The sequence below is a fragment of the Streptomyces sp. NPDC001100 genome, assembly GCF_053598575.1.
Genome location: NZ_JBSFKO010000045.1, coordinates 1 through 85,190, shown reverse-complemented (window position 1 = coordinate 85,190; position 85,190 = coordinate 1). Strand labels below are relative to the sequence as shown.

Annotated in this window: 85 protein-coding genes and 6 pseudogenes; 49 read left to right on the top strand and 42 right to left on the bottom strand. The window is 68.4% G+C overall.

Annotated features, from left to right (window positions below):
- Positions 1 to 228: class II aldolase/adducin family protein (locus tag ACWDEW_RS42125; RefSeq protein WP_450520632.1), on the top strand; the 228-nt coding region annotated here is incomplete at its 5' end.
- Positions 229 to 248: 20 nt separating this feature from the next.
- Here the strand turns inward: ACWDEW_RS42125 and ACWDEW_RS42120 are convergent.
- Together ACWDEW_RS42120 and ACWDEW_RS42115 are read right to left on the bottom strand one after the other, a co-directional pair.
- Positions 249 to 401: pseudogene (locus tag ACWDEW_RS42120) on the bottom strand (transposase); the annotation flags it as partial.
- Positions 402 to 1,080: 679 nt separating this feature from the next.
- Entirely contained in the window at positions 1,081 to 1,506 is a 426-nt protein-coding gene (locus tag ACWDEW_RS42115; protein ID WP_189736115.1) for a MarR family winged helix-turn-helix transcriptional regulator, read from the bottom strand.
- Positions 1,507 to 1,678: 172 nt separating this feature from the next.
- On the opposite strand from ACWDEW_RS42115, the gene ACWDEW_RS42110 reads away from it, so the two are divergent.
- The 4 genes from ACWDEW_RS42110 to ACWDEW_RS42095 all read left to right on the top strand — a co-directional run bounded on the left by ACWDEW_RS42110 (position 1,679) and on the right by ACWDEW_RS42095 (position 4,415).
- Complete coding sequence (locus ACWDEW_RS42110) at positions 1,679 to 2,323, top strand: MBL fold metallo-hydrolase (RefSeq protein ID WP_450520630.1); 645 nt, start codon at positions 1,679 to 1,681, stop codon at positions 2,321 to 2,323.
- Between the two features lie 24 nt (positions 2,324 to 2,347).
- Positions 2,348 to 3,193, top strand: a complete 846-nt coding sequence (locus ACWDEW_RS42105; RefSeq protein WP_450520628.1) for a fumarylacetoacetate hydrolase family protein — start codon at positions 2,348 to 2,350, stop codon at positions 3,191 to 3,193.
- Between the two features lie 210 nt (positions 3,194 to 3,403).
- Positions 3,404 to 3,850 carry a hypothetical protein gene (locus ACWDEW_RS42100; RefSeq protein WP_450520626.1) on the top strand — a complete coding sequence of 149 codons (447 nt, stop codon included), beginning with the start codon at positions 3,404 to 3,406 and terminating at the stop codon, positions 3,848 to 3,850.
- A gap of 49 nt (positions 3,851 to 3,899) precedes the next feature.
- The gene (locus tag ACWDEW_RS42095) at positions 3,900 to 4,415 is read left to right on the top strand and encodes a transposase family protein (RefSeq protein WP_450520624.1); all 516 of its coding nucleotides are present in this window, start codon (positions 3,900 to 3,902) and stop codon (positions 4,413 to 4,415) included.
- A gap of 101 nt (positions 4,416 to 4,516) precedes the next feature.
- On the opposite strand, the pseudogene ACWDEW_RS42090 reads toward ACWDEW_RS42095, so the two are convergent.
- The 4 genes and pseudogenes from ACWDEW_RS42090 to ACWDEW_RS42075 form a co-directional block, all read right to left on the bottom strand.
- Positions 4,517 to 4,687 (bottom strand): annotated as a pseudogene (locus tag ACWDEW_RS42090) (transposase); the annotation flags it as partial.
- A 16-nt stretch (positions 4,688 to 4,703) separates the two neighbouring features.
- Entirely contained in the window at positions 4,704 to 5,141 is a 438-nt protein-coding gene (locus ACWDEW_RS42085; RefSeq protein WP_450520622.1) for a hypothetical protein, read from the bottom strand.
- A gap of 374 nt (positions 5,142 to 5,515) precedes the next feature.
- Positions 5,516 to 5,707, bottom strand: coding sequence for an IS3 family transposase (locus tag ACWDEW_RS42080; protein WP_450520621.1), 192 nt, complete (start codon positions 5,705 to 5,707; stop codon positions 5,516 to 5,518).
- A 282-nt stretch (positions 5,708 to 5,989) separates the two neighbouring features.
- Entirely contained in the window at positions 5,990 to 6,562 is a 573-nt protein-coding gene (locus tag ACWDEW_RS42075; RefSeq protein WP_450520619.1) for a TetR/AcrR family transcriptional regulator, read from the bottom strand.
- Positions 6,563 to 6,669: 107 nt separating this feature from the next.
- Here ACWDEW_RS42075 and ACWDEW_RS42070 point away from each other — a divergent pair, with 107 nt between their 5' ends.
- On the top strand, positions 6,670 to 7,695 hold the full coding sequence (locus ACWDEW_RS42070; RefSeq protein ID WP_450520617.1) for an SDR family oxidoreductase: 1,026 nt from the start codon (positions 6,670 to 6,672) through the stop codon (positions 7,693 to 7,695).
- Between the two features lie 167 nt (positions 7,696 to 7,862).
- On the opposite strand, the gene ACWDEW_RS42065 is transcribed toward ACWDEW_RS42070, so the two are convergent.
- Entirely contained in the window at positions 7,863 to 8,603 is a 741-nt protein-coding gene (locus tag ACWDEW_RS42065; protein WP_450520615.1) for an SDR family NAD(P)-dependent oxidoreductase, read from the bottom strand.
- A gap of 89 nt (positions 8,604 to 8,692) precedes the next feature.
- Between ACWDEW_RS42065 and ACWDEW_RS42060 the strand changes: the two genes are divergently transcribed.
- Both ACWDEW_RS42060 and ACWDEW_RS42055 read left to right on the top strand, forming a co-directional pair.
- A complete protein-coding gene (locus ACWDEW_RS42060; RefSeq protein WP_450520613.1) occupies positions 8,693 to 9,163 on the top strand; it encodes a MarR family winged helix-turn-helix transcriptional regulator in 471 nt (156 codons plus the stop codon).
- 1,242 nt (positions 9,164 to 10,405) lie between these two features.
- A pseudogene (locus tag ACWDEW_RS42055) lies at positions 10,406 to 10,858 on the top strand (transposase); the annotation flags it as partial.
- Positions 10,859 to 10,967: 109 nt separating this feature from the next.
- On the opposite strand, the gene ACWDEW_RS42050 reads toward ACWDEW_RS42055, so the two are convergent.
- Positions 10,968 to 11,498: a TetR/AcrR family transcriptional regulator gene (locus ACWDEW_RS42050; RefSeq protein WP_450520611.1), complete on the bottom strand. Its 531-nt coding sequence runs from the start codon at positions 11,496 to 11,498 to the stop codon at positions 10,968 to 10,970.
- 180 nt (positions 11,499 to 11,678) lie between these two features.
- Between ACWDEW_RS42050 and ACWDEW_RS42045 the strand changes: the two genes are divergently transcribed.
- From ACWDEW_RS42045 to ACWDEW_RS42035, 3 genes are all read left to right on the top strand, one after another.
- Entirely contained in the window at positions 11,679 to 12,041 is a 363-nt protein-coding gene (locus tag ACWDEW_RS42045) for a DUF4267 domain-containing protein (protein WP_450520610.1), read from the top strand.
- 103 nt (positions 12,042 to 12,144) lie between these two features.
- On the top strand, positions 12,145 to 12,633 hold the full coding sequence (locus tag ACWDEW_RS42040) for an ester cyclase (protein ID WP_450520608.1): 489 nt from the start codon (positions 12,145 to 12,147) through the stop codon (positions 12,631 to 12,633).
- Between the two features lie 167 nt (positions 12,634 to 12,800).
- Positions 12,801 to 13,136 (top strand): NIPSNAP family protein, encoded by a 336-nt coding sequence (locus ACWDEW_RS42035; RefSeq protein ID WP_450520606.1) that lies wholly within the window; start codon positions 12,801 to 12,803, stop codon positions 13,134 to 13,136.
- A gap of 111 nt (positions 13,137 to 13,247) precedes the next feature.
- Here the strand turns inward: ACWDEW_RS42035 and ACWDEW_RS42030 are convergent, their stop codons facing one another.
- The 5 genes and pseudogenes from ACWDEW_RS42030 to ACWDEW_RS42010 form a co-directional block, all read right to left on the bottom strand.
- Positions 13,248 to 13,490: a hypothetical protein gene (locus ACWDEW_RS42030; protein ID WP_450520639.1), complete on the bottom strand. Its 243-nt coding sequence runs from the start codon at positions 13,488 to 13,490 to the stop codon at positions 13,248 to 13,250.
- Between the two features lie 214 nt (positions 13,491 to 13,704).
- A pseudogene (locus ACWDEW_RS42025) lies at positions 13,705 to 13,908 on the bottom strand (IS701 family transposase); the annotation flags it as partial.
- Positions 13,909 to 13,984: 76 nt separating this feature from the next.
- Positions 13,985 to 14,386 (bottom strand): TIGR03618 family F420-dependent PPOX class oxidoreductase, encoded by a 402-nt coding sequence (locus ACWDEW_RS42020; protein WP_450520605.1) that lies wholly within the window; start codon positions 14,384 to 14,386, stop codon positions 13,985 to 13,987.
- Between the two features lie 60 nt (positions 14,387 to 14,446).
- Complete coding sequence (locus ACWDEW_RS42015) at positions 14,447 to 15,604, bottom strand: epoxide hydrolase family protein (RefSeq protein ID WP_450520603.1); 1,158 nt, start codon at positions 15,602 to 15,604, stop codon at positions 14,447 to 14,449.
- A gap of 75 nt (positions 15,605 to 15,679) precedes the next feature.
- On the bottom strand, positions 15,680 to 16,255 hold the full coding sequence (locus ACWDEW_RS42010) for a PadR family transcriptional regulator (RefSeq protein WP_450520601.1): 576 nt from the start codon (positions 16,253 to 16,255) through the stop codon (positions 15,680 to 15,682).
- A gap of 119 nt (positions 16,256 to 16,374) precedes the next feature.
- Here ACWDEW_RS42010 and ACWDEW_RS42005 point away from each other — a divergent pair, with 119 nt between their 5' ends.
- The gene (locus ACWDEW_RS42005) at positions 16,375 to 17,019 is read left to right on the top strand and encodes a TetR/AcrR family transcriptional regulator C-terminal domain-containing protein (protein WP_450520599.1); all 645 of its coding nucleotides are present in this window, start codon (positions 16,375 to 16,377) and stop codon (positions 17,017 to 17,019) included.
- A gap of 280 nt (positions 17,020 to 17,299) precedes the next feature.
- Here the strand turns inward: ACWDEW_RS42005 and ACWDEW_RS42000 are convergent, their stop codons facing one another.
- The 3 genes from ACWDEW_RS42000 to ACWDEW_RS41990 all read right to left on the bottom strand — a co-directional run bounded on the left by ACWDEW_RS42000 (position 17,300) and on the right by ACWDEW_RS41990 (position 20,089).
- On the bottom strand, positions 17,300 to 17,857 hold the full coding sequence (locus ACWDEW_RS42000) for a peptidoglycan-binding protein (RefSeq protein WP_450520598.1): 558 nt from the start codon (positions 17,855 to 17,857) through the stop codon (positions 17,300 to 17,302).
- Between the two features lie 811 nt (positions 17,858 to 18,668).
- Positions 18,669 to 19,166 (bottom strand): DUF6924 domain-containing protein, encoded by a 498-nt coding sequence (locus tag ACWDEW_RS41995; RefSeq protein ID WP_450520596.1) that lies wholly within the window; start codon positions 19,164 to 19,166, stop codon positions 18,669 to 18,671.
- A 50-nt stretch (positions 19,167 to 19,216) separates the two neighbouring features.
- Positions 19,217 to 20,089, bottom strand: coding sequence for an aldo/keto reductase family oxidoreductase (locus tag ACWDEW_RS41990; protein WP_450520637.1), 873 nt, complete (start codon positions 20,087 to 20,089; stop codon positions 19,217 to 19,219).
- Positions 20,090 to 20,257: 168 nt separating this feature from the next.
- On the opposite strand from ACWDEW_RS41990, the gene ACWDEW_RS41985 reads away from it, so the two are divergent.
- The 3 genes from ACWDEW_RS41985 (at position 20,258) to ACWDEW_RS41975 (ending at position 23,369) form a co-directional block, all read left to right on the top strand.
- Positions 20,258 to 21,121: a LysR family transcriptional regulator gene (locus ACWDEW_RS41985; RefSeq protein WP_450520594.1), complete on the top strand. Its 864-nt coding sequence runs from the start codon at positions 20,258 to 20,260 to the stop codon at positions 21,119 to 21,121.
- A gap of 66 nt (positions 21,122 to 21,187) precedes the next feature.
- Positions 21,188 to 21,829, top strand: a complete 642-nt coding sequence (locus ACWDEW_RS41980) for a hypothetical protein (RefSeq protein WP_450520592.1) — start codon at positions 21,188 to 21,190, stop codon at positions 21,827 to 21,829.
- Between the two features lie 1,090 nt (positions 21,830 to 22,919).
- Positions 22,920 to 23,369, top strand: a complete 450-nt coding sequence (locus tag ACWDEW_RS41975; RefSeq protein ID WP_450520635.1) for a DUF721 domain-containing protein — start codon at positions 22,920 to 22,922, stop codon at positions 23,367 to 23,369.
- Here ACWDEW_RS41975 and ACWDEW_RS41970 read toward each other — a convergent pair.
- Together ACWDEW_RS41970 and ACWDEW_RS41965 are read right to left on the bottom strand one after the other, a co-directional pair.
- Complete coding sequence (locus ACWDEW_RS41970; RefSeq protein ID WP_450520590.1) at positions 23,356 to 23,733, bottom strand: hypothetical protein; 378 nt, start codon at positions 23,731 to 23,733, stop codon at positions 23,356 to 23,358. The two genes, ACWDEW_RS41975 and ACWDEW_RS41970, sit on opposite strands and share 14 nt — an antisense overlap.
- A gap of 277 nt (positions 23,734 to 24,010) precedes the next feature.
- On the bottom strand, positions 24,011 to 24,211 hold the full coding sequence (locus tag ACWDEW_RS41965; RefSeq protein ID WP_450520588.1) for a hypothetical protein: 201 nt from the start codon (positions 24,209 to 24,211) through the stop codon (positions 24,011 to 24,013).
- Positions 24,212 to 24,794: 583 nt separating this feature from the next.
- Between ACWDEW_RS41965 and ACWDEW_RS41960 the strand changes: the two genes are divergently transcribed.
- Complete coding sequence (locus tag ACWDEW_RS41960; RefSeq protein WP_450520586.1) at positions 24,795 to 25,628, top strand: carbon-nitrogen hydrolase family protein; 834 nt, start codon at positions 24,795 to 24,797, stop codon at positions 25,626 to 25,628.
- 130 nt (positions 25,629 to 25,758) lie between these two features.
- On the opposite strand, the gene ACWDEW_RS41955 is transcribed toward ACWDEW_RS41960, so the two are convergent.
- Positions 25,759 to 26,655, bottom strand: a complete 897-nt coding sequence (locus ACWDEW_RS41955) for an NADP-dependent oxidoreductase (RefSeq protein WP_450520584.1) — start codon at positions 26,653 to 26,655, stop codon at positions 25,759 to 25,761.
- A 35-nt stretch (positions 26,656 to 26,690) separates the two neighbouring features.
- On the bottom strand, positions 26,691 to 27,569 hold the full coding sequence (locus ACWDEW_RS41950) for an NmrA/HSCARG family protein (RefSeq protein WP_450520582.1): 879 nt from the start codon (positions 27,567 to 27,569) through the stop codon (positions 26,691 to 26,693).
- A 207-nt stretch (positions 27,570 to 27,776) separates the two neighbouring features.
- On the opposite strand from ACWDEW_RS41950, the gene ACWDEW_RS41945 reads away from it, so the two are divergent.
- The 3 genes from ACWDEW_RS41945 (at position 27,777) to ACWDEW_RS41935 (ending at position 30,071) form a co-directional block, all read left to right on the top strand.
- On the top strand, positions 27,777 to 28,562 hold the full coding sequence (locus ACWDEW_RS41945; RefSeq protein ID WP_450520580.1) for an AraC family transcriptional regulator: 786 nt from the start codon (positions 27,777 to 27,779) through the stop codon (positions 28,560 to 28,562).
- A gap of 77 nt (positions 28,563 to 28,639) precedes the next feature.
- Positions 28,640 to 28,885 carry a hypothetical protein gene (locus ACWDEW_RS41940; RefSeq protein WP_450520578.1) on the top strand — a complete coding sequence of 82 codons (246 nt, stop codon included), beginning with the start codon at positions 28,640 to 28,642 and terminating at the stop codon, positions 28,883 to 28,885.
- A gap of 406 nt (positions 28,886 to 29,291) precedes the next feature.
- The gene (locus ACWDEW_RS41935) at positions 29,292 to 30,071 is read left to right on the top strand and encodes a hypothetical protein (RefSeq protein ID WP_450520577.1); all 780 of its coding nucleotides are present in this window, start codon (positions 29,292 to 29,294) and stop codon (positions 30,069 to 30,071) included.
- A 118-nt stretch (positions 30,072 to 30,189) separates the two neighbouring features.
- On the opposite strand, the gene ACWDEW_RS41930 is transcribed toward ACWDEW_RS41935, so the two are convergent.
- Positions 30,190 to 30,630 (bottom strand): hypothetical protein, encoded by a 441-nt coding sequence (locus ACWDEW_RS41930; protein WP_450520575.1) that lies wholly within the window; start codon positions 30,628 to 30,630, stop codon positions 30,190 to 30,192.
- A gap of 353 nt (positions 30,631 to 30,983) precedes the next feature.
- Between ACWDEW_RS41930 and ACWDEW_RS41925 the strand changes: the two genes are divergently transcribed.
- From ACWDEW_RS41925 to ACWDEW_RS41915, 3 genes and pseudogenes are all read left to right on the top strand, one after another.
- On the top strand, positions 30,984 to 31,628 hold the full coding sequence (locus ACWDEW_RS41925; protein WP_450520573.1) for a hypothetical protein: 645 nt from the start codon (positions 30,984 to 30,986) through the stop codon (positions 31,626 to 31,628).
- A gap of 1 nt (position 31,629) precedes the next feature.
- Entirely contained in the window at positions 31,630 to 31,959 is a 330-nt protein-coding gene (locus ACWDEW_RS41920; protein WP_450520571.1) for an MFS transporter, read from the top strand.
- Between the two features lie 372 nt (positions 31,960 to 32,331).
- Positions 32,332 to 32,430, top strand: a pseudogene (locus ACWDEW_RS41915) (NAD(P)H-dependent oxidoreductase); the annotation flags it as partial.
- 42 nt (positions 32,431 to 32,472) lie between these two features.
- Here the strand turns inward: ACWDEW_RS41915 and ACWDEW_RS41910 are convergent.
- From ACWDEW_RS41910 to ACWDEW_RS41900, 3 genes are all read right to left on the bottom strand, one after another.
- Positions 32,473 to 33,759, bottom strand: a complete 1,287-nt coding sequence (locus tag ACWDEW_RS41910) for a serine hydrolase domain-containing protein (RefSeq protein ID WP_450520569.1) — start codon at positions 33,757 to 33,759, stop codon at positions 32,473 to 32,475.
- Positions 33,760 to 33,989: 230 nt separating this feature from the next.
- Positions 33,990 to 34,655, bottom strand: a complete 666-nt coding sequence (locus ACWDEW_RS41905) for a response regulator (protein WP_450520568.1) — start codon at positions 34,653 to 34,655, stop codon at positions 33,990 to 33,992.
- Positions 34,648 to 35,838 carry a sensor histidine kinase gene (locus ACWDEW_RS41900; protein ID WP_450520566.1) on the bottom strand — a complete coding sequence of 397 codons (1,191 nt, stop codon included), beginning with the start codon at positions 35,836 to 35,838 and terminating at the stop codon, positions 34,648 to 34,650. Before ACWDEW_RS41900 ends, ACWDEW_RS41905 begins: the two co-directional genes overlap by 8 nt.
- A 126-nt stretch (positions 35,839 to 35,964) precedes the next feature.
- Between ACWDEW_RS41900 and ACWDEW_RS41895 the strand changes: the two genes are divergently transcribed.
- The gene (locus ACWDEW_RS41895; protein WP_450520564.1) at positions 35,965 to 36,228 is read left to right on the top strand and encodes a hypothetical protein; all 264 of its coding nucleotides are present in this window, start codon (positions 35,965 to 35,967) and stop codon (positions 36,226 to 36,228) included.
- A 424-nt stretch (positions 36,229 to 36,652) separates the two neighbouring features.
- Here the strand turns inward: ACWDEW_RS41895 and ACWDEW_RS41890 are convergent, their stop codons facing one another.
- Both ACWDEW_RS41890 and ACWDEW_RS41885 read right to left on the bottom strand, forming a co-directional pair.
- The gene (locus ACWDEW_RS41890) at positions 36,653 to 36,886 is read right to left on the bottom strand and encodes a helix-turn-helix domain-containing protein (RefSeq protein ID WP_190151577.1); all 234 of its coding nucleotides are present in this window, start codon (positions 36,884 to 36,886) and stop codon (positions 36,653 to 36,655) included.
- Positions 36,886 to 37,470 carry a DUF2975 domain-containing protein gene (locus ACWDEW_RS41885; protein WP_450520562.1) on the bottom strand — a complete coding sequence of 195 codons (585 nt, stop codon included), beginning with the start codon at positions 37,468 to 37,470 and terminating at the stop codon, positions 36,886 to 36,888. The genes ACWDEW_RS41890 and ACWDEW_RS41885 overlap by 1 nt, the downstream gene beginning before the upstream one ends.
- A 203-nt stretch (positions 37,471 to 37,673) precedes the next feature.
- On the opposite strand from ACWDEW_RS41885, the gene ACWDEW_RS41880 reads away from it, so the two are divergent.
- Both ACWDEW_RS41880 and ACWDEW_RS41875 read left to right on the top strand, forming a co-directional pair.
- Positions 37,674 to 38,126, top strand: a complete 453-nt coding sequence (locus ACWDEW_RS41880; RefSeq protein WP_190151575.1) for a hypothetical protein — start codon at positions 37,674 to 37,676, stop codon at positions 38,124 to 38,126.
- A 72-nt stretch (positions 38,127 to 38,198) separates the two neighbouring features.
- Positions 38,199 to 39,032 (top strand): transposase family protein, encoded by an 834-nt coding sequence (locus tag ACWDEW_RS41875; RefSeq protein WP_450520559.1) that lies wholly within the window; start codon positions 38,199 to 38,201, stop codon positions 39,030 to 39,032.
- 473 nt (positions 39,033 to 39,505) lie between these two features.
- Here ACWDEW_RS41875 and ACWDEW_RS41870 read toward each other — a convergent pair whose 3' ends face one another.
- Entirely contained in the window at positions 39,506 to 39,646 is a 141-nt protein-coding gene (locus tag ACWDEW_RS41870) for a hypothetical protein (RefSeq protein WP_450520557.1), read from the bottom strand.
- 169 nt (positions 39,647 to 39,815) lie between these two features.
- Here ACWDEW_RS41870 and ACWDEW_RS41865 point away from each other — a divergent pair, with 169 nt between their 5' ends.
- Both ACWDEW_RS41865 and ACWDEW_RS41860 read left to right on the top strand, forming a co-directional pair.
- Complete coding sequence (locus tag ACWDEW_RS41865; RefSeq protein WP_450520555.1) at positions 39,816 to 40,394, top strand: ester cyclase; 579 nt, start codon at positions 39,816 to 39,818, stop codon at positions 40,392 to 40,394.
- A gap of 229 nt (positions 40,395 to 40,623) precedes the next feature.
- Positions 40,624 to 42,228: an ISL3 family transposase gene (locus ACWDEW_RS41860; RefSeq protein ID WP_450520553.1), complete on the top strand. Its 1,605-nt coding sequence runs from the start codon at positions 40,624 to 40,626 to the stop codon at positions 42,226 to 42,228.
- Positions 42,229 to 42,288: 60 nt separating this feature from the next.
- Here ACWDEW_RS41860 and ACWDEW_RS41855 read toward each other — a convergent pair whose 3' ends face one another.
- Together ACWDEW_RS41855 and ACWDEW_RS41850 are read right to left on the bottom strand one after the other, a co-directional pair.
- The gene (locus ACWDEW_RS41855; RefSeq protein ID WP_450520551.1) at positions 42,289 to 43,047 is read right to left on the bottom strand and encodes a hypothetical protein; all 759 of its coding nucleotides are present in this window, start codon (positions 43,045 to 43,047) and stop codon (positions 42,289 to 42,291) included.
- A 295-nt stretch (positions 43,048 to 43,342) separates the two neighbouring features.
- The gene (locus ACWDEW_RS41850) at positions 43,343 to 44,050 is read right to left on the bottom strand and encodes a hypothetical protein (protein WP_450520550.1); all 708 of its coding nucleotides are present in this window, start codon (positions 44,048 to 44,050) and stop codon (positions 43,343 to 43,345) included.
- Between the two features lie 132 nt (positions 44,051 to 44,182).
- On the opposite strand from ACWDEW_RS41850, the gene ACWDEW_RS41845 reads away from it, so the two are divergent.
- Complete coding sequence (locus ACWDEW_RS41845; protein ID WP_450520548.1) at positions 44,183 to 44,989, top strand: ISL3 family transposase; 807 nt, start codon at positions 44,183 to 44,185, stop codon at positions 44,987 to 44,989.
- Positions 44,986 to 45,627: a hypothetical protein gene (locus ACWDEW_RS41840; protein ID WP_450520546.1), complete on the top strand. Its 642-nt coding sequence runs from the start codon at positions 44,986 to 44,988 to the stop codon at positions 45,625 to 45,627. Before ACWDEW_RS41845 ends, ACWDEW_RS41840 begins: the two co-directional genes overlap by 4 nt.
- Before the next feature lie 40 nt (positions 45,628 to 45,667).
- On the opposite strand, the gene ACWDEW_RS41835 is transcribed toward ACWDEW_RS41840, so the two are convergent.
- Positions 45,668 to 46,624, bottom strand: a complete 957-nt coding sequence (locus ACWDEW_RS41835; RefSeq protein WP_450520544.1) for an SDR family NAD(P)-dependent oxidoreductase — start codon at positions 46,622 to 46,624, stop codon at positions 45,668 to 45,670.
- 86 nt (positions 46,625 to 46,710) lie between these two features.
- On the opposite strand from ACWDEW_RS41835, the gene ACWDEW_RS41830 reads away from it, so the two are divergent.
- A complete protein-coding gene (locus ACWDEW_RS41830; protein WP_450520542.1) occupies positions 46,711 to 47,565 on the top strand; it encodes a helix-turn-helix transcriptional regulator in 855 nt (284 codons plus the stop codon).
- A 734-nt stretch (positions 47,566 to 48,299) separates the two neighbouring features.
- Here ACWDEW_RS41830 and ACWDEW_RS41825 read toward each other — a convergent pair.
- Together ACWDEW_RS41825 and ACWDEW_RS41820 are read right to left on the bottom strand one after the other, a co-directional pair.
- Positions 48,300 to 50,009 (bottom strand): IS1182 family transposase, encoded by a 1,710-nt coding sequence (locus tag ACWDEW_RS41825; protein WP_450520633.1) that lies wholly within the window; start codon positions 50,007 to 50,009, stop codon positions 48,300 to 48,302.
- 370 nt (positions 50,010 to 50,379) lie between these two features.
- The gene (locus ACWDEW_RS41820; RefSeq protein ID WP_450520540.1) at positions 50,380 to 50,862 is read right to left on the bottom strand and encodes a MarR family winged helix-turn-helix transcriptional regulator; all 483 of its coding nucleotides are present in this window, start codon (positions 50,860 to 50,862) and stop codon (positions 50,380 to 50,382) included.
- Between the two features lie 89 nt (positions 50,863 to 50,951).
- Here ACWDEW_RS41820 and ACWDEW_RS41815 point away from each other — a divergent pair, with 89 nt between their 5' ends.
- Positions 50,952 to 51,836 carry an alpha/beta fold hydrolase gene (locus tag ACWDEW_RS41815; RefSeq protein WP_450520538.1) on the top strand — a complete coding sequence of 295 codons (885 nt, stop codon included), beginning with the start codon at positions 50,952 to 50,954 and terminating at the stop codon, positions 51,834 to 51,836.
- Positions 51,837 to 52,136: 300 nt separating this feature from the next.
- Here ACWDEW_RS41815 and ACWDEW_RS41810 read toward each other — a convergent pair whose 3' ends face one another.
- Positions 52,137 to 53,036: a helix-turn-helix domain-containing protein gene (locus tag ACWDEW_RS41810; protein WP_450520536.1), complete on the bottom strand. Its 900-nt coding sequence runs from the start codon at positions 53,034 to 53,036 to the stop codon at positions 52,137 to 52,139.
- Between the two features lie 142 nt (positions 53,037 to 53,178).
- Between ACWDEW_RS41810 and ACWDEW_RS41805 the strand changes: the two genes are divergently transcribed.
- From ACWDEW_RS41805 to ACWDEW_RS41790, 4 genes are all read left to right on the top strand, one after another.
- Complete coding sequence (locus ACWDEW_RS41805) at positions 53,179 to 53,679, top strand: SRPBCC family protein (RefSeq protein ID WP_450520535.1); 501 nt, start codon at positions 53,179 to 53,181, stop codon at positions 53,677 to 53,679.
- Positions 53,680 to 53,919: 240 nt separating this feature from the next.
- Positions 53,920 to 54,213, top strand: coding sequence for a hypothetical protein (locus ACWDEW_RS41800; RefSeq protein ID WP_450520533.1), 294 nt, complete (start codon positions 53,920 to 53,922; stop codon positions 54,211 to 54,213).
- 106 nt (positions 54,214 to 54,319) lie between these two features.
- On the top strand, positions 54,320 to 54,535 hold the full coding sequence (locus ACWDEW_RS41795) for a hypothetical protein (protein WP_450520531.1): 216 nt from the start codon (positions 54,320 to 54,322) through the stop codon (positions 54,533 to 54,535).
- Between the two features lie 9 nt (positions 54,536 to 54,544).
- Positions 54,545 to 54,685: a hypothetical protein gene (locus ACWDEW_RS41790; RefSeq protein WP_450520529.1), complete on the top strand. Its 141-nt coding sequence runs from the start codon at positions 54,545 to 54,547 to the stop codon at positions 54,683 to 54,685.
- A gap of 229 nt (positions 54,686 to 54,914) precedes the next feature.
- On the opposite strand, the gene ACWDEW_RS41785 is transcribed toward ACWDEW_RS41790, so the two are convergent.
- Positions 54,915 to 55,526: a TetR/AcrR family transcriptional regulator gene (locus ACWDEW_RS41785; protein ID WP_450520527.1), complete on the bottom strand. Its 612-nt coding sequence runs from the start codon at positions 55,524 to 55,526 to the stop codon at positions 54,915 to 54,917.
- An 86-nt stretch (positions 55,527 to 55,612) separates the two neighbouring features.
- Here ACWDEW_RS41785 and ACWDEW_RS41780 point away from each other — a divergent pair, with 86 nt between their 5' ends.
- Positions 55,613 to 56,038, top strand: coding sequence for a nuclear transport factor 2 family protein (locus ACWDEW_RS41780; protein WP_450520525.1), 426 nt, complete (start codon positions 55,613 to 55,615; stop codon positions 56,036 to 56,038).
- Positions 56,035 to 56,883: an NmrA family NAD(P)-binding protein gene (locus ACWDEW_RS41775; protein WP_450520523.1), complete on the top strand. Its 849-nt coding sequence runs from the start codon at positions 56,035 to 56,037 to the stop codon at positions 56,881 to 56,883. The genes ACWDEW_RS41780 and ACWDEW_RS41775 overlap by 4 nt, the downstream gene beginning before the upstream one ends.
- Positions 56,884 to 57,078: 195 nt before the next feature.
- On the opposite strand, the gene ACWDEW_RS41770 is transcribed toward ACWDEW_RS41775, so the two are convergent.
- The gene (locus tag ACWDEW_RS41770) at positions 57,079 to 57,309 is read right to left on the bottom strand and encodes a DUF2933 domain-containing protein (RefSeq protein WP_450520521.1); all 231 of its coding nucleotides are present in this window, start codon (positions 57,307 to 57,309) and stop codon (positions 57,079 to 57,081) included.
- A gap of 796 nt (positions 57,310 to 58,105) precedes the next feature.
- Between ACWDEW_RS41770 and ACWDEW_RS41765 the strand changes: the two genes are divergently transcribed.
- The 11 genes and pseudogenes from ACWDEW_RS41765 to ACWDEW_RS41715 all read left to right on the top strand — a co-directional run bounded on the left by ACWDEW_RS41765 (position 58,106) and on the right by ACWDEW_RS41715 (position 77,783).
- Positions 58,106 to 59,704, top strand: a complete 1,599-nt coding sequence (locus ACWDEW_RS41765) for an arabinofuranosidase catalytic domain-containing protein (RefSeq protein WP_450520519.1) — start codon at positions 58,106 to 58,108, stop codon at positions 59,702 to 59,704.
- An 82-nt stretch (positions 59,705 to 59,786) separates the two neighbouring features.
- The gene (locus ACWDEW_RS41760) at positions 59,787 to 62,237 is read left to right on the top strand and encodes an RICIN domain-containing protein (protein ID WP_450520517.1); all 2,451 of its coding nucleotides are present in this window, start codon (positions 59,787 to 59,789) and stop codon (positions 62,235 to 62,237) included.
- Positions 62,238 to 62,309: 72 nt separating this feature from the next.
- Complete coding sequence (locus ACWDEW_RS41755; RefSeq protein ID WP_450520515.1) at positions 62,310 to 63,434, top strand: ricin-type beta-trefoil lectin domain protein; 1,125 nt, start codon at positions 62,310 to 62,312, stop codon at positions 63,432 to 63,434.
- A gap of 78 nt (positions 63,435 to 63,512) precedes the next feature.
- Positions 63,513 to 64,988, top strand: a pseudogene (locus tag ACWDEW_RS41750) (endo-1,4-beta-xylanase); the annotation flags it as partial.
- Between the two features lie 352 nt (positions 64,989 to 65,340).
- Positions 65,341 to 66,774: an arabinofuranosidase catalytic domain-containing protein gene (locus tag ACWDEW_RS41745; protein ID WP_450520513.1), complete on the top strand. Its 1,434-nt coding sequence runs from the start codon at positions 65,341 to 65,343 to the stop codon at positions 66,772 to 66,774.
- A 48-nt stretch (positions 66,775 to 66,822) separates the two neighbouring features.
- On the top strand, positions 66,823 to 68,469 hold the full coding sequence (locus ACWDEW_RS41740; RefSeq protein WP_450520511.1) for a glycoside hydrolase family 27 protein: 1,647 nt from the start codon (positions 66,823 to 66,825) through the stop codon (positions 68,467 to 68,469).
- A gap of 73 nt (positions 68,470 to 68,542) precedes the next feature.
- On the top strand, positions 68,543 to 70,027 hold the full coding sequence (locus ACWDEW_RS41735; RefSeq protein ID WP_450520509.1) for an arabinofuranosidase catalytic domain-containing protein: 1,485 nt from the start codon (positions 68,543 to 68,545) through the stop codon (positions 70,025 to 70,027).
- Positions 70,024 to 71,856, top strand: coding sequence for an RICIN domain-containing protein (locus tag ACWDEW_RS41730; RefSeq protein WP_450520507.1), 1,833 nt, complete (start codon positions 70,024 to 70,026; stop codon positions 71,854 to 71,856). Before ACWDEW_RS41735 ends, ACWDEW_RS41730 begins: the two co-directional genes overlap by 4 nt.
- A 101-nt stretch (positions 71,857 to 71,957) precedes the next feature.
- The gene (locus tag ACWDEW_RS41725; RefSeq protein ID WP_450520505.1) at positions 71,958 to 74,366 is read left to right on the top strand and encodes a ricin-type beta-trefoil lectin domain protein; all 2,409 of its coding nucleotides are present in this window, start codon (positions 71,958 to 71,960) and stop codon (positions 74,364 to 74,366) included.
- Positions 74,367 to 74,429: 63 nt separating this feature from the next.
- Positions 74,430 to 76,412 (top strand): alpha-L-fucosidase, encoded by a 1,983-nt coding sequence (locus ACWDEW_RS41720; RefSeq protein ID WP_450520503.1) that lies wholly within the window; start codon positions 74,430 to 74,432, stop codon positions 76,410 to 76,412.
- Between the two features lie 30 nt (positions 76,413 to 76,442).
- Entirely contained in the window at positions 76,443 to 77,783 is a 1,341-nt protein-coding gene (locus ACWDEW_RS41715; RefSeq protein WP_450520501.1) for a ricin-type beta-trefoil lectin domain protein, read from the top strand.
- Between the two features lie 44 nt (positions 77,784 to 77,827).
- Here ACWDEW_RS41715 and ACWDEW_RS41710 read toward each other — a convergent pair whose 3' ends face one another.
- Positions 77,828 to 78,529, bottom strand: a complete 702-nt coding sequence (locus ACWDEW_RS41710) for a FadR/GntR family transcriptional regulator (protein WP_450520499.1) — start codon at positions 78,527 to 78,529, stop codon at positions 77,828 to 77,830.
- 377 nt (positions 78,530 to 78,906) lie between these two features.
- On the opposite strand from ACWDEW_RS41710, the gene ACWDEW_RS41705 reads away from it, so the two are divergent.
- Positions 78,907 to 81,138 carry an alpha-L-fucosidase gene (locus tag ACWDEW_RS41705; protein WP_450520497.1) on the top strand — a complete coding sequence of 744 codons (2,232 nt, stop codon included), beginning with the start codon at positions 78,907 to 78,909 and terminating at the stop codon, positions 81,136 to 81,138.
- Between the two features lie 79 nt (positions 81,139 to 81,217).
- Here ACWDEW_RS41705 and ACWDEW_RS41700 read toward each other — a convergent pair whose 3' ends face one another.
- The 6 genes from ACWDEW_RS41700 to ACWDEW_RS41675 form a co-directional block, all read right to left on the bottom strand.
- Positions 81,218 to 81,937 (bottom strand): FadR/GntR family transcriptional regulator, encoded by a 720-nt coding sequence (locus ACWDEW_RS41700; protein ID WP_450520495.1) that lies wholly within the window; start codon positions 81,935 to 81,937, stop codon positions 81,218 to 81,220.
- Complete coding sequence (locus ACWDEW_RS41695; protein WP_450520493.1) at positions 81,928 to 82,143, bottom strand: hypothetical protein; 216 nt, start codon at positions 82,141 to 82,143, stop codon at positions 81,928 to 81,930. The genes ACWDEW_RS41700 and ACWDEW_RS41695 overlap by 10 nt, the downstream gene beginning before the upstream one ends.
- A 24-nt stretch (positions 82,144 to 82,167) precedes the next feature.
- A complete protein-coding gene (locus ACWDEW_RS41690; protein WP_450520492.1) occupies positions 82,168 to 83,205 on the bottom strand; it encodes a sugar kinase in 1,038 nt (345 codons plus the stop codon).
- Positions 83,202 to 83,831, bottom strand: coding sequence for a bifunctional 4-hydroxy-2-oxoglutarate aldolase/2-dehydro-3-deoxy-phosphogluconate aldolase (locus tag ACWDEW_RS41685; protein ID WP_450520490.1), 630 nt, complete (start codon positions 83,829 to 83,831; stop codon positions 83,202 to 83,204). The genes ACWDEW_RS41690 and ACWDEW_RS41685 overlap by 4 nt, the downstream gene beginning before the upstream one ends.
- On the bottom strand, positions 83,828 to 84,589 hold the full coding sequence (kduD, locus tag ACWDEW_RS41680; RefSeq protein WP_450520488.1) for a 2-dehydro-3-deoxy-D-gluconate 5-dehydrogenase KduD: 762 nt from the start codon (positions 84,587 to 84,589) through the stop codon (positions 83,828 to 83,830). The genes ACWDEW_RS41685 and kduD overlap by 4 nt, the downstream gene beginning before the upstream one ends.
- The coding region (locus ACWDEW_RS41675) for a zinc-binding dehydrogenase (protein WP_450520486.1) at positions 84,586 to 85,190 on the bottom strand (605 nt) is incomplete at its 5' end. The genes kduD and ACWDEW_RS41675, both read right to left, overlap by 4 nt.

Here is an 85,190-nt window from a genome sequence, read left to right as displayed (position 1 = left end):
CCGGCCGCCCTCGTCGCCAACCACGGCCCCTTCACCTGGGGCACCACCGCCCGCAAGTCCCTGGAACACGCCATCATCTGCGAGGCCGTGGCCGAGATGGCCATCCAGACCCTGGCGCTCTCACCCACCGCACCACCACCCCCGCACCTCCTGACCCGCCACTACACCCGCAAACACGGACCCGACGCCTACTACGGCAACCCGGACACCACGGCGGCTCCCAGTTGACCGCAGCCGTCCACCGAACCGAACGCGGTGACCTGCTCGTCCAGGTGCTTGGCCATCGCACTGACCTGAGACTTCGACAGCTGGGTGACGCCCAGGGACTCGGCGAGCCTCTCGACTCGGCGGGTGGAGACCCCCAGCAGGTAGGCGGTGGCGACCATTGAGAGGTGTGCATCGTGAAGTTGCTGGTCACGGGTCTGGTGTGAGGGTCGGGAGAGCTACTCGCGCTGGTCGTCGGCCGGTGTCCACGGCGAAGATCGTCTGACATGTCGTTCGGGGCGGTCCTCGGGTTCTGCTGCGCTTGCCGCGGTACCACCTCCACGATCCGTCACCGGGCCGGTACGCCGGGAGAGCGTTGGAGGGTGTGGGGAGGCGGGAGCTGGAGCGGATCACTCGCCGGAGTGAACTGGATGCGCTCACTGCGGAGTTGGCCAAGCAGTTGCAGGAGGTCCAGGCCGGGAGGGAGGAGCTCGTCATCGCCGAGCAGGACCGGGCCGCCAAGGGGGGCCATCGAGACCGTCGCCCCGACGCCCGCCCGGGTGGCAGGGCGGGCGGTTTTGCTGATCCCGCACCGCGGTGAGGCTCCCGACGAGCCCGCCCTGCATGCCGACTCCCGCGAGATCCTGGCCATCGTGCAGGCCGCCGATGGCCCGGTCCAGGTCAGGGCGGTGGGCGAGGAGCTGGGCCTTCAGGTGGCGGTGCGCGGCAAGCGCGAAGTCTCCCGGCGACCGACGATCTTCGCCGAAGTCATCCGTGCGCGACCAGCACGAGCATCCCGGACATCACGCACACCAGACCCGCGACCTGCAACTTCACTACACACAGCACTCGATGATCCAAATGAAAGCCCTTGGGCTACTTGCCATTCAAGTGTGTGGTCAGGCGTGATAGCAGAGGCAGCGCCGCCTCAAGCGTCTTTCGTTCATCGGAACTGAGAACATCGTTGATCGCGGTGCCGAGCCAGTCGGCACGCCTTCGGCGCTCCTCGGCCAGACGGCCACTTCCCGTCGGCGTGAGGTGGAGCAACAGCTTGCGCCCGTCGCTGGGGTGTGCCTCGGCATGCACAAGGCCCTGAGCCAGGAGTTCTTTGACCGCCTTGGCAGCCGACTGGTGACTGACTCCCCGCTGTTGTGCGATATCGGCGGTGGTCAGCGGGCCGCTGCGGTCCAGGTAGCCCAGGACGGCGGCCTCGCCGGGCGGCATCTTGTCGGCAGTGCGCACAGTGCGTACGAGCCGTCCGATAGTCAGGCGAAGTTCTTCAGCCAACTGATTCTCGTCCATGATGCCAGCTTACCCGTATCTATCAACCAAACTGTACACCTTGGCTCCATTGTTTGCTTTGGTGCCACAGGAGCGCCGGAGTCGAGCCGCAAGCGACCCTCACGGCGCGATATCTACAACCATGCTGTACAGTTTGGTTGTAGAACTTCGGTCGGCTCGGAAAGGACCCACTGTGAAGCTCACCAAGCACGCCCATGCCTGCGTCACGCTCGAGAAGGACGGCACCCGCCTGGTCATCGACCCCGGCACCTTCACCCCGGACGCGGCAGAAGCCGTCACCCAGGCTCACGCCGTCCTGATCACCCACGAACACTTCGACCACTTTGACGAAAAGCTCGTCGCCGCTGCTCTCGAAGCCCAGACCGGGCTGCAGGTCTACGGCACAGCCACTGTCGCGGCTACCCTCGGCAGCCACGATGGCCGCGTTCACGCCGTCGCCGCGGGCGACACCTTCAGCGTCGGTTCCATCACCGCCACCGTCCACGGCCACCGCCACGCGCTGATCCACGCCGACATCCCGTGCCCCGACAACGTCGGCTACCTCCTCGATGACGGAGCCGTCTACCACCCCGGCGACGCCTACTTCGCTCCCGACGCTCCCGTACGCACCCTCTTGCTGCCGACCAGCGGCCCATGGACAAAGCTCGGTGAAGCCGCCGACTACGTCCGCACAGTCAGGCCCGAGCGCATCATCCAGATCCACGAACTCATGCTCAGCGACCTCGGCCAGCACTCCACCGCCAATCTCCTCGGCGAGAAGGGCCTGACCGGCACCCCGATCGACCGCCTCGAGCCCGGCACCACCGTCCAGCTGTAAGACCCCAGACCCCAGGGAGCGGGCATGCGTTTCGCGACCATCCGCACCGGCAACACCCTCACCGCGGCCCGTATCGAAGGCGACCGCGCCGTCCTGGTCAACGCCAGCGACGCCGTAGACGCCTACCTGCGCCGCGACCGCTTGACGGACATCGGCGAAATGGATGCCCGCACCGCCCATTACGCCCGCGTCTCACCGGCTCCCGCACACATTCTGTGCATCGGTCTAAACTACCGAAGCCACATCGAAGAACTGGGATGCCCCACTCCCACCTACCCGACGTTCTTCGCCAAGTTCCCGTCCACGCTGACCGGACCCCGCGACACGATCGCGCTGCCCCGCATCAGCGACCACATCGACGGCGAAGCGGAACTGGCCGTCATCCTCGGGCAGCGCCTCCGCCGCGCCGGCGTGGAGGAGGCGAACCATGCCATCGCGGGCTACTGCATCGCCAACGACCTATCGCTGCGTGACTGGCAACACCGCACCACAGAAGCGCTCCAGGGCAAAGTCTTCGATCGCTCCACACCCCTCGGACCCATGCTGGTCACCCCTGAGGAACTCGACAACGCCCGCGACCTCACCGTCACCTTCACCGTCGACGGCGTCGAATGGCAACACGGCTCCACCAGCGACCTGCTGTTCACACCTGCGGAGCTAATCGCCTACTGCAGCACCTTCCTCACTCTCGAGCCCGGCGACGTCATCCTCACCGGCACCCCCGGCAAGACAGCCCACGCGGCCAAATCCCTCACCCCGGGCCAGCACCTGGTCACCGCTATCGAAGGCATAGGTGCCGCAATCAATCCCACTGGCACAGACCCCCTGCCGGACACACGCGCCATCTGGCGGGAAGAGACGGATCAATGAGCGCTGTGCATTGTGAAGCTGCAGGTCACGGGTCTGGTGTGGATGGCGGGTTGGGTACTCGTGCCGGTCGGCGGCCGATGACCATGGCGTAGATCATCGGCCGGTTCCGGCTCCGGCGGGATGCCGGGTTCGGCTGCGCCCACGACCGGCCCCCGCCTACGATCCGTCAGCAGGTCGGCACGCCGTGAGAACGCGGGAGGGCGCGGGGGGATGCAGGAGCGGCAGTGGATCACCGCCCGCCGGGGCGAACTGGACGCCCTCGCCAAGGAGTTGACCAAGCAGCTTCAGGAGGTCCAGGTCGAGCGGGACGAACTGGCGATCGCGGAGCGGGTGTTGAACCGCCTGGCCGAGCAGGCCCAGGCCGATGCCGAGGATGTCGCTTCGGTATCGGCGAAGGTGGCCGGGCGGGCAGTCCTGCTCATCCCGCACCGCAGCGACGCGGCCGACGAGGGCGCGCTGCCCGGCAACTACCGCAAGATCCTGGCGATCGTGCGGGAGGCCGACGGCCCGGTGCAGGTCAGGGCGGTCGGCGAGCGGCTGGGTCTGGATGCCTCGGTGCGCGGCAAGCTGGAACCTTTGCGGGCGAAGATGACCAAGCTCGCCGATCGCGGCTGGCTGAACAAGCGGGGCGACGGGCGGTTCACCGCACGTCCGTAGCCGCGCGGGGCGCGCCCGTAACTGACGGGCCCTGAAGAAGATCGCCCGAATGGGCGGCGGCATCGTACTGCTGGACGGATCGGTGATCCGTACCCGGCGCAGAACCGGGAAGGAAGACCGGAAGAACTACTCCGGCAACAGCAAATGCCACGGCCTGCTCGTGATCGCCCTCACCGACGACCGGGGCCGACTGCTGTGGATCTCGGCGGCCCGCCCCGGGCGCACCTCGGAGATCACCGCCTGCCGGCACGACAAGCTCACCCAGAAACTGCGGGAAGCCGGGCTCGGAGCTATCGCTGACCTGGGATTCGTCGGCCTCGATGACGGCATCCCCGACGCCGACCCGGCGGTGATCACCGGCTACAAGGCCGCCCGGAACCGGCCCCTGACGCGAGGTCAGAAGCTGTCCAACACGGCACTGGCAGCCGTCCGGGCACCCGTCGAGTACGGCTTCGCCCACCTCAAGAACTGGCGCGTCCTCGGCAAGGTACGCACCGCCCCCGCCCGGGCGACCGCCCTGGTCCGCGCCTTGCTGGTCCTCACGAACCGCGAAGTCGCCCGATGACCGACGATCTTCACGCTAGTCACCTGCCAGCGACCAGCACAAGCATCCCGATGCCCATGCACACCAGCCCCGTGACCAGCAACTTCAGCTTGCACACCGCTCATTGAGATGAGGGCCTGCGCGGCCCGCCGCCTGCCTTCCAGCAGCCAGTGCGGGAAGTAACTGCCGGTCCAGAGCTTAGGGATAGCGAGTTCGATGGTGCAGGCCCTCGTGTCCCACTCGCGCGCACGATAGCCGTTGCGCGACGAGTGTGACGATGACGGTGTCCGGGCTCAGGTAGCCGCCACTTCAATCCACGTAGATCTCGTCGGGGTCGTGTCCGAAGGCGTTGACGGAGAGAGCGAACCTCACCTCGCCGTCGGGGTAGGTGTGGAGGGCGGCGTCGGCCTGCTCGTGGTGAACGGTCATGAACTGGTGTCCGTCGGGCGACAGGCCGATGAGGCACCGGTCTTCCCACGGATACCCGACGAGATTCATCCGGTCCCCGTTCAGCGACGCGCGGTAGGTGACCGAGCCGTCCTGCCCTTCGCCCACATCGAGGAGAACGTGATCGCTCGCCGGGTGCAGCAGTTGCTGCCCGCCGTGCCCGACGGTCTGCAGATCAGCCTGTGCGACGACTGCTCCCGTCTTGGCGTCCAGGGCGACCCACTGGTCGGGGCGGTCACGGCCGGCAAGGGGCGTCGGGCCGGTAGACCCACACCACGCATTCGTTCCACGACAGGACACAACTGGGCCGGTGTCCGTGTTGCTGATCTGACTGTGGCTCGAACTGCGACCGCGAGACCTCGGCCCCGTCTGCCGTCATGCAGACGGCTGCGTTGAGGGTCGTACAGAAGGCACGCTGAAGGCCGGCGGCAACGGCGTGGTCGAGGACCATGTCATCGGGAGACGGCCGACAGGCCAGGACCGGCGACAGCACGCCCCTGGCATCGGTAGCCAGGTCATAGTGAGGTTCCCTCGGTGTGCGGGAGGTGCTGATCAGCTGGTCAGGGTGGGTTGACGGGGTTTCAGGTTCGTTCGTTTGGCCGGTGCCTGGTCGGCGTAGTGCTTCTCCTCGTACTCGACTGAGGTAGCCGAGCCGTTTCTGGATGCGCCGGGAGTTATAAGCAGCCGTCGATGTACTCGAACAGTGCGAGGTGCACCTCGGCCCGGGTGGCGAAGACGCGCCCGCGGATGCATTCGGTCTTGATGAGCATCCACAGGTTCTCCGCGAGGGCGTTGTCGCACGAGTCCCCGACCGAGCTCATGGACGCGTGAACTCCCGCCCGCATCAGGCGGGTTGTCAGCTTCACGAACGTGTACTGGGCGAGTTCAACCAGTCGTTGCAACACCGGGGTGTTGCAACGAGCGTAGCTTCTCTTCGAAGACCTCGGGGGTGTTCGCCAGCGGCGGGTGGCCGCTGCCATGTTGAGTGAGGCCGCCACCAGTTTGCAGCACCACCGGCGGCGCGGACGGTGTGTCTGTCCACCAGGCCATCTTCGTCGGCACGAGGTCGAAGTCGACGGTGATCCAGGCTGAAAGGCTCAGTGCTCGACGCCGTCGCACACGCCTGGGCACGCCGTCTCGGCTGTTGTTCAGGCGCCTCTCAGCATCGCGCGGACGGCGTCGCGGACCTCGTCGACCTGGTTCCCGTGTTCGAGCTCGATGAGCACCGCCTCGGAGGCTAGCGCGATGAGCAGGCGGACATTGACACCCACCGGCATCATGCCGGTCGCCTTCATGCTGGGGGTCACGAGCGCCTCGAACCGGTCGAGAAGCTCGGTGAACAGCGCGCTGCGCTCCGCGTGCGCGCGTGAATCCAGGATCAGCGCCTTGACTGCTCGGTTGGCCAGACACGCGTCGAGGTACGCCTCGACGGCGGCCACGAGAAAGGCGCGGCCTGGGTCCAGTGAGGCGACCGCGGCGAGCACGCGCTCTGCCACGCGGTCGTAGAACCGGCGTTCGATCGCCGCGACGAACGCGGCGCGATCGGTGAAGTGAACGTAGAAGGTGCCCTTGGCCACGCCGGCCCGGGCCGTCACCGCTGCGACGCTGAGCCCGGCGAGCCCGTCGCGGGCCGCCACCGTTTCGCCGGCGTCGAGCAGCCCGTCCCTGGTCTCGCGGCCCTTAGGGGTGACCGGGAGATCCCCGGGGCGCATCGTCGACATGCGGATAGCCTACCTGACCCAACGGTCATAAAAAAATGACCGCACGGTCATATTGAGTGCTACGGTCCTGCTGTCGAGAAGACAGCCGTACCGGAAAGGGCGAAAATATGAAGGACGACACCGTGCTCGTCACTGGAGGCACCGGGTTTCTCGGTGCGTACTGCATCCTGCGGCTGCTCCAGGCCGGTTACCGAGTGCGCACCACCCTCCGCGACCTCCGACGCTCGGCGGACGTGCGCGAGATGCTGCGCAACGGCGGGGTCGGCGACGATGCCGCCGTGGAATTCGTCCCGGCCGACCTCACCAGGGACGAAGGCTGGTCCGCCGCCGTCGCGGGCTGCACCTATGTGCTGCACGTGGCCTCCCCGTTCCCGGCGCGGGCCCCGCGCGACGAGAACGAGCTGATCATCCCGGCGCGTGACGGCACGCTGCGCGTCCTGCGCGCCGCGCGTGACGCCGGCGTCCGGCGGGTGGTGCTCACTTCGTCATTCGCCGCGATCGGCTACGGTCACGCCCGCGTGGACCACGTGTTCACCGAACTCGACTGGACCGACCCCGACAACCCCGGCGTCGAGCCCTACCAGCGATCGAAGACCCTGGCCGAACGCGCCGCGTGGGACTTCGTCCAGGACGAGGGTCTCGAACTCGCGGTCGTCAATCCTGTCGGCATCGTGGGGCCCCTGCTCGGCAACCCGACCACCTCAATCCTTCTGATACTGAGCCTGCTCAACAACGAACTGCCCGCCCTGCCCCGCCTGTCCTACGGGCTCGTCGACGTGCGCGACGTGGCCGACCTGCACCTCCGGGCCATGACCGACCCCATGGCCCGCGGTGAACGCTTCCTCGCCACGGCCGGTGACTCGCTGTGGGCGGCCGAGATCGCCCGCATCCTCAGGGACGGCCTCGGCGACGCAGGCAAACGCGTCCCGACCCGGACGCTACCCAACATCGCGGTCCGCGCCCTCGCCCTGGTGAACCCGTCGGTCCGGCCGATGGTGCACGACCTCGGCGTGTTCAAGCCGCTCAGCAACGACAAGTCGCGCCGCGTCCTGGGCTGGCAGCCGCGCTCCGCCGAGGACGCCTTGATCGCCACCGGCGAGAGTCTCCTGCGACGCGGTCTGATCAAGCGCTGAATCTTCTTCACCTCGGCGTGGGCCGGCGGAGGTCGCAGCGCCATCGTCCGGCGCTGTTCTAGCCACGTCCATATAGGTTCAGTGCGTCACGGGGTCAGCAGTGATGCGGGCATTCTGCAGGGAACCCGCCGGCAGTGCTCGGCAGGGAGGCCGCCACCCGCTTCTCGTCATGTGTTTAGGCCGCCGTCGATGGTGATGGTGGTGCCGGTGATATGGCGTCCGCCTTCCCCGGCGAGATGGGCGATCATCGCGGCAATGTCGTCCGGATGGCCGTAGCGGCCCAGCGGGGTCAGGTCCCGCATGCGGTGTGCCTGGGGGCCGTCGGCAGGGTTGGCCTCGGTATCGGTGGGGCCTGGCTGGACCAGCACGGTGTTGATGCCCCGCGGGCCGAGTTCACGCGCCAGACCGCGAACGAGACCGTGGAGCGCGGACTTGCTGGAGGCGTAGAGCGCCATGCCGGGGAAGGGCGTGTAGTCGGCAACGTTGCTGCCGAGGACGATGATCCGGCCACCCTCGGGCAGGTGGCGCAGTGCCTCCTGGACGGTGAGGATGACCGCTCGGACGTTGAGGCTGTAGGTCCGGTCAATGTCCTCGACGCTGAGTTTGTCGATCGTGCCCGGAATCATGACCGCTGCGCTGTTAACGAGGATGTCGAGCCGTCCAAGACGTTCGGCGGCCTCGTTAACAGCGCCGCGCAGCTGTGCCGGGTCCGTGCTGTCCGCCTTCAGCGGTACGGCGTTTCGGCCCAGCTCTCGGACCTGCCCTGCCAGGGTCTCGGCCTGAGCGTGGGAGCTGGTGTAGGTGAATGCAACATCGGCGCCGTCGCGTGCGAGACGCAGCACGGTTGTGGCGCCGATGCCTCGGCTGCCGCCGGTGATGAGTGCTGCCTTGCCTGTCAGGGGGTTCATGGAGGTGCCTTCCGGAAGTATCACTTGCTTAGTCAAGTGATACTCCGAGACACTTGCGCAGTCAAACGTCTGCGGGCACAGTGAGGGGCATGCACCGCGACGATGCCCTCACTCCGCAGGAGGCGCAGCTACTCCACGAACTGGGTCGCCTTGTGCATGCCCTTCCCCGGGCCCTGGAAGACGACATGAACCGCACCGCTGGCCTGGCGATGACGGACTTCGCAGTCCTCCTGCAGCTCAGCGAAGCCCCGGAACAACGCTTGCGCATGTCCGAACTCGCCACCCTCATGGGGCTGACGCCGAGCCGTATCACGCGCGTCGTCGATGGCCTGCGCAGCCGAGGTCTGGTCACTAAGGATCGCGACCCTGCCGACTTCCGCGGAATCGTCGCCACCCTCACCGCCTTGGGCCACACCGCCATGGAGGAGGCCCACCCTCACCACCGCGCCAGTGCGCGTCGGCGAGTCCTCGACCACCTGTCGGTCGACGAACTCTCCCTTCTGACGAGTGCGATCCGCCACCTCAATGCCGCCCTTGCGGGGGATATCGGCACCACCTGAACTTGACTCTGTCGGGGATCTTTGATGGTCGGGCTCAGGTGCCGAGGTTTCGCCAGGACTTTGACCGGGGGATCTCGTTCTGGTCCAGGAAGGTCTGGAAGGCGGTCGGCGGTCCACAGCCCGTCGAGGCGGTCTCTCACCCACATCGCCGTCGTACCGCCCGGGTTGCTCGCCCGCGCGATCTGAGCAGTCAGAGACGGGACTTGCTCACCAGAACGGGCACGGAGCGACAACAGACACCTCGACAACTGCATCAGTCTGCGAAACAACCCCGAGCATGCCCGCTGATCATGCTGGCGCACCCTGAAATTCCAAGATCCCCGACAGAGTCAAGCAGTTGTGACAGGACCTTGCGAGCCCAACGACGCAAACGGGTGTCCGAGGGACCCGGGAGCGGACCCCACAGCCATGCGGTCGCGTTCACCGTGCCGGCTGCCGAAGGCGTCAGGTGCCCGCGCGCTGCGCGCCGCAGGGCGATGCGGGCGTTTCATCGGCCTAGAGGCCGGTCTGGGCCTCGGGGTCAAAGGTGTTCGCGGGCCCAGGTGGTGAGCCGGCCGGCGAGGACGGTTCCGATGGCGGTGGCGGTGCCGCGGACCAGACCGGTGAGCGCGGTGCGTGACAGGTGGCGCGGCGGCCGGTTCCGGAGTTCAACCGGCCTTACCTGCTGGTGGCGATGACCGACGGCGCGCGCGTCACCGTTCCTCCGCTCCGCGCCGGTCCGACTGCTCGATCCGGTCGTTAAATGGTAGATCGGGCAGCGGGCGGGCGTCTTCGCGCTCGACGGCCGCCTGGTGGAGGCGCAGCACGCCGTAGCCGCCGAGCTGTTAGGGCTCCCGACCGGTGAAGTGGGCGAGCACGGTGCCGTCGGGTGCTCGTAGGGTGCGGCGAGTGCCCGACCCGCGGTCGTCGCCCGTTCCCGACTCCCACCTCTCGGCGGTGACGGTGATGTGCGACCAGCGGACCACGCGCATCGAGTCGCGGCCGGCGATCACGAACGCTGCGCCGGCATCGACATCAGCAAGCGGGACGCCGAAGTGTGCGTCCGCAGCCCCAGTCCCCGCCGCAAGGGGACATCCACCACCTTCGGCGCGACCACCAACGCCATCCTCGACCTGCGCGATTGCCTCTTCGAGGCACACGTCACCCTGTTCGTTATGAAGGCGACCGGCGACTGCTGTACGGGGAACGCGATCCACACGTCCTCGCCAAGCGCCGCATGCGCAGCAAGATCCCGGGAGTGAACCAGCGGTGGCCGAGGTGATCGTGGCCGAGACCGGAGGTGACGTGGCCCGGTTCCCTTCGTCCAGGCACCTGGCCTCCTGGGCCGGACTGCGTCCCGCCCGTCACGAGTCCGCCGACCGGATCCGCGGCACCCGGGTTCGGCCCGGCAACCCCTACCTCAAGGGGGTCCTCGGAATGGCCGCGTTCAAAGCAGCACGGACCAAGGACTGGTTCCTGCAAGCCCGCTACAAGCGGCTGACCGCCCGCCGCGGTCCGCTCAAGGCCTTCGTGGCCGTCGAACACCCGATCATCGCCGTGGTCTGGTACATGCTCCACGACCACATGCCCTACCACGGGCTCGGCGGCAGCTACTTCACCCAGCGGGACCCAGCGCGGGCCGCACGCCGAGCAGTGTCCCGGCTCAGCGAACTCGGCTACCGGGTCACCCTCGACCTGCTGGAAGCCGGCGGATGACCGAGTACGGCCGAAGCCCGGCGGAGATGCCCCCGACGGGGCCCGCATTCCTGCTCGAAACGCGAACCACCTGCAGTTGTTTACGCGTCAGAGTCAAGATTAAGCCAGGTCACTGGGTCAGTATGCGGTGGGCGTGTTCCAGTCGGCTCTGGACGCGTGATTCGGGCTGGCGTCCGCCCGTCTGGAGGGTGGCGAGGCCGTGCAGGGTGGCCCAGGCGACTTCTGCCCTGGTGTGGTCGGGGCCGGGGAAGACGCGGTGGATCGCTGCGAAGGCGCGCCGGAGCTCTTCGGGGGCGTTCTCGGTCCCGAATCCCAGGTCTGTGGGCATCGAGAACATGGCTTCGTACAGGTGGGGCCGCGCTGAGGCGAAGTCGAGGTAGGCGCGCATGTGTGCCATGGGGTCGCCGCCGGCCGCTTCGAGTGCTTCGGCGATTTCGGCGAACCCGCTCAGGGCCACGGCGTCAATGAGTGCTTGTCGGTTGGCGAAGGCCGAGTAGAGCACCGGCTGCGTGACGCCGATCAGAGAGGCGACCCGGCGCATTGTCACCGCCGCCCAGCCCTCCGACTCGGCGAGCTCTCGGGCGGCGCGGATGATCTGGTCGCGCCTCAGATCCAGGTCCGGAGCCGGTCTAGGAGACATGGTGCTGACCCTAGCACGGTTACCTATCGCCGTTAGCGAACGAGGGCGCCACTGTTTGGCTCGCTTCCGCAACACCCGGTGGCGTGGAGGGGCCTGTCGTCGACGATGCGTAGGCGCATCGGATGGGCGTATGCTAGCGTCGTTACGGAACGTCGATAGATAACGCTGAAAGGAATCCTCATGGTGATCACCGCCCTCGTTGTCGCCCTCCTCGGTTGCGCCTTCATCCTGTTCATCGGTGGCCGGTTCCTACTGGCCCCCCATGTCGCCATGGCCGGATTCGGGGTGCCCGAAGACAGCCTCCGCGCCCTGACCAGCATCAAGGGCGTTCGCGACATCACCTCAGGAGTGGTGCCACTCGTCGCCCTCGCGGCCGCCGGCACCCACGTCTTCGGCTGGGCCATGCTCGCCGCGGCGATCACTCCGATCGGAGACGCCGTCATCGTCCGCACCAACGGAGGGACCCTCCGCCACGCGCTGACCATTCATGGGGCCACAGCCTCGCTGCTCATCGCCGTCGGCCTCATCCTCGCCCTCGCGTAGCACGGACGCGGGCCATGACAGTGACCCGCCCCGCCAGGTCCCTCGTCACCGCCACCACCTGCTTATCCCTCCCGGTTCGTCCCGACACCAGAAAGGCAGTCCCATGACCACTGCGAACCAGCTCGGCACCTCCGCCATCACCGGCTCCGCGGCACGCTCCGACTCGGGCGTCATCGACATCGTCCGCGCCTTCTACGAGCCGTTCCGCACCGGCGACACCACCGTCTACAGCGAGATCCTCGCCGACGACTGGATCGACATCCCGCTCGCACCCGGCCAGGAGCAGGGGCCCGCAGGCATGGCGGCACAGATCGCGGCATTCCGCCGGGCGATGCCCGACTACGACGTCACGCACGAGGACCTTGTCATCGGAGGCGACCGGGTCGCCGTCAGGAACACGGTCAGCGGAACCCATCAGGGCGCCTTCATGGGATACGAGCCCACTGGCCGGCGCGTCGAGATACGCACGATCGACATCCACCAGCTGCGCGAGAACCGGATCGCCGTCACCTGGCACCTCGAGGACTTCGCCGGCCTGATGGCCCAACTCACCGCCCCCGCCGGCGCTCCCGTCCCCGCGGCCTGGAGCTGATGCTGCATCAGACCGCTTCCGCCCGGCGGGATCTCCGGCCGGGCGGAAGCAACAACGGCAGCAGCTCGCCCCTGCCGTCCCTATGCCAGCCCTCCGGTTGACCCACCAGCCCACATATCCGCCCGCCCCAAAGTCCGGGACGATTCTCACAGAACGGAACCCTTCCCATGCTGTACCAGCTCAGGACCTACACCCTTCGCACAGCCGAAGCGCTCGACGCCTACGCGGACGTCCACTGGCCGCGGCACGTGCCGAGCCTGCGCCGGTTCGGCGTCACCACCCACGGAGTGTGGACGGAGCCGGACTCACCCCTGCACCGACTGTTCGCGCTGGTCTCCTACCCGGAGGGCGCAGACCCGGCTGAGGTCGTGCGCACGTTCCTGGCCAGCCCGGAGCAGGCTGCCGACATGCAGGGCTTCGACCTGTCCGACCTGGTGGGCGTCGAGGAAGTCCTCCTCGCGCCCCGCCTCGACGTGACACCCAGCCTCATCCCTGGAAGCTAGTAGGGCTTGGTCAGGTTCGTAGTGGTGTGGGTATGTCGCGGTGGCAGGTGGGGCGGGCGCCGGTCCAGGTGGCGAGGAGGGTCTGCAGTTTGCGAACCACTTGTTAGAGGCTCAGTCCTGCGCCGCGTCTTTTGGGTCTTGTGCCAGTCGTCGCAGGGTGCAGAAGGCGTGGGCGGCGGAGACGAGGGTGACGTGGCGGTGCCAGCCGCCCCAGGTGCGGCCCTCGAAGTGGGCCAGTCCCAGGGCCTGTTTCATCTCGCGGTAGTCGTGCTCGATGCGCCGGCGCAGCTTGGCGAGCCGCACCACAGTGGCCAGCGGCATGCCGGAGGGCAGGTTCGCCAGCCAGAACTGCACCGGTTCGGGTTCGGTGGCGGGCCACTCTGCCAGCAGCCATCGCTCGGGCAGCTCCGGCCCGTCGGTGGCCTGGCAGATGCCGCGTCCGGCTTGGGCGCACGCGCACGGCGACGAACCGCGAGTGCATGCGTTTGAAGCCGCTTCGGCCCTTGCCCGGCCGGGAACCTCCCCGCCAGGACACCGGCCCCGCAGCCGTTCGCCCGGCCGCGATGACAAGGTCTTTCATGGTCCGAGCAGGCTCGGGATACTTGATTTTCGGTGGCCGGCCGGATGAGTGGTGTGACGAGACGCAATGCCCACCGCGTAGGGCAGCTTGCGTTCTTCCAGGCCGTGGCGGAAGGCGCCGGCATCCCCCGTATCCGGCGTCCGCGACGACCAAGGGGATGCCGATGCCCCACGACGGAGTCTCGTCGATCATGTCCAGGGCCAGCTGCCACCCCTCCACCACAGCGACAGAACTCGCATACCGGCATGAGGCATACCTGAACGCCCGCTTAGCGTACGGGGGCGTGAATGATGGTGTCGACGGCGATGGTCAGCAGGATCCGAGTCTGTCCCGGGCCGCCGTAGGAGGTGTAGGGCCGACCGGTGTACTTCTGGGAGAGGCGTTCGACGTTCTCGGCGGCACCGTCGGTGGTGGCGGCGGTCACGTGCCCCTTTACCCCGAAGTAGCGGGTTGTGTCGTCGGGGTCGGCGATAGTCAGAGCGACGCGCGGGTCACGTTGTACGTTCTTCGTCTTGCGGTAGCCCTCGACGGTGTTGATGAGGATGTTTTCGCTGTCGGTGTCCACCCAGGTCTGCGTGAGCTGGGGCGAGCCGTCGGGCATCGTCGTGGCGATGAAGCAGGGACTGGGCCGCCGCAGCAGTTCGAGGAGTTCGGTCGGCAGAGTCGCCATGAGATCGTGCCCTTCTGCAAGGAGGTCGGTCGAGGGAGGTCGCGGAGCAGGCATCCGCGCTCAGCGCACGGAGCGGAAAGTGGCCCGGACGTCATCGGTGAAGCGTTTCGGCTGCTCCAGGGCTGCGAAGTGGCCACCTGCGGCGGGCTCGCTGAAGTGGATCACGTTGCTGTAGCGGCGTTCGATCCAGCGCCTGGACTTTCGCACGTGCTCCTCGGGGAACATGCTGAATCCGGTGGGCACGGTGATGGGTTCGGCGGGGGTTGGCGCGGAGGGGCGGGGTGCCCGGGCCATTTCCCAGTACATTCGGGCGGAGGATGCTCCGGTGTTGGGAAGCCAGTACAGCATGATGGTGTCGAGTAGTTCGTCCAGGGTGAATGACGCTTCCGCGTCTCCTGGTGTGCCGCAGGTGTCCTGGTACATCGCGTAGATCCAGGCGGCCAAGCCGATGGGGGACTCCGCGAGGGAGTAACCGATGGTCTGTGGACGGGTTGCCTGTTGTTTGGCGTAGCCCGAAAGGTTCTCCCAGAACCAGCCGGCGCTGTCGAGCATGGCCTGTTCCTGCGCGGTGGCGTCCTTGATCTCCTCGGGTGTGGGCGGGAACATGGCGAAGTTGAGGTGCAGTCCGACGCAGCCGTCCGGGGCCGCGCGACCGATCTCGTCGGTGACCGCGCAGCCGAGATCGCCGCCCTGTGCACCCCACCGCTGGTACCCGAGTCGGTCCATCAGGGTGATCCAGGCGTCGGCGATCCGCGGAAATCCCCATCCGGGTGCGGTCGGCCGGTCGGAGAATCCGCATCCCGGCAGCGATGGCACCACGAGGTGGAAAGCGTCGCGCGGATCGCCGCCGTGGGCCGCGGGGTCGGTCAGCGGGCCGATGACCTTGTGGAAGTCGAGGACCGAGCTGGGCCATCCGTGGGTCATGATCAAGGGGAGGGCGTCCGGTTCCGGCGAGCGCACGTGGAGGAAGTGGACTCCCAAACCGTCGATGGTGGTGCGGTACTGGCCGAAACCGTTGAGGGTTTTCTCGCACCGCCGCCAGTCGTAGGTGTGGAGCCAGTAGTCGTGCAGGGCGCGGACTTTGGCCAGTTGGGGGCCCTGGCTCGTGTCGGGCACGGTTTCGGCGTCGGGCCACCGTGCGCGGGAGAGGCGTTCACCCAGGTCAGTCAGCTGCTCGTCGGGAATGGACAGTATGAAGGGCTCGATCAGTTCAGACATGGTGCATGCTCCATATGGTCCGCACATTGGTCGCGGAGGTTGCAGGGTGGTACGTGCTGGCGTCGTGCCCGGAGATCAGGGGTTTCCGGGCTGGCGGGTCCGCTCGTCGGCGACGATCTCGGGCACCGCGTTCAGGACTTCCTGGAGCCAGGCAACTTCGGCGCGCAGCCGGTGCGCGCCGTGGCTGACCGCGAGGGACTCGCTCACCGTCAGGTAGCCGCTGTCGATGGCATGCGCGTTCAACGCCTCGGTGGTGGACAGCATGGAGGAGAGCTCGTCCAGCCGGGAGGTGATGACGGCGTGGAGATCATCCAGTTTCTCGGGGTCCAGGCGGGTGAGGGCCAGGTCGAAGGGGTCCGGTTTCATCCAGATGTGGGTAAGCCCCTGCAACTGCAGTTCCCGGAGCCTCCGCCGCCCTTCGTCTGTGATGCCGTAGACCTGACGCTCGGGCAGATTGCCTTCTCGCTCGACCCGTATCTCGGCGAGCAGCCCTTCGGACAGCAGCCGCTTGATCGCCTGGTACAGGCTGCCTACGGACACGTCCGTCCACAGGTGCAGATGTTCCTGCTCTGCCTGGAGACGGACCTTGTGCCCGTGCATCTCGCCGTTCCTCGCGAACGTGTCGAGGATGAACAACCTGATGGATGACATACGAGTACTCTTGCATGAGTACCGGCTCGTGGCAAACTTGGGCAGGGAGATCGGCCTATGAGATCCCCATGTCATAAGACGCGTCGGCCAGCGGGCTCGTGCCACCGGAGTCGGTCTGGATGGCACTCTGGCTGAACGCCAAGATCCACACCCACCCCGACCGGTTCGAGGAGTTGATCGGCACTCACCTCGCGGCGCTCGTGGTCCAGTTCCCCGACGCACCGGAGCGGTGGTTCGTCCGCTACCGCGCCCCGCACGACCTCGACCACCTGCGCCTGCGTATCCGCACCCGTAGCCGCGGGCAGGCCCCGGCCAGGGCGCGCAGATGGAGGAAGTCCGCGGCCGAAAGGGACGCCGACCCGGAGCGCCGGCAGGAGGAGGTGCGCGAGTACGCCCTCGAAGGGCGGCGGCGCCTTCCGGCGCACCGGGACATCGCCAGGATCTCCATGGCCCACGTCCCCTTCACCGCTGAACACCTGCCGCATGTCGAGGTGCTGCTCGGCGTGTTCCGTACCGCGGGACTGCCCGACCGCATCGCGGCAGAGGCCAGTGACCTCGTCTCGACGTACATCGACGGGTTCGTCCTGGAGGAGGGCATGGGGTGGGACAGAGCCGCCCAGCCAGAATGCGGCACCTCCTCGCCCGCCCCGACTGGCGTGAGATGGCCGGCCATGGTGACGGACTCTTCCGACGTACGGTTCGATATCGGCCTGGAGATCATCCTGCGCGGCCTCGCGAGCTCTCTGCCGGCCGACCCGGCCTGACCGAACAGGCCGCGAATCCGGGTCGGTTGTGCCAGCGCCCGTCGTTCGTTACCGAGGGCGCGGCAGCACGACTGCGGCACTGTGGGGGTGTGCGGGCTGCCTGTCGTGACCGGTGACTGACAGGACGCAGTCCGGCTTCTGCCGCGGCTGTTCCGGCCGGGGCGGCCCGTCATCGATCGCCGACGCCCAGCGCAGGCGCTGGCCACGCGGGGACCTCGTCGAGCCGGGGCGGCAATTGGGTGAGGGCATGAGGCTCGGGAGACCTGACGACCGTCGTGAGTCACGGCTCCGAGGTCTCGGACTCCAGCGCGACCCGTGTCGCTGTGCCGTAGACGCCCGACTCGTCCTGGAGGACGAGTCGGGTGAGCTGGTAACTGCGGACTGCGCTCTCGACCTCGCGGTCGTAGTCGCCGTCGGCGGCTCCGCCGTACAGACCGATCTGTCGGAGGCGGAGCTGGAGTTCGACCACCTCGGGTCCCTTGTCGCCGAAGCGGAGGACGAGGGCCTGCCCGTTTGACGCGCTCGGTGAGGGGGCGGTCGGAGCGCCGGAGGGGGTCTCGGTCGGGACGGTGGAGCCGGTCGCGGTGACCGGGCTCGTGATCGCGGTCGGGGTCGCACCCCGAGAGGAGACCGGGGTCTCGGACGGCTGTGCCGGGGACGTCGTCCCGGACGGCGCTGCGGGGGAGGAGGCGTTACCAGATCGCTGATTCTGCGGAAGGCCCGCACGCGGGCCGTCGGACGTCGAACCGTCCCGCGAGGGACTCTGGTACAGGAAGAGCCCTCCGACCAGTCCTCCCGTCACCAGGACGGCCAGAACGGCTCCGGTCCCTGTGAGCAACACTGCTCGGTACCTTCGGTACGGCGGGTCACTGCCGGCCGAGGGCTGCGGGGAGGTTTCGTCGAGGGGTAACGAGGTGGCGGGGCCCGGCCCGAACTCGACTGGGGCGGCGGTCACGCTGCCCCAGTCATCTAAGGAGCCTGGTTGCTGCTGCTTATCGGCATCCTCCGAAGGGACGGCCGGTTGGCCCGTAGGCGCGGTCGCGGCTTCGGGCGCAGAGCCGGCAGAGCGCTCGGGGGTGTCTCCGACCTCCACGAACGGCCGGATGCGCAGCGGGTCGAAGTCCTCTGCGGCCGCTGCCTCCGCCGTACGCGTCTCACGGTGGGCGTCGGACGCGCGGCGCGTGCAGGAGCAGGCGGGAGTGCCGTCCTCCGCACGAGGCACCCCACACTCCGGGCAGACGGGGGCTGTCGGTTCACTCACCCAAGTTCCCTCTCCACGCAGGCTCCAGAGTTTAGACAGTTCTCCCGCACAGAGAATCCATAAGTCGCGGAATCTGGAATTGGAACGTCCGGAAAGCCGGGAACCAGTTGCTTCGCGGGGGAGTGTCAGGGAGGCAGGCCGGCCTGGAGGCCCTCTGCGTGAGCCTCGGCAGGGAAGCAGTCCAGCCATCAGGTCGGATTCGTTGTTCGGCCGAGGTCCGACCGACCCGGGCCACTCACCACCGGCGACGATGGCGATGCCCGTCTGGGCCGGGCCTGGGTGAGCTCTGGCCCTGTCGGAGACCGATCTTTCCCCCGCGCTGGTCACCGCTTGGTCGGAGTGCCCCCGCAGCTGCGGCGTGGCCGCGTGAGGCAGACAGGAGCCGGGGTCAAGCCGGGTCAGCCGGGGGCCGAGTCAGGATGCCCGGAATTCCTTGGGAGTTGGGCCTGCCGTCGACAACCGCGGCTGTGTTCGGGCCGGGCATCCCCAGTCGGCGGCGGCGAGCTGACTCCGGTGCGGTCCAATGAGTTGCCCCGGCTCCTCGCAGCGCTGCCACCGCTTCACACCTTCGCTCAAGGCCGCGGGGGCCGCCCCGGCCCCGGAAGAGGCCGTCCTGGCCGACATCATCCAGGAATTCCGCAAGTCTCATGCCCTTCACGCCGGTGGCACTGAGAAGGGCCCACAATGCCTCGGGAACGCAGCGTAGTTCGCTCCGGTCCGCCTGGCCGATGACGAGCATCGGCCGGGCGGCTTCGGTCATGGTGCGTCCGTCCGCGACGATCACGACGGCGTACTGGGCGTGGTGGGGAAAGGACGCCTCCGGTCGTGTCACCACGTAGCAGGAAGTGTGAACACGCTCCTCGGTCGACAACGATGAGGCGCGCATCACACCGCGGCCGCCTCTTGTCTTGTTGGGGCTAAGCTGCGCCCTGCTATTTACCGGCCGATCTTGTCCAACTCGGCAAGCTCCTCGTCGGAGAGCGAGAGTCCCGCACCGGCTACATTCTCGCGCAGGTGCGCCACCGACGAGGTGCCGGGAATCAGCAGGATGTTCGGGGACCGCCGCAGCAGCCAAGCCAGGGCGACCGACATCGGCGTCGCGTCCAGCCGGGTGGCCACGGCACAAAGGGCCGTGGACTGCAGCGGGGTGAAGCCTCCGAGCGGGAAGAAAGGCACGTAGGCAACGCCCTTGTCGGCGAGATCGTCGATCAGCTCGTCGTCCTGACGATAGGCGAGGTTGTACATGTTCTGCACGCACACGATCGGTGCGATCGCCTGTGCCTCGGCGACCTGTTCCGCCGTCGCGTTACTCACTCCGAGGTGCCGGATCAGGCCCTGCTGCTGGAGTTCGACGAGGGTCTCGAAGGGCTCGGCGAGCGAGCCGGGCTGGGGCCCCTGAGCGTCACCGAGCCGGAGATTGACCACGTCGAGCGAATCGAGGCCGAGGTCGTGAAGGTTCTCGTGGACGGCGCGGCGCAGGTCCTCGGGCTGCCGGGCAGGGGGCCAGCCGCCCTGCTGATCGCGGACCGCGCCGACCTTGGTCACGATGTGCAGCGATGCGGAATAGGGGTGCAGCGCTTCACGGATGAGCTGGTTGGTCACACGTGGTCCGTATGCACTGGCGGTGTCGATATGGGTGATCCCCAGACCGGCGGCCTCGCGCAGGACGGCGAGCGCGCCGTCGTGGTGAGCAGGCGGGCCCATGACCCCGGGGCCAGCGAGCTGCATGGCGCCGTAGCCGAAGCGGGTGACGGTCAGATCGCCAAGGGCCCAGGTGCCGCCGGGCAGTGACGCGGAGGGTGTGTTCATTCGGTGTGCCTTTCCTGCCGAGCTGGATAGTGCGGAGAGCTGCTTGATCGCGCCGGTCACCGGCGCGATCTTCGTTTCGCTCATGCTCGCTCGCGGGCCAGGGGCGCATCCAACACCGATACGGTGTCCTGTCATACCCGGTGGGTATCACCCAGGTACGCTGGGAATGTGGACGACTTGGAGACCCGCGAGCTGAGGTACTTCATGGCCGTCGCCGAGGAACTGCACTTCGGCCGCGCCGCCGAGCGCCTCGGCATGGCGCAGCCACCGCTTTCGCGGGCAATCCAGCAACTAGAGCGGCGCCTCGGCGTCTCTTTGCTGGAACGCAACCGCCGCGGCGTCTCCCTGACCGGCGCCGGAGAGGTACTGCTGCACGAGGGCCGCGCAGCCCTCGACGCGACCACCGCCGCCGCTCGCCGCACCCGTCGTGCCGGTGGCGCCGACGGTCCGGGTGGCCCCCGCAGCCGTCTGGTGCTGGCGGTGAAGGCCGGCGCGTCCCACGAGCTGCTGCATAAGCTCCTCGACGCCTATGCGGCCGAGCCCGACGCCGCCGAGATCGAGGTGCTGCCGAGCGGCACGTGTGAACAGGAAGAGATGCTGCGCGACGGCCGGGCTGATGTGGCGCTCATGCACAAGCCGTTCAACTCCCTCGCCGGGTTCGACAGCGAGGAGCTGATGACCGAGGGGCAGATCGCCATCCTGCCCGCCGGGCACCCCCTCGCCGCGCACAAGGCTCTGTCCGTGGTCGACGTCAGCGACATCCCCGACCTTCCGCTCGCCCGCTGGTCCCGCCACGGCACATACCCACCCGGCCCGGGCCCCGAGATCCACGACCAGACGCAGCTGGCCCAGCTGATCGCTCTCGGACGCACCGTAGCCGTCTTCCCCGACTCCGCCCGCGCCTGGCTATGGGCCGAGCACACCGCCGTTCCCCTGACCGACGCACCCCCCGTCGTCACCCACATCGCCTGGCCCGCACACAGCCGCTCCCTCGCCCTCGCCGGGCTGATCCGCACGGCCACTCGGCTATGACCCGCCCTCGCCTTCCGTCGCCGCGGCACACCGCCTGACCGCCGGTGCCCACGGGCAGGTGGTGGCGTGCGGGACATCACGAGCGGCGACTGCCTGCAGCTGCGCCACATCGAGGTCAGCGTCCTGCGCAAGGCCCCGGCCTCGCGGACGCTGTTCTACACGCTCCTGAAGGACCTGGGAGACTTCCCTCCGGGCGCGCCCGCGACCGGGAGTTGGGCCGCCGCGTCGGGGACCGCCGATCCGGCACGGCGGGGAGCCGGGACCGCGATCGGGAGTCAGGATGGCGGCATGGGCACTGCGGGCACCGGGGACACACGAGCTGTCCGGGTATGCCGTAGGTACCGCCCGGGCCTGTGGCGCGGTGGGGGTGGTTCCGGCCCGTTGCTTTCCCCCGTAGCGGCGGGCCGGAGCGGCCTGCATCCCGTCGCCGGGTACTTCTACGTCCCCTTCGGCGAGGACGACCGACGGATGAGCAAGGTCGCCAACGGCATGTTCTGGGAGCTGAGCGGCCCTGTCCCACCCGACCCCGACGACGAGTACGCAGAAGAACAGGACGACTACGACCTGAACGACCGGGTCATCAAGCTCCAGGGGGCGGTCCCGTTCGTCGACCGGCACAGCTGGGGCCTGAGCCGGGGGCACGAGGACAAGTTGCGAGCAGTCCGCGGGACGGTCGTCCGGCGGCTGTGCGGCCGCGGCTGGCTGTAGCACCGTCCCTGGAGCCCGAGCCACGCACGGCGCCGGTGGCCCGGTGTGACGGGCGCGAGCCGATGGGCCCCGGTGCGGCGATCGGCGCGCTGGTGACCGAGCAGTCCTGGGAGCTCCTGGCCGCCGGCGCCACGCTGCGCCAGCGGGGCCATCACATGTGGGACCAACTCCCGCGATGGCAGGGTGAGTTGGGGCGAAAGGCGGTGGTATGGACTGAAGTAGATTGCCGGGTGCCTGGGGCTGCGCGACCATCGTCGGATGAGTACGGATGAGGGTCGGAAGCTGAGGCGGGTTGTGCAGACGTGTTCCGCATACCCAGTGCAGTGGGATGCCTGGACGGCGGACGGCCAGTACCTGTATCTCCGATACCGGCATGGTGAGGGCTGCGTCGAGTGGCATCCCGGCCCTGACGATGATGCGGACACGCCGGAGTCTTGGAACGGGGGCCGCTCAGGACTCCTGATCGGATGGGACGACGGCACCGGCGGCGGTGTCATCAGCCTAGGGGACTTCCTCGCGGCAGCGGGCTTGGAGTTGGCGCCGGATGCCTCGGTGAGTTGAGGTCATGGCACGCAGTCAGGTGCGGAGCCAGATGACGAGGGCGGCCGCGGTGACGGTGCCGAGGAAGACGTAGCCGCGTTTGGCCGTAACGGGTCGCGACAGCCCGGGAATTCTTCAGCCTGTTGATGGCCCTCTCGACAGTGTTGCAGCCGCCACGCTGGCCGCTGCCTCCGCACCCGCGGCCGCGCCCCGCCAGGCGGGGCCCCGCGATGGCTGAGAAGCAGACCTGCTCGGGGCGGGACGGAGACGTACTGTGCGGCCGCACGCCCCTGCCAACCCGAAGTGTCTGCGGTATCCAACGTGTCCAAGAGCTGGCCGGCGAGGTGGTGTGATGAAGCAGACCCTCCCAGCTCAGCGGCGTCGACCTGGCTCGCGTCGCGCTACGGGCCGCGAAGGAGGCGGCGAGGAAGAACGGCGACGGCTGTACGACAAAGGCGAAGCCCCACACGGCATCGGTCGTGGTTCGCCATGGCGGGCGTGAGCCGATGGGGCTCGGTGCCGTGATCGGCGCGCTGGTAACCGAGCGGGGCTGGGAGCTCCCGCCAGCCGGTCCACACTGCGTCAGCGCTGGGAGGCTATCGCTCCCGAGCTTGCCGGGCACGCCGTGGCGGTCGGCTTCGAGGCCGACTCCGGACGGCTCAGCGTGTGCCCGGAGTCGGCGGCATGGGCGACGAAGGTCCGTCTGGAGCAGGCCCGGATTGTCGAGGCCGCCAACGTGTCGGCTGACCGTACGGTCAGCCGCAGCCTGCGGATCCTCGCACCGGGCTCCGCGTCCGTGTCCGCCCCCGACGACGTCGCTCCGCAGACGGCGGCTGCGCCCAACGAGCCGGTGAGGACACGGGAGTTGGCCAGCAACGGCTACCACCGTGACCTTGCCGCCCACCTTTCACCGGAGTGGCGAGAACGAAACCGCCGGGACCGGTGTGGGCCGGCCCGGCGGTCGCTCCCTCGCGGCGATGGGTGCGCTACGGCCGGTTGAGGGTGATGGAGTTGATCGGCGTGAGGTTCTCGTAAGTCCAGTCGTCCTCGAAGAGGGTCTCGTAGCAGTTGGTGCCGCCGTAGTTGTAGCAGAGGCTGGCGGTGGCGCCGCCGTACTGGTTGTTGAGGACCCAATGGTCCCCGTACTGGTTGCTCAGGTTGTGGTAGCCGTAGCTGCTGTATTGGACCGTCGGGTGCGGGTTGTCGAAGGGTTCGACGCCCTCGGGCCAGATACACACGTTGCCGGACCTGCATCCGTACACCGTGGAGTCGCCGGCGGGCGCGGCCTGGGCGGCGCCGCTCATCGCCACCACTGCCGTGGCCGCGGTCGCGAACGCGGCAGCGGCGCTCATCACCTTGCGCATGTTTCCCCCTAGCGGGTGGCCTGCATCGTCGCAGGACGAACTTCGAGTTGAAGGGATCAGCCTGTTCCGGGTGGCTATGTACGCGAGTAGTGACGTCATTTCGACGTCAGATTGGAAGTCGCACGCTCACGTGAATAGCTGATGTACGTGACTTTGGGAGTCATCCACTGCTCTCAGCGGTTGCCGGCATCGCATGAGTGTTGTGCCGTTCGGAGGGGCGGGTCCGGGGAACGTCAAGTCCCCGGATCCCATGACCTTCAAGTCCCCGAGTTGGCGCCTACTCGTAGCAGCTTGCGCTGCACAACACGGTGACCGTGCCGCTTTTGCTGGTCGCTGTGGAGTTGGTGTCGTGGGTGGTGGCTGCGGGGGTCTTGCCGGTATCCCAGGGCATGGGGGCGGCCATGGCCTGGGGGGCGATGGCGGTGAAGGCCGCGGCGGTCACGAACACGGCGCCAATCGCACGCTTGCGCAGACGCATCTGGTCTCCTCGATCGATGATCAGCCGGTGAGCTTCGGCGGCTCACGCCGTTGCGGCGGTTGATCGCCTGGTGCCTCAACGTAGACGTCGCCGGACGACAGCCGCCAACGTTTCGAAGACCATCGAAACGTGCCTGGCCGCGGGACTTCCGGACTTCCTCCCGGCCTCGGCCCGGCCGCCCCGTCGGGGGAGGGGATACCTCTGCTTCACCACGGCGATGTCCAGTGATGTGGTTGTGCTGCGGTGTTCAGCTGACGACGAAGCTGTACACCGACCGGGTCTGTTCCCTGTCAAGTCCAGCGTGTTGAACTGAGGTGCTTCTCTCCAGCAGTCGGGCCATTCGACGGTGCGCCGGACGGGTTGAAGGAGGTTGACGGAGCCTGTGGGTGACGGCAGTGATGACGGACTGCGCAGCCCGATCGCCTCGGGCGAGGTTGCTGGGGAACCGTCGCTCAAGGCGTGGAAGGCAGCGATGACAGCCCGCAGGAACTTCAAGCGCCAGGTGCGCGCCCGCGCCGCCAAGACCGGCGAGTCCTGCACGTCTGCTCTCCGCCACTTCCGTCCGACTCCATCTGGAGACGTCATGTCGGAAGCAAGGACCCCCAAGAGCGTGGGGCTCGCCGTCGCGCAGACCCCCGTTCGCGAGGACCCCCGAGATGTTGACGCGCTGCACGAAAGCGGCCGCCAGGTCCGTGCTCTGATGCGCGAGGCGAGTGCTCGGGGCGCGAGGATCGTGCACTTCCCGGAAGGCGCGATCTGCTTTCCCCACAAGCTCGTCATGTCCGTCGACGGCCCGGACGAGGTCGGCCCGGCGGACTGGGATCGGTGCCAGTGGCCGGTTCTGCAAGCAGAGTTGGCTGCGATCGTCGAGTTGGCACGGGAGTTGCGGCTGTGGACGGTGATCGCGTCGGTGCACCGCTTGACCGAGCCGAACCGCCCGCACGACAGCCTCTACGTCGTCTCCGATCGCGGCGACGTTGTCACGCGCTACGACGAGCGCCTGCTGTCGAACACGAAGGTGTCTTACATGTACTCACCGGGCATCTCGTCGGTGACCTTCGACGTCGACGGTGTGCGCTTCGGCTGCCTGCTCGGCATGGAGATCCGCTACCCGGAGTTGTTCGCCGAGTACGAGAAGCTGGACGTCGGCTGCGTCCTGTTCTCCACGAACGGCGTCTCCCCAGGGAACGCCGCCGTCCAAGCCCAAGGCCACGCCGCGGCCAACAGCTACTGGGTCAGCTTCTCGGTGCCGACGCAGCACAGCGCCACCGCGCCGTCCGGAGTCATCGCCCCCAACGGCGACTGGCTTGAGCCGTGCCTTGCAGACGGATCACCATCGGTGGCGGTCGTGGACCTCGACAACGGTTCCGAGGCCGCCGCCGGATCAGTGACCGACGCGCGTCCCTGGCGTCGCTAAGCGCGCTCGGGCGTCTACACCGGGCACCAGGTGACCGATCCACGCAGCGAAGACCGAGCTGCAGCCTTCTAGGACGTGTTGCGAAAGCGCCCACGAAGGCATTTCAGGGAAGTGCCTCGATGACGGCCAGCTACGGCCGCAGGATGAGCTTCCCGGCGGCGTGACCGCTCGCGCTCAGCTCCTGCGCCTTCGCGGCGTCCTCCAGCGGAAGGCTCTGCGCGATGCGCACCGTGAGCTTGCCGTCGGCTGCGAGGCGGGCGTACTCGCCGAGGCGGGAACCGAACGGGGCGGGGCCGGAGAAGGTGACGCCCAGCTCGGCGGCCTTCGGATCGGCGATGGTGATGATCCGGTCGGTGCCGCCGCGGAGGTCGATCGACACCTCCAGGTTGCCTGCCCCCGCGGCGTCGTACACGGCGTCGATGCCCTGCGGTGCGGCCTCGCGGACCCGGTCGGCGAGGCCGGCGCCGTAGGCGACCGGGATCGCGCCCAGCGAGCGCAGGTAGTCGTGGTTGCCGGGGGAGGTGGTGCCGATGACCGTGGCGCCGCGGGTGACCGCGAGCTGAACTCCGACGGCGCCGGCCACACCCGCGGCTCCGTGCAGCAGGAGCGTGTCGCCTTCCCCGACACCGAGGGCGCCGAGCACGCGGACCGAGGTCTCGACGGCGACGGGCAGTGCCGCGGCGAGGTCCCAGTCGAGGTCCGCGGGCTTCGGGCCGAAGTCGACGGCCAGCGCGTGCTCGGCGTACGCGCCGGTGACGGTCCAGCCCAGGACCTTGTCACCCACCGCGACGCCGGTCACGCCTTCGCCGACCTCGTCGACGACGCCAGCCGCCTCCACGCCGGGGATCACCGGGAACGGCGCCGCCATCTGCGGCCTCCACCCGTTGCGGATCTTGTAGTCGAGCGGGTTGACCGCTGCCGCCACGACCTTCAGCCGCACCTGTCCGGGTCCGGCGTGCGGCTCGTCGACCTCTGCGAGGCGGAGGACTTCCGGGCCGCCGAACTTGGTGTAGGTGATCGCCTTCATGTCCTGCTCCAGTGCTCGTCGCTCTAGGCGAAAGATCAACCCTGGTCTGGACCGGCGGGCGCGGTCCAGCCGGTGGATCGGATCCACTCGGCCAGGTCGAGGGTGGCCGGCTCGATCGCCCGCACCACCGCAAGATCCGACGCGTGTTCCGCCGCCTTCGCGAACTGGCGGAACATCGCCCTGTCGAGGCCGCTGGGAAGCACGCTCAACGGGAGGGCCTCGTAACGCGCCGGGAGTCCGGCGCGCGCGCCGAACGCCGCGGCGATCTGAGGGCCCGTCAGCTCGTCGCCGACGAGCTCGACGGCTCCGCCGGGTGCCTCCGCGGTGTCGAGCAGGAGCGCGGCGGCGACCCGGCCGACGTCCCTGACTGAGATCATCTTCAGGGCGACGTCCTCCGGCAGCGGCAGCCTCAGCACGATCTCTCCGTGCTCCAGGCTCGGTGCCATCTCCTCCATGAAGGGGGTCGGGCGAACCATCGCGGCCCTGAGGCCGGACTTCCTCAGGTGCTCCTCGATCGAGTGCTTCGAATCATGGTGCGGCACACCCCGCTCCCGGTCCGCGCCGAAGACCGAGTTGAACACGACGTGCGGGACGCGTGCCGCGACCGCCGCGTCGACGAGCGCGGTGCCGATGCGGATCTCCGTTTCGACCTCTTCGAGGTTGTTCGCCTCCGGGGTCATGAAGTAGAACGCCTCGACCGCCGTCAGCGCGGTGGCCAGCGACGCCGGGTCGTCGGTGCGGATGGCCGCCAGCTCGACGCCGCGGGCGGCCAGCGCCTGAGCCCGGTCGGATTGCGGGTTGCGGACCAGGGCCCGCACCGTGGCCTTGTGGTCCAGCAGCGCGTCGACCACCGCCCCGCCCTGTTGCCCCGTCGCGCCGAAGACTGCGATCGTGCCGGTCGTCTGTGTGCTCATCGCTGCCACCCTTCACTCAGGGCGTGAGCGAGGTGGGCATGAGTCCGGTGTTGACCTCGGCAGTGGGGGGAGGACGACGTGGGCGCGGCGTCCTTGAGCTTGATCTGTTGTGACATGTCTCCACGATGCGTCTGCGGCGCCAGGCGTACCACCGGCATCCCGCCAGGTTCTCCCGATAACCCGCCAGGGTCGGGTAGCCTCAATCGCGTGTCCGACCTCAGCGGCGAGCCGAGCTTCTGCACCGACGATGCGCCGTTGTCGGCGCCGCTGGCCCATGGCGCCGACGTGGCCGCGCACTTCCACGACTACGGCCAGCTCCGCTACGCCGCGCGTGGGGCCCTGGTCACAGCGACCCAGGTGGGCACCTGGGTGGCGCCGGCCAGTCGGATCATGTGGGTGCCGCCCTTCGCGGTGCACAGCAGCAAGGCGTACGGCGAGACGGACATCCAGGTGCTGTCGCTGCCCGTGACGCTGACCGGACAGCTGCCGGCCGAGCCGTCGGTCTTCGTGGCGAGCGCGTTGCTGCGCGAGGCCTATCTGGCGCTGATGAGCGAGGGCGAGCCGCTGGAGAGCCCCCGTGCGCGGCTGCTGATCGACGTCGTACTCGCCGAGCTCGCCCGCGCCGCACAAGAGCCGCTGCGCCTCCCGGAGCCGATCGACCGGCGTCTCAAGGCGGTCACCGACCTGCTTCACATGGACCCGGCAAGCCCGGCGACCCTGGCCGAGCTGGGCCACCGCACGGGCGCCAGCGAACGCACCCTGAGCAGACTGTTCGGGAGCGAGCTGTCGATGAGCTTCCGCCAGTGGCGCTCCCTGCTGCGCATTCAACGGGCTCTGATCGAGCTCGGCGACGGCGCCTCGGTCACCGACACGGCGATCCGGCTGGGCTGGTCGAACCCCAGCAGCTTCATCGACGCCTTCACCGAGCTGGTCGGTCAGACACCCGGAGGCTATCGCTCGTCGGCTCGGTCCTCCCGCAGCTCCCATCGGTGAGAGGTTGGCGGTGTAGCCGTAGTTCCTGGCGGAACAGCGGTGGCAGCCCAACGGTGTTGGGAGCCCACGCTGGAAGGGTGACTCCCTCCGCCATCACCCAGAGTTCCTCGCCGGCATCGGCGGCCTCGGCCGGTGCGACGCTGAGCGACCTCATCGTCCAGTCGCTGACGCGGCACAGCTCGTCGGAGGCGTTCGTCGCGGGCGACCGGCGACTGACCTACGCCCAGGTGCGGGACCGGGTCTCCCAGTTCATGGGTGCGCTCAGTCGGGCGCGGCGTTGGCCTGAGGGTGGGCGTCACCATGCTCAGCCCGAACACGCCTGAGTCCTGGATCGTGCAGGCTGCGACGCACCTCCTAGGAGGCAGGGACAAGGGGCCCGAAGGTGGCGCGCAAGCTGGTGCGAGAGCTCGTGCATGCGGCATCAGCCGTCGGCGACTGATGCGGTGTCAGGGCGGTGATCAGCCAGCTTCTTCCAGCAGTAAGGGCAGGGGTGGTGGAGGCAGGCATCGGGGTGTGACGCGCATTACGGCAACCGTCGGAAAATTGAGTGCCGGATCAGCTCTCTGCCACCGCAGGTAGAGGCGGTTGAAGGAGGGAGCGCTCCGGTCCGGCAGGAGGGTGGCTCCCTGTTGAGCAGGCTTTGAGGGGCCGCGGCCTCGGAATCCGACCACGGTGGATGGTCTCTGATCACATAGCCTCTCCTGGCATACACACGACAAGGGGAGGGTCATGAGAGGCAGAACGGCCTGGGCCGCGGCCGGCGGGGCTGCGGTCCTGGTGCTGGTGACGGCGACCGGGGCACACGCGGAGGGGCGGGGTGATGTCCGGGTGGTGAAGACCGTGGTCAACGGCGGCGGCAACGTCATCGTGGGCACGTCGCAGACGATCACCTACCCGGTCGACATCACCGTCAAGGACAACTCGGGGGTGAAGGGGCTCACGCACGTCAGCACCTTCAACAAGACGCTCCTCTACCGCTTCGCGACCTGGAACGATGATTCGTCCTGCACGAAGAAGAGCGCGACGACCTCGGTGTGCCGGGCCACGATGACCATCGACCCCGCCTGGATCGCCGACAGCGACGACATCGACTCCAACAGACTCGCCGGCGTCTGGCAGGTCAACGCGACCGTCCAGGCCAACGACGGCGACTACTGGATCTCCGACGACATCGCCGACTACAAGGTCAAGCGGGCGGCCCGGCTCACCACGGTGATCGGGCCCGAGAAGGTTGCCAAGAACGCCAAGGTGACCGTCACCGGCAAGCTGTCGCGGGCCAATTGGGAGGACCGCAAGTACCACGGGTACCCCGGGCAGCAGGTCAGGCTCCAGTTCAAGAAGACGGGGGCAGCCCACTACAGCACGGTCAAGACCGTTACGACGGGCAACGTCGGGCAGCTGACCGCCAAGGTGACCGTCACTGCGGCAGGCAGCTGGCGCTGGTACTTCCCCGGCACCACGACCACCTCGCTGAAGGCGTCGGCCGGGGACATCCTCAACCTGAAGTAGCCGACGGCCCCGAGGTCCTCTTCGGCCGCTGCCCATCCAACTCGTCGTCGTCCGCCGACGAGTTGGACGGTGGCCAAGCAGCGGCCGTCATCACGAGTTGCCGCTGAGTATCGTCGGGTCAGGGGCACAGGCCGCTGTCGGAGTTGTAGTAGATGTCGATCGAACCGCTCCAGGTCATGCACAGGCCGGGCTTGGGCAGGTCCTTGTATACCGGGCCGGCGTAGGTCGTGTAGGAGCCGGCGTCCCTCGCCGGGGTGCTGCTGGTCGGCCAGGTGTCCAGGGTGACCTCCATGAACACGCGGGCGCCGGGCTTGTTTCGCACCGTGACGGCGCACCACTTCTTGTCCGCGGAACTGTAGGCCACGTAGGTGGTGGCGGCCACAGTGGTCTGCGAGGACTTGATCGGTGTCGAAGTGAAGACCTCGTACCCCGTGCCGCATGCCCCGTTGTAGGCGCCCGCGGTGGCGGCCGAGGCCGGCGTGGTCGCGGCGAGCGTGGCGCCCAGGGCCAGGACGGCGAGGGCGCCGGCGGTGGCTGCCTTGTGGCGGATCGGCTTCATGGTGTTCCCCCTGTTGGTGTCATGGCGGGACGGCAGGTCCTTGCCGTCCACGCAGAGTGAGACCGAGCAGGCCCACCGACAGTTGTGGGCATTCTTGTCGCGGTCCTGTCACCGGTGTCACAAGGGCCGTTACGACCACCCGAACCCAGGGCGCTCACGGCATGCGGACCACCACTGCAACCACACCGCGACAAGCCACTACGGCTGTGGCTGCCACTCACCCACGACCGTCCACAGACCGGGCACTCCACATGCTCTCCGCGCTGCTTTGCGCCGTGGGTCAGAGATAGGAGACCGGGGTCTATTCCAAGCACATGCTTGAGATGTGGACAGGGCGTCGCCACATTCCAAGCATGTCCTTGGAATCCCCCGACCCGACGCCGGACAGCGGTTCGAATCCAGGTGCGGGCGCGGGCCAGCGCCGTCGGCTGCTGGAGGACCCTCGCAGCATCCGCGCACTCGCTCGTCCGATCCGGCTCGAACTGCAGTCGATCGTCGGCCGGGCGGGCCGGATCACCGCCGCGGACGCCGCGCGTGAGCTGAGCATCAGCCACGCGCTGGCCTCGCATCACCTTCGCCAGCTCGCGAAGTACGGCTTCGTGCACCAGGTCGACGGCGCGGACAACCGTGAGCGCCCATGGCAACTCGTGCACACCTCGCACGACTTCGACGACGTCGAGGACCAGCCCGGCGGGTCCGAGGCGGTGGCAGTGTTCGAACAGGTCGTCGCCGAGCGCGCGTTGGAGGACCTCGGCCGCTGGCACGAGCGGCGTGCCTCCTGGTCGCCCGGCTGGCGCAAGCACTCCGGTATCGGCACCAGCACCGTGTACCTGACCGAGGACGAGTTCACCGAGCTGATGGAGGCGTTCGGCGGGCTTCTGGCCCGCTACATCGAGCAGCGTCCGATCGATGACCTCGCGTCGCGCCCGCCCGGATCGAGGGCCGTCAGGATGGCGCTCATCGTGACGCCGCAGGATCCGACAACGGCGGAAGGCTGACATGCGGGCCGTTGTTGTGGCCCTGCGCCGACGCCACCTGCGATTACTTCTGTCGGCCGGACTCGTCTCGCTCACCGGCGACTGGATACTCCGGGTCGGTCTCGCCTACTACGTCTACGAACTCACCGGGAACACGCTCGCGTCGGCTCTCGTACTGCTCGCGTCGTTCATCCCGCAGATCGTGCTCCGTTCACTCGCCGGCGTGTTCGTCGACCGGTGGGACCTGCGGCGCACCATGGTCGCGGCAAGCGTGTTGCTGGCCCTGGGCCTCCTGCCCCTGCTCGCTGTGCACCGGCCCGGCCCGGCCGCTCGCCACGGCATGACGCGATGACCGTCACCGATTTCAGGAGCCTGTGCGATCCCTGCCACCCGCGCGTCAAGCGGTTCGTGCGGGTCGCGCTTCCGACGGTGCAGACCTACCGGACCGCGGACCACTTGGCCGTACTGCCCGCCAATGATCCGGGTCTGGTCGAGCGGGCCGGCCGACGGAGTGGAGACGATCAGGATGCTGTGCGAGCGGACTCTGGAGGAACGCATTGAGGCCGAGGCGACCGAGACCATCGGCCGCCCCGGGCGAGCACTCAAACGAGCGCACGACGAGGATCCGGCCCTCGGGGGAGGAACTCCAGCGCGCACGCAGAAGTTGTGATCATTTTCCCTGCTCCGTCGCTGCCGCAATCGTGCTATGGGCACCCTGAGGGGGCGGCTGAACTTCGGCGACTACGAGATGCCCTCGCTGGACCCGAAGGAGGGACTGGAGCCCGCGGGCCGCGCGGGTTACGCGCTGCGTGTGCGCGACTGACGGCCGGCGAGGAGCAGGGCGGGACGGTCGTGTGCCGGAGCGTCACGAGGACGGTGCGTCGCTCTCGGCGGGATACGGCTTGTCCAGCATGGCGCAGATCGCGGCGTCGACCAGAGCCTTGTTGGCTCTTGCCGCCTTGGGTTCCTGAATGCCGAAGTTGGTGGTCGTCAGCACAGCGGCACTTCGGCGCCCGTTCGTGTCGGTGTAGATCTCGCTCGAGTATCCGGGCTGGCCGCCGGTGTGCCCCCAGACGGTGCCACAGGGAGTTGCCACTTTCATCAATCCCAGTCCGTAGCCTCCGCCTTCCTCTGGAGCAGGTACCGTCGTGAGCATCTCTTTCATCTGAGTCTCCGGCAAGATCTTGCCGGACATCAGGGCGGTCAGAAATCGCTGCCAGTCGGCCGCGGTCGATACCAGGCCCCCGGCTGCCCCGGACCAGCTCACATCGATGGCGGCGGTTTCGACATTGCCATGCGAGCGCTCGGGCCCTACGAATCCTGCCCCCTCGGGAATGTTCAGATCGTCAGGAAGAATTGTGCTGAGGCGCTGGGCGTCGGGCTCGTATCCGACCGCGTGAGGCTTGCCAGGGCCGAATGCAGCATCCGTGGACAGGAACGTGTCATTCATCTCCAGCGGTTCGGTGATCTTCTTATCGATCAGATCGGCCAGGCTCTTCCCGGTTGCCTTCTCAAGTATGAGTTCGAGTGCCGCATAATTGGCGTTGCTGTAAGAATATTTCTTTCCTGGCGGGAACTCGGGGGTCTGCCGTGGGGTGATCGCGAGAAGCTGTTCCGGTGTCCAGGTGCGCTTCTCGTGGCCTGTGAGCGTGGGCAGAAAATCCGGGGTCAGCAGGTAATCGCCCAGCCCGCTCGTGTGGTTGAGGAGCATCCTCACGGTGATGTTCGTGCCGTTGGGGATGAGCCCCGGCAGCCATGTCTCCACCGGGTCGTCCAACTGAATCTTGTGCTCGGCGACCGCTTGGAGAATGAGGGTGGCGGTGACCGTCTTGGTGTTCGAGGCGATTCTGAACTGGTCGGTTGCTTCGAGATGGTGGTCGGCCTTGGTCCAGGAGGCTTGACGGGCGATCGCAAGGGGCCTGCCCGAAGGGAATTCGACACGGACGATCACTCCGAGGGAGCCCGTGTCCGCTGCCTTCTGCGCGAGGCCAGCCAGTCGTCCGAGGACCGACGTATTTTTCGCGACCGATGTTGTCGAGTCACTCGGACCCGCGTCCGAACATGAGACGAGAACGGCACTCATACTGACCGCCAAGACGATGGATTGGACTCCTTGCGCAATTCGGAAGCGTGGCAGGGTACGTGACGACATGAGAGTTCCTCTCGCGATGCGGAAAATGGCCGCGTACGCTGAGCGCCTGCTGCTCCTCACCCGCACAGAGGGCAATGAACGTCGGACTCGTCGTACAGGAACTATTTAGTCAGCCAGGGTCGTCCGGAACATCGCTCGATGGCGTGACTCCGAGGGAGCCGAACTCATTCGAAGGAGTGAGTCCGATTCACGAGGGCAGGAGACTCCGGCGCCTCACGTCATGCCGATACTCACAGAGCATTATTTCTGGCCAGCACGGCCGCCTGCGCACGACTTTGACAGCCGGTCTTCGCGAGTACATGACTGACGTGTGTTTTCACCGTGTGCAGGCTTACCGTCAACCGATGGGCGATCTCGGCGTTGCTCAGTCCGTCTCCGATCAGACAGAGCACGTCGCGTTCTCGCCCGGTGAGGAATTTCAGGCGGGCCTGTTCGCGGTCGCTCGGCCGACGACGGGTGCTCAGATGCCCTTGGACGATCCGACGGGTCACGGTCGGGCTCAGGACACTGTGCCCGGCCGCCGCCGCCCGTACCGCTCCGACGAGTTCTTCGTACGGACTGTTCTTCAGCAGGAATCCCGCAGCCCCGGCGTCAAGTGCGTCGTCGACGTACTCGTCGAGGTCGAATGTCGTCAGCATGAGCGCTTGACTCCGTCCTGCTCCGAGCAGCGCTCGGCGTCCGAGTTCGGACAGCACCCACAGTCCGTCGCCACGCGGCATGTGAATGTCCAGCAACAGCACGTCCGGCTTCAGTTGTCCGCACTCGGCCACGGCCTGCTCGCCATTGCTGACAGCGCCGACAACGGCGATGTCGGACTGACTCGCCAGTATCGCGCTCAAACCGGCGCGGATGATCGACTCGTCATCCGCCACCAGTACGGTGATCCGCTCAGACACCGGTAGTCCCCAGGGGTATGGCAGCCACGACGCTGAATCCGCCGTCGTAGGTGGGCCCGGCAGCCAGCTCACCACCCAGTGCGTCCACACGTTCTCGCATGCTGACCAGACCCAGGCCGGTACCCGTGCCGACAAGGCCTCGACGGGTTCCGCCACTGTTGACCACCGCGACTCTCAGTTGCCCGGGGAAGCCATCGAGGGTGAGCCGTACCGGGGCCCCGGGTGCATGCCGGCGAGCGTTGGACAGTGATTCCTGGACAATTCGGTAGCCCACCGCCTGTATCGAGCCGGGTAATGTATCCAGCTCGGCCCTGACCGTCACTTCAAGGGTTCCTCCCGCAGCCCGGTGACTGTCCAGCAGTGCGTCCAGCTCACCAAATCCGGGGACAGGCAGCAGGGGAGTCGCGTCAGCGGGGTCGCGCAGCACACGCAGCAGGTCGCGCAATTCACCGCCGGCCTGCCGACCGGCCGCGGCAAGCCCGTCGGCCTGCTCGCGCGCCCAGTCGGGTAGCCCGTCACCATGGGCGCGCAGCGTCTCCGCGTGCACGACGAGCAGCGTGAGCGAATGCGCGACCACGTCGTGCATCTCGCGGGCGATACGCGCTCGCTCCCACTCCGCCGCCTGTGCCGCTCGCAGATGCTGCTCGTGCCGTGCGTCCGCCGCTCGCTGTTCAGTCGCTACGAGGAGCGCTTGCCGGGTTCGCGCGGCGAAACCCACGGCCCACGCAAGTGGCATCGGTGCCAGGATCGCGAGAACGTCGAAGCCGCCCTGGAACTCACCGGAGTCGGCCGACTGCCGGTTCGCCCACAGGCCGATGCCGGTGATCGCGCATCCGCCGCACAGCGCCAGCACGGTCCGCGTCCAACTGGTGCAGTGGTGCCCCAAGCTGTATACGAGCACTGCCAACGGCAGAAAGGCCAGGGGTGTCAGCTTGGCGTGTTCAGCCGCACTCACCACCAGTGCCACCGTGAGTGCGGTGAAGCTCGTGAGGACGGCCGTGACAGGCAGCCGCCGGCGTAGCACGGTGACCGCGAGAGTCACCATCTCGAAGCCGAGAAGCGAGAGCCAGGATGTTCTCGATGTGTCTGTGTAGGGCTGCGACAGCAGTGGCGGAACCAAGGTCAGTGCGACCAGGACGACATCAACGCCCCGCTGGGGCTGTGTTGCGGAGACTTCCCTCACCTGGGCAACACTAGGAGCTGGCGCATACGTCTGGGTCACTCCAAAGAATGACTTCCGGCCAAGGGCTCCTCCGGCTACGCCCCAAGCTCGGTGACGCGGGCACCGAGGCTCGGCTCGAAGTCGTTCGTGATCGCCTACGACCATCACGAGAAGGTCTGGAATCCGCCCATGACTCTGCTGTTCGAGCGCAGGATCGGACTTGAGGACGGGTCGATCCCCGTTTGCGGCATCCGTTCCCTCCTCCGGGATGCACTCGCCACCACCGGGTTCACCGGCGCGACCGGCAGACCGCTGCACTTCGCTCCGCACGGCTTCCGGAGGATCTTCACGACCCACGCCGTCATGAACGGCATGCTTGCGCCGTGCGTCGGTGCGGATGCAGGCGGGTGAGCTGTTCGAGCAGGGCGCTTGACAACCTTGGGGTATTGCGCCTGGTAGGCCCGCTCGAAGTCGCGGACGGCGCGGGCCGCATGCTCCTTGTCCTCGGTGTTGGAGATCTCCTGGATCGCGTGCTTGCGGGGCCGGAAGCCGACCCGGAACCGCGTGATCACGGAGTAGGTCCGTTTCGCACCTCGACGATCGGCAGTGGGGTTGCGGTGGCCGGGACGCCGAGCTGCGGTGGCGTCGGTCCGGCGGGGGTAGGGACGTCGGTGAGCCGTTGCAGGAGTTGGTCCAGGGCGGCCTGTCCGTCGTCGACTGAGCATCCGCCAACTTGAAGTCACAGGTCAAAGGGCTGGTGTGACCGGCTGTCGGGGTGCTCACGCTGGTCGTGGGCGGCAGTCTGCGGAGTAGATCATCTGTCAGCGCGGTCGACTTAGGTCTGCTCGGTGGGGGCGTGGGTGATCAGGTCTCCCGGCTGGCACCGGAGGACCTCGCAGATCCTCGACAGGGTCGAGAAGCGGATGGCCTTGGCTCGCCCGTTCTTGAGTACGGACAGGTTGACAACGGTGATGCCCACCTGCGCGGACAGTTCGGTAAGGGTCATACCGCGCTCGACGAGGAGCCGGTCGAGGTGGATCCGGATCGCGTGGGGTTCCTCGTCGGGCATCAGATGGTCCCTTCGAGGTCCTCCCGCATGCGCACACCCTCGCGCATGATCTTCCCCATGATCACTGCGGTGAGGCCGGCGAGAACGAGCACCAGCGGCCCGGAGACCGTCGGCCCAGAACCCACGATCGGCGCCATGCTCCCGACGAGCCAGGACTGCGACCAGCCGACGACGAGGCCGGCCAGTGGCGTGCCCACGGTGACGAACCAGCCGAGAATAGAGAGCCGGTGCGCCACTGCCTCGGTGAACGGTCCTTGCCCCATAACGGCCTTGAGTAGCCGGGAGAAGAGCAGCAGCGCGAGCGCGCCGAACAGCAGCCAGGGCAGTTCGCCTCCGAGGTCGGCGGCGCGCTGCCCCACGGAGGGACTGTCCTGGCAGAGGCGCGTGGCACTGCTGGACGCCTTCACGCCCGCGCCCACCGGCAGTGAGTTCGCCAGTGAGGCGTTGCGCCAGAAGTCCGTCTGCACGCAGACGGCCCCGTCGTCGAGTATGTGCGTGACCCCCTTGCCGATGAAGGCGAGCCCGCACAGCACCGCCAGTACAGAGGTCGCCGAGGCCAGAGTCCTCATGAGTCGCGTGTTCATCGCAGCCTTCCCCATCGATTTTCGATATGCCCACAGTAGAGGAGCATATCGATATTCGACAAGTCCGTGGCCGCTGGCGAGGCCTCGGCGAGCTGGAAGGTCAGCTGATCACCGTCTCTGCCCGCACTCCTGGGTGCTGGACGTCACCACCGTTTAGCCGGTTCCAGCTCGCCGTGGCCGGGCAGACTTCTACGATCCGGTGCATGGATCCCGAGCTGCTGGAGCGGATCACCGCGCGGCGCGCGGAACTGGACGAACTCGAAGAAGAGCTGGCCCAGCGGTTGGCGGAGGTGCGGGCCGAGCGGGACGAACTCGCCGTCGCCGAACGGGTCCTTGAGCGGATGAGCGAGCAGCTCACCGACGAACGTGCCTCGGCCGCGCCGGCGCCCGGGCAGGTGGGCGGACGAGCGGTGCTGCTGATCCCGCACCGCACGTCAGGCGTGGAGGAGACCACCCTTCCGCCGGACTACCAGCGCATTCTCACCGCCGTGGGGCAGGCCGCCGGACCGGTCATGGCCCGGCAGGTCGGCGACGCGCTGGGAATCGACGTCAACGTGCGGGCCAAGCTGGAACCGCTGCGCGGGAAACTTGTCAGACTGGTCGACCGCGGCTGGCTGCGCAAACTGCCCGACGGCCGCTTCACCACCCGCCTGTGATGTCCTGCCCCGCCGCCCAGAGCGGTGCGGCGCGGGCGTAACCGGGGCGCCCCCGGCGGCCGTTGGAATTGTGTGACGAATACCAAAGAGCGCGCCGAGGACACCTGCCCGCTTGTCTACCAGTGCCGTCTGCCGCTGTCCACGCGGACCGTCAACCACCTCGCCGAACTGCTGCGGCGTCACCTGAAGTCGATACGGTCCAGGTGGCGGATCCTGCCGCCGGGGAAGATCGCGGTGATCGTCCTGGCGGTGCTGCGCCATGACCAGCGCCTGGCCGACATGGCCGGCGGCAACAACGTCTCCGAGTCCACCGTCCGCCGATGGCGCGACGAGCTGATCGCCCTGCTCGCCGCCCGGGCGCCGCGCCTGGACCGCGCTCTGAAGAAGGTCGCCAGGCAGGGCGGGGAGGTGGTCCTGATCGACGGCACTCTCATCGCCACCCAGCGCCGCACCGGAAAGGCCGACCGGCGCAACTACTCCGGCAAACACCATCATCACGGCCTGCACTTCCTCGCCCTAACCGACGAGCGGGGCCGCCTGATCTGGATATCCGCCGCCCGGCCCGGCCGCACTCACGACATCACCGCCGCCCGCCAGGATCACGTCCTGGCCCACCTGCGCGCTGCCGGTCTCGGGGCGCTGGCAGACCTCGGATTCCGCGGCCTGGACAACGACGTACTCGACCCCGTGATCGTCACCGGCTTCCACGCCAGCCGCACCCACAAGCTCACACCCGGTCAGAAGACCGCCAACCGCGTCCTCGCCGTCGGACGCGCACCGATCGAACACGGCTTCGCCCACCTCAAAAACTGGCGGATCCTCACCAAGCTCCGCACCGACCCCGCCCGCGCCACCCACCTCCTGCGCGCCCTGCTCGTCCTGACGAACCTTGAAGTCAACCGCTGACAGACGATCTGCTCCTCAGGCAGCCGCCCACGACCAGCGTGAGCACCCCGAGGGCCGGTCACACCAGCCCTTTGACCTGTGACTTCAAGTTGGCGGAGGCTCACTGCGACGCATTCGTGATCGGGCGGCGAGATGTTGGCCAGCGTCTTCTGGCGGTTCTCCTTTGCCTCCAGCGGCTGACCCTTGATGGAGTCCTTCGCGGCGTAGAAGTCACAGGCGGGCACAGGCCGTTCGAGGCTGCCTCTGTCACGTCGTCGGGTGCGTGGTAGTCGGGCACGGGTGTGCCGTGGACGAACAGGTACCGGTGGGGCCCTCCAGTGCCCAGTCGCGGAACACGTGGGCGGGTCCGGCCAGGTTCGTACCGGTGTTCGCGGTTCGGCGGAACGCCTCGGCCAGGCTCCAGTGCACGGTGCGGACGAGTTCGGTGATGAGCGCGTCGCGGTTGGTGAAGGTGCGCTAGCGCGCCGGCCTGCTCATGGCATCGGTTTGGCGATGGCGTTGACCGACAGCGCCGACGCCCCTGCTGTGGCGATCTGCTCCCACGCCAGTCGTTTCGCCTCCTCGCGCACCTGTTCGCGGTACTGCTCGGGGGGTGGCTTGCGGGTCACCGCCACGGCCGGTCGGCTGCCGTGTCGCGCCCAGACTTCGTTAGAGCATTTCGCTACAGCGACTATCTCTAACAAGAGCACGCTCAGGGCCTTGACGTACAGTCATGCCTCCCGCACTCTGTTACAGCATCTAACAAACATTATTTACTCAAACAGAATGTCACCGGAGGTCGTCATGAACGTCGAATCCACCCGCGCTCGTCGCTCCCCTGCCCGGCTCGGCGCCCTCGCGCTGACCGCCTCTCTGGCCGTCGCGTCCACCACCGCCTTCGCCGAAGCCGCACCCGCTGCCTCGGCGCACCCGTCGGCGGCCGACTCCGGCCGGCATGGCGCCACCCACAGCCCGAGGGCGATGTTCGCCACCTGGGTCACGGTGTGGAACGGCGATACGGCCAAGGCGTCAGGGATCATCTCGCCCGACTTCCGGGTCCACGCCGCCCTGCTCGACGGCACCGACGGCAGTTCCATCCGCGGCGTGGAGGGCCTGGTGGGCCTGGTCGACCAGATCCGGTCGGTCTTCACCGACCTGCGATTCGACCTGGAGGTTGGCCCGCTGGTCGACGGCCGCTGCGTATCCGCTCGCTGGGTGGCCACCGGGACGTACGCGGGTGGCTTCCCCGGAGCCAAGGCGGCGCCCGGCACCGTGATCACCTACACCGGCACCGACACCTTGCGCATGGAGCACGGCAAGTTCGCCGAGTACTGGTTGAACGCCGACACCCTGAGCCTGCTGCAGCAGCTCCAGGCCATCTGAGCCACGACCGGACCCGCTCACGCCCGTCGGACGCCCCGACGGCCGCGGTCACCGCATCGGATGGCCACGGCCGTCCATGACACTCGCCGAAAGGCCTGAAGAGGAAATATCCGCCATGCCGATTCATGTCGACGATCAAGTTTTTCGGCTCTGGCGCCGATCTTGTGACGCTGCCGGGTGTCAGTGGTGGCTGTGATCGTGGCTCGCGTGTTCTTCGCGGAGTTTCAAGGTGTTGTTCCCCCATCTGGCCGGCGTCGTGGTGGAGTTGGCCGAGCGGGCTGTGGCCGGGGTGGTCACGATGCATGCGCGGGCCCGCTCGGCGGGTGCGGACTGCCCGCACTGCGGTAGTACGTCGGGCCGGGTGCACGGCCGGTACATAGGAGGGCTCGCGGATGCCGCGGTCGGTGGCGCCAGAGTGGTGATCGAGCTGCTGGTGCGTCGGTTCAAGTGCCCCAACCCCGCGTGCCGGGCGGTGACGTTCGCCGAGCAGATCGCGGGGCTGACAAGCCCGCATGCCCGCTACGCACCACTGGTGCGTGAGCAGTTGACCTCGATCGCCCTCGCCCTGGCCGGCCGCGCGGGAGCCCGCCTGGCCGCGGCGCTGGGCCTGCGCGTCGCCAAGGACACCCTGTTAAGACTGGTCCGCGCCACGCCGGAAGAATTCGTCGGACAGATTCGTGTACTCGGTGTCGACGATTTCGCGCTGCGGAAGGGCGCCTCGTACGCCACGATTCTGGTGGACCTGGAGAGACGGCGCCCGGTGGACGTGCTGCCCGGCCGGGACGCCGAACCCCTGGCCGCATGGCTGAAGAACCATCCGGAAGCAGAGATCATCTGCCGGGACCGGGCCGGGGCTTATGCCGAAGGTGCTCGCAACGGAGCGCCGCAAGCGGTGCAGGTCGCCGATGCCTGGCATCTGTGGCACAACCTCGGTGAGGCAGTGGAAAAGACCGTCTGCGCCCACCACGCCTGCGTCCGCGCAGGGTTCGAGAACACCGCGCCGGCAGCCCCGCCGACCAGCGACGACATCCGGCAGACACCACCGCCGGCACCGGCTGCCGAAATGCTCGACGTCTGCGGACGCGAACGCCGCCTGGTGACCCGGACCAGGGAACGCTACACCACCGTGCGACAGCCTCTGGAGGACGGCAGCACGCTGGAGAACATCTGCCGGACGCTGCAGCTGGACCGATCCACCGTGCGCCGCTTCGCCCGCGCCACCTGCATCGACGAACTGCTGGTCAAAGCGACCAACCGCTCCACCATCCTGAACGAGTACACGTCCCACCTCCACCAGCGATGGAACGAGGGCTGTCACAACACTGCCCAGCTCCACCAGGAGATCGTCGCCCTGGGCTTCGCCGGAAGCATCCAGACCGTCCGGCGTTACCTCCGCCCGTTCAAGGCCGCCACCGCCACGCCACCCGCGCGCCGCCCGGCTCCACGACCGCGTCGTATCGTCCGCTGGATCATGACTGACCCCGGAAACCTGACCGCCCATGATGCCGCCGACCTCAAGGAGATCCGGACCAACTGCCCCGAACTCGACGCCGTCACCCACCACGTCCGCGACTTCGCCGCCATGATGCGTGACCTGCTGGGCGACCAACTGCCCGCCTGGATGGAGCGCGTCCTCGCCGACGACCTGCCCGCTCTCCACTCCCTGATCAACGGACTGAGCCGCGACATCGACGCCGTCACCGCCGGGCTCTCCACCCCCTGGAGCTCCGGCCAGGTCGAAGGGCAGGTCACAAGGACGAAACTACTCAAAAGGCAAGGATATGGACGAGCGAACCTCGACTTGCTCCGCAAGCGCGTACTCCTCACGCCCTGAGGCTGCTCAAGCAGGTCAAGACGGCCTTGATACCAGGGAAGGCTGCGCGGTGAAGCCGGCTCAATAGCGGTGGTCGGGCCAGTGCGGGTCCTCCCAGCGGGCGGGGCCGGTGAGTCCGATGAGTCGTATGCGGTGCAGCAGTTCCTCGGGAGCGTCCTGGGCTTGAAGCCGCGCAGGGGCGTGACGGACCAACCAGGCCGCGAGCTCGGTGCGCAGGTCATCTGCGTTGTCCCACGCGTCCCATGGAAGCTGATCGCCCAGAAGGTCGTACTCCCAGTGGGCAGCCGCTTCGGTCAGGTGCCGGTCTGCAACGCGGTCTTCGAGTGCCTCCCAGGTGTTGAGCCAAGGACTGAGCGTGGCAGATGCCTCGGCGCACAGCGCGAGGACCTCATGCACGGGGACGGCCGGCTCCGATGCGGCGAGGGTGTGAGCCCACCAGGCACGCAGGAACTCCCACACCGCCGCGCACTGGTGCGCAGGCCATTGCCGCCAGTGGCCGCGAATGAACGAACGTCCGACCTCGTGCATGCCAAACATGGGCTCCACGAGGCCACTGACCAGCGCCCTGGCGAATTGAGGCAGGATACGGCGCAGCACCGCGCCGTGGTCGTTCCAGTCGGGGGCATCCCAGGTGCGACGCAGAAGGTCCGGGTCGAGCACCACGTCCGGGACCTTCAATTGCGCAAGCTCTTCTTCGCTGCCCCAGTGGCAGTCACACTGGGTCTCATCGCTGCGGGCGGTCATTCCGCGAAAGGTGACGTCCAAACAGTCCAGAGCACGGTCGAGTCGGAGCCGTGCGGGAGTGTCGTCGGGGTTCATCGTGTCGGCACAGCCTCAGGGGGACTCCGGGTGGCTTCCGTCAACCGAAGATCACAACCCTACCGGGCCCCATCAGCCATCGTCACGGCAGTTACCCAGTTCCCCAGCCGCTTACGATGGCCGGGCAACCAGTCACAAGATCAGCGCCAGAGCCGAATTACGGGCTCTGGCGCCGATCTTGTGATGCGGTCGGTGATGCTCCTCTGTCAAGCGGCGGTGAGCGAGTCGCGGTAGGCGCCGGGAGAGGCGGTGCCGGTTGGTTTTGCTGCTGGAGGCGGGGGCCACCCGCTGGGCGTCACGTACTCCAGCGTGCAACGACAGCCTCATCCACCTGGAATACCGCCATGCAGCCAGGGCAGTGGGCCCGGCCGAAGACATAGGTCAGGCGGTGGGCGAGGTCGGGGTGACCGTCGGCGAGGAAGCGGGCGTGGAGCCACCGGGCGAGCCCGGATAGTGCGGCCGGCCCTGTGGGCTGGAGAGGCGGGCGCGGCCCGAGGGACCGGCGCATGTACAGACTGTCCGTGGTCGAGAAGAAGCCGTCGTCCCCGAGGACCACGAAGACGTCCTCCCCACAGGCCGGGCAGGCGACGTCGTACTCACCCTCCACAAGCCCGTCCAGATGGTCACCCCAGACCTGCACTCCTTCCAACTGGAGCAGCACGCCGAGCAGGGCCGCGTACTCGGTGTCCATCGCGACCAACTCCGGTTGCAGCAGAGACTCCTGGGTGAGTTCGACGAGTCGCGCGATCTCGCCGGCACACGACGCGCGCTCGCCGTCGTTCTTGTCGGCGACGATGGCTCCGACCAGATGCAGCGGGACCCGGCGGTCCACCGCAGACCATTCACCTGCCAGCCGGACCAGCCACGCCAGCTCCGTGTGGGCAGCCCCGGAGACATCGCCCTGGTGGCACAGCTGCGACCAGATCTCCTGCCAGGCGGGGTCGTCGGGCCCGGATTCCGCGCGCTTGAGGAGGTCGGACCAGCCCTGCGGGTAGTCAGTCATGCGGACATCCCAGCAGACCCCACCGACACGCGGTTCGGGCCAGCCGACAGGAGGTGCGGTGCGGCAGGCCGGGTGCGCTGATGCTCAGTGGCCGCTGTGATCATGGCCCGGTGTTCTTCGCGGAGTTTCGGGGTGTTGTTCCCCCATCTGGCGGGCGTCATAGTGGAGTTGGTCGATCGGGCTGCGGTCGGGGTGGTCACGATGCATGCGCGGGCCCGCTCCGTGGGGGCGGACTGTCCGCACTGCGGTATTTCGTCACAGCGGGTGCACGGCCAGTACGTACGACGTCTCGTAGATGTCACGGTCAGTGGCGCCAGCGTGGTGATCGAGCTGCTGGTGCGGCGGTTCAAATGCCTGAACCCGACGTGCCGGGCGGTGACCTTCGCCGAGCAGGTCGCCGGGCTGACGAGCCCGCATGCCCGCTACACCCCCCTGGTTCGCAAGCAGCTGACCTCAATCGCCCTCGCGCTGGCCGGCCGCGCAGGCGCCCGTCTGGCCGCGGCGCTGGGACTGCGCGTGGCCAAGGACACCCTGTTACGCCTGGTCCGCGCAGTCCCGGAGGTTCCCGTCGGACAGATACGTGTGCTCGGTGTCGACGATTTCGCTCTGCGCAAGGGAGACTCGTACGCCACGATCCTGGTGGACCTGGAGAGACGGTGCCCGGTGGACGTGTTGCCCGGACGGGACGCCGAACCGCTGGCCGACTGGTTGAAGGACCATCCGGAGCTGGAGATCATTTGCCGGGACCGGGCCGGGGCCTATGCCGAGGGTGCCCGCAGGGGCGCCCCGCAGGCTCAGCAGGTCACCGACGCCTGGCACTTGTGGCACAACCTCGGCGAGGCTGTGGAGAAGGCCGTCTCCGCCCATCATGCCTGCGTCCGGACCGCGTTCGAGAACACCGTACGGCCGCCCCTCCAGCCAGCGACGACATCTGGATGACTCCGCTGCCGGCACCGGCTGCCGCGATGCTCGACGTCTGGGGAAGAGAGCGCCGGCTGGTGACCCGGACCAGGGAACGCCACGCCGCCGTGGGACATCTCCTGGAAGACGGCCGCACACTGGAGGAGATCTGCCGGACGCTGCGACTGGACCGGTCCACCGTGCGCCGCTTCGCCCGCGCCACCAGCGTCGACGAGTTGCTGGTCAAAGCGACGAACCGCTCCACAATCCTGGACGAGTACAAGCCCTACCCCCACCAGCGGTGGAACGAGGGCTGTTACAACAGCACCCAGCTCCACCAGGAGATTGCCGCCTTGGGCTTCACCGGGAGCATCCAGACCGTCCGCCGCTACCTCCGCCCGTTCAAGGCTGCCACCGCGGCGCCCCCAGTGCCTCGTCCGGCTCCCAGACCGTGCCGCATCGTCCGCTGGATCATGGTCGACCCCGGAAACCTGACAACCGATGATGTCGCCGACCTCAAGGAGATCCGGACGGGTGTAGCTCCTTTGGAGGGACGGGCCGAGCTGGGACGTCGGTGTCTGGCGCATCACCCGTGCCCGATGCGGCTGCCCCTCGTCGGAGCGCCGAGGGTAGGCGTGCCCGACCAGGCCGAAGATCGGCCGAGCGGTCCTCGGTGATCAGCGGCGGGACAACCGGAACCGTCGGAAGGATCACACCTCACATGTGAACTCGCGGCTCGGTGCCGGTGAGAATGGCGGTCGCCTGCCAGAGCCTCTTGGCGACGGCCGGGTCCAGACCGGCCCGGCTGGGCTTGCGGATCAGTGGGTAGCCCGTGAAGCTGAACAACCCGTCCGGACCGACGTAGGCGTTGCCGGGGACGTCTTGCGTGGCTGCGTACATGAGCGGCAGAGCTCCGTGTTCGACGTCCTGGACCAGGAACGGGAGCCGGTTGACGAATCCCAGCGGCGAGTGCGTGACCAGTCCGGTCCGCGCGACGCCAGGGTGAGCGATCACCGAGCGGACATGGCTGCCCGAGGCGGTCAAGCGGCGCTGCAATTCCAGCGAGAACAGCACAACGGCGAGCTTGGACGACTCGTAGACGGCCAGCCCGTTGTACTTGCGGGTGCGCCAGTCGAGGTCGTCGAGGTCCAGCCTGCCGAATCGGTGCAGTTGGCTGGAGACCGTCACCACGCGGTCGGTCAGCCGGGGCAGTAGCAGGCTGGTGAGCACGAACGGCCCGAAATAGTTCGTCGCGGTCTGTACGTCCAGGCCCTGCGCGGTGCGCGCCGCCGGGATGTCCATCACCCCTGCGTTGTTGATCAGAACATCGATGTCGCCGGTGTACGACGTCGCAAACGCACGTACCGAGTCCAGGTCGGCGACATCGAGTTGCCGGACATCGAAATCTCCACGCATACCGGCCACTGCCTGGCGCGCCTTGTCGACGTTGCGCACGGCCAGCACCACGTGGGCGCCGACCCGTGCGAGTTCACGAGCGGTCACCAGCCCGATCCCCCCGCCGGCACCGGTGATCACCACCGTCACGCCGGCCATGTTCGGCAGCCGGTCCGCGGTCCATTTGTCCATGGTGAAATCCTCCAGAGGCTCTTTTGCCTGATTCCTGACGTCGTCCAGTGAAGAGGGCCCGTGCCGACGGATGAAGGACCTGCTCAACCACTGAATGGCAGGGCGTGGCTAACCGTGTTGGCCTGCCGGACAATGAGGCGGCCAGGTAAGCGACATCCGAGTTGGGGAGCCCGATGACGGACACGGCGGTGGATGGCGAGGGTCTGGCCGATTTCCTGCGCGGACGCCGGGAGTCCCTGCAACCTGAGGACGTCGGGTTGCGCCGCGGCGCACGACGGCGGGCGACCGGGCTGCGCCGGGAGGAGGTCGCCGAGCTGTGCGACATGTCGGCCGACTATCTGGCCCGGCTGGAACGCGGTAGTGGTTCCCAGCCGTCGCAGCAGATGGCAGCGGCCATCGCCCGGGGCCTGCGCCTGACCCCCGACGAACGCGACCATCTGTTTCTGCTGTGCGGGCACCGCCTTCAGACACGGCGACTACGCGAGGCGCACATCAGTCCCGGGCTGCTGCGCGTCATGGACCGGCTTCAGGACACACCGGCGCAGATCATGGGCACGGTCGGTGAAACGCTGCAGCAAACGCCGCCCGCCGTGGCGCTGCTCGGCGACGAGACGCGTCACACCGGCCCGGCGCGCAGCGCCCTCTACCGGTGGTTCACCGACCCCACCGCCCGCCATCGGTACCTGCCCGACGACCACCACCTGCACAGCCGCGTCTACGTCGCCATCCTGCGCGCCAGTGCCACCGCGCAGGGGCCCGGATCGCCGGCCGCCTCGCTCGTGGCCGACCTGCAACACAACGAGGAATTCGCCGAGCTGTGGAACCGCCACGAAGTGGGACTGCGGTGGAGCAACGCCAAACGCTTCGTCCACCCCGAGGTCGGACGCATCGACCTGTACTGCCAGACACTGCTCGACCCCGACCAAGGGCAGTCCCTGCTCATCTTCACCGCCACACCTGGCACGGAGAGCCACGCCAAGCTTGCCCTGCTGACCGTGCTCGGCGCCGACACGTTCGCAGGCTCCTGACGCATGTGCGGCATTCTCGGAGCCAAGCGCCTGTGGGTGTAGCTCCTCTCAAGATACGTCCTCACCGGCACCGAGCCGCGAGTTCACATGTGAGGTGTGATCCTTCCGGCGGTTCCGGTTGTCCCGCCGCTGATCACCGAGGACCGCTCGGCCGATCTTCGGCCTGGTCGGGCACGCCTACCCTCGGCGCTCCGACGAGGGGCAGCCGCATCGGGCACGGGTGATGCGCCAGACACCGGCGTCCCAGCTCGGCCCGGGGTGCGATGTGCCGGTGTGGTGTCAGTGACGGCATGTCAGGGCGGGGTGTTTTCGCTGGTGGTGGGGTGTTGAGCGTGGGGAGTCACTGACATGGGGCGGTGTCTGGTGCCGTGGTGGCTGTCATGGGGCGATACACCCTTCCTTGTTCCGCTGTCGTGGGAACGGCACTTCTGATCCTTCGGGGGCCGGTCGGCGGCACGGTGGTCGGCGTCGGGTTTGGGCGTCGGGAGGGTGTGCGGTGGGGGAGCCGGGCGTGTGGGGTGAGGTCACGGCGGGGTTGAGGGTGTCCAGGCCGGTGGTGGAGCTCGAGGCGGCGGGGGCGTTGACCGCGGCGCATGTGCGTGCGGGCGCCCTGGTTGGTGGGGTGAATGTGCGCACGGTGTGGCGCTGGCTGGACGCGGCGCGGACGGAAGGCCGTGTGGAGCGGAACGTGGCCCTGGCAAGCGGATGCTGTTGGTGATCTTTGGTGAGAATGGTCAACTGCCACGTTTTGCGGTGCTGTTCCGGCAGAGCCGCTGAACGGTGTGAGCCGCCGTGCGGGCCTGGGTGGTGCAGTTCCTTGGTGGAAAGCATCCGCTGAGTCGGACGACGTTGGCCCCGGCGGCGGTGAGGACGTGTTGTACGTGCACTTTCGCCAGCCCGCGGTAGCGGCATTGGCGCAGGCCATGGGCGTGGACCGTCTCGGAGACGGTGGCCTCGCACCCTGCGCGCATCGCGTAGCGGGCCCGCCAGGCAAGGGTTTCCTGTTCGATGCGCGCGCGGTTCTGGATCTCCTGCAGCGGGCGGGGCATCAGGATGAGGTGGCGGCCTCGGCCGTCGGTATTGCCGGTGCAGGACTGTCGATCCGCGCATTCTCGGCATGCGGCGCGGGGGAAAAGCACTGAGTGGCTTGTCTGACCGTCGAGGCGGGTCGTCTTCCAGGGCGGGCTGGTCACTCCGCGTGGGCAGGTCGCGGTGTGGCGGTCCCAGTCGATGTGGAAGTCCTTCTTGTCGAAGCCGGGGCGGTGCTGTCGGGGAGGGACCAGCCGGACCGGGCCGAGCACGGTGATGCCATAGGCAGTGGTGGCCCGCAGGATGGTCGCCGGGGTGACGTAGCCGGAGTCCACGGGATGTTCGGCGGGCAGCAGTGCGCGTCGTCCCAGTGCGTGATGGATCGTCTCCAGGACGGAAACGTCCTGTTCGGGGGCCGGCTGCGTGGCCACGTGGACGATGACATTCGGTCCGGTGCCATCGCATGTCTCCGTCTGGTGGTCCTTGTAGCCGATCCAGGCTGCCTTGCCGGGCCGGTGGGCGAAGCGGGCCTCGGCATCGTGTGGCGTGACGATCTCCTCCCGAGACCAGGGCACCCGTGCGGTGCCGATGCCCGGGCTGCCCTCGCCCGGGCCGTCGGAGCGGCGCGGGGCATCGCGGCGGCTGAGCCGGTCGTGGCTGTCCTTCGGACCGCGCCGGCCCAACTGCCCCGCCGCGTCGTACCAGAACTGCTGGACCCACACCCGCCGCAACACCTGGACCTTCGGCTGATGCCGCAGCCGGGACGGAGCACCCTCCTGGTGGACCGCGCGAAGCAGGCTCATGCCGTCCTCACCGACCTGCAGCACATGGGCAGCCAGTTTCTCCTTGGACCGGGGCAGCCGGTCATAGTGGACCGGGCGCCCGTAGCGTTCCGCCCACCCCACCGTGACCAGCGGTGCCAGCCACTCCTCGTTCGCGTTGGCGAGTTCCTCCAGGGCAGTGCGGAGCGTCTCAGTGACCAGTTCCACCCGGTTCAACTTCCGCACCGCGCCCAGCACATGAGTGGAGTCGGTACGCATCCGCCCATGCCGCTTGACCAGGCCCGCCGCGGCCAAGCGGTCGACCATCAAGGCGAGCAACCCGTCCGCGCGGTCATCCCGGGCCATCCGTTCGCGGAACTCGCACAGGACGGAGTGGTCGAAGCCCGGATCATCCAGGGCAAGGCCCAGGCAGTACTTCCAGTCCAGCCTGCAGCGCACCGCTTCGGCGGCCTGGCGGTCGGTCAGGTTCTCCGCATACTGCAGGATCGACACCATGGCCAGCCGGGCCGGCGACAGGCCCCGCTGCCCGTCCGCCGGATACCAGTCGGCGAAGTCGTCATCCGTGAACAACTCGTCCAGCCGGTCCCGTATCCACATCGCCGTGGTGCCCCGCGGGTTGCTCGCCCTGGCCATCCGCACCGTCAACGGCGGAATCCCCCGCCCCGAAGCCGAACCCATTGCCACCGCGGTCACCCCTCCGACCGCTCGATCCACCCCGCTCCCCTCAGCGGACCACCACAACGAGATCAACAGGGATAACGACGACGAGTTTCACCCCACCGAGCGAAGATCACCAACAGCATCCAAGATCTGTGCCAGAGCCTCTAACTGGCCCCATCTTGAGAGGTGTTCGTAAGGAGTAGGCGGCATGAAGTGGACCCGCAAGGCGATTTGAGCTGGGACCACTTGGACGGAGGAAACGCCGCCGGTGTCCGCGAAGCGTTCGAATCCCGCGACGGCTGTCACGTCGGGTCGGCCGGTTCCGTCCGGCGATCGGCCGTCCTCAGCTGACCTCGCCGAGATCCTCATTGAGCCGTGCCGAGGCTTCAACGCTCGATGGCCGACTCACGACAAGCCGGGCCAGGTGTGCTTCAAGGACCTCGATCTGCCCGGGCCCCATATGTGCCGCCCAGCGCTCGCGCACATCGTCGAAGAGCGAGGCGCCCAGCGTCATCATGTCGTGGCCGCGGTCGGTGACCCGCAGCCGTTTGAGGCGGCCGTCGCCCGGATCGGGCTCCCGCTCGACGTATCCGAGCTTCTCCAGTGCGGCGATCGTCCTGGCGGCGCCCTGTTTGGATACCGAGAGCCGGCGGCCGAGGTCCGAGGCCGTGTCCGCTCCCTCGTCGATGGCGCGCAGGGCGAACTCATGCGATGCGCGCACGCCCGGGTGCCCGCGGCGCGCCAGTTCGTCGTGCACGTCGTCGACCATCGACTGGAAGCCGCCGAGAAGCAGCAGCGCGAGTTCGGCGCCCGGTGAACGTGCCATGCGGCGAAGCATACGAGAAGCGAGGGTCGACAACCATGTTGTCGACCCGTAGATTGACAACCATGTTGTCGATCGAATCCAGGAGAACGATGCACCCCATTACCGCCGGCGCCACCATCCCGGGAGTCGAACACCACCAGGTCAGCCTGAACGGGACCGAACTGCACTACATTTCGGCCGGAACCGTCGGCTCTCCCGTCATGCTGGTCCACGGCTTCCCCGAGACCTGGTGGGTCTTCCACAAGCTGATCCCCCTTCTCAGCGAGCACCACCGCGTATTCGCCCCCGACCTTCGCGGCTTCGGCGACTCCGCCACTGCGACCACGGCGCACGACAGCGTGACCGCGGCCCAGGACCTGAGTGAACTGATCGCGCGGCTCGACGCGGGCCCCGTCCACCTCACCGGCCAGGACATCAGCGGCGCCACCACGTTCCGCGTCACCGCCACACGCCCCGACCTCGTGCGAAGCTATGCGGCGATCGAGACCGGGCTGCCCGGGTTCGGTGTCGAAAAGCTCGCGGACGTCGCCCACGGCGGTGCCTGGCACATCGGTGTGCTCGCCGCCCCCGGCATCCCCGAAATGCTGCTTGCCGGACGCGAACGGGCGTTCCTCGCGCAGTACGCGATCCCGTCGCTCTGCGGGACCCCCGACGCGTTCACCGACGACGACATCGACGAACTCACCCGCTCCTACGCACGACCCGACGCGTTCAACGGCGCGGCCGGACTGTATCGATCGATGCTCCGCGAAGGCGACGAAATCCGCCAACTGGCATCCCGGAAACTCACCACGCCCGTCCTCGCCGTCGGCGGCAGATCGGGAGAGTTCACCCCGACGGCAATGCGCCAGGTCGCCGAGGACGTCAATGCCCTCTCCCTCGACGGGATCGGCCACTACGCGGCGATGGAAGCCCCCGACAGGCTCGCAGACGGCCTTCTGTCCTTCTACGAGAAACTAGACAACCTGGGGTAGCCCGGGCCGGTCCACGCGCCCTGGCACCGCAAGACCCTGGATGGGGCCACTTCGCGGCTCTGGCAGCGATCACAAGGACGGCCGCCGACACGGCGGGCGCGGAGAGCTTCTTGAACATGGTTCCTTCACTGGTTTCGGGCATGCGGCAGCAACACGCCGACACACGCGTGGAGATGGGTGGATGCCGTTCGGGGCCCTGTGGCCCCGGGGGACTGATGCCGGAGGCTGGTCGTCGGCCGTGCCCGGGTGGGACGGGTGTTCGCAAGTGCCGGCCGAGCGCCCTGGTGGCGTTGTGTGAGGTCAGCCGGCGTCGGCCCGTGGTGCCGACTGCGCCGGGTCGGCCGGGACGGTGTCCTGGGTGATGGCCTGGGCGAGCAGGGCCAGGGCGGCCCGCGAGGGCGAGCCCGCCTGCGTGGTGGCGACGACCATGGTGGGGCCCGGTCCGTGGCTCAGGGTCTGCTGAACGACGGTCAGCGGGCCGACCAACGGGTGCCGCATCTCATAGGCGGCCACGGTGCACGCCTTGACCCGATGGTCGGCCCACATCGACGCGAACTCACCGCTCTTTGCGCTCAGTTCACCCAGCAGCGCGTGCAACGCCGCGTCCTGCGGGTGCTGGCCCGCCACCAGGCGCAGATTCCCCACCACCGCCCTGGCCTTGCTCGGCCAGTCCGCGTACAGGTCGCGGGTATGACAGTCGAGGAATACCAGTCTGGCCATGTTGGGGCGCTGCGCCGACAGGTCAGGGGCGCCAGGGTCCAGGTGCCCGGCGAACAGCGCGTGGCCCAGGCGATTCCACGCCAGCACGTCGCTGAGCCGGCCGAGCACGATCGTGGGAACGTCGGCCAGCACCTCCAGCAGCTGAACTGCCGCCTCCGTCACACGCTCCGGCGCAGGCCGTCGGCTCCGAGTGCGATTCCTGTCCGCCCGGGCCAGATCGTGCAGGTACCGCCGCTCGGACTCGTCCAGCCGCAGCGCCCCGGCGATCGCGTCCAGCACCTCCGGCGACGCGCTCAGCGACTGCCCCTGCTCCAGCCGGGTGTAGTACGAGGCGCTCACACCCGCCAGCAGCGCCAACTCCTCGCGCCGAAGCCCCGGCACACGCCGGCGCTCCCCATAGGTGGGCATCCCGATGTCCTCGGGACGCAGCTGGGAGCGCCGCGCCTGCAGGAAGTCCCCGAGCTGCGATTTTCCGGTCATGGATCCGAGTATGGGCCGACTCGAAACCCACAGCCTGCCCCAGCTGTGGATAGGCACCAGCCGGTCTGGCTCCCCGGCAGGACTGGTGATGACGTAGACATCGCCGAACCGGCACCACCCCGCATGCACCCAGGAGGACGCCTTGAGCGCCACCACCAGCGAACACGACCTCTTCGAGGCTCTGGACGCATCAGGCTTCGCCTTCACCAGACGCACATGGGTGGATGCTGCACCCGCCCGGGTCTACGACCTGGTCAGTGACGTGTCCGCGATCGGCCGCTGGAGCCCCAACGCGACCGACGCCACGTTCGACCACGGCGCCGGACCCCGGGCCGGCGCCTGGTTCAGCGGCCGCAATCAGAAGGACGGCCGGGAATGGACCACCCGCTCCCAGGTCGTACGAGCCGACCCCGGCGACGCCTTCACCTTCGTAGTCGGCGGAGCCGAAGACGGCATCGTGCAGTGGAACTGGACCTTCCACCCCCAGGGACGCGGAACCGTCGTCGAGCAGTCCTGGCAACTCCTCCGCCTCGACCCGGTATTGGGCACCACCCGCGGCGACCTCGACGCACTCCGCGACTACATGACGAACAGCGTCGAAACCACCCTGCTCTCCCTCGCCCAATGGATCGCCGAAGAGTGAGGTTCCCGGGTGCGGCTTCGTCGACGGCGGCAAGCGCGAGCGACGCCTGGACCCTCTACCGCTGGGATACCTGCCCACGAAACCCCGTATCCGATGACGTACTGGCGGACGCTCTTAACGGATCCGGTGACGGGAGGCGCCGAAAGCCGAACACCACCCGCAAGCCGGAGGCGGACACCGCATAGAACTGCTCGGGTGGCGGTGCGTACCTGACTACTCCGCCACCCGGGCACCTCACTCTTGAGTGAACGCGCCTATGGGGTCAGGCGGGACGAGGAGTTTGCCGCCCGCCCCTACCACCAGGGCGACTGGAAGGCCATCGACGAGGACACGCTGGCCCACGCCGAGGCCGACGAGGACGAAGACCCCGAACGGGCCGAGGAGCTCTACGCCATGGAGCACCTCACCCCCCCCGGGACCGCGTTGCCGTCCTGCTTCCAGTCCAGGTCGTCGCTCTCGCCGAGCTGCACGTCGACGGCCCGCCGGAGCATGGCGGCGGTGACGCGACCGGGCAGGGCGCCGGCGGAGCGGTGAAGCGACGTGTAGGCCATACCGGCACGCTATTCCTGGGCGCCACTGGGGGGCCCAGGAAGGAACGGCTTGAGGCGTGCCGCACCCGACAATGAAGCCGGAGGAGACGATGGGAACCAAGTACCTCGCCCGGCCGCAGTTTGAGGCTGGTGGCCCGGTCGTGGAGGGCCAGTGGACGCGGGTCTCGACCGCCCGCGAGTGCTACACGCGGTCGGTCGGCACCTACAGCCACGACCCGAACGTCACGGTGTCGCTCATCGAGGAGACAGCCGGCCACGAACACGTGCTGCGGACCTGGACGGCGCAGGGCGAGACCGTCCCGTAGAACGCAGGTGTGACCGACTCGCTGGGCGACGGCGCCGGGCATCCCGGAACCAGCGACATGGGATCCGTCGACGTGGCACACACATTCGATGAACTGGTGGAAATGCTGCGGGCGACGCGGGCGAACTCCTGGCCGTCATCGCGCGCGTGATTTTCCACTGAACGGCTACAGCTACTTCCGGCTCGACGCGTGTCCCGTCCCGTTCGACATTCTCGCCCCGCGCCTCGGTGACCAGGGGGTAGGCAAATCACGGTGAAGACCGCAGTGCACGAAATCCCAGGAGGCGTTGTCGCCCAGAGTTATGCGTGTGCAGCCGCCCCAACCTTCGTTGGCGGTCGTTTGCGAGGCTTCGCTGATCAAGGCCTCGCCCGGTCCTCGATCACTCCTCGGCGGTCAACCCATGCAGTGGACCGGAGGCCAGGACTCTGGTGGCGAAGTTCGCCAACTGTGCCCGCATTCTTTCCCGCGGAATGCGCTCTTCTCCGGCCAGGTGCTCGACGAGGTCGGCTCGTGTGGCGGCGAGCAGGGCGTGGGTGGTGAAGTCGCTGTCGGTCAGGCCGGGGATCTGCTCCAGTACGGCTCGGAGCAGGCTGTGCCACCGCTCGTAGTGCTCCGCCTGGTACGGGCTGCTGCTCCCGCCTTCCTCCAAAGCCAGCGCGAGGCGCCGGTTGTCGAGTTTGAAGCACAGGATGGCATCGAGCAGGGCGGGTACGCGATCCCGTGGTGGGGTCGCGGGCCCCAGGGGTGGTGGGCCGGTCTCGACGGCCTGCCTGATCGGTTCGAGTCGTGCCTCGTACAGCGCGCGGAGCAGGCCGGCGCGATCGCCGAAGGCCCGGAAGAGCGTGCCCTTGCCGACGCCGGCCGCTGCCGCGACGTCGGCCATGGTGACGTCCTCGGGACTCTCGCGGCGGGTGAAGAGGGCGTCGGCAGCCGCGAGCACGGCCTCCCGGTTGCGGATGGCGTCCTTGCGAGACGACTGGCGTTCGGGCATGGCACTCCTTCCATTTGCAAAACGGACCCGTGGTCCATATCGTCGAAGCGGACCAAGAGTCCGGATTCTATGACTGGAGGATACCCATGTCCGCACCGACCTCCCCGGCGGATCTATACCGCCACAGCCTGCGACTGCTGCTCGACAAGGACATTGCCGCGTGGATCGCCCTGTGGGCCGAGGACGGCCTCATGGAGTTCCCCTTCGCCCCCGCCGACTGGCCCCGGCGTCTGGAGGGCAAGGAGGCCATCGCCGCCTACATGCGCCACTACCCCGACCACATCGACCTGCACGACTTCCCCGACCTGCGGATCCACCAGACCACCGATCCGCAGACCATCGTGGTCGAGATGCGCGGCGTCGGCCGCCTGGTGGAGAGCGACGCTCCCTTCGACATGACCTACATCGCCGTTGTGACCGTTCGAGACGGGCACATCACCTCCTACCGCGACTACTGGAACCCCCTAGCCGTCCAGGAACCCGGCACCGACTTCACCGGGAGCAGCCGATGACCACCGCCGGCACCACTCTGGTCATCGGCGCCACCGGCACGACCGGAAGCCGCACCGCCGCACAGCTGACGGCCGCGGGTCACCGCGTCAAAGCCGCCAGCCGCCGGGCCACCCCGGTCGCCGGCGCCGAGCCGGTCCCCTTCGACTGGTACGACCCCGCCACCCACGCGGCCGCCCTCGATGGCGTCGACCGCATCTACCTCATACCGCCCCTGGGCGACTCCGACCCCGCGGCGACCATGCTGCCGTTCCTCCATCAGGCCCGCACCGCCAGCGTGCACCGCGCGGTGCTGTTGAGCTCCTCGGCCATCCCCGAGGGCGGCCCGGCGGTGGGAACGGTGCACCAGTCCCTGCCCGATCTCTTCGGACAGTGGGCCGTACTGCGGCCCTCGTGGTTCATGCAGAACTTCACCGGCACGCACGCGCACGCTCGCAGCATCCGGGACGAGGGCATCATCTGGACCGCCACTGCGAGCGGTCGGGTCGCCTTCGTCGACGCCGAGGACATCGCGGCGGTCGCCGTGCGCGCTCTAACCGACGAGCAAGCCCCCAACACCGATCTCGTCCTCACCGGACCCGAGGCACTCAGCCACGACAACATCGCCGTGGTCACCACCGAGGTCACCGGTCGGCCCGTGGTCCACCGCCGTCTGTCCTACGAGCAGATGCGCGACCGCCTCACGACGCAGATGCCGGTGGAGTTCGCCGCAATGCTGGCCGGCATGGACCGTGCCATCGCCGAAGGGGCGGAGGACCGCATCACCGACACCGTCCAGCGCCTCACCGGTCGGCCCCCGCGCACCTTCCGAGCCCTCCTTGAGAGGGAGATGCGATCCAGCGGATGATGTTCCAGGGCGATCAGCAGTTCCGTTTGAGACCCTGCGTAATCTCGGCCTGGCCGTCTGAGGAGGCTCGGACGTCGGTGAAGTCGCCGCAACCGCCTCCCAGGTCACCGACCAAGCCCGCGAGGGGCGTTGCGCCGATCAGCGAGGCCATGGCGGCTCACCGGGCCTCCGGCCGGAGGCCGTTGATGTGGCCGCTCAGAGGTGCTTGTGCAGGCGGTCCTGGTTGTCAGTGTCCTGGCCGTGGTTCTCATGGTCGCTGTGCTGGTCGTTGCCGTGCATGCCGCGCATCATGAAGAACATCATCAGCGGGCAGCAGAGCACGAGCACCAGGAACAGCAGCGTGCTCAGCGGCACTCCCAGAGCCACGAGCCCTACGAGGACGAGCGCGGCGACGATGACGTACGGAGCGAAGTTCCGGCCTTTCATGGTGTCCTCCTCGTATCTTTCAGGGATCTTTGGATACCTCTACCGGGTATCCGTTCCTATTGCTGATCCTCCGCCTGCTCGGAGTGGACGGGCAGGGGCCGACCGGCCCCTCCCACTTCCCCGGACGCACCCCCCATGCTCGGCGCTCACTTCCTCCACCAGCACCCTGCCCAGGTGCGGCAACACCGTAGGAGAGGGCCGGATGGTGACTGACCGTCGGGGTGGGGCTGCGGGCCCGTTTCCCGTCTCACGACGTTCCGAGGTCAAGGCGAACCGGTTCGACTCAAGCGCTTCGACGGGATTTAACGCCGGTCTTGTGCATGCCAGTCGCGTAGTGCGAAGCGCAAACGGCGACAATCCCCGTTCAGGGGCGTCTGCTTCGGTGAGCGGCCTTCGTTCCGGTGCTCCGTGATCTGGGGGTCCACTCGGAGACATTCCTGTTCAGTGACCTGATGAGGGGTCCTCCGTAGGTTCGGTGGCCCGCCCTCGGTGACACTCGCGCGGCCCCCAGCATCATCGCGGCAGTAGGTCGGGCCGTGGTCCGGTCCGGTTCCATCGCAACTTTTCGTGCTTCCCAAGAGCTTGCGAACTGTGGCAATCAGCAGTCGAATCGATTCCGCAGCACGCACCGCAGGAAGGGTCTCCCGACTCTTGGCACCCTGCGAGAGCGGTAACACCGCCATCCCCGATGTATCTCGGCAACCCCACTGCACGACGGCACGTTCAAGTGCTTCGACATGTGTCACCCCCACCACCGCGACCCGACCGGGTCGCACCCGCACGGTAGGGAGTCCAGATGGGAACCACCCGTACAAAACGCCGCCTGCTGCCCGGGCGCGACAGCGTCGAGCGGTTACTCGCGGCGGTACACCACCGTGGCGCGCCCCGAAACGCGTCGCCTGGGACGCATCTCTCTCCGTCGGCGGGCACGGCCCGTTCCCGGTGGAGGACGTTCGCACGAGCGGGGGCCGCAGCCGCGCTCGTCGCCGGTGCTCTGGCCGGCGCCGCGGCCACGGCCGGCACAGCTCGGGCCGCCACCTCCGGGCCCTGTGACCTCTACGCGGCAGGCGGCACGCCCTGTGTGGCGGCGCACAGCACCACACGAGCGCTGTACGCCTCGTACAACGGGCCGCTCTACCAGGTCCGGCGCGCCTCCGACAACTCCACCCGTGACATCGGGGTCCTGAGCGCGGGCGGGTACGCCGACGCCGCGGCCCAGGACTCGTTCTGCTCGGGGACGTCCTGCCTGATCACGGTCATCTACGACCAGTCCGGCCGCAACAACAACCTCACCCAGGCACCCGGCGGCGGTGCCGCGGGTGGACCCGACAACCTCGCGAACGCGACCGCCGCGCCCACCACGGTGGGCGGACACAAGGCCTACGGCGTCTTCGTGGCGCCCGGTACGGGCTACCGGAACAACCACACGAACGGCATCGCCACCGGGGACAACGCCGAGGGCATGTACGCGATCTTCGACGGCACGCACTACAACGGCGGCTGCTGCTTCGACTACGGCAACGCCGAGACGGACAGCAACGACGACGGCAACGGCACGATGGAGGCCATCTACTTCGGCAACATCAAGGTGTGGGGCTACGGTTCGGGCAACGGTCCGTGGATCATGGCCGACCTGGAGAACGGCCTCTTCTCCGGGGTGAACCAGCATTACAACGCCAACGACCCGACCATCAACTACCGCTACACGACCGCCATCATCAAGGGCGGCCCCAACCACTGGGCGATCCGTGGTGGCAACGCCCAGTCGGGCAGCCTGTCCACGTTCTACGACGGGGTGCGCCCCAATGTCGCGGGCTACAACCCGATGCGCAAGCAGGGCGCCATCATCCTCGGCACGGGCGGCGACAACAGCAAGGGTGCCCAAGGCACCTTCTACGAGGGCGTGATGACCTCCGGTTACCCGTCGGACGCCACGGAGAACGCCGTCCAGGCCAACATCACTGCTGTCGGATACGACAACTCCGCGGGGGGCGGCACGGGCACCGGCGCGCTGCACGCGGTGGGCGCGGGCAAGTGCCTGGACGTACCGGGCTCGTCGACCACGGCCGGCACGCAGCTACAGATCTGGGACTGCAGCGGCGGGGCCAACCAGACCTGGACCCGTACGTCCTCCAACCAGCTGACCGTCTACAGCGGCAGCAGCCAGCTGTGCCTGGACGCGTACAACAACCAGACGTCCGCCGGTACCAAGGTGGTGACCTGGCCGTGCAACGGCGGCGCCAACCAGCAATGGCAGGTGAACGCCGACGGCACCGTCACCGGCACCCAGTCCGGGCTCTGCCTCGACGTCACCGGCGCCTCCGCGGCCAACGGCGCTCTGACCGAACTCTGGACGTGCAACGGCGGGTCCAACCAGCAATGGAGCCTCAACTGACCTGAACGGCTCCGTCCCGTGGCCGCCGCACCGGCGATCACGGGCCACCCGCCACCGGACGCGCCACCACCGGAGGATGACCATGCTCAGAGCCGGAGCGCTCTGCAGCCTGTGGGCCGCCCCCACAGCCCTGCTCGCCCTGCTCGCCGGCAGTCCGGCCACCGCCGGGGTCGCGTACGCGGTTCCGGCGGAACGCCAAGCCGCGGCCGCCGACCTGTACGTGGCGCCGGATGCGGCTCCCGGCGGAAACGGCACCGCCGGGCAGCCGTTCGCCACCATCGATCAGGCGGCGCAGCCCGCGCACCGGCTCTCGGCCGACTCGGACGTCGTCGTCCACCTGGGCGGCGGCACCTACCGGCTGACCAAGCCACTTGCCTTCGGCTCCGGCGACGGCGGCCAGAACGGCCACACCATCACCTACCAGGCCGTGTCCGGGCAGCAGCCGGTCGTGACTGGCGCCCAGCAGATAACTGATTGGCAGGTGCATGATCAGGCGAAGAATATCTGGTCGGCCCACGTCGGCACGGGCGTGAACACCCGCCAGCTGTACGTGAACGGCGGGGAAGCAGCACGAGCGGCGATCCAGGTACCCCGCTCCGCCTTCACCTTCACCCAGACCGGCCTGACCTTCACCGACTCCTCCCTCGACTACCTGGCCGGCCTCTCGGACCAGAACCACATGGAGGTCGAGAGCCTCAACTCCTTCACCGACCGCTACGCGCCGGTCCAGTCGATCAGCGGCAGGACCGTCACCATGCAGCAGCCCGCGTGGAACAACAACTCCTGGGGCTACGACACCATCAACGCGCCGTTCGCCGGCGGGACGATGCACCTGGAGAACAACTACGCGTTCCTCCAGCAGGCCGGACAGTGGTACCTCGACTCGTCCACCGGCGACCTGTACTACCGGGCCCAGCCGGGGCAGAACCCCGGCAGCCTCGACGTCGAACTGCCCAGGTTGCAGAGCCTGCTCGGCATCAGCGGCAGCTACGGCTCACCGGCCACCGGGCTCGCCTTCAGCGGCATCCGGTTCACCGGAACCTCCTGGCTCGGACCCAGCGGACCCGACGGCTACGCCGACCAGCAGAGCGGCGCGCACATCACCGGCGCCTACCCGATGCCCGCCAACTGGCTGAGCACCTGCAAGTCGGGATGCACACAGTTCGAGGCCACCCGCAACCACTGGGCGCAGATGCCCGCGGCCGTCCAGGTCTCCGCCGCCACCGGCATCACGTTCTCCGGCGACACGTTCTCCGAGCTCGGACAGGCCGGGCTCGGCGTGGGCAACGACGGCGTCGCCAACGCCTCCGGCACCGGACTCGGCGCCAACGGCGTCACCATCACCGGCAACACGTTCACCGACACCGCAGGCAGCGGCATCCAGGTCGGCGGGATCCAGCCGGACGCGCACCACCCCGGCAACCCGCAGATGACCAACCAGAACATCACCATCAGCAACAACAAGGTGAGCGGGGTCGGCACCGACTACAAGGAGACCGCCGCGATCCTGTCGACGTACGTCACGAACGCGACGATCACCCACAACCAGTGCGACCACCTGCCCTACGACGGCATCGACATCGGGTGGGGCTGGGGCGCCAACGACCCTGGCGGCAGCCAGGACTACGTCAACCGGGGCACGTACAACTACCAGCCCGTGTACAGCACCCCCACGACGCTGAAGAACAACACCGTCTCCCACAACCTGATCTTCGACACCAAGAACGCGATGTTCGACGGCGGCAGCATCTACAACCTGTCCGCGAACCCCGGCTCGGTGATCTCCGAGAACTACATGTACGACAACAACCGCACCACCGCGCTGTACCTCGACGAGGGCTCCCGGTATCTGACGGTGTCGAACAATGTGGTGCAGGACGCGGGCAACTGGGCGTTCACCAATGCCAACGCGAACAACCACACCGACGACAGCAGGTTCTCCGGCAACTGGTACAACGGCGGCAACACCTACGTGGCCACCGGCCCGCCGCACAACAACGTCCTGACGGGCAACGTGCAGGTCAGTGGCACCAGTTGGCCGTCGGGCGCGCAGCAGGTCATCCAGCAGGTGGGCGTCCAGTCCTCGGGCGGCGGTGGCGGCTTCCCCACCGGATACCACCAGTTGGTGATCGGCAACGACAGCCTGTGCCTGGACGTGTACGGCAACTCCGGCAGCGCGGGCGCCGCGATCGACCAGTGGACCTGCAACGGGCAGGCCAACCAGCGGTTCCAGTTCGTGCCGGGCGCCGGCGGCTACGGGCAGTTGCAGGCGCAGAACTCAGGCCTGGTGGTGGGGGTTTCGGGCAGTCTCACGGCCGCCGGGACGCCGGACATCGTGCAGCAGGCGCCGAGCGGGGCGACCGGCGCCCTCTGGCTGCCCGTACGGCAGTCCGACGGCTGGTACTCCTTCCAGAACCAGAACAGCGGCCTGTGCCTGGACGTCTACGGCGGCGGCAGGAACCTCGGCCAACAGCTCGACCAGTGGCCCTGCAAGAACACGGCGGGCGGCAACCAGGACTTCACGCCCCGCTGAGACTCCCCACTGACCGCTCACTCTCACTCACGTTCATCCCCACCCACTGTCCCGCACCAGTGAGGAACGCCGATGAAGAGATACTCGATCGCCCTGGCCGCAGCGCTGACCGCCGTGCTCGGCACCGGGACCGCGTTACCCGCGACGGCCGCCACCGGGCCGGCCGCAGCCGCGCCCACCGCCCTACGGCTGATGCCGCTGGGCGACTCCATCACCTGGGGCGTCGGCAGCCCGTCCGGGAACAGCTACCGGGGCTTCCTGTGGAACCAACTCGCCGCCGAGGGACACTCGTTGGACTTCGTGGGCTCGGGCCGCAACGGCACCATGTCCGACCCGGACAACGAGGGCCACTCCGGCTGGCACATCAGCGAGATAGCCGGTATCGCGGACTCCGTGCTGGCCCGGTACCGGCCCAACGTGATCACCCTGGAGATCGGCACCAATGATCTGAACGGCGGCTCTCAGGCCGAGCCCGCCGCCGAACGGCTCCATGCGCTCATCGACCAGATCACGGCCGACGCCCCTGACGCGACGGTCCTCGTCGGCACCGTGATCGTCTCCACCAGCGGCACCGAGGAGGCCACCCGCCCCGCGTTCAACGCCCAACTGCCGGGCATCGTCCAGGCCGAGCAGGCTGCCGGCAAGCATGTGCGCCTGGTGGACATGAGCGCTCTGACCACCGCGGACCTGTCCGACTCCCTGCACCCCAACGACAACGGCTTCGGCAAGATGGCTGACGCCTTCAACGCCGGGGTCCAGGCCGCGGACGCGGCAGGCTGGATCAAGCCGCCGGTCTCCCTGGGCGAGCCGGTGCGCTCCGGGGTCGCGGGGAAGTGTCTGGACGTCAACGGCGGCAACAGCACCAACGGAACCGCCGTACAGATCTGGTCCTGCAACGGAGCCGACGCGCAACTGTGGTCCGCGCGCTCGGACGGCACCTTGCGGGCGCTCGGGAAGTGCCTGGACGCCACGGGCGGTGGTACCGCCAACGGCACCAAGATCGAGATCTGGGACTGCAACGGCGGCAGCAACCAGCAATGGCAGGCGTACAACGGCGGTTACCGCAACCCGGTCTCCGGCCGCTGCCTCGACGACCCCGGTGCGTCTGCCACCGACGGTACGCAACTGGTCCTGTGGGACTGCAACGGCGGAGCCAACCAGCAGTGGAGCGCACTGCCGGTCAGCTCGGCCTTGTGACAGGCCCGACTCGATCCCGGCACCGGTTCGTGGCCGGTGTCCCCATCCCCTCGCCCCACGCAAGGAGGACGATCCCTCATGCCCTGGCTCAACGCAGAGCCCCGTCCGCGCAAGGCCTTGGCCCTGGCCGCCGTCCTGGCAGCCGGCACGGCTCTGGCCCTCGCCGGCCCGGCGAGCCCCGCCGCTCACGCGGCCTCCGGCACCCTGGGCGCGGCAGCAGCCGACAGCGGCCGCTACTTCGGCACAGCCGTGGCCGCGGGCCGTCTCGGCGACTCGACGTACGCCACCATCCTCGACCGGGAATTCAACATGATCACCCCGGAGAACGAGATGAAGTGGGACACCATCGAACCCTCTCGCGGCAACTTCAACTTCGGGCCCGGCGACCAGATCGTCAGCCACGCCGCCGCGCACAGCCAGCGAATGCGCGGGCACACGCTCGTCTGGCACTCCCAACTCCCGTCCTGGGTCAGCTCCATCAGGGACGCGAACACCCTGCGCAGCGTGATGGACAACCACATCACCCAGGAGATGACCCACTACAAAGGCAAGATCTACGCCTGGGACGTGGTCAACGAGGCGTTCGCCGACAACGGCAGCGGCCAGCAGCGCAGTTCGGTGTTCCACGACGTGCTGGGCAACGGCTTCATCGAGGAGGCGTTCCGCACCGCGCGGACGGCGGACCCGGCGGCCAAGCTCTGCTACAACGACTACAACATCGAGAACTGGTCCGACGCCAAGACCCAGGGCGTCTACAACATGGTGCGCGACTTCAAGTCGCGTGGCGTGCCCATCGACTGCGTCGGCTTCCAGTCCCACTTCGGCACCGGCGGCCCGCCCGCGAGCTTCCAGACCACCCTGTCCAACTTCGCCGCGCTCGGCGTCGACGTACAGATCACCGAGCTGGACATCGCGCAGGCGCCGGCAAGCGCCTACGCGAACACCGTCAGGGCATGCATGAACGTCGCGCGTTGCACCGGCATCACCGTATGGGGCATTCGCGACAGCGACTCCTGGCGCACCGGCGAGAACCCACTGCTGTTCGACAACAGCGGCAACAAGAAGCCTGCCTACGACGCGACGCTGACCGCGCTGGGCGGTGGCGGTTCGGGGAACCCGGGCGGCGGCATCGTCTCGGGCCAGGTGTACCAGGTGAGCGTGGCCTCCGCGGGCCGGGTGCTGGACGTGCCGGGCGGACAGACCGGGAACGGCACGCCGGTCCAGATCTGGGACGCCAACGGGAGCTCCGCGAACCAGCAGTGGCGGGCGAACCAGAACAGCGACGGCTCGTACACGCTGACCAACATCGCCAGTGGGCGGGCGCTGGACGAGCCCGGTGGCCAGACCGGCAACGGCACGCGGCTGACGATCTGGGACGGCAACGGCGGTGCGAACCAGCACTGGCGGGCCACCCAGAACGGTGACGGGACGTACACCCTGATCAACGTGGCCTCCGGCCGGGCGCTGGAGGTCCCCGCGGGACAGAGCGCCAACGGGAGCCCCGTGCAGGTCTGGGACTCCAACGGTGGCGCCAACCAGCACTGGAATTTCAGGTGAGGCGATCGGCACCCAGCGCTCACACCTGATCCCTCGACGAACGCCTGCGTCCGGCACGCCTGGTCGTCGCCGGACGCGGGTTTCGGCTGCCCTCAGAGTGGCCCGACCAGGGCAGACATGGGATGGATCGAGCTCTGGGAGACTCGGTGACTTCTATTGACAGGCTCATGACCCTGTGGAATCACTGTGGAACATGGGATGTCTGAGGGCCCCTTGTGCGTGCAGGGCACTCTCCGTCTCCTCCCTCCCCCCTCATATCCGAGGACACAGAATGCAGCCTTCATCCGCTCCGCACCGCAGCCCCGCGGCTCGTGCATCGCGCTTACCGGCTGCGGCCGCCGTCTCCGTGATGGCACTGCTGGCCATGTTGCTGGTGACCGCGCCGTCCTGGTCGGCGCCGACGTCCGCGGCAGCCCTGGTGAGTTCGGCGTCGGGGCGGTGCCTGGACGTCAAGGGCAACGTCGACACTCCGGGCACGCAGCTGGAGATCTGGGACTGCAACGGCCAGCCCAACCAGGCGTTCGAGTTCACGGCGGCGGGTGAGCTGAGGACGACGAACGGCACCCGGTGCGTGGACGTCTACGACACCCGGACGGCTCCCGGAGCCCCGGCGGTCATCCGCGGGTGCGACGGGCGGGCCACCCAGGTCTGGCGGCAGAACTCGGACGGGTCGGTCACCGGCGTCGCCTCCGGATTCTGCCTGGACGTGAGCGGGGCGGGAACGGCCGGCGGCACCGCGGTCCTCCTGTGGACCTGCAACGGCCAGACCAACCAGAAGTGGGCCACGGACCCGTCGACGCCTTCGCCTCCCGCCAACGGGTCGGGCCCGTGCGACATCTACGCCGCCAGCGGTACGCCGTGCGTGGCCGCGCACAGCACCGTGCGGGCGCTCTACGGTTCGTACAACGGCTCCCTCTACCAGGTCAGGCGCGCCTCGGACAACGCCACCAGGGACATCGGCGTCCTGGCGGCGGGAGGCTTCGCCGACGCGGCGGCGCAGGACGCGTTCTGCGCGGGCACCTCGTGCGTGATCACGGTCGTCCGCGACCAGTCCGGACACGGAAACGACCTGTGGTACCAGGGATCGGCCCAGGTACCGGGGTCGAGTCAGAGCAGTCCCGCGAAGGCGACGTCCGAGTCTTTGACGGCCGGCGGCACCAAGGCGTACTCGCTGTACATCAACCCCGGCAACAGCTACTGGCGGGACGGTCATCTGACGGGCGTACCGACCGGTGCCGCACCCGAAGGGGCGTACATGGTGACCAGTGGCACCCACGTCAACAACGGCTGCTGCTTCGACTACGGCAACAGCGAGACGACCAGGAAGGCCGACGCCGCCGGGGCGATGGACGCGATCAACTTCGGCACCGAGTGCTGGTTCGGCGGCTGTTCGGGCAGCGGCCCCTGGGTGCAGGCCGATCTCGAATGGGGCCTGTACCCAGGCGGCAGCCAGTCCTGGAACCCCAACCAGCGGGCGTTCTCAAGCAAGTTCGTCACCGCGATGCTGAAGAACGACGGCACGACGAGGTTCGCCCTCAAGGGCGGCAACGCCCAGTCCAGCGCCCTGACCACCTTGTGGGACGGCGGGCTGCCCGGCGGATACAGCCCCATGAAGAAACAAGGGGCCATCGTCCTGGGCAGCGGCGGCGACTGCTGCAAGCCCGGCGGCGGCGCCAACCTGAGCGCCGGCACCTTCTACGAGGGAGCCATGGTCGCCGGCTACCCCTCCGACGCGACCGACAACGCGGTACAAGCCAACATCAGCGCTGCCGGCTACCGCTGACCCGCACCCAGCTCCCCAACTCGCCCCAGGAGTCGATGACTTATGCCCATGACAGCTGCGAGAGCCAAACGTCCCCGGTCGCTGCCCCCGCTGCGTTCCCTGCGTAGAACCCTCGCGCTCGCCTTCTCGGCCGTGCTGCTCACCGCGACCGCCCCCCTCCTCTCCCTCGGCACGGCAGGGCCCGCCGCCGCACTCGGCAACGGGCTCGCGCCGACTCCGCAGATGGGCTTCAACGACTGGAACGCGTACGGCTGCAGCGTCTCCGAGTCGCTGATCAAGTCCACCGCCCAGGCGATGCACACCAACGGCATGCAGGCGGCCGGCTACACGTACGTCAACATCGACGACTGCTGGATGACCCAGAGCCGGGACTCCGGCGGCCACCTGGTGCCGGACCCGGCGAAGTTCCCCGACGGCATCAAGGGCACCGCGGACTACGTGCACTCGCTGGGGCTGAAGCTGGGGATCTACGAGGACGCGGGCACCGCGACCTGTGCGGGATACCCGGGCAGCCTGGGCCACGAGACCACGGACGCGCAGTCGTTCGCGGCGTGGGGCGTCGACTACCTGAAGTACGACAACTGCAACAACACCGGCGTGGCGGCGAAGACCCGGTACACGGCGATGCGGGACGCCCTGGCGGCCACCGGACGGCCGATCCTGTACAGCCTGTGCAACTGGGGCCAGGAGAACGTGTGGACCTGGGGCGCGGACGTCGGTAACAGCTGGCGCACCACCGGGGACATCAGCCCGACTTTCTCCAGCATGCTGTCGATCTTCCACAGCAACGTGGGCCTGGCCTCCTACGCGGGCCCCGGCCACTGGAACGACCCGGACATGCTGGAGGTCGGCAACGGCTCGATGACGGCCACCGAGAGCCGCAGCGAGTTCAGTCTCTGGGCGGAGATGGCCGCACCGCTCATCGCGGGCACCAACATCCCCTCGGCCAGCTCCGACACCCTGTCTGTCCTGACCAACTCCCGGGTGATCGCGGTCGACCAGGACTCCCTCGGCAAGCAGGGAACCATGGTGTCCTCCTCGGGCGGCCTGGACGTGCTGGCCAAGCCGCTCGCCAACGGGGACGTGTCGGTGGCGCTGTTCAACGAGACGGGTTCCACGGCGACCATCACCACCACCGCTTCGGCGATCGGGAAGACCGGGGCGTCCGCCTACACCCTCACCGACCTGTGGTCGGGCGCGTCCTCGACCACCTCCGGCACCATCAGCGCCTCGGTACCCGCGCACGGCACGGTCATGTACCGGGTCGCGGGCGGCACCAGCGGTGGCGGCGGCACCAGCGTGACCGGCCCGGTGCACGCGGTCGGCGCGGGCAAGTGCCTGGACGTGCCGAACTCCACCACGACCGCGGGCACCCAGGTGGAGATCTGGAGCTGCAACGGCGGCGCCAACCAGACCTGGACGCACACCACCTCCAACCAGCTCACCGTCTACTCCGGCAGTACTCAGATGTGCCTGGACGCCTACAACAACCAGACCTCACCGGGGACGAAGGTGGAGATCTGGCAGTGCAACGGCCAGAGCAACCAGCAGTGGACGCTGAACTCCGACGGCACGATCACGGGCGTCCAGTCCGCCCTGTGCCTGGGCGTCACCGGGGGGTCCACGGCGGACGGCGCCCTCGCCGAGTTGGAAACCTGCAACGGCAGCAGCAGCCAGCGGTGGACGCTGGGCTGACTCCCTCACCCCCACGGTCACCGGCGGCTTCGGTGCCGGTGACCGTGACGGCACCGCGACAGAGGAGGTTTCCGTGCTTCAGTCAGCAACTGGCAGTCGGCGAAGGCGGTTCGCCGTCATGCTCCTGGTCGCCCTGGCGATGGCGCTGAGCGTGTTCGGCTCGCCGGCGCCCGTGTCCGCGGCGGACGTGTCGCTTCCCTGTGACATCTACGCGGCGGGCGGTACGCCCTGCGTGACGGCGCACTCCACCACCAGGGCGCTCTTCGCCTCGTACAACGGGCCGCTGTACCAGATCCAGCGGTCCTCCGACCACAGCTACCGCGACATCGGGGTGCTCGCTCCGGGCGGGTACGCCGACGGCGCCTCCCAGGTGTCGTTCTGCGCGGGCACGTCGTGCACGATCACGAAGATCTACGACCAGACCGCCAGGCACAACGACATGCCGATCTCCTGGGGCGGCTACTGGAAGGGCCCGGGTCCCAACGGATCCGACGTCGGGGCGGACGCCATGGCCCTGCCGGTAACGGCGGCCGGTCACCAGGTGTTCGGCGTCAAGGTCACCCCGGGTGTCGGTTACCGGCTCGACCACGCGAACGGCGTGCCCACCGGCGCCCAGCCCGAAGGCATCTACATGGTGACCTCGTCGAACTACACGAGCCAGTGGTGCTGCTTCGACTACGGCAGCGGCGAGAACTCCCACACCGACACCGGCAACGCCACCATGAACGCCATCTACTGGGGCACCGCCTGCTGGTTCGGCGGCTGCACCGGCAGCGGCCCCTGGGTCGAGGCCGACCTGGAGAACGGCATGTTCCACACCAACACCGGCTCCAACAAGGACCCGAACAACCAGGGCGTGCACTATCCGTTCGTCAGCGCATGGCTGAAGAACAGCGGCACCAGCAACTTCACCCTCAAATACGGCAACGGCACGAGCGGCGGCCTGACCACGACCTTCTCCGGTCCCCTGCCGAACGGCTACTCGCCGATGAAGGTCGACAGTTCGGTCCTGCTCGGCACCGGGGGCGACAACAGCCCCAACGGCGTGGGTGAGTTCTTCGAGGGTGCGATGACGGCGGGCTATCCCTCCGACGCCACCGAGAACGCCGTACAGGCCGCCATCACCGCCGCCGGCTACGGAACGGGAAGCGGCGGGGGCGGCGCGACGGGTGCGCTGCACGCGGTGGGCGCGGGCAAGTGCCTCGAGGTGCCGGGCAGTTCGACGACACCGGGCACACAGGCACAGATCAGGGACTGCTCCGGGGCGGCGAACCAGACCTGGTCGCAGAGCGCCTCGCACGAGCTGAGCGTCTCCCTGGGCGGCAGCCGCCTGTGCCTGGACGCCTCCGGCCAGGGCACCAGCCCCGGCACCAAGGTCATCACCTGGACCTGCAACGGCCAGAGCAACCAGCAGTGGAACCTTAACGCCGACGGCACGGTCACCGCCGCCCAGTCCGGGCTGTGCCTGGACGTGTCCGGCGCCGCCACCGCCAACGGCAGCCTCGTACAGCTGTGGACCTGCAACGGCGGATCCAACCAGAAGTGGTCACTGACATGAGGACGCGAGCAAGGACCCGCCATGTGCTGCTCGCCGTCGGTGTCGTGTTGGCGTTCGTGCTGCAACTGCTGTCGGCGGCCGGGAGCCGTGCCGCAGCGGGCGAGGCGCTGAGCGTGAACCTGGCGTCGACGCGAGGCCCGTCGACCGGTGTGGGTGAGGGGTTCCTCTACGGCTTCACCCAGGACGGCAGCCAACCCGTGGACCAGTTCATCCAGCCGCTGGGCATCAACGCATTCCGCGGCGGGGGCTGGTTCTCCGGCGGCTGGATCAAGGACAACTACCAGTACGGCGCGGCCACTCGGGCCGACGTCGACTCGATCGTCGCGCAGGCGAAACGGCTGACCCGGCCGCCGTACCACGCGCAGTACCAGGTGCTCGTCAGTGACATCTACGGCGCGAACGGCGGCCAGCCGTCCAACACGACGTACCCGTGCGACAACGGCAACTGCGCGAACTGGATCAGCTTCATCGACTCCACCGTGGGAGCGCTCCAATCGTCGGGGCTGACGTTCTCCTACGACATCTGGAACGAGCCCGACATCTCCTACTTCTGGACCCGGGGTGTCAACAGCGCCCAGTACTTCCATATGTGGGACACCGCCTACCGGGAGATCCGGCGCATCGCCCCCGGCGCGCAGATCGTGGGGCCGTCCCTCGCGTTCACCCCGCAGCGCAACCCGGGTGAATGGCAGACCTGGCTGGCGCATGTGAAGGCGGCCGGGACGGTGCCGGACATGATCACCAACCATGACGAGGGCGACGTCGACGACCCCGTCACCGTCTCGCAGTCCCTCAACAGTGCGCTCAGCTCGGCGGGCATCGGGGCGCGGCCGCTGTCCGCCAACGAGTACCAGCCCGCCGACCGGCAGACCGCCGGGGTGACCGCCTGGTACCTGGCGCGGTTCGCGCAGTCCGGGTACGCCAACGCGATGCGCGGCAACTGGGTGTGCTGTGTCACCCCCAACCTGACGGGAGTCCTCACCCAGAGCGGGGGCAGCTGGCAGCCGACCGGCAACTGGTGGGCGCTCCGGGACTACGCCGACATGACCGGCACTCTCGTCGACACCTCGGGCCAGGTCGGCTCGACGGCCATCTCCGCCTCCGAGGACTCCGCGGCCGGGCGCGCGGTGGCGGTCATCGGCGACTCCAACGGCTACACCGGCGCCGCATCCGTGACCTTCAACGGGCTGTCGTCGGTCCCCTGGCTGACGAACGCCGGCAGCGTCCATGTCACCGTGCACCGCATCCCGGACCAGGCGCCGCTCGCCGCCCCGCAGACCGTGTACGACCAGAACGTCAGCGCCTCCGGCGGCTCGGTCACCGTGCCGTTCACGTTCCAGGCCTCGCACGACGCCTTCGCCGTCTATCTCACCCCGGCAACGTCCGGCGGCGGGAGCTTCCCTGACGGCTACCACCAACTCGTGGTCGCGAGCAGCCAGTTGTGCCTCGACGTGTACGGCAACTCCGGCACCGCGGGCGCCGCGATCGACCAGTGGACCTGCAACGGGCAGACCAACCAGCAGTTCCGGTTCGTGCCGGCCGCGGACGGCTACGGCGAACTGCGCACCCAGAACTCCGGCCAGGACGTGGCGGTCGCCGGCAGTTCCACGGCGGCAGGCACCCCGGACATCGTCCAGCAGGCCCCCGGCACGGCGGCGAACGCCCTCTGGCTGCCCGTCCGCCAGTCCGAGGGCACCTACGCCTTCCAGAACCGCAACAGCGGTCTGTGCCTGGACGTCTACGGCGCCGGCACCAACGTGGGACAGCAACTGGACCAGTGGCAGTGCAAGAACGCGCCGGGCACCAACCAGGACTTCACCGTCCGCTGAACCCGCACACGACTGATACCGCACCCGCCTGATCCGCACCCGACGCGGCCCCCACGACCGCGAACCGCGAACTCCACCGACCTGCGAAAGGAACCCCCACCGTGTCAGCATTCAGACGGCTGTTACGGCGCCTGCGCGCCTCGACGGCCGTGCTCGCGGGCCTCGTCCTGGCCGCCGGCGGCCTCGTCGGCACGGCCGCCGCCACGGCCCATGCCGCCACCTCCCTCACCATCAACGGCACGTCCGGCGGACGGACCTTCGACGGCGTCGGCGCGATCAGCGGCGGAGGCGGCAACAGCAGACTCCTGATCGACTACCCCGAGCCCGAACGCGGCCAGGTCCTCGACTACCTCTTCAAGCCCGGTTACGGCGCCTCCCTGCAGATCCTCAAGGCCGAGATCGGCGGAGACACCAACTCCACCTCGGGAGCCGAGCCCAGCCACCAGCACACCCGCTCCGACCTGAACTGCGACCGCGGCTACGAATGGTGGCTGATGGAGCAGGCCAAGGCCCGCAACCCGAACATCAAGCTGTACGGCCTCGCCTGGGGCGCCCCCGGCTGGATCGGCGGCGGGAACTTCTGGTCCACCGACATGGTCGACTACCTGGTCTCCTGGCTGGGTTGCGCCAAGCAACACGGGCTCGCCATCGACTACCTCGGCGGCTGGAACGAGCGCGGCTACAACATCTCCTGGTACCAGCAGCTGCGCAGCGCGCTCAACTCCAACGGCTACGGCAGCGTCAAGATCGTGGCGGCCGACTCGGACTGGAACGTGGCGGGCGACGTCAACTCCAACCCGGCGTTCGCCGCCGCGGTGAACGTCATCGGCACGCACTACCCCTGCGGCTACCGTTCCTCCCAGTCCAACTGCTCGGTTCCGTCGGCCGCCACATCGTCCGGCAAACAGCTGTGGGCGAGCGAGAACGGCTCCGACGACTACAACGCGGGAGCGCCGGCCATGGCCCGCGGGATCAACCGCGGATACATCGACGGCCGTATGACCGCGTATCTCAACTGGCCGGTGGTCGCGGCGATCACGCCCAACCTGCCGTATCCCACCATGGGCCTCGCGCTGGCCTCGCAGCCGTGGTCCGGCCACTACGCCATCGGCAAGAACACCTGGGTGATGGCGCACACCAGCCAGTTCACCGCCCCGGGCTGGAAGTACCTCGACGCCTCCAGCGGCTACATCGGCGGCAACCGGAACAACGGCAGCTATGTCTCGCTGAAGTCCCCCAACAACTCCGACTGGTCCACGGTCATCGAGACCATGGACGCCGGCAGCGCCCAGACACTGGACTTCGCCGTCACCGGAGGGCTGTCCACCGGAGCCGTCCACGTGTGGTCGACCGATGTCAACTCCGGCAACCAGGCCGACTACTTCGTGCACGCCACGGACCTCACCCCGTCCGGCGGCGGCTTCAGCCTGACCGTGCAGCCCCATCACGTCTACACCCTGACCACCACGACCGGCCAGGGCAAGGGCACCGCCACCGGCCCCGCCCAGGGCGCGATGAGCATGCCGTACAGCGACTCCTTCGACGGCTACGCCACCGGCACCGAGGCGAAGTACCTCATGGACTGGCAGGGCGCTTTCGAGGTGGCGGCCTGCGGCGGTGGCCGCAGCGGCAAGTGCGTGCGCCAGATGAGCCCGCAGAAACCGATCACCTGGGACGCGCTGTCCGACCCGCACGCCCTGCTCGGTGACACCGGGTGGAGCAACTACACCCTGTCGTCCGACGTGTTGCTGGAACAGCCGGGATACGCCGAGCTGATCGGGCGCGCGGGCGGCCAGGACTACAGCAGCACCGGCGGACGGAACGCCTACCACCTGCGGGTCAGCGACACAGGCGCCTGGTCGATCCTGAACTCCAACACCAACGGCACTGTCTCCACCCTTGCCCACGGCACGGTCGCGGCACTGGGCACCAACCGGTGGCACACCCTGGCCCTGACCTTCTCCGGCACCACCCTCACCGCCGCCGTCGACGGAACCACGGTCGGTTCCGTCAGCGACCGCACCTGGGCCTCCGGACAGGTCGGCTACGCGACCAGCCAGGGCGAGACGGCACAGTTCGACAACCTGTCCCTCACCTCCGGCAGCGGCGGTCCCGGTGGCGGCACGACCGCCGCGATCGTCGGGACCGGCTCCGGCCGCTGCGTGGACGTGCCGAACCAGTCGCAGACGTCCGGCACCCAGGTGGAGCTGTGGGACTGCAACGGCGGCAGCAACCAGCAGTGGACGAGCACCCCGGCCGGTGAACTGCGGGTCTACGGCAGCACATGCCTGGACGCCTCGAACGGCGGCACCGCCCCCGGCACCAAGGTCGACATCTGGACCTGCAACGGCCAGAGCAACCAGCAGTGGACGCTCAACGCCGACGGCACGATCACCGGCACCCAGTCCGGCCTGTGCCTGGACGCCACCGGCGCGGGAACGGCCAACGGCACCCTGCTGGAGCTGTGGACCTGCAGCGGCGGCAGCAACCAGAAGTGGACCCGCGACTGAACTGATCCGGTGCCCTCCGAGATCTGAGACCACCCACCCCGTCAATGACGCCCAGAGGCCCGCATGACTTCCTCCTCCCTCCCGATCAGCCGACGACGGCTGCTGGCGGCGACCGGCGCGGCCACGGCCCTCGGCCTGCTGCGGTTCGCCCCCGAGGCCGCCGCGACCGACGGTCCGACGAGCTACACCGCGAGCTGGTCCTCCGTGGACCAGCACCCCCCGGCTCCGGTCTGGTTCAAGGACGCCAAGTTCGGCATCTACTACCACTGGGGCGTCTTCAGCGTCCCCGCGTTCGGCAACGAGTGGTACCCGCGCAACATGTACGTGGGCGGTTCGGCCGAGAACCAGCACCACCTCGCCACCTACGGCGACCCCTCGGTGTGGCCGTACAACAACTTCATCGACGGAGCCCGTGACAAGGCGGGCAACTTCGTGCAGTTCGCCCCCACGCTCGCCTCGCAGGGCGGCCGTTGGGACCCGGACGCCTGGGCGCGGCTGTTCAAGGCCGCGGGCGCGCGGTTCGCGGGACCGGTCGCCGAGCACCACGACGGCTTCTCCATGTGGAACAGCCGCGCCAACCCGTGGAACTCCGTCCAGCACGGCCCCCGACTCGACCTGGTGGGGCTGCACGCGCAGGCCATCCGAGCGCAGGGCCTGAAGTTCATGGCGTCTCTGCACCACGCCTACCACTTCAACGGCTACTACGACCATGTGCCGTCCCAGTCGGACGCGACCCTGCGCATCCTCTACGGCCAGCAGGGCTCGGCCGCGGAGAACAAGCTCTGGTACGACAAGCTGGTCGAGGTCATCGACACCTACCAGCCGGACCTGCTCTGGCAGGACTTCGACCTGAACCTGGTGCAGGAGTCCTACCGGCTCCAGTTCCTCGCGCACTACTACAACCAGGCCGTCTCCTGGAACAAGGACGTGGCCGCGACCTACAAGGACGGCCTCGACGACAAGGGCGAGGTCTTCGATTTCGAGCGCGGCGGCCCGGCGGGACTGCTCACGCCCTACTGGCTGACCGACGACAGCATCTCCTCCTCCAGCTGGTGCTACACGGTGGGCATCGGCTACTACTCGACGCAGGCACTGCTGCACTCGCTGATCGACCGCGTCAGCAAGGGCGGCACCATGCTGCTGAACATCGCCCCGATGGCCGACGGCACCATCCCCTCCGGACAGCAGTCGATCCTGCTCGCCATGGGTGACTGGCTCGGCCGCTTCGGAGAGGCCATCTACGGCACCCGCTCCTGGACCAGTTACGGCGAGGGCCCCACGGCGATGGGCGGAGGCTCGTTCAGCGGCCCGGTGGCCGGTACCCCGAAGGACATCCGGTTCACCCGCAGCCAGGACAACAAGGTGCTCTACGCCACCGCGCTGGGCTGGCAGGGCGCCACCACGACCATCACGACACTGAACTCCAACCGGATCAGCCTCAGCAGCCTGACCGGCGCCCAACTGCTCGACAACACGGCCGGCACCTACGTCAACCTGCCCACTCCGACGCAGGACGGCACCGGCCTGCACCTGACCATGCCCTCGTCGAACGCGCCGTTCAGCGCCCTCGCGTACACGGTCAAACTCACCTTCTCCGGCGAGATTCCCGTCCTGGGCGCACCGGGCGGCTCCACGACCTGGGTGAAGATCGCCAACGTGACCAGCGGGCTGGTGCTCGACAGCGGGGGCAACGTCGCCTCCGGCTCCAACCTCAAGCAGTGGAACTACGACGGCAGCGCCAACCTCCAGTGGCAGCTGATCGACCTCGGCAACGGCTACTACCGCATCATCAACCGCACCAACGGCATGGCCGCCGACAGCTGGGGCAACTCCGCCAACGGCGCTCCCGCCCGGCAGGAGGCGTGGAACGGCGGCAACAACCAGCAGTGGTCACTGGTCGGCCTCGGCGGCGACCGCTACCAGATCGTCAACCGCGGCACCGGCACCGCGCTCGACGGCAGCGGCAGCACCACGGTGGGCTCGACCGCGGTGCTGTGGACGCCGAACTCCAGCACCAACAACGCATGGACCATCACCGGCGTATGAACCGCACCCCCACCACGGAAGCAGGAGCGCATGAAACGCACGCCACTCCTTACGTCCATCGCGGCTGCGTTACTTCTCGTCCTGTCGGCTGCCGGCTCCTCGTCCGGCAGCGGCCTCGGGACGCCCGCGTCGACCACGATCACCCGCGCCGCCCAGGCGACCGCCGGCTGCGGCAAGGCCCCGGCCCTGAGCAGCGGCACCCACACGATCCAGAGCGGCGGCCAGACCCGCAGTTACATCCTGCGGGTCCCGGCCGGCTACGACAACAACCACCCCTACCGGCTGGTCTTCGGCTTCCACTGGCGCGGCGGCACGGCGGGCGACGTCGACTCGGGCGGAACGGACGGATACAACTGGTCCTACTACGGCCTGCGGCGCCTGGCGGACAACGCGAACAACGGCACGATCTTCGTCGCTCCCCAGGGCAACGGCAACGGCTGGGCCAACCCCGGCGGCGAGGACGTGGCCTTCGTCGATGCCATGGTCAGCCAGATCGAAGCGGGTCTGTGCGTCGACACCACCCAGTTGTTCTCCGCGGGCTTCAGCTACGGCGGTGCCATGTCCTACGCCCTCGCCTGCTCCCGGGCGGCGGTCTTCCGCGCGGTCGCGGTCTACTCCGGCGCGAACCTGAGCGGCTGCAACGGCGGCAACCAGCCCATCGCCTACATGGGGCTGCACGGCCTCAGGGACAACGTGCTGCCCATCCAGTCGGGACGGGACCTGCGCGACACCTTCGTCCGTACGAACGGCTGCACCCCGCAGAACCCGCCCGAGCCGGCCAACGGAAGCCTGACCCACATCATCACCACCTACTCCGGATGCCGGTCCGGCTACCCCGTCGTGTGGGCGGCGTTCGACGGAGCGGGCCACGACCCCGGCCCCATAGACGGTTCCACCGGTGACGGCTGGCGCACCTGGACGTCGGCCGCGGTGTGGCAGTTCTTCACCCAGTTCGGCTCCAGCACGCCACCGCCCCCGCCGTCCGGCAACCAGGAGATCGTCGGGGAGCAGTCGGGGCGCTGCCTGGACATCAACAACTCCACGACAGCCAACGGCACGCAGGCACAACTGTGGGACTGCAACGGCGGCTCCAACCAGCGGTGGACCTCTACCGCCGCCAAGCAACTGATGGTCTACGGCAACAAGTGCCTGGGCGTCGGCCAGTCCGCTGGTGCCGGCACCCCGGTGGCGATCTGGGACTGCACCGGGCAGGCGGACCAGCAATGGAACGTCAATCCCGGCGGCACCATCACGGCGGCCCAGTCCGGACTGTGCCTGGACGCCAGCGGCCAGGCAACCGGCAACGGGACGAAGGTCCAGCTGTGGACCTGCACGGGCGGCGCGAACCAGCACTGGCGCCTGATGAACTGACGGGCGCGGCCAGGCGCGAGCCTGGCCAGGGGCCGGCCCCGTCGTCATGCCTGTGCGGAGGTTGACCGCACGTGCTCGCGGAGCCAGTGCTCGGTATTGCTGACGTGCAGCAGGGCCGCGGCCTGGCTCACCGCGGCGTCGCGGGTGCGGAGCGCGTTGTAGATCGCCTCGTGCTCGGCGAGAGTCCGCCCGGCGGACTGGTCGTCCAACTGGCCCCGCCAGATCCGCGCGCGCAGGGTACGGCCCGAGATGCCCTCCAGCAGGGTGAGCAGGCTCTCGTTACCGGTGGCCGCCACAACCGAGCGGTGGAAGGCCGCGTCATGAATGTTGAGCCGCTCCACGTCGTCGCTCGCCTCCCGCATCGCGTCCAAGTGGCCCTTGACCTCGTCCAGTTGGTCGTCGGTGATCCTGGCGGCGGCCAGTCCGGTGGCGAGCGGTTCGAGCAGCCGCCGGACCTCCATGAGATCCAGCAGGGCGCCCGTGTCGCTCTGGAGGAGCTCCACGGCGCCACCGAGTCCCTCCAGCAGCAGGCTGGGCTGGAGACTGGTCACGTAGGTGCCGTCGCCTCGCCGTACCTCAAGCACCCGGGCCACGGCCAGTGCCTTGACCGCCTCGCGGGCGAGGTTGCGGGAGAGACCCAGCTGCGCGGCGAGCTCCGGCTCCGGTGGCAGCTTCGAGCCAGGCGGCAGTGCGCCGGAGCGGATGCGCTCACGGATCTGGCCGATGGCCCTGTCTGTCAGGGACAACGTGGGCTCCTTCCGTGAGCGCGCGGTGCGGTCCGGTGCGCGAGTGACCAGGGCGGCGCGTCAGGTGTGGCGCCGATGATACCGGGGAGGCCACCGAGGGTCCGCCGTCGGTGTGCCGCCGCCACATGGTGCGTGGCGTGATGTTGGTGAAGCCCTTTCGGGTTCGAAACATTGTATGTTTGCCAGTGGGTAAATGGCAGCAGACGGCTTATATCGGTTAAAAGTCGCAAGTAAAAGCATGCTTTCATCCCTTCACGCCCGTTGACATGGCGAGGACACATGGCAGACCTTCTTCTGTAACGGCCAGCGCAACAGATGGTGGCCGTCGCGCCGGTCCCACCTCTCCCGTCTGCCTTCGTCCGTCACAGGGATGGCCCATGCCCAGTTCGATCAACAGACGTCAGTTCCTGGCCGGTGCCACCGGCGTGGCCGCCGCGGCCGTCACGGGGGGAGTGTTCGGCGCCGGCACCGCGCAGGCCGCCCCCAGCACCTACACACCCGCATGGAGTTCGGTGAACCAGCACCCGCCCGCCCCAGAGTGGTTCCAGGACGCCAAGTTCGGCATCTACTTCCACTGGGGCGTCTTCAGCGTCCCCGCCTACGACAGCGAGTGGTACCCCCGCAACATGTACATCAGCGGGAGCAACGCCAACACGCACCACGTCGCCACCTACGGCGACCCCTCCGTGTGGCCATACCACAACTTCATCAACGGGGCGAACGACAAGGCGGGCCACTTCAACCAGTTCGCGCCCGGACTCAAGTCCGCCGGAGGGAACTTCGACCCCGACGAGTGGGCCCAGCTGTTCGTCGACGCCGGAGCGAAGTTCGCCGGACCGGTCGCGGAGCACCACGACGGATACTCCATGTGGGACTCCCAGGTCAACGAGTGGAACTCGGTCGCCAAGGGCCCCAAGCTCGACCTGCTGAAGCTCTTCACCACGGCGATCCGCGCGAAGAACCTCAAGCTGCTGGTGGCGATGCACCACGCCTACCACTTCAACGGCTACTACGACCACGTGCCCGCCCAGACCGACCCCAGCCTGAAGAAGCTCTACGGGCAACTGGGCGCCACCACCGAGAACCAGCTCTGGTACGACAAGCTCAAGGAGGTCATCGACCGCGCCCAGCCGGACATCCTCTGGCAGGACTTCGACCTGGACAAGGTCGACGAGACACAGCGGCTGAACTTCCTGTCGTACTACTACAACCAGGCCAATTCCTGGGGCAAAGAGGTCGTCGCCACCTACAAGGACGGCTTCAACGGCCACGGCGAGGTCTTCGACTACGAACGCGGCGGCCCGGCCGACCGGACCGCGCCCTACTGGCTCACCGACGACAGCATCTCCAGCTCCAGCTGGTGCTACACCCAGGGCATCGGCTACTACAGCACCCAGCAGATGCTGCACTCCTTGATCGACCGGGTCAGCAAGAACGGCAACATGCTGCTGAACATCGCGCCGATGGCCGACGGCACGATCCCCCAGGGGCAGAAGGACGTGCTGCTCGGCATCGGCGACTACCTGAAGCGCTTCGGGGAGTCGATGTACGCGACCCGTGCCTGGACGCAGTACGGCGAGGGCCCCACCCGCATGGGCGGCGGCGCGTTCACCGCCCCGCTCGTCGGCACCGCGCAGGACGTCCGCTTCACCCGCAGCAAGGGCAACACGGTGCTGTACGCCACCGTGCTGGGCTGGCCGGGCACTTCGCTCAAGATCAAGACGCTGAGCTCGGACCGCATCGACCTCTCCTCGCTCACCTCGGTGAAGCTGCTCGACTCGACCGCGGGCACCTACATCAACCTCGCCGCGCCGACGCAGGACTCCTCCGGGCTGACCGTGACGCTGCCCTCCTCGGCGCCGTACACCGCGGGCGCCTACGTCCTCAAGCTCAGCTTCTCCGGCCAGCTCCCGCCACTGCGGCCGGCGGTCGGTGCCGTGGTCTACCAGGACGTCAACTACTCCGCGAACTACGCGGTGCTCGATCCCGGCACCTACACGGCCGAGCAGTTGCAGCTGGCCGGGGTGGACGCCCAGAGCATCTCATCCCTGAGGCCGGCGGCCGGGAACCAGATCGTCGCCTACAGCGGTGACAACTTCACCGGCACCTCCTGGACCTTCACCGCCGACAACCCCGACCTCAGGGTCACCGGCCAGAACGACCAGATCACCTCTCTGAAGGTGCAGTTCAATCCGGCCACCTACTTCCGCATCACCAACGTCACCGACGGTCTGGCCCTGGACAGCGGAGGAAACGTCGCCTCGGGATCCAACCTCAAGCAGTACACCTGGGACGGCAGCCCCAACCTCCAGTGGCAGCTGGTGGAGGTCGGCGGCGGCTACTACAAGCTGGTCAACCGCACCAACGGCATGGTCGCCGACGGCTGGGGCGCCACGTCCAACGGCTCCCCGGCGCAGCAGGCGGCATGGAACGGCAGCAACAACCAGCAGTGGACGGTCACCCACCGCGGCGAGGGCATGTGCACCATCGCCAACCGGGCCACCGGCCTCGTCCTGGACGGCGGCGGGAACGTGGCCTCCGGCTCCGTTACCAAGCAGTGGGGCTACGACAGCAGCACCAACCTGCTGTGGACCTTCACCGCCCAGTGACAGGAGCCTGAAGGCGGCGAACCGAGAGACTGCCCGGACGGAGAACCGTCCGGGCAGTCCCGCTCTCACCGTCCCGGCCTCATCCAGGGGAACCCGCCACCGGCAAGGCCTCCGTGGACTCCAGGTGCTTCCGCAGCCACTGCTCGGTGTTGTTGACGTGCACCAGGGCCGCGGCATGGCACAGCACGGCGTCATGTGCGGCAAGGGCGGCGTATATCGCCTCGTGTTCCGCGAGCGTACGGGCCGCCGCGCGGGTGTCCACCAGACCACGCCAGATCCGGGCCCGCAGGGTGCGGCCCGAGATTCCCTCCAGCAGGGTGATCAGAGTTTCGTTGCCGGTGACGTCCACGATGGCGCGGTGGAACGCCATGTCGTGGGCGTTGAGCCGCTCCACGTCTTCGCGCGCCTCGCGCATGGCGTCCAGGTGCCGCTGCACCTCCGCCAGCCCGTCGTCCGTCAGCCGGGCGACGGCCAGGGCGGCTGCGGCGGGCTCAAGCAGACGTCGGACCTCCATGAGGTCCAGTACGGCACCGGGATCGCCCTGGAGCAGTTCCACCGCGCCACCGAGGCCCTCCAGCAGCAGGCTCGGCTGCAGGCTGGTGACATACGTGCCGTCGCCCCGTCTGATCTCCAGCACGCGCGCCACGGACAGCGCCTTCACCGCCTCGCGTGCGAGATTGCGGGAGAGCCCGAGCTGGGCGGCCAGCTCGGGCTCGGGGGGCAGCTTCGCGCCCGGAGGCAGAACCCCGGAAGCGATGAGTTGGCGGATCTGGGTGATCGCCTTGTCGGTCAGGGACACGGCTGACTCCGCTCGTCGGGCGCGAAGGGGGTCTCAGCGCGGAGGAGCCCTTGGTCGCGTAGTCCGGCGAGAGTGGGCATGGCTTGGTCGGCGGCGGCCGAGGCGACGTGGGCGTCGGTCACCCGGTAGAGGTTGCCGATGACCGATGCGCCGAAGCCCAGTTCGGTGACCTCGATGGGGGTGTGGGGGATCTTCCGGCGGTGCAAGATGTGCTCCTGAGAGGGGGTGGTTCAGCGTCGGACGTGGGCCGTGGCGCCTGTTAGGAGGGCTTCGACCTCGGTGAGGGTGGCCATGGAGACATCGCCGGGAGTCGTCATCACCAGGGCGCCGTGCGCGGTGCCGTAGGCGAGGGCGCGCTCCAGGGAGTGGCCGGCTAGCAGGCCGTAGACGAGTCCCGCGGCGAAGCCGTCGCCTGAGCCGATGCGGTCCAGGACATGCAGACCGGGCATGCGGGGGCCGCTCACCAGCCCGGTCTCGCGTGACCAGGCCGCCGAGGTCCAGTCGTTGATCCCGGCCGAGGGCACCGTGCGCAGGGTCGTCGCCAGTACCGCCGCCTGCGGCAACCGGGACGCGATCGCGGTGAGCGCGTCGGGTACCTCGTCGTCGGCCAGCCGCACGGCGCCCGGGTGTGGGCCCGCGAGTCCGAGCGCGCCCACGACGACGTCGGCGTGCCGGGCCAGGCGCCAGTCGGTCTCGCGGGCCCGGTCGGCCCCGCCCCGGCCGTCCCAGAGACTGGGCCGATAGTTGGGGTCGTAGGAGACGGTGACGCCGTGGCGGCGGGCGGCGGCCATGGCCTCGTCGGCGACGTCGGCGGTGGTGTCCGACAGGCCCGCGAAGATGCCGCCGGTGTGGAACCAGCGCGCTCCGGCCGAGAACACCGTGTCCCAGTCGACGTCTCCCTTGCGCAGCTGGGAGACGGCGGTGTGGGCGCGGTCGCTCACGCCCAGCGCGCCGCGGATGCCGAAGCCCCGTTCGACGAAGTTCAGGCCGTTGCGGACCGTGCGGCCCATGCCGTCCGCCGCGACCCAGCGGATGTGCGACGTGTCGACGCCGCCCTGGAGGATCAGGTCCTCGACGAGGCGTCCGACCGCGTTGTCCGCCAGGGCGGTGACGACGGCGGTGCGCAGTCCGAAGCAGCGGCGCAGTCCACGGACGACGTTGTACTCGCCGCCGCCCTCCCATACCTGGAAGGTGCGGGCGGTACGGATGCGGCCCTCGCCCGGGTCGAAGCGCAGCATCACCTCGCCCAGGGCGATCACATCGGTCACGGTGCCGTCCTCTCCACTGCCTCGGCGGTCAGCCGGCGGATCTCGTCGTACGCGCCGCGTTCGAGATGGCCGGGCGTGGCGATCCAGCTGCCGCCCACGGCGAGGACCGAGGGGTGGCCGAGGTAGGCGGACAGCTGGTCGGGCCCGATGCCGCCGGTCGGCACGAAGCGTGCCTGCGGGAAGGGGACGGCCAGGGCGCGGAGCATGCCGGTGCCGCCGAGCGGTTCGGCGGGGAACAGCTTGACCGTGTCGAGGCCCGCCTTCAGCGCGCGCATCAACTCGCTCGCCGTCGCCACGCCCGGCACGGCCGGCACCCCCAACTCGCTTGCTTTGGCGATGACTTCATCGTCGAGACCGGGGGAGACGAGGAAGCGGGCCCCGGCCGCCACGGCCCGTTCCGCCTGCTCGGCAGTGAGCACGGTGCCGGCTCCGACGGTCAGAGCGCCGTGCGCCGCCATCGCCTTCACGACCCGCTCGGCGTCCGGCGTGCGGAAGGTGACCTCCGCGCAGCGGGCGCCGCCCGCCGCGAGTGCGTCGGCCAGCGGGCCGGCACTCGCTGCGGACGCCACGGTGAGCACGGGCAGGAGCCGTGACCCCGCCAGTACGGAGGCCAGGCCGGCGGTCATCGGCCGAGCCATCCGCCGTCGACGGGCAGGGTGGTGCCGTGGACGTAGTCGGAGGCGGGGGAGGCGAGGAAGACGGCGGCGCCGGCGAGGTCGTCGGCGGTGCCCCAGCGTCCGGCGGGGATGCGCTCCAGGATGGCCCTGCTGCGGGCCGGGTCGTCCTGGAGGGCCTGGGTGTTGTCGGTGGCGATGTAGCCGGGGGCGATGGCGTTGACGTTGACGCCGTGCGGCGCCCATTCATTGGCCAGGGCCTTGGTGAGACCGGCGATGCCGTGCTTGGCGGCGGTGTAGCCGGGGACGGTGATGCCGCCCTGGAAGCTGAGCAGGGAGGCGGTGAAGACGACCTTGCCGTGTCCCCGGGCCACCATGGTGGCGCCCACGGCCCGGGTGAGCGCGAACTGCGCGGTGAGGTTGACCTGGAGCACCAACTCCCAGTCCGCGTCGCTGTGCTGGGCGGCCGGCGCGCGGCGGATGGTGCCCGCGTTGTTGATAAGGATGTCCACCGGGCGTTCGCGTCCGGCGAGATTCTCGCCCAGGGCGCGTACGGCGGCGGGGTCGGCGAAGTCGGCGCGGATCGCCTCGAACGAGCGCCCGGCGGCCAGCACCTCCTTCTCGACCTGGCTGCCGGACTCCTCCAGGTACGCGCTGACACCGATGATGTCGGCACCGGCCCGGGCGAGGGCGCGGGCCATCGCCTGGCCGATGCCGCGGCGGGCGCCGGTGACGACGGCGAGTTTCCCGGTGAGGTCGAAGATGCTCATACGGCGGCTCCCTGGGTGTCGTCGGTGCAGTCCACGAGGATCTTCATCACGTTTCCGCCGCTCTCCAGTGCCTCGAAGGCGGCCGGTGCCTCGGTCATCGGCACGATCTTGGTGATCAGGCGCTGGGCGGGGATCGTGCCGTCGGCGACCAGGGTGACGGCCTGCTCGAAGTCGCCGCGGTCGTACAACCGGGCCCCGACGAGGGTGAGTTCGCGCCAGAAGAAGCGGTGCAGGTTGATCTCGCGGGGCCGTGGGTGGATGGCGACCAGGCACAGCCGGCCGCGCACGCCGAGGACGTCGACGGCGGTGTCCACACCGGCCGCCGCGCCGGAGACCTCGAAGGCGACGTCCGCTCCCGCCTCGCCCGTCCACCGCTGGACGAGTCCGGTGATGTCGGTGGCGGCCGGGTCCCAGGTGCTCAGGCCCAACTCCTCGGCGAGCAGCCTGCGGTGGGCGTTGAGTTCGACCACGCGTACCTCGGCGCCTGCGGCCTGGGCGACCAGGGCGATGAGGATGCCGACGGGTCCGCCGCCGACCACGACGACTCGCTCGCCCTCGCGTACCCCGGCCCGGCCGACGTCGTGCACCGCGACCGCGGTCG

Bases quoted from the DNA above. Each gene is read 5' to 3' on its own strand.
- ACWDEW_RS41850 (WP_450520550.1), bottom strand. From the start codon at position 44,050: ATGACTGACTACCCGCAGGGCTGGTCCGACCTCCTCAAGCGCGCGGAA.
- ACWDEW_RS41825 (WP_450520633.1), bottom strand. From the start codon at position 50,009: ATGGCCAGGGCGAGCAACCCGCGGGGCACCACGGCGATGTGGATACGG.
- ACWDEW_RS42020 (WP_450520605.1), bottom strand. From the start codon at position 14,386: ATGGCGACTCTGCCGACCGAACTCCTCGAACTGCTGCGGCGGCCCAGT.
- ACWDEW_RS42060 (WP_450520613.1), top strand. From the start codon at position 8,693: ATGCACCGCGACGATGCCCTCACTCCGCAGGAGGCGCAGCTACTCCAC.
- ACWDEW_RS41780 (WP_450520525.1), top strand. From the start codon at position 55,613: ATGTCCGCACCGACCTCCCCGGCGGATCTATACCGCCACAGCCTGCGA.
- ACWDEW_RS41930 (WP_450520575.1), bottom strand. From the start codon at position 30,630: ATGAAGCCGATCCGCCACAAGGCAGCCACCGCCGGCGCCCTCGCCGTC.
- ACWDEW_RS41720 (WP_450520503.1), top strand. From the start codon at position 74,430: ATGACTTCCTCCTCCCTCCCGATCAGCCGACGACGGCTGCTGGCGGCG.
- ACWDEW_RS41705 (WP_450520497.1), top strand. From the start codon at position 78,907: ATGCCCAGTTCGATCAACAGACGTCAGTTCCTGGCCGGTGCCACCGGC.
- ACWDEW_RS42045 (WP_450520610.1), top strand. From the start codon at position 11,679: ATGGTGATCACCGCCCTCGTTGTCGCCCTCCTCGGTTGCGCCTTCATC.
- ACWDEW_RS41770 (WP_450520521.1), bottom strand. From the start codon at position 57,309: ATGAAAGGCCGGAACTTCGCTCCGTACGTCATCGTCGCCGCGCTCGTC.
- ACWDEW_RS42015 (WP_450520603.1), bottom strand. From the start codon at position 15,604: ATGTCTGAACTGATCGAGCCCTTCATACTGTCCATTCCCGACGAGCAG.
- ACWDEW_RS42040 (WP_450520608.1), top strand. From the start codon at position 12,145: ATGACCACTGCGAACCAGCTCGGCACCTCCGCCATCACCGGCTCCGCG.
- ACWDEW_RS41955 (WP_450520584.1), bottom strand. From the start codon at position 26,655: ATGAAGGCGATCACCTACACCAAGTTCGGCGGCCCGGAAGTCCTCCGC.
- ACWDEW_RS42005 (WP_450520599.1), top strand. From the start codon at position 16,375: ATGGCACTCTGGCTGAACGCCAAGATCCACACCCACCCCGACCGGTTC.
- ACWDEW_RS41840 (WP_450520546.1), top strand. From the start codon at position 44,986: ATGACTCCGCTGCCGGCACCGGCTGCCGCGATGCTCGACGTCTGGGGA.
- ACWDEW_RS41885 (WP_450520562.1), bottom strand. From the start codon at position 37,470: ATGAACACGCGACTCATGAGGACTCTGGCCTCGGCGACCTCTGTACTG.
- ACWDEW_RS41815 (WP_450520538.1), top strand. From the start codon at position 50,952: ATGCACCCCATTACCGCCGGCGCCACCATCCCGGGAGTCGAACACCAC.
- ACWDEW_RS41920 (WP_450520571.1), top strand. From the start codon at position 31,630: ATGCGGGCCGTTGTTGTGGCCCTGCGCCGACGCCACCTGCGATTACTT.
- ACWDEW_RS41830 (WP_450520542.1), top strand. From the start codon at position 46,711: ATGACGGACACGGCGGTGGATGGCGAGGGTCTGGCCGATTTCCTGCGC.
- ACWDEW_RS41965 (WP_450520588.1), bottom strand. From the start codon at position 24,211: ATGCGTCTGCGCAAGCGTGCGATTGGCGCCGTGTTCGTGACCGCCGCG.
- ACWDEW_RS41765 (WP_450520519.1), top strand. From the start codon at position 58,106: ATGGGAACCACCCGTACAAAACGCCGCCTGCTGCCCGGGCGCGACAGC.
- ACWDEW_RS42035 (WP_450520606.1), top strand. From the start codon at position 12,801: ATGCTGTACCAGCTCAGGACCTACACCCTTCGCACAGCCGAAGCGCTC.
- ACWDEW_RS41745 (WP_450520513.1), top strand. From the start codon at position 65,341: ATGGCACTGCTGGCCATGTTGCTGGTGACCGCGCCGTCCTGGTCGGCG.
- ACWDEW_RS41855 (WP_450520551.1), bottom strand. From the start codon at position 43,047: ATGAACCCCGACGACACTCCCGCACGGCTCCGACTCGACCGTGCTCTG.
- ACWDEW_RS41990 (WP_450520637.1), bottom strand. From the start codon at position 20,089: ATGAACACACCCTCCGCGTCACTGCCCGGCGGCACCTGGGCCCTTGGC.
- ACWDEW_RS41890 (WP_190151577.1), bottom strand. From the start codon at position 36,886: ATGCCCGACGAGGAACCCCACGCGATCCGGATCCACCTCGACCGGCTC.
- ACWDEW_RS42115 (WP_189736115.1), bottom strand. From the start codon at position 1,506: ATGGACGAGAATCAGTTGGCTGAAGAACTTCGCCTGACTATCGGACGG.
- ACWDEW_RS42095 (WP_450520624.1), top strand. From the start codon at position 3,900: ATGGGCGGCGGCATCGTACTGCTGGACGGATCGGTGATCCGTACCCGG.
- ACWDEW_RS41865 (WP_450520555.1), top strand. From the start codon at position 39,816: ATGAACGTCGAATCCACCCGCGCTCGTCGCTCCCCTGCCCGGCTCGGC.
- kduD (WP_450520488.1), bottom strand. From the start codon at position 84,589: ATGAGCATCTTCGACCTCACCGGGAAACTCGCCGTCGTCACCGGCGCC.
- ACWDEW_RS41760 (WP_450520517.1), top strand. From the start codon at position 59,787: ATGCTCAGAGCCGGAGCGCTCTGCAGCCTGTGGGCCGCCCCCACAGCC.
- ACWDEW_RS41785 (WP_450520527.1), bottom strand. From the start codon at position 55,526: ATGCCCGAACGCCAGTCGTCTCGCAAGGACGCCATCCGCAACCGGGAG.
- ACWDEW_RS41715 (WP_450520501.1), top strand. From the start codon at position 76,443: ATGAAACGCACGCCACTCCTTACGTCCATCGCGGCTGCGTTACTTCTC.
- ACWDEW_RS41685 (WP_450520490.1), bottom strand. From the start codon at position 83,831: ATGACCGCCGGCCTGGCCTCCGTACTGGCGGGGTCACGGCTCCTGCCC.
- ACWDEW_RS41970 (WP_450520590.1), bottom strand. From the start codon at position 23,733: ATGCGCAAGGTGATGAGCGCCGCTGCCGCGTTCGCGACCGCGGCCACG.
- ACWDEW_RS42100 (WP_450520626.1), top strand. From the start codon at position 3,404: ATGCAGGAGCGGCAGTGGATCACCGCCCGCCGGGGCGAACTGGACGCC.
- ACWDEW_RS41730 (WP_450520507.1), top strand. From the start codon at position 70,024: ATGAGGACGCGAGCAAGGACCCGCCATGTGCTGCTCGCCGTCGGTGTC.
- ACWDEW_RS41880 (WP_190151575.1), top strand. From the start codon at position 37,674: ATGGATCCCGAGCTGCTGGAGCGGATCACCGCGCGGCGCGCGGAACTG.
- ACWDEW_RS42010 (WP_450520601.1), bottom strand. From the start codon at position 16,255: ATGTCATCCATCAGGTTGTTCATCCTCGACACGTTCGCGAGGAACGGC.
- ACWDEW_RS41740 (WP_450520511.1), top strand. From the start codon at position 66,823: ATGACAGCTGCGAGAGCCAAACGTCCCCGGTCGCTGCCCCCGCTGCGT.
- ACWDEW_RS42105 (WP_450520628.1), top strand. From the start codon at position 2,348: ATGCGTTTCGCGACCATCCGCACCGGCAACACCCTCACCGCGGCCCGT.
- ACWDEW_RS42065 (WP_450520615.1), bottom strand. From the start codon at position 8,603: ATGAACCCCCTGACAGGCAAGGCAGCACTCATCACCGGCGGCAGCCGA.
- ACWDEW_RS41925 (WP_450520573.1), top strand. From the start codon at position 30,984: ATGTCCTTGGAATCCCCCGACCCGACGCCGGACAGCGGTTCGAATCCA.
- ACWDEW_RS41995 (WP_450520596.1), bottom strand. From the start codon at position 19,166: ATGCGCGCCTCATCGTTGTCGACCGAGGAGCGTGTTCACACTTCCTGC.
- ACWDEW_RS41950 (WP_450520582.1), bottom strand. From the start codon at position 27,569: ATGAGCACACAGACGACCGGCACGATCGCAGTCTTCGGCGCGACGGGG.
- ACWDEW_RS41960 (WP_450520586.1), top strand. From the start codon at position 24,795: ATGTCGGAAGCAAGGACCCCCAAGAGCGTGGGGCTCGCCGTCGCGCAG.
- ACWDEW_RS41820 (WP_450520540.1), bottom strand. From the start codon at position 50,862: ATGGCACGTTCACCGGGCGCCGAACTCGCGCTGCTGCTTCTCGGCGGC.
- ACWDEW_RS41755 (WP_450520515.1), top strand. From the start codon at position 62,310: ATGAAGAGATACTCGATCGCCCTGGCCGCAGCGCTGACCGCCGTGCTC.
- ACWDEW_RS41935 (WP_450520577.1), top strand. From the start codon at position 29,292: ATGAGAGGCAGAACGGCCTGGGCCGCGGCCGGCGGGGCTGCGGTCCTG.
- ACWDEW_RS42075 (WP_450520619.1), bottom strand. From the start codon at position 6,562: ATGTCGACGATGCGCCCCGGGGATCTCCCGGTCACCCCTAAGGGCCGC.
- ACWDEW_RS41810 (WP_450520536.1), bottom strand. From the start codon at position 53,036: ATGACCGGAAAATCGCAGCTCGGGGACTTCCTGCAGGCGCGGCGCTCC.
- ACWDEW_RS42070 (WP_450520617.1), top strand. From the start codon at position 6,670: ATGAAGGACGACACCGTGCTCGTCACTGGAGGCACCGGGTTTCTCGGT.
- ACWDEW_RS41775 (WP_450520523.1), top strand. From the start codon at position 56,035: ATGACCACCGCCGGCACCACTCTGGTCATCGGCGCCACCGGCACGACC.
- ACWDEW_RS41910 (WP_450520569.1), bottom strand. From the start codon at position 33,759: ATGTCGTCACGTACCCTGCCACGCTTCCGAATTGCGCAAGGAGTCCAA.
- ACWDEW_RS42050 (WP_450520611.1), bottom strand. From the start codon at position 11,498: ATGTCTCCTAGACCGGCTCCGGACCTGGATCTGAGGCGCGACCAGATC.
- ACWDEW_RS41795 (WP_450520531.1), top strand. From the start codon at position 54,320: ATGGGAACCAAGTACCTCGCCCGGCCGCAGTTTGAGGCTGGTGGCCCG.